The following is a 111,769-nucleotide window of genomic DNA, read 5'->3' on the forward strand; positions in this document are numbered from 1 at the left end:
GTCCACAACGCCCTTGCCGGTCAGCGGCAGGGTGCATTCTGTCAGCACTTTGGACTGGCCGTGTTTGTTGGCGTGATCCATCACAACCACCACGCGGCCGACACCAGCCACCAGATCCATCGCGCCGCCCATGCCTTTGACCAGCTTGCCGGGAATCATCCAGTTGGCCAAATCGCCGTTTTCGGCAACTTCCATCGCGCCCAGGATCGCCATGGCGATTTTGCCGCCACGGATCATCGCGAAGGACTGTGCACTGTCAAAATAGGCGGTCTGCGGCAGTTCGGTGATGGTCTGCTTACCTGCGTTGATCAGGTCGGCGTCCTCTTCACCTTCGATGGGGAAGGGGCCCATGCCCAGCATGCCGTTTTCCGACTGCAGCGTCACTTCCACACCTTCGGGGATGTAGTTGCTGACCAGCGTCGGGATCCCGATGCCGAGGTTCACATACCAGCCGTCCTGCAGTTCCTGTGCCGCGCGTGCGGCCATTTGATTGCGGTCCCAAGCCATGATTATGCCTCCTCGCGCGGGCGCACAGTGCGCTGTTCGATGCGTTTTTCGTGCTCACCCTTGATGATGCGATGCACATAGATGCCGGGCAGGTGGATGCTGTCGGGGTCCAGGCTGCCGGTCGGCACGATTTCCTCAACCTCAACCACACAGACCTTGCCGCAGGTGGCGGCGGGCACGTTGAAGTTACGGGCGGTTTTGCGGAACACCAGGTTGCCGGTCTCATCCGCTTTCCACGCTTTTACGATGGCGAGGTCAGCAAAGATGCCCTCTTCCATGATGTAATCTTCCATCGCACCGTTTTCGCCGGTTGGGAATTGCTTCTCCAGCTTGCCTTCTGCGATCACAGTGCCGACGCCGGTCTTGGTGAAGAAACCGGGGATGCCCGCGCCGCCGGCACGCATGCGTTCGGCCAGGGTGCCCTGCGGGTTAAACTCCAGCTCCAACTCACCCGAGAGGTACTGGCGCATAAATTCGGCGTTTTCGCCCACGTAGGACGAGATCATCTTTTTGACCTGTTTGGTCTGCAGCAAGATGCCGATGCCGAAATCATCAACGCCTGCGTTGTTGGAGGCAAAGGTCAGATCTTTGGTGCCAGCTTCTTTGATGGCGTCCAGCAGCAGTTCGGGGATGCCACAGAGGCCAAAGCCGCCAGCGGCAATGAACATGCCGTCATGTAGCAGCCCGTCCAGGGCCGCAGCGGCGTTCGGATAGACTTTTTTCATGGAAAGCTCCCTGTTTCAGGTATGGCCCGGTTGTGACGCTGCGGCACGGGTGAGTCAATCGTCTGACCCCCGGAGGCGTATTACTACGGATGGGCCGTAGCAGGGGCTGGACCCATCCGCTGGGGATCATTGGGGCAGGGCCTCTTGGCTATATTGTGCGGCATAGGCGGCCGAGGGCGGGATCGGGGTGATGATGTCGATCAAGATGCCATTTGGATCAGCGGTGATGAAATGGCGCTGACCGAAGTCTTCATCAATGAGGGGTTTCAGCACGGGCAGGCCGGCATCCACCAGGCGGCTGTATTCCGCTGCTGCATCCTCAACCTCAAAATTCAGGATCACCCCGGCGGAGGCCCCACGGCCGGGCAGGGGGATGGTGTCATGCTGGCCGTCCAGAATAGCCAGATTGACGGTTGGGTCCGCTTTGGATTGCAAATGGACATACCAGTCTGAGGTGAATGCAGGCTCAAAGCCAAAGTGGTCCTGATAGAAGGCGGTGGTTGCGGTGACATCATTGGTTTGGATGACGGGATAATATTGGGTGGTTTTCATTTTGTTGCATCTCCAAAAATAAAACATACAGTGTGTATGTAGGTCAAAAATAAACATACAGGCTGCATGTATGCAAAAAAAGAAATCGATCCCCAACGCTGATCGGCGCGCCATGATGCGCGCACGGTTGATCGCGGAGGCGCGTAACCTCTTTGTTGAAAAGGGCTATGCGGAAACATCAACGCCGGAAATTGTTCGGGCGGCGGAGGTGACGCGCGGCGCGCTTTATCACCATTTTGCCGATAAGGCGGACCTGTTCCGGGCTGTGGTGCAACAGGAAGCGGCCACTTTGGCGGCGGAAATCGATCAGGGCGCGGTGGCGGATTCGGGCGATCCCCTGACCTCGGGCAGCCGGGCGTTTTTTGCCAGCATGGCCAAAGAGGGCCGGGCGCGCCTGTTGCTGATCGAAGGCCCCGCGGTACTTGGCCTTGCCGAAATGGCCGAGATTGACGCGGGCGGTGGACGCCAGAGTTTGATGCTGGGCCTGCAACAGGCCCGTCCCGATTTGGCCGAGGCAGAGCTGCAGGCGCTGTCTGATGTGTTGTCGGCGGCCTTTGATCGTGCCGCACTTGCGGTGTCTCAGGGGCAGAGCGAGTCACCCTATCTGGCGGCAATGGAACAGGTGATGGCCAGTTTGATGGCGCCCAGCGGATAAGAGCCGACCGCAAAAATTTCACCCAAACCGTGAACCTTTTCGCCCCCACCGCGCACCTTATAGCAGGAACAACGAAATGGTGATGTGATGATCGGCAAGCGCCGCGCCTATGAAGAACTGCTGGTGGTTGAAGCCCGCACTGGGGATCGCTCAGCGATCGAGGCTTTGGTGCGGTTGCGTGGCCCACGGTTGCTGGTCCATGCCACGCGACTGTTGGGCGACCGCGATCAGGCGCAGGATGCCGTGCAGGAGGCTTGGGTTGAAATCCTGCGTGGCCTGCCGGGGCTGCGTGCGGCGGCGGCCTTTCCCGCCTGGTCCACGCAGATCGTCACACGGCGCTGCGTCCGGATCATCAAGGGCTTGCAAAAAGGCCGGGCGCTGGCGGCGGAATTGACGCCGCTGATAGAGACCGAACAGCCTGAACCCGACGATGAGGCGGCTAGGCTGCGCTGGGCGATTGATCAATTGCCGGCCGAACAGGCGGCGACCATCGCGTTGTTTTATTTGGAAGATATGCGCCTGACGGAGGTGGCGATTGCCCTCGACATCCCCCAAGGCACGGTGAAATCGCGTCTGTCCAAGGCGCGGGGCGCACTGCGCGCCCTTTTAGAAGGAGAAGGTGATGACCACGAAATCCACTGACGAAATGGACAAGCTGATCGCAGCCGCGCTGAGCGCACAGGACCGCGATATCCTGCATAACACCGAAGAGCTGGGCTATTTCCAGCAGTTCGGCGGCAAGCTGGGATGGGTCACTTGGGTGATCATGTTGATCCAGATCGCGCTGTTTCTGGCAGGCGTTTGGTGTGCCGTGCAATTCTTTGGCGCCAGCGATCTGCTGCTGGTGGTGAAATACGGGATCAGCGGTGCTGTGTTGCTGCTGATGTCGCTGATCATGAAGATGAGCCTTTGGCCGCAGATGCAAGCAGATCGGGTGATCCGTGAGGTGAAGCGGCTGCAACTGCTGCTGGCCAGCCATCAGTGAGGTTAGGGCGGGCCCCGGCCCCTAGAGCAAATGAAAAAGGCGGGTCGCTCTGACCCGCCTTTACCTTATTCGTCGGCCTTCTTCGTGGCTTTCTTGGCCGGGGCCTTCTTTTTGGTGGTGGTCTTCTTGGCGGTGGTTTTCTTCGCCGCCGCTTTTTTCTTGGCCGGCTTCTTCTTGGAAGCCTTTTCGTTCACCAACTCAACAGCCTGTTCGATGGTGATGTCCTTCGGCTCCACATCTTTGGGCAGGGTCGCATTGACCTTTTCCCACTTGATATAGGGGCCATAGCGGCCTTCCATCACGCTCATCTTGCCGCCATCGGGGTGATCGCCCAACTCACGCAAGGCCTTGGCTGCGGCGGCCCCACGCCGACCGGGGTTAGCGCGTTTTTCGGCCAGCATTTCAACCGCGTGGTTCATGCCGATCTCGAACATTTCTTCCCATGTTTTCATGTTCACATAGGTCGGTTTCTCGGCATCCGGCAGTTTGTGCATGATGTAGGGGCCAAACCGGCCGAGGTTGGCGCTGATGCGCCCGCCTTCGGGGTGATCACCTATGTTGCGCGGCAGGCTGAGGAGTTTCAGCGCCTGTTCCAGCGTGGTGTCCGCCTTAGGCCAGCCGCCATGGCGGGTTTGCGGCAAAGAGGCACGTTTGGGTTTCTTGTTCTCAGGCGTGGGTTCCCCGCGCTGGACATAGGGCCCATAACGGCCATCTTTCAGCCAGATCTCATCCTCACCGTCGGTGCCCAAAAGCTTCTCTTCACCCTCAGCGCCTTCGCCTGCAATCGGGCGGGTGTAGGTGCATTCAGGATAGTTGCCACAGCCGACAAAACCGCCCGTGCGCGAGGTTTTCAGGTGTAGCTGGCCGTTGCCACATTTCGGGCAGACCCGCGGGTCAGAGCCGTCTTCGCGTGGCGGGTAGAGCTGCGGCGCCAGCGCATCGTCCAGCACATCCAGAACTTCGGTGATCCGCAGCTCGGTTGTTTCCGAAATCGCGACCGAGAAATCGCGCCAGAACCGATCCAATACATTCTTATAGTCACGCTCCCCGGCGGAGACGTCATCCAGCTGTTCCTCCAACTGGGCGGTGAAGTCATAGCCGACGTATTTGCGGAAGAAGTTCAGAAGAAAGATCGTTACGATCCGACCTTTATCTTCAGGAAACAGGCGGTTCTTGTCCTTGCGGACATACTCACGCTCCTGAATGGTGCCCAGCACAGATGCATAGGTTGAGGGGCGGCCGATGCCCAGCTCTTCCATCTTTTTCACCAATGTCGCTTCAGTGTAGCGCGGCGGTGGCTGGGTGAAGTGCTGTTCCGGCGAGACCGAGCGTTTGTCCGCCTTTTCGCCCTGCATGATCTGCGGCAGGCGCTTGTCATCCTCATCCGCTGCGGCGACGTCATCGCGGCCTTCTTCGTAGACACGCATGAAGCCATCAAAAAGCACCACCTGACCGGTGGCGCGCAGCACGACCTGACCATCATCGCTGCCGATGTCGACGGTGGTGCGTTCCAACCGTGCGCCGGCCATCTGGCAGGCCAGGGTCCGCTTCCAGATCAGATCGTAAAGCTTGCGCTGATCCGCCTCCAACTTGGCCAGTTGGCCCGCGTCCACCGACATATCCGTGGGGCGGATACATTCGTGGGCCTCCTGCGCGTTCTTGGCTTTGTTCTTATAAATCCGCGGGCTGTCCGGCACATAGTTGTCACCGTAGCGGGTGGCGATTTCATTGCGCGCCATGGTCACGGCTTCGGGCGCCATGTCGATCCCATCGGTCCGCATATAGGTGATGTAGCCTGCCTCATAGAGGCGCTGCGCCGCGTTCATACACTGGCGTGCGCCCATGCCGAATTTACGGCTGGCTTCCTGCTGCAGGGTCGAGGTCATGAAAGGCGCCGACGGATTGCGGCTGCCGGGTTTGGCTTCCACCGATTGAACCGCGAGGTCACGGCTGCTGATCGCCTGCACCGCCAGTTCGGCCTGTGTTTCATTGCTGATCGAAAACTTGTCGAGCTTGTCGCCGCCCAGAACCGTCAGGCGGGCCTCATATTCCTGCCCACGCGGGCTGGCCAGCATCGCTTTGACCGACCAGTATTCCTGCGGATTGAACGCTTCGATTTCCATCTCACGCTCAACAATCAGACGCAGACAGACAGACTGCACCCGGCCTGCCGAACGCGCACCCGGTAGTTTGCGCCACAGAACCGGCGACAGTTTGAAGCCCACCAGATAGTCCAGCGCGCGGCGGGCCAGATAGGCTTCAACCAGATCGGTATCGACCTGACGCGGGTTTTGCATCGCCTCGGTGACGGCTGCCTTGGTGATGGCGTTAAAGACCACGCGGCTGACCGGCGTGTCCTTTTTCACCGCACGGCGTTTGCGCAGCGCCTCTTCCAGGTGCCAGGAAATCGCTTCCCCTTCGCGATCGGGGTCGGTCGCGAGGATCAGTTCGTTGTCGTCTTTCAGCGCATCGGCGATGGCTTTGACATGTTTGCGCGAGTCGTTGCCGACCTCCCAGGTCATGGCAAATTCATTGTCAGTATCGACAGAGCCGTCTTTGGGAGGCAGATCGCGTACGTGTCCGTAAGAGGCTAGAACCGTGTAATCCGAGCCAAGATACTTGTTAATTGTCTTGGCTTTGGCCGGCGATTCTACAACAACGACTGGCATTTTATGGATGGACCTCTTTGGGGAAATACACGGGCGCTCTATGGCGGCGCAAAATGCGGGCTGCAAGAGGGGATTGTCAATTGTTCTATTTGCCGTAAGCATCAACGCGAAATTTTAACAATAGTTCGCCCATTGGGAGAGGCAAATATGAAGACTTGGATCGCTGCCGCATTTATGGCTCTGGCATCTTTGGTAACAGTGACTGAGGCGACAGCCCAAAGCTGGTATGAACCGCAACGCGGCACGCAGGAGCGGCGCGATCTGATGGATGCGATCCGCCCCCATGCCTGGTGGAAGCTGGGCGCGCCGGTTCAGTTTGTTGTCAAAGACTTGCGTGTTTCTGGCGACCGCGCCTTTGCCTGGCTGAAACCGCAGCGCCCGGGTGGCGGTCAGATCGATCCGTCGCAGACGCCGGCGGCCCAGCGGGATCCTTACTTTGCCGAGGATATGTGGGACGTTGAGCTGCAGGCCATTTTGTGGAAGTCCGGCAATGTCTGGGTGGTTGTGGATCACACGGTCGGTGCAACCGAGGCCTGGTGGAGCGCGCCGGAGTTCTGTCAGGGCTGGTACAACGTGATTCGCGATTACTGCGGTAATTGATCGGTTTCACGCCGGTCACACCTCTTGCGGTGTCGCGGCCCGGTCCGGTGCGCTGAGCCGCGCCAGCAGACCGCCAGGCTGGCGCTGTACCTCGCCAGCCATTTCCAGATCTGTCAGGGCAGGCAGCACGGCCTGCGCCGGCGCGGCCAGATCGCGGATCAACTGATCCTCTGCCAAGGGGGTGGGGCCAAGCCGATTGAGGATCTGCTGATGCAGCGCGGCGGTCTCCTGCAGGCTACGCTTTGGCGCGGGCTTTTCCAGCGGCAATGCGGGCTCCGCAGTTTCGGCGGTGGCCTCTGGCGGCAGCGCCTCCAGTACATCTGCACCGTTTCTAACCAGTCGCGCGCCATCGCGGATCAACATATTGCAGCCGCCAGACCGCGCATCAAAGGGATGTCCGGGCACTGCCAGCACTTCACGCCCCTGATCCAGCGCGGTGCGGGCGGTGATCAGGCTACCGGACCGGCCTGCCGCCTCCACCACCACCAAGGCTTTCGCGAGGCCTGAAATGATGCGATTACGGCGGGGGAAATCGCGGGCTTTGGGTTGGAACCCAAACGGGCGTTCGCTGAGCAGTAACCCCTGTTGCCGGATGTTTTGGTAGAGGCCGGTGTTTTCGCTGGGGTAGATCACATCCGCCCCGCCAGCCAGAACCGCCAAGGTGCCATGTGACAACGCCGCACTATGAGCGGCGGCGTCGATGCCCCGCGCCAGACCAGACACGACAATATATCCGGCCTCCGCCAATTCGGCGGAGAGCCCCCGTGCCATGCGCAGCCCGAGGGAGGAGGCATTGCGTGCACCGACAAGTCCGATCATCGGCTTGGACAAAACAGAAAGGTTGCCAAGCGCCCAGAGGATTGGCGGAGCATCTGAGGTTTCTGCCAGATCACGGGGATAATCATCGCTGCCCATGCAGATCATATGTGCCCCTTGCGCGCGGCCAAGGGCCAGTTCATCGCGGGCCCGGGCTGCTTCATAGGGGCGGTAGTCTTTCACACCTGCCGCCTTGGCGACCTCGGGCAGGGCGGCAAGTGCGGCACCAGCGCTGCCGTGTTCCGCCATCAAGCGGTAGAAGGTCGAAGGCCCCACCCGATAAGAACGCAAGAGGCGAAGCCACAACACCCGGTCATCTTCCGAGGTGGGTGGGAGTAGGGGGTGGGTGGAAGGATGTTTGGGCTCCATCGTTATGCCTCCGCCAGCTTGCGCTGACAGTGGTAAGGTCAACTGGTTAACAGCAGGTAAAACGACAGCGCATTTGAGGAAAATTGCAACGATTGTTGCAAAACCTTTGCCCCAATGAATAAGGGCGGCACCTTCGTACCGCCCCAAATCCTAATTGCTCCGGCGTCTTAGGCGGCAGAGCCGCCAACGGTCAGCCCGCCGATCATCACGGTGGGTTGGCCCACGCCCACAGGCACCCACTGGCCCTGTTTGCCGCAATTGCCCATGCCGGGATCCAGTGCCATGTCATTGCCAAGTGCCCGGATCTGTTTCAGCGCGGTGGCGCCATCGCCGATCAGTGTTGCGCCTTTTACCGGTGCGCCCACCTTGCCGTTTTCGACGCGATACGCCTCGGTGCAGGAGAAGACGAACTTACCGTTGGTGATATCCACCTGACCACCGCCAAAGCCCACGGCGTAGATCCCGTCTTTCAGGTCGGCGACGATATCTTCGGGTTTGGCCGTGCCGCCCAGCATATAGGTGTTGGTCATCCGCGGCATTGGGGCATGGGCGTAGCTTTCGCGCCGTCCGTTGCCGGTTGGGGCGACCCCCATCAGCCGGGCGTTCTGGCGGTCCTGCATATAGCCAACCAGAATACCGTCATCGATCAACACGTTTTTGCCAGAGGGTGTACCCTCATCATCAAAGCTGATCGATCCGCGGCGATCGGGAATTGTGCCGTCATCCAGAACGGTGACGCCGGGCGCTGCGATCCGTTGCCCCATCAGCCCGGCAAAGGCTGAGGATCCTTTGCGGTTGAAGTCACCCTCAAGCCCGTGACCAATTGCCTCATGCAGCAGGATCCCCGGCCAGCCCGGGCCCAAAACCACATCCATCACCCCGGCCGGCGCAGGCACCGCTTCGAGGTTTACGGCGGCGATGCGCAGCGCTTCGCGGGTCTTGGCCTGCCAATCCTCAGCTGCAATCAAACCATCAAGGCCGACGCGCCCACCGCCACCTGCCGAGCCGCTTTCGCGACGCCCGTCCTGTTCCACAATGACCGAGACATTGACGCGGGTCATCGGGCGTACATCACGCAGATGGGTGCCATCGGGGCGCAGGATCTCAATCTCCTGCAAGGAGGCGGCGATGGTGGCAGAAACCTGGACCACCCGCGAATCAAGCTCACGGGCATAAGCATCGATCTCGCGCAGGGTCTCGACCTTTACAGGAAAGGCTGCACCGGCGATCGGGTCCTCATCGGTATAAAGCCGTTTGTTGGTCGGGACAGGGGCATCGGCCAAGGTGCCGCCACCGGATCCCACGGCCAGTTTTGCGGTCTCAGCCGCGCGCTTCATCGCCTGTTCGGTCAGTTCGGTTGAATGGGCGTAGCCTGTCACCTCACCCCGCACCGCCCGCAGGCCAAACCCTTCGGAGGCATCATAGGATGCATTTTTCAGCCGACCGTCGTCAAAGACCAGTGCTTCGGCACGCCGACGCTCCAGAAATATCTCACCATCATCAGCACCATGGGTGGCGTCGCGCAGCACATTTAGCGCCGCCTCTTGGTCGATATTGGTCTCAAAAGGGCGAAAAGGCGCATCGCTCATATCTGTTTTTCCCGTCTTTCCAGTGGATCGGAATTGATCTAAATCAAAAAAAGCGTCCGTTTGCCGCACTGGGATTGTTGTTCTGTCCTCTAGAATATGATTTGTAGCGGCGGCAAAACAACGGGATTCCGTACCGCACGGTTGATCCCGCCCGCACATGAATGAAATAACAGCTCAACCGATCAGGGTGACACATGCGACTTATCACTAGCCTTCTGGCCGCAGCAGCAACCGCAACCGCGGCACCGGCCATTGCCCAGGAAGCCGTCGAAACCATCGGCAAGCCCGCCCCCAAAGGCCTTGGCTTCCAGCCAGCGGCCACCGAACTGGCCCGCGACATTCAGTGGCTGGATAACCTGCTGCTGTGGATCATCACCCTCATCACCTTGTTTGTGGTTGGCCTGGTGGCCATCGTGATCATCCGTCACAACCGCAAAGCCAACCCGACCCCGGCGACCTTTACCCACAACACCGGTATCGAAATCGCTTGGACCATCATCCCGATCTTTATCCTGGTGATCATCGGCGCCTTCTCGCTGCCGGTTCTGTTCAAACAGCAAGAGATCCCGGCCGGTGAAGTCCACATCAAAGTGACCGGCTACCAGTGGTACTGGGGCTATGAGTACACCGATCACGACTTTGCCTTCGATCAGTACATGCTGGGTCAGCCCGCAACGATGACCGAAGCGGATGACGAAGCAGGTGCCGCAGCCTACGTGCTGAACGACGCGATGCGCGCCAAGCTGGTTGATGCCGGCTACAATGAAGACGAATTCCTGCTGGCAACCGACACTCAGGTTGTTGTTCCGGTCAACAAAGTTGTTGTCATGGACGTCACCGGCGCCGACGTGATCCACTCCTGGACCATCCCGGCCTTTGGTGTGAAACAGGACGCCGTACCGGGCCGTATCGCCCAGCTGTGGTTCAAAGCCGAGAAAGAAGGCATCTACTTCGGTCAGTGTTCTGAACTCTGCGGTAAAGACCACGCCTACATGCCGATCACTGTCAAAGTGGTCAGCGAAGAGGCCTATCAGGAATGGCTGAAAGGCGCGATCGAAGAGTATGCCGGCGACATGACCACGCTGCCTGGCTATCAGGTTGCCGCTGCCAACTGATCAAACCCCTGAGGTGGTCCCCACGCCTTTCGTGCGCAGGGACCCCTCTCTGACCCCACCATGTTGCCGCGCCACACTGGGCGCGGTTTTGGAAGGCAAAGAATGAGCGACGCAAGTCTCCATACCCCCACTCAGACCGGTGAAGCCGGATTCGGCGATTACTTTGCGCTGCTGAAGCCGCGCGTGATGTCGCTGGTTGTGTTCACCGCAATGGTCGGCCTGTTGGCGGCGCCCGGTGGCGTGCACCCGTTCATTGCGTTTTGCGCCGTGCTGTTCATCGCGGTTGGCGGTGGCGCTTCTGGTGCGCTGAACATGTGGTGGGATGCTGATATCGACGCGGTGATGAAACGCACCACATCGCGTCCGATCCCGTCGGGCAAGGTTGCCCCGGGGGAGGCGATGGCGATTGGCCTGACGCTTTCGGTGTTTGCTGTGATCATGCTGGGGCTGGCCTCCAACTGGGTCGCCGCGGGCCTGCTGGCCTTCACCATCTTCTTCTATGCTGTCATCTACACCATGTGGCTGAAGCGCTGGACCCCGCAGAATATCGTGATCGGTGGCGCGGCGGGTGCCTTCCCTCCGATGATCGGCTGGGCGGTTGTGACCGGCGGTATCAGCCTGGAATCGGTGCTGATGTTCATGCTGATCTTCATGTGGACCCCACCCCATTTCTGGGCTTTGGCGCTGTTCATGAAGTCCGATTACAAGGAAGCTGGCGTGCCCATGCTGACCGTGACCCACGGCCGCAAGGTGACCCGCGCCCACATCCTTGTCTACACCATCCTGCTGGCGCCTCTGGCCATCGGCACTGGCCTGACCTCAATTGGTGGTCCGATCTACATGGTCACTGCAGTGGTGCTGAACGCGCTGTTCCTGTGGGGTGCCTATAAGATCTGGCGCCGCCCGGAAGAGGCCGCAAAAGCCGACATGTACCGGAGCGAGAAGTCGTTCTTTGGTCTGTCGCTGCTGTACCTTTTCTTGCATTTTGGTGCGATCCTGGCCGAAGCCGCTTTGAAACCCTATGGGCTGGGAGGCTGGTAAGATGAGCTTTGAAAAAGTTGAGCACGAGCTGCACAAGCGCCGTTCCAGCCGCAACATCGGTGTCGGGCTGACCCTGGTGGCCTTCATTGCCATCGTGTTTGGCCTGACCGTGGTGAAGGTGACCCGAGGCGACTTTGAACCGGAAAGCGTTCGCGTTCAGCAGGAGAACGGCTGACAATGGCAATGGACGCAAAAAACAAAACCGTGGTGAAGCTGGTTAGCGTTGTGCTGACCATGGGCGCGCTGGCCTGGGCCTCGGTGCCGTTTTATGACTGGTTCTGCCGTGTCACCGGCTTTGGCGGCACTACGCTTGTTTCCGAAGTGGGCGCGGACGAAGTGCTGGATAAGACCATCAAGATCCGCTTTGACGCCTCAAAAGAGCGCGACATGCCATGGGAGTTCAAACCCGTGCAGCGTGAGATGGAAATCCGCATCGGTGAAACCGGTCTGGCCTTCTATGAGGCTTACAACCCAACCGACAAACCCATCGCGGGTCAGTCCACCTACAACGTCGCGCCCTATGCGGCCGGTGGCTTCTTTACCAAGATTGACTGTTTCTGCTTCACCGAACAGGTGCTGCAGCCTGGGGAACGGGTGCAGATGCCCGTGACCTTCTATGTGGATCCGGAAATTGTTGAGGACAGCGAAGGCAAGTATCTGCATCAGATCACCCTGTCCTACACATTCTACGAAATCGACCTGCCCGAGGAAGAGGCCCGCCAACAGGCGGCGCTTGCGACGGACAGCGAAACAAACCTAAACTAAAAGCCTTCCAACGAGGGAAACGAAATGGCGCACGCTAAAAATCACGATTATCACATTCTGCCACCGTCCACGTTGCCGCTGATGGCTTCGGTCTTCGGCTTCATCATGCTGTTTGGTGCGGTTGTTTGGATGTCTGGCGGCATGCCGCTGTTCTTCGAAACCGTTAACGTTTCGGGCCCCTGGATGTTCCTGATCGGCCTGGTTGGCGTTCTGTACGTCATGTTCGCCTGGTGGGCCGAGGTTGTGCACGAAAGTGAAACTGGCGATCACACCCCTGTAGTAGCCATCGGCCTGCGCTACGGCTTCATTCTGTTCGTGATGTCCGAAGTGATGTTCTTTGCCGCTTGGTTCTGGAGCTTTTTCAAACACGCCATGTACCCGATGGGCCCGGAAAGCCCTGCGGTAGACGGTGTGTGGCCGCCGGCTGGCATCGAGACCTTCGACCCCTGGCACCTGCCGCTGATCAACACGCTGATCCTGCTGTGCTCGGGCTGTGCCGCCACTTGGGCGCACCACGCCATCGCGCATGAGAACAACCGCAAAGACATGATCAACGGCCTGCTGATTGCAGTGGTTCTGGGTCTGATCTTCACCGTATTCCAGGCCTATGAGTACACCCACGCCTCGTTCGGTTTTGCCGGCAACATCTACGGCGCCAACTTCTTCATGGCGACGGGTTTCCACGGCTTCCACGTTGTCGTTGGTACCATCTTCCTGTTCGTCTGCATGCTGCGCGCCATGAAAGGTCACTTCACCCCTGAGCGCCACGTGGGCTTTGAAGCGGCTGCCTGGTACTGGCACTTTGTTGACGTGGTCTGGCTGTTCCTCTTTGCCGCCGTCTACATCTGGGCCGGCTAAGCCGTTTTCCTGATGCGAATGTTTGGACCCCCGCAGATGACTGCGGGGGTTTTCTTTTGCCCGGTGAGCATTGGCAGGCGGGGGAGGTGCGCTGGGGGCGCTGCCCCCAGACCCCCGGAGTATTTTAGGAACGGTGAAAGGGTTTTTGGCCCCCTGGCTTTGATTGTTCATTGCAACTTGCGACCAGACGGGCAAAAACGGGCCAGATGCGCAATTGCGCTTGTTTGAAAGGCTGGCCGTTCTGATGCGCCGTTTGATCCTTCCTTTGATACTGGGGCTTGTCAGCGCTGCGATCCTGATCAGCCTGGGCAATTGGCAGCTGCGCCGTCTGGCGGAGAAAGAGGCCTACCTGGCCGAGGTTGAGGCGCTGATTGGCGCCACCCCGGTCGCCCTGCCTGCGGCGCCGGACCCGACAGCGGATCGGTTTTTGCCTGTCACCGTTTCTGGCCGCTTGAGCGGTGAGACGGTGCGCGTGCTGGTCAGTCACAAGAAGATGGGCGCAGGCTATCGCCTGATCTCCGCGTTGGAGACAGGCGCAGGCCGTCGCATCCTTGCTGACCGTGGTTTCATCCGTGTTGCCGCACCGATGCCGGACCTGCCCGAGGGACCGGTTGAGGTGACGGGCAATCTGCATTGGCCGCAGGAACGGGATGGTTATACACCCGACAATGACCTGAACGAAAACATCTGGTTTGCCCGCGAAGTGCCAGTGCTGGCGGACCATCTGAAAACCGAAGAGGTGATGGTGATTGCACGCGCCACCTCCTTCACCGATCCCGGTGTGACACCCCTGGCTGTTGGCACCGAAGGAATCCCTAACGATCATCTGGAATATGTCGTTACATGGTATGGGCTTGCGGCTGTTTGGCTGGCGATGCTTGGCCTTTTCCTGTGGCGCATGTACAAATCCGCACGCAACCCTCTGAAAGAGACTTGAGCTGTGAAATACGTTTCGACCCGGGGCAAGGCGCCCGTTCTGAATTTCGAAGAAGCCATGCTGACCGGTCTGGCCCGTGACGGTGGCCTGTATCTGCCCGAAACCATCCCAACCATGGATGCGGATGAGATCGCAGCGCTGGCCGGCCAGCCTTATGAAGAGGTCGCGTTCCGGGTGATGAAACCCTACATCGGTGACACGTTCACCGATGCCGAATTCAAAGAGATCATCGCCAAGGCCTATGCCGGTTTCGGCCACGCCGCCCGCGCCCCTATGGTGCAGCTGGGCGACAACCATTTCCTGCTGGAACTGTTCCACGGCCCAACGCTGGCGTTCAAAGACTTCGCCATGCAGCTCATCGGTCAGCTGTTCCAGGCCTCGCTGAAACGCTCGGGCAGCCGGGTGACCATCGCCGGTGCGACCTCGGGCGATACCGGATCCGCAGCCATCGAAGCATTCAAAGGTTTGGATGCAGTGGATGTGTTCATCCTTTACCCGCATGGCCGCGTGTCTGAGGTGCAGCGCCGTCAGATGACCACACCTGTAGAAAGCAATGTACATGCGCTGGCGGTGGATGGTCACTTTGATGACTGTCAGGCCCGTGTGAAGGATATGTTCAACGACTTTGACTTCCGCGATGGCGTCAAACTGGCGGGTGTGAACTCGATCAACTTCGCCCGTGTGCTGGCGCAGGTCGTCTACTACTTCTCCTCAGCCGTCAGCCTTGGCGCGCCGCAGCGCAAGGTCAGCTTCACCGTGCCCACCGGCAACTTCGGTGATATCTTTGCCGGCTATATCGCCAAACAGATGGGTCTGCCGATTGACCGTCTGGTGGTGGCCACCAACCAGAACGACATTCTGCACCGCTGCCTCAGCACCGGCGAATACCGCCCAGATGGGGTGGAGCCGTCGATCAGCCCGTCGATGGATATTCAGGTATCCTCAAACTTTGAGCGCGCGCTTTATTACGCCTACGATCAGGACGGCGGTGCGGTCAGCCAGCTGATGGATGAGTTGCAGGCCGGCGGCTTCACCGTTTCGCAAGGGGCGCTCAGCAAACTGCAGGAGCTGTTTGACAGCGGCAATTGCTCGGAAGCGGAAACCTCTGCCACCATCAAGGATTTCTACGCCACAACAGGTGAGTTGCTGTGCCCGCACAGTGCTGTTGGGGTCAAAGTGGCCGAAGAAAAACGCGATGCCTCGGTGCCGATGATCACCCTGGCCACTGCGCATCCGGCGAAATTCCCCGCCGCTGTGGAAGAGGCGAGCGGGCAACACCCGGCCCTACCTTCGCGTATGGCGGACTTGTATGATCGCGCTGAGCGTGTCACCCGTGTGGGCAACGACCTCAATGCGTTGGAAACCCTGATCAAGGACCGTATCGCCAAGTGACTGTAAAACTGCATAGCCTGCCCAATGGATTCCGGGTGGTCTCGGAGTTGATGCCGGGGCTGCAATCGGCGTCGATTGGCATCTGGGTCCTCGCAGGTGGACGGCATGAACGGCTGGAACAGAACGGCATTGCCCACTTCCTTGAGCATATGGCGTTTAAGGGTACAGAAACCCGCAGCGCGCTGCAGATCGCGGAGGCGATTGAAGATGTGGGCGGCTATCTGAACGCCTATACCTCACGTGAGGTGACCGCCTACTACGCCCGTGTCCTGCAGGATGATGTGCCGCTGGCGCTGGATGTGCTCTCTGACATTGTACTGAACCCAATCTTCGACCCACGAGAGATCGAGGTGGAGCGTGGCGTGATCCTGCAAGAGATTGGTCAGGCTCTGGATACGCCGGACGATGTGATCTTTGACTGGCTGCAGGAACAGGCCTATCCCGGTCAGGCCTTGGGCCGGACCATTTTGGGCCAAACGGAGCGGGTCAGCAGTTTTGGCCGTGAAGACCTTTCGCGCTTTGTGGCGGAACGCTATGGGCCGGGTCAGATGATCCTGGCGGCGGCCGGGGCCGTTGACCATGATGCGCTTGTCAAAGCGGCTGAACGGATCTTTGGCCATCTGCCGGCCCATGACAGCGCGGCCTATGAGATCGCCAAATTCCGCGGTGGCGAACATCGCCAGATCAAGGATCTGGAACAGGCGCATTTCGCGCTTGGTCTGGAAAGCCCGGACTACAGCAGTGACGATATTCACAAGGCACAGATCTACGCAGGTGTGATGGGTGGGGGCATGTCCTCACGCCTGTTCCAGGAGGTGCGTGAGAAACGCGGCCTGTGCTACACCATTTTTGCGCAGGCCGGGGCCTATGCAGACACCGGTATGATGACGCTTTATGCCGGAACCTCGGGGGATCAGCTGGAGGAGCTGTCCACCGTGACGCTGGATGAGATGAAGCGCGCGGCCGAGGATATGACGGAAGAGGAAGTCGCCCGCGCACGGGTGCAGATGAAAGCGGGCATGTTGATGGGGTTGGAGAGCCCATCAAACAGGGCGGAGCGCCTGGCCCGTATGATACAGATCTGGGGGAGGGTGCCCGGGGTGGAGGAGATCGTACAGAAGATCGATGCCGTCACTTTGGGCGACGTGAAGGGATTTGCCGAAACAATGGCCGTATCCGCACCTGCAGCACTGGCGCTTTACGGGCCAGTATCGCAGGCTCCCACATTGGAGGCGATGCAGGAAAGGCGCGCGGCATAGTGTTTGGTGGCAAAAAGCAGGTTCGGATCGAGACCGAGCGGTTGACCCTGCGTCTGCCGCAACACACTGATTTCAAGGCGTGGAGCTCTCTGCGCCGCACGTCCAAGGAATTTCTGAAACCTTGGGAACCTGCCTGGGCCCCGGATCATCTGAGCCGCAAAGCCTTTGCCAACCGCGTGTACTGGGCCGGGCGGGCGTTTAAAAACGAAACCGCCCTGCCTTTGTTCATCGTGCGCCGTGAAGACGAAGAACTGGTGGGCGCCATCACCCTGGACCACATCCGCCGCGGTCCGGCGCAGGCCGGCACCCTGGGCTATTGGATCGGTGAGAAATTTGCCCGTCAGGGCTACATGCGTGAAACCATCGATACGCTGGTTTACCACGCCTTCCACCGTATGGACCTCAGCCGGATTGAGGCTGCTTGCCTGCCGGAAAACAAACCCAGCCGTGATCTGCTGGAAAAATGCGGCTTCAAATATGAGGGCGTGGCGCAGAGCTATCTGGAGATCGATGGCCGGTGGCGCACCCATGTGCTTTATGCCCATATCCGAATGGATCGCCGCGGCCGCACGGAAGGCTGAACTGGGGCCTGACCCGCCACACCCGTGACTTGTAGTATTGGCGCGCTATCTCCGGCTGAAGGAGGTAACGCGATGATCCGTTTCTTAACCGTTTTGGCGGCCCTTGCAGTGTCGACATTGGCAGTGACGGGCTTTGCGGCCCACGCTCAGACGGCGCAACCGCGTATCGCCAGCCATTGCATTGCGCTGGCGGAATCGGTACCCGGTCTGACCTATCTGCATCACGCTTCGGAAACTGACAATTTCCGCGCTCCCTTGCCCGAGTTTGACGTGCGCATTCACTACCTGTCACATGCGTCTTTCCTGATCCAAAGCCCCGGGGGTGCCTCGGCGGTGACGGATTACACGGGCTATATCGGCAATGTGGATTTCCTACCGGATGTGGTAACCATGAACCACGCCCATGACACCCATTGGACGGCCTTCCCGGATCCGGCGATCCCGCATGTGCTGAAAGGATGGGGGGAAAGTTTCGGCGCGGGCATCGATCACAACCTGATGGTCAAGGACATGAAGGTGCGCAATGTTTCAACCGATATCCGCAGCCACAGCGGGGTTGAGCCCGAGGGCAATTCGATTTTCGTGTTTGAGGCGGCGGGTCTGTGCATTGGCCACCTTGGCCACCTGCATCACGAACCGGACGCCGCGCAATATGCCGCGCTGGGGCGCATGGACGTGGTGATGGCGCCGGTGGATGGTGGCATGACGCTGGATCTGGACACGATGACCAAGGTTTTGAAACGGTTGCAGGCCTCTGTGGTGATTCCGATGCATTGGTTTGGCCGCTATACGCTGGATCGGTTCTTGGCGGATATGTCAGATCAGTTTGCCATCGAACGCACTGGCAAACACAGCCTGCAACTGTCGCTTAGGGATCTGCCCAAAACGCCCACCGTGGTGGTGCTGGAACCGCGACATATTGAGGAATATGAGTGACGCTCTCTTGTCCTGATGGCCCCGGCCACGCTATGCGACAGGCATGGATTTGAACGCTGTTACCCCCGCCTTTCTTGATGCCCTGCGCGCTGATCTGGATGCGCGCTGCTTTCGCGATGTCACCCCAAACTACCTGGAGGAGCCGCGTGGCCGCTGGCAGGGGCAGGCAGGCGCGGTTTTGGCACCGGGATCGGTGGAAGAGGTTTCGCTGATCCTGAAAGCCGCCCACGCGGCCCGGGTGCCGGTGGTGCCTTACGGCGGTGGCACCGGGCTGGTTGGCGGACAGGTGATGGGGCAGGGGCCCGCGCCGATCATCCTGTCGCTGGAGCGGATGACCAAGGTCCGCGCCTGCTACGCGCAAGAAAACGTTCTGGTGGTTGAGGCCGGCGCCATCCTGCAGGACATTCATGCCGTGGCTACTGAGCATGACCGTCTGTTCCCGATGTCCATCGCCGCCAAAGGTTCGGCCCGGATCGGCGGCTGTCTGGCGACCAATGCCGGTGGGGTCAACGTGCTGCGCTATGGCAATACCCGGGATCTGGTGCTGGGCATTGAGGCGGTTCTGCCAGACGGTCAGATCTGGAATGGCCTCAGCCGGCTGCGCAAAGATAACACCGGCTATGACCTGAAAAACCTGATGATCGGCTCGGAGGGCTCCCTCGGTGTGATCACGGCGGCGGCGCTGAAACTGTCCCCGATCCCGGCAGGGCAGGGCACTGCGGTCATGGTTGTAGAAAATCCTGCTGCCGCGCTGGAACTGCTGTCGCTGGCGCGCAGCCACATGGGCGAAGCGGTTTCAGCCTTTGAGTTGATCCACCGTCAGGGGCTGGATTTCATGGCCGAACACCTGCCTGACCTGCGCCAACCCTTGGCCGATGCGCCGGAATGGTCGGTGCTGATCGATGTGGGCCTTGCCCGCGGGCTGGATCCGTCCGTGGCGCTGGAAACCCTGTTTGTTGAGGCGGCTGAGGCTGGATTGGTCAGTGACGGGGTGATTGCGCAGAACGAGCAGCAGCGTCATGAGTTGTGGGAAATGCGCGAACAGATCCCTGAGGCGAACCGTCTGGTCGGGTCAATCTCCAGCCATGACATCAGCCTGCCGCTGAGCCGGATTGCGGAGTTCATCACCGAAGGCTGGGCCGCTCTGACGGCTATGGATGACGTTCGGGTCAATTGCTTTGGCCATCTGGGCGATGGCAACCTGCACTTCAACGTCTTTCCGGCGGCGGGCAAAAGCCGGGCCGATTATCTGGACATTCGCGACGCGATCAAAACCTGTGTGCATGACATGGTGGCGCGCTATGACGGCAGTGTCAGCGCGGAACATGGCATTGGCCGGTTGAAAGTGGCGGATCTGGAAAAATACGGCGATCCGGTGAAACTGGCGCTGATGCGTCAGATCAAGGATGCCTTTGACCCGCAGGGCATCATGAACCCCGGTGCGGTGTTGCGCGCGGAGTGACCGCGCGCATTTTTTTGGGGGGGTTAGCCGCGGGCCTCAGCGAGGGCTTCCGGTAAAGCTTTTGCAAAGGCGGCCAGATCTTCAGGCCGTCCGGCGCTGACCCGGATGCAACGGTTTTGTGGCGCCACAAAGGGCATCCGCACAAAGACACCGCGACTAACCAGCGCGTCCAGCACTGCCTTGGCAAAATTACCATCGCTGCCGCAGTCGATGGCGACGAAGTTGGTGGCCGAGGGCACAACAGTCAGGCCATTTTCGGCGGCGATCCGGCCAATGTCATCACGGGCTGCGGCGACATTGGTGCAGGTTTCGTGCAGATATTCCTGATCCGCCAGGGCCGCCAATGCTCCGGCCTGTGCCGCGCGGTTCATACCGAAATGGTTGCGGATCTTGTTGAAGGCGGTGATCAACTCCGCCGCCCCCAACGCGTAGCCAACCCGGGCACCGGCCATGCCGTAGGCCTTGGAAAAGGTGCGCATGCGGATCACCCGGGGATCGTCAATGTCGATCTCGGCCGCGGTGCCTTCGGGGGCAAACTCCACATAGGCCTCATCCAGGATCAGCAGCGCGCCCTCTGGCAGCTTGTCCAAGGCGGTGACGATCTCAGCCCCTGTGTGCCAGGTGCCCATCGGGTTGTCGGGATTGGCCAAATAGACCAGCTTGGCGCCAACCTCGGCGGCTTTGGCCATCAACGCTTCGGGATCTTCGTGGTCACCTTTGTAGGGCACCTTGTGCAGCAGGCCCCCAAAGCCCGCGACATGGTAGTTGAAGGTCGGATAGGCCCCTTCTGAGGTGACAACCGCATCGCCCGCGCCAATCAGCAGACGCACCAGATAGCCCAGCAAACCGTCAATGCCCTCACCCACCACGATATTGGCCGGAGTGATCCCCAGATCGGCCGCCAGGGCACTGCGCAGATCATGGTTTTCCGGATCGCCATACATCCAGATCTCAGCGCTGGCGGCCTGCATCGCAGCGATTGCTTTGGGCGAGGGGCCAAAGACGTTTTCATTGGCCCCAAGGCGCGCGTCAAAGGCGCGGCCCATGGCACGTTCCTGCGCTTCGGGGCCGACAAAGGGCACGGTTGCAGGCAGGCTTTCGGTCAGCGGGGTGTAGCGTGGTCCAGTCATGGCTCCTCGATAGCGGTCGGGCGACGCCGGGGCAAGAGAGCCCTGCCGTCACGTTCTGCTGGATTTCATTGGCTGCAAGGATCAAGCTGATCGCAGATTTTCCGGAGGAGCACCAATGTCCCGCGTCAGCACAGTTATTGATAACCACGTTGCCCATGTCACCCTGACCCGTGGTGATAAGATGAACGCGCTGGACACCGATATGGTTGAGGCGATCATTGCCGCAGGTGAGGCGCTGGTGGACAATGATGAAGTCCGCGCCGTGGTGCTGTCGGGCGAAGGCGGGGCCTTCTGTGCTGGTCTGGATCTGATGAATTTCGCCAAATTCGCCACTCAGGATCCCGAAGATTTTGTGATGAAGCGCACGCACGGCAACGCCAATGCCTTTCAAGAGGTCTCATTGGTTTGGCGCAAGGTGCCGGTGCCGGTGATTGCGGCGCTGCATGGGGTGTGTTTCGGCGGTGGCATGCAAATCGCGGCGGGGGCTGACATCCGCATTGCTCATCCCGAAACCAAACTGGCCATCATGGAGATGAAGTGGGGGCTGATCCCTGACATGGGCGGCATGGTGACCCTGCCACATCTGATGCGCGCCGATCACCTGCGTCGCCTGACCTACACGGCCGATCCTGTGCTGGCACCGCAGGCGATGGAGATGGGGCTGGTCACCGAACTGTCGGATGATCCGCTGAAGGCCGCTCAGGATCTAGCTGCAAAAATCGCACTGAAAAGCCCAAGCGCCACCCGCGCCGCAAAACGCCTGTTGGAGTTTGCGGAAACGTCAGATGATGAAGACGCGATCCTGCATCTGGAAAGCCGCGAACAGGCCGATCTGATCGGCAAACCGCATCAGTTGGAGGTGATCAACGCCAACATGCAAAAGCGCGCGCCGGTCTTTAAATAACCCCTCAGCGCCGGCGCAGGGTTACGACATGAACTTGCGCCGCGCATCTCGCGCGATGTTGTAGCGCATTTCCAGATCGGCGATCTTTGCCATGATCGCTTTTTTCTCGGCCTCGCCAGATGCGGTCTGCCATTCCTTGCGCGCTGCGGCCAGCAGCTCTTTCAGGCCGAACTCTTCAGGAACTGCGCCAGCTTCGGCCATGATGCGGACACCGGCCGCCATGGCCGGATCCACCACGCTGGCCTCTGGATGCTCAGGCAACGGTTCACCTTCGCCCTCCAGCCCATCTAGCTTGCCCTCGGCCTTGGCTTTCAGGATCTGTCGCTCAATCAACTCACGAAACGCCCGCATGTGCCCTCTCTTTCAATGATCGCACAAATACTCTCGCCGAAGGCACGCTGCCTTCTCAGCCAAGGCCGACAGTAACGTCTTTCCCTTCGCGGTCCAATTCGATAGACGGTTTTGAAACGGATTTGACACGAGATCACGATCATGGCGATGGAAAAAACCTTCAACGCAGCCGAGGCAGAAGCCCGGTTGCTGACTGCCTGGGAACAGGCTGGCTGCTTCAAGGCGGGCGCAAACGCCAAGCCTGAGGCCTCGACCTACAGCATCATGATCCCGCCCCCGAACGTGACCGGCGTTCTGCACATGGGCCATGCCTTCAACAACACCCTGCAGGACATTCTGATCCGCTGGAAACGGATGCAGGGCTATGACACGCTCTGGCAGCCGGGCACCGACCACGCGGGCATCGCCACCCAGATGGTTGTGGAACGCACCCTTGCCGAAACCCAGCAGCCCTCGCGCCGCGAATTGGGCCGTGAGGCGTTTCTGGAAAAGGTCTGGGAGTGGAAAGAACACTCCGGCGGCACCATCATCAACCAGCTGAAGCGCTTGGGCGCCTCCTGTGACTATGACCGCACCGCCTTCACCATGTCGGGCGCCCCCGGCGCGCCCGCGGCTGAGGCCGATGGCAACTTCCACGATGCCGTGATCAAGGTCTTTGTGGAAATGTACAACAAGGGCCTCATTTACCGCGGCAAACGTCTGGTGAACTGGGACCCGCATTTTGAAACCGCGATTTCCGACCTTGAGGTGGAAAACATCGAGGTGGCGGGCCACATGTGGCACTTCAAATACCCGCTCGCCGGTGGCGCGACCTACACCTATGTGGAAAAGGACGAAGACGGCAACGTCACCCTTGAGGAAGAGCGCGATTACATCTCCATCGCCACCACCCGTCCGGAAACCATGCTGGGCGACGGCGCCGTTGCCGTGCACCCCTCTGACGAACGCTATGCGCCAATCGTCGGACAGCTCTGTGAAATCCCTGTTGGTCCCAAGGAACACCGTCGCCTGATTCCGATCATCACCGATGAATATCCCGATAAGGACTTCGGCTCCGGCGCGGTGAAGATCACCGGCGCCCATGACTTCAACGACTATCAGGTTGCCAAACGCGGTGGCATCCCGATGTACCGCCTGATGGACATGCGCGGTGGCATGCGCGCCGATGGTGCGCCTTACGCCGAGGAGGCCGGCAAAGCACAGGCCCATGCCAAAGGCGCGGCGTTCACCGAAAACGAAGTGGACGCGATCAACCTGGTCCCCGATTACCTGCGCGGTCTGGATCGGTTTGAGGCCCGTAAGGCCGTGGTGAAAGAGATCACCGACGAAGGTCTGGCCGTTATGCAGACCCTGACCAAAACGGTGAAGGACGAAGACGGCAATGAAACCGAGGTCACCGAAGTGGTGCCCTACGTTGAGAACAAGCCGATCATGCAGCCCTTCGGCGACCGCTCCAAAGTGGTGATCGAGCCGATGCTGACCGATCAGTGGTTCGTGGATACGGCCAAAATCGTCGGCCCGGCGCTGGACGCGGTGAAAAACGGCGACGTGAAGATCATCCCCGAAAGTGGTGAGAAGGTTTATTACCATTGGCTGGAAAACATCGAGCCTTGGTGCATCTCGCGCCAGCTGTGGTGGGGCCACCAAATTCCGGTTTGGTATGGGCTGAACCTCAGCGCTGAAGACTTCAAAGATGATGAGGGCAACGGTGGCCTCGACATGGTCGAGATTGGTCGGCTGTTGAACGAAGGTGGCATGTTGCATCGCGGTGATGTCTCGCGTTGCGCTGCTGACTTGGCCGGCGTTAGTGAGTTGTTCCTTGACGATAACGCCAATATCCCTGCACCACTCAATCACGCCACGATTGTCGAGGTTGCTGATAAGGCCGAGGCGATGCATCGCCTGGCCGAAAGCTTGGCGCAATATGTGATCGATCAGGATCCCACCAAGTTGGAATATCCTGTCTGGCGCGACCCCGACGTCCTCGATACCTGGTTCTCTTCCGGCCTCTGGCCGATCGGAACCCTGGGCTGGCCCGAAGATACCGAGGAGCTGGCGAAATACTTCCCGACCTCAACCCTGATCACCGGTCAGGACATCCTGTTCTTCTGGGTTGCCCGCATGATGATGATGCAGCTGGCTGTGGTCGACGATATCCCCTTTGACACCGTCTACCTGCACGGTCTGGTGCGCGATGCCAAAGGCAAGAAGATGTCGAAATCCACCGGCAACGTGGTGGACCCCCTTGACATCATTGATGAATACGGCGCCGACGCGCTGCGCTTCACCAATGCGGCCATGGCCTCCATCGGGGGTGTGCTGAAACTCGACATGAAACGGATCGAAGGCTACCGCAACTTTGGCAACAAGCTGTGGCAGTCGCACATCCTGGCGGAAATGAACGGCGTCTTTGAGGTTGACTGTTCCACCCGTCCCGAACCGACTCATGCGGTGAACAAATGGATCATCGGCGAAGTGGGCCGCGTGCGGGAAACCGTGGATCGGGCGCTGACCGATTTCCGCTTCAACGACGCCGCGCAGGCGCTTTATGCCTTCTTCTGGGGCAAGGTCTGCAACTGGTATAATGAGTTCACCAAGCCGCTGTTCCAGAACGAGGACCTGCGTCTGGAAACCCAGCAGACCATGGGCTGGGTGCTGGATCAGTCGCTGATGTTGCTGCATCCGATCATGCCCTTCATGACCGAAGAGCTGTGGTCCAACCGTACCCGCGCCAAGATGCTGGTTCATGCCGACTGGCCGACCTATGGCGGCGAATTGGTGGATGAGGCGGCGGATGCGGAAATCACCTGGGTGATCTCGGTGATCGAAAACATCCGCTCGGCGCGCGCGCAGATGAACGTGCCCGCTGGCGCCTTCGTGTCGCTGGTGCAGACCGAAGCGGATGCTGCCGCCCGTGAAGCATGGGGTAATAACGAGGCGCTGATCAAAAAGATGGCCCGAGTTGAGGCCCTGACCGAGGCGGAGGCGACCCCGAAAGGCTCCGTCGCGATCGCCGCCAAAGGCGCCACCATCGTGATGCCGCTGGCCGATCTGATCGATGTTGCCGCCGAAAAGGCGCGCCTGTCGAAGAAACTGGGCAAGATCCAAAAAGAACTCGGCGGTCTCAAAGGGCGTCTCAACAACCCGAAATTCGTTGCCTCGGCGCCGGAAGAGGTGATTGAAGAGGCCCGCGAAAACATGGCCCTGCGGGAAGAGGAAGAAGCCCAGCTCAACGCCGCGCTGTCGCGTCTGGCCGAACTGGACTAAATCCGCACCAGTTTACACATCAAGGGCTGCCCTCGGGCGGCCCTTTTTTGTTTCAGGGATACGTTTTTGAGTATTTGGTGATCATTGAAAGGCGCTTTCATCGTTTCCCAAAAACTCTGGGTGAATTAGCCGTCAGGCCAAGGGGGCAAAGCCCCATGTGCGCGGCTTAGCTCAAAACCCGCGATCAATCTTGGTGCTCAGCTGGATCAAGCTTTCCGAACTGCGCACGCCTTTGGCCTCGCCAATCCAATCAAGGGTTTCGTCCAGCTCTTCGGTGGTCTCGGCGCTGATTTCGGCGATCATGTCAAACCGGCCCGAGGTCGTGTGCACCCGCATCACATTCGGCAGCGCCTTAAGCCGGGACAGTACCGCCGGGCCAGACCGGGGCTCCACCGACAGTAGCGCCGTGGCCCGCAGCCGTTGCTGCGCGGGCTGGCCCAGCCGCAGCGTATAGCCTGCGATGGTGCCATTGGTCTCCAACCGCTCCAGCCGGGCCTGCACCGTGGTGCGCGCCAGATGCAGACGGCGCGCCATCTGTGCCACGGGCATACGGGCATTTTCCGCCAAAAGCGCAAGAAGGCGCTGATCGATGTCGTCATTCTGCATGATTCAGGAGTAAATTAGACGACTAGATCTGTCAAATCGATCAAGGTGCCCGGGCGAACTGACAAAGATTCCGCCGATACTGACGTTAAAAGAAGACCAAGACCAAAAGAGGTATCCATGCGGCCTGACCCCCATTGGCTGAGCCCCGAGCGCCACCTGAAACGCGAACAGCCCGATCATCCGGTGATGTATTTCTCCCCGGTGGTGCTGCAGCAGACCGCGCATCGCTTTATGGAGGGGTTCCCGGGGCTGGTGACCTATGCCGTCAAAGCAAACCCGGCAGAGGCGGTTCTGGTCAATCTGGTTGCGGCTGGCATCACCTCTTTCGATGTGGCCTCGCCCGCGGAAATGGCTGCGGTGCGTGCGGTCTGCCCTGATGCGACCCTGCATTACAACAATCCCGTACGCTCCCTTGCTGAGGTGGAGGCGGCGAAGTCTTTTGCCATCGCCTCTGCCTCAGTCGATTGCCTGTCAGAGCTGGACAAGCTTGCCCCCTTGGGCACCGATCTGGAGGTCACAGTGCGTCTGGCCCTGCCGGTGAAGGGCGCGGCCTATGATTTCGGCGCCAAGTTTGGTGTCGGTCCTGAAGGTGGCATTGCCCTGCTGAAAGAGGTGGCGCGCCGCGGCTATCGCCCGGCAATCTGTTTCCACCCCGGCACGCAATGTGCGGATCCCGCCGCCTGGGCCGCCTATATTCAGGAGGCCGCCGATGTCGCCAAGGCAGCTGGTGTGCGGATTGAGCGGATGAATGTTGGCGGCGGCTTTGCCTCGCATCGCGCCGGCCCCAGCCCGGATCTGGAACGGATCTTTGTGGGCATTCGCGCCGCGACCGTCGCCGCTTTCGGCGATGAGGCGCCTGATCTGGTCTGTGAGCCCGGCCGCGCCATGGTGGCTGAGTCCTTTACGCTCGCCACTCGCGTCAAAGCGATCCGTGAAGAGGGCGTCGTGTTCCTCAACGATGGGCTTTATGGCGCCCTGTTTGAATTTCGCGACATGTGCGCGGTGGAGCGGGTGCGCGCAGTCTCGCCCGAAGGGCAGGGGCGCGCCGGAACGGCAAAGCCGATGGTGGTTTTCGGCCCAACCTGTGACAGCATTGATCGCCTGCCAGAACCGGTGGAGCTGCCGGATGTCCTGCAGGAAGGCGACTATGTTCTGTTTGACGGCATGGGCGCTTATTCTCTGTCGCTGGCAACGGATTTCAATGGTTACGGATTGGGCCGACCGATCACCGTTGCGTCACTTTCTGGATAGGTTTCCCGACAGCGCTGGACATGGCTGTGTAGCAGGTTAACCTTAAGGTTAACCAACGCATAATACGCAGGGTCATGTCATGGAAAAGTTTGGCAAAAGTCAGTCCGTCAAACGCGTCGAAGATATCCGTTTTCTCAAAGGGGCCGGGGGCTATCTGGAAGATGTCGCCCCGGCGGGTCATTTGCGCGCCGTGGTGCTGCGCTCGCCGGTGGCCCATGCCCGTGTGACCGAACTGGATGTCAGCGATGCGCGCGAAGCAGAGGGCGTGCATCTGGTGCTGACCGGGGCTGATCTGGTGGCTGCGGGCATGACCCGTGGCATGATGGCCTCGATCCAGACCAACCGCGATGGCAGCCCGGCTGCTGCGCCACACCGCCCGGTGCTGGCCGGTGACGTGGTGCGCTTCGTCGGGGAGCCAGTGGCGCTGATCGTTGCGGAAACCCTGGATCAGGCGCGTGACGCGGCTGAGATGGTGATGCTGGATTATGAGGATCTGGAGGTCAAAACAGACCTCGCCGTCGGCGGCGCTACACTCCATGCCGAGGCGCCGGACAACCGCGCCTTTGACTGGGGTCTGGGGGATGAGGCCGCGACCGACGCGGCCTTTGCCAAGGCGGCCCGGGTGGTGCGGATGCAGGTGGGTGACAACCGGGTGATTGTGAACTCGATGGAGCCGCGCGGCTGTTACGCCGAGATGGAGGGCGACCGCCTGCATGTCTGTTTCAGCGGGCAGGGGGTCTGGGGCCCAAGGGATGAAATTGCCCGGATGCTCGACATGCCGAAGGACAAGGTGCGCGTGACCATCCCCGATGTGGGCGGTGGGTTTGGTATGAAGGCGATGATGTATCCTGAATACCATGCCGTTGCCCATGCGGCCCGCGTGTTGAACCGGCCGGTGATGTGGGCGGCGGATCGCAATGAAGCGATGTTGTCAGACCATCACGCCCGTGATCTGACCTCTGACGCGGCGCTGGCCTTTGACGAAAACAACCGCATTATCGGCTATAAGGTGCACACCCTGTGCAACCTCGGCGCCTATAACAGCCAGTTTGGTCAGTTCATGCAGACCCAGCTGTTCACCCGCGTGTTGATGGGCACCTATGACGTGCAGGATACCTATATCCGCGTTGAGGGGATCTACACCAACACCACCTATGTGGATGCCTATCGTGGCGCTGGTCGGCCCGAGGCGATTTACCTGTTGGAGCGGATGATGGACATTGCGGCGCGAGAACTGGGCGTGGATCCCTGGGAGTTGCGGCGCATCAACTTCATCAAACCGGATCAGTTCCCCTATAAATCCGCGACGGATGAAACCTATGATGTTGGGGATTTTGTCCGGGTGCTGAACGCCGCCGCAGATCAGTCGGATCTGGCGGGGTTTGCTGCGCGCCGGGCAGCGAGTGAGGCGCAGGGCAAACTGCGCGGCATGGGGCTTTGTTACTATATCGAAAGCATTTTGGGCGATCCTTCGGAAGGAGCGAAGGTTGAGTTTAATGAGGATGGCACCGTGACCATCTATGTCGGCACCCAGTCAAACGGGCAGGGCCATGAAACGGCCTACATTGCTTTCCTCAGCGACCAGACCGGCATCGCGCCGGATCTGATTTCGGTGGTGCAGGGTGACAGTGATCGGATTGAGACGGGCGGCGGTACAGGCGGATCCCGTTCGGTGACGGTGCAGGCCAATGCGATGCTGGCCACAGTGGATGTGATGGTGGCCGCCTTTACCCCCTATTTGGCCGAAAAGATGGGCGTGGCAGAGGACGAAGTTCGGTTTGATCATGAAACCTTCCGCGCGCCGGGCTCCAACCTGACGCCAACGCTGGTTGAGGCGGCTGAAATGGCGCGGCTGGATGGCCGGGTCGATCTGCTCAGCCATGAGGCACGGGCCACCCTACCGGCGCGCAGCTTCCCCAATGGGGCGCATGTGGCTGAGGTTGAGGTGGACCCTGAGACCGGCCAGATCATCATGGACCGCTACACCGTGGTCGATGACTTCGGCAATCTCATCAACCCGATGCTGGCTGAGGGGCAGGTGCATGGCGGCGTGGCGCAGGGCGTCGGGCAGGCCTTGATGGAACATGTTGTGCATGACGATCAGGGGCAGCTGCTGACGGCATCTTTCATGGATTACGCCATGCCACGGGCCAGTGATTTGCCCATGATCGGTTTCACAACTGAGGCCGTGCCCTCCACCGCCAACCCGATGGGGATGAAGGGCTGTGGTGAGGCTGGCACAGTTGGTGCAATGGCTTCTAGTACCAACGCGGTTCTGGATGCGCTTTGGTCGCGCGGGGTGCGGCATGTGGATATGCCGCTGACGCCGCTGAAAACATGGGAACTTTTGCAGGATGCAGCTGAACAAACTTGCTAAGCGCTTCATCGAGTGGATCAAACCCGGCCGTTGGTCGGGGCGGTCCCCCGTTGTTGCCACGCGCGGCAATCTTGTTCATGTGATCATTCTGGACGGTACCATGTCTTCGCTGGATCCCGGTTGCGAAACCAATGCGGGGCTGGCCTATCGGCTGGTGTCACAGATGGGCGCGCCGGTCTCAGTCTACTATGAGGCCGGGGTGCAGTGGAGCGAATGGCGACAAGCCCCCGACGTCCTGATGGGGCGCGGCATCAATCGCCAGATCCGGCGGGCCTATGGCTACCTGTGCTCACGCTACCGGCCGGGGGATAAGATTTTTCTCTTGGGCTATTCCCGTGGCGCCTATGCGGTGCGCTCCCTTGGGGGGGTGATCGATCAGGTTGGTCTGCTGAAGCCCGAACATGCAACAGAACGCAACATTCAGACAGCCTATCGTCATTACCAATGCACACCGGGCAGTGAGGCCTCAGCGGCCTTTACCAGTGCCTATTGCCATGACGCGGTTGAGATTGAGATGATCGGCGTCTGGGACACAGTAAAGGCGCTGGGCGTCCGGCTTCCGTTTTTCTGGAAATGGGCTGAGGTCAAACACGGGTTCCATTCACATCAGCTGGGCGAAGCGGTCAAACACGGGTTCCACGCGCTGGCCTTGGATGAGACCCGCGAAGTGTTTGAGCCTGTGCTTTGGTCATGTGACCACCCGACCACCTGCCGGGTTGAACAGGTTTGGTTCCGCGGTTCGCATGGCGATGTAGGCGGGCAGCTTTCTGGGCGTGAGGCCTCGCGCCCGTTGTCCAATATCCCTTTGGTCTGGATGCTGGAAAACGCCGAAGACTGCGGCCTGCCCCTGCCTGAAGGTTGGCGCGCCACTTTCCCGCAAGACGCAGCAGCGCCATCGGTCGGCACCTGGAGTGGTTGGGGCAAAATGTTCCTGCTGCGCAAGAAACGGAATGTTGGTCAGGACCTGTCTGAACAGGTCCATGACAGTGCTGCCGCCGGGGATGGCGCTGGCGAAACCGTGGCGCCGGGCCAACAGGCGACGGGTTAGCGCAGTTTCATAATGATGCAGGTGGTTGACCCGGTAGCGTAGAGCCGCCCGTCCTCAACCCCGCGAATTTCCCCGTTGGAAATCCCGCTGGAGCGGCCCGCGTGCTGCACACGACCGGTGGCGCGCACCTCGGTGCCCAGTGGGATCGGGCGGATGATGTTCACTTTGAACTCCATCGTTGTGTAGACCGAGCCTTGGGGCACTTTGGTCATCACCGCGCAGGCCATACAGCTGTCCAGAACGGTGCCGTACCAACCACCATGCACGGTGCCCATTGGGTTGCTGACCTCAAATTCGGGCTTGCCGATAAAGCTGACTTCGCCGTCGCTCACCTCCGACAGATGAAAGCCCATCAGCTTGCCAATCGGCGGACCAGCGCTGTCGCCATCCAGAATGCTCTGCATCGCTTCAAGACCAGACATCGACAACAGTCGCTCCGTGTCCCATAGCTCCTCCGGTGTTTCGGCGAACCGACGTTCCAGCTTGTCTGACATGATAAAGCCTCCCTGCCTATGGCAGAGAGGCTGACCCAGTAGGCCTGGCCAGTAAAGAGGGCAGGGGCGGCTGTTACGCCACGTTTTCCAGGCTGACCTTCGGCGTGACCCCCAGCGCGTGGCAGACATCACGGGTCAGTTCCGGACGGTTCAGCGTGTAGAAATGCAGGCTGTCCACACCGCCTTCGATCAGATCTGAACACAGCTCAGTGCACAGCGCGGTGGCCAGCAGATCATGGCGATCGTCACGTTCGGCCTTTTCAAAGGCCTCAGCCACCCAATCGGGAACCGAGGTGCCGCAGCGCTTGGCGAAGTTGCGCGCCCCTTTGAAGTTTTCGATCGGCAGGATGCCGGGGATGATCTTATCCTCAATGCCCGCTTTGGCGCAGGCGTCGCGGAAGCGGAAGAAGGTGTCGGCCTCAAAGAAGAATTGGGTCAGTGCCTCATCCGCGCCGGCGTCAAATTTGCGCTTCAGCCATTCCACGTCGGCCTGATGGTCGGGGCTTTCGGGGTGTTTCTCCGGGTAAGCGCCAACGCGAATGTTGAACTGACCTGTCTGGGCGAGTGCCTCGATCAGCTCAACCGAACTGCGGAACCCGTCATTATGGGCCTTGAAGCCACCAGACCCTTTTGGCGGATCCCCCCGTAAGGCAACAATATCGCTGACCCCAGCCTTGGCGAAATCCTCTGCAATGGCCAGAGTTTCTTCGCGGGTGGCTTCCACACAGGTCAGATGTGCGGCAACCTTCAGGCCCGAATGTTTGTGGATGGTCGCAACGGCGTCACGGGTCAGATCCCGGGTGGTGCCGCCAGCGCCATAGGTCACTGAAACAAAGCGCGGCGCCAGCGGGGCCAGAACCTGCACCGTGTCCCACAGGCGGAACGAGGCCTCCAGGTTTTGCGGCGGGAAGAACTCAAACGAAACAGAAGGCACGGTCATCGGGGGCTCCAGACGGAAAAACTGCGTTGTCCCCTTGTCGCGAAAATGCCTTTGTGAGACAACTTCATAATTCTCAAGGTGAAGATGAGGTTTGTTCATAATGCACATCGAGCTGCGCCACCTACGCACCATCAAGGCCATCCATGAAGAGGGCGGCCTGGCCCGTGCGGCGGATCAGTTGAACATCACCCAGTCGGCTTTGTCTCACCAGATCAAACACTTGGAGGAACAGACCGGGGTCGAACTGTTTGTGCGCCGTTCGAAACCCATGAAGCTGACCTCCGCCGGGCGGCGCCTGTTGTCCGCGGCTGAGAAGATCCTGCCGGAAATGGCTGCACTGGAAGAACAGTTCAAAGGCATCCTGTCTGGCAAAACCGGACGGCTGCACATCGCCATTGAATGCCACGCCTGTTTCGAATGGCTGTTCCCGGTGCTGGAGCAGTTTCGCAAAGCCTGGGGTGAGGTGGATGTGGATATCCGCCCCGGCCTGGCCTTTGACGCGCTGCCCGCCCTGCAGAAGGAAGAGGTGGACTTGGTCGTTTCCTCCGACCCGGAGGATATTCCCGGCGTCGAGTTTATCCCGCTCTTTGACTATTCGCCGGTCTTTGTTGCCTCAGCCGCGCACCCTCTGGCTCAGAAAGACTATGTTGAGGCCGCAGATTTTGCCGGTGAAACCCTGATCACCTACCCGGTGGACCGCAGCCGGTTGGATGTTTTCACCGAACTGCTGACACCAGCCGGGGTAGAGCCCGCCGCCCAGCGTCCGGTGGAACTGACGGCGGTGATCCTGTTGCTGGTGGCCTCCAACCGCGGGGTGGCTGTCTTGCCGGATTGGGTGGTGCGTGAGGTCAAATATTCCTCGGATTATGTCACTCGCCCGATCACCGAAAACGGCCTGACCAAACGCCTCTATGCCGCGGTGCGCAGCGAAGATGCCACACGCCCCTTCGTTTCCCATTTCATCCGCCTGGCCCGGACCGAACCGGTGAAGCTGCAGCGGCAGTAAAAGCCGCGCTTTCATCGTTCCCAAAATACTCCGGGGGAGGCCCGGCAGGGCCGGGGGCAGCGCCCCCAAATCGCAGCGGTCACAAGCACCGTCCCATGGGCCCGCTATCGCAACGCAGCTATGCAGCGCGCGCAACGCGAAACCCCCTTGGCAAAAAGGCAAACCCGGCCTATACGCACGGCTTGGAACGCGCGTCCACGCGCCCCCGCCGGACAATGAGGAGCCTCACCGATGCAAGGCAGTGCAAATCTCAACATCATGATCAAGGCCGCCCGCAAGGCAGGCCGGTCCCTGGTAAAGGACTTCCGTGAGGTCGAGAACCTGCAGGTGTCGATGAAAGGCGCTGGTGATTTTGTCTCCAAGGCCGATATGGCCGCCGAACAGATCCTCAAAGAGGAACTGATGGGCGCCCGCCCGACCTACGGCTGGCTGGGTGAAGAAAGCGGCGAAGAAGAGGGCCAGGACCCGACCCGTCGCTGGATTGTCGACCCGCTGGACGGCACCACCAACTTCCTGCACGGCTTGCCGCATTGGGCGATCTCGATCGCGCTGGAACACAAAGGCCAGATCGTCTCGGGTGTGGTCTATGACGCCGCCAAAGACGAAATGTTCTACGCCGAAAAAGGCGCCGGTGCCTGGCTGAATGACAGCAACCGTCTGCGTGTGTCGGGCCGTCACCGGATGATCGAAGCCGTCTTTGCCACCGGCATTCCCTTTGCGGCGAAGAAAACCCTGCCTGCGACCTTGCAGGACCTGGCCCGTATCATGCCGGAATGTGCCGGTGTGCGCCGTTTCGGCTCGGCCGCGCTGGATCTGGCCTATGTTGCCGCCGGCCGCTACGACGGCTACTGGGAGCGTGAGCTGAACATCTGGGACATTGCCGCCGGCACCCTGATCGCCACCGAAGCGGGCGCGATGATCGGCCCGATCCGCGAAGGTCAGGATCCGCTGCGCGACGGCAACCTGGTGATTGCCAACAACGACATCTTTGAACGCTTTGCCAAGATCGTGCGCGCCCGCGACTAAGCTGCGCTGACACATCTCTTTCGGTTGACTGCCGAAGTTGAAACCGCTGCCGAAAGATCGGCGGCGGTTTTCTTTTGCCGCTTAGCGATCTGACGGGTGGTTGACCCCGTCGGCCCAGCCGACCTCGCCCAAATCGCGCGGGTTTACCCCTTCGATACAGGCGACGTTGACGCCGTATTCATTGGGGTTTGAACGGCGCTGATGGTGGGTGTAGATGCCGCAGGTTTTGCAGAAATGGTGTTTGGCGGTTCCGGTGCCCCAGGTGTAAAGCGTCAGGTTGTCCGCCCCTTTAAGGATCTCAATGCCGTCCAGCGGTGCCGAAACGGCAATCGCCCCACGGCGGCGGCAGAACGAACAATCACAGCGGCGCGCCGTGTTCAGCCCGTCTGACAGGGTGACCCGCATCTCCACCGCGCCGCAATGACAGGTCAGTTTCAAGGGATCACTCATTTCTTCCTCCGAACGGTTGGGATGCGGCTGGTTGAATAGGTGTAGCGGGCCTCAGGATGGTTTGGCCGGCCCTGATGGCTTTGCCAATAGCGGGTGCCACCACGCCGTAGCCAAAGCGGCAGCGCCAGAATGAACCCCGCGATGAAACCGCCAGCATGGGCCCAGTAAGCCACGCCGCCACCTTCGGGATCTGTGCCCGCGCCTGAGATGATCTGGAACAAAAACCAGAACCCCAGCATGACCCAGGCCGGCACCGTGAAGATCCGGATCAGGAACACAATGAATAACAGCATGTCCACACGCGCCTTGGGGAACAGCAGCAGATAGCCGCCCATGACCCCGGCAATGGCGCCAGAGGCACCAACCGTCGGCACCGTGGACCAGGGCGCGGCCACCACATGCGCCAAAGCTGCCAGCAGCCCGGACATCAGATAGAAGGCGAGGAAGCCACCATGGCCCATCTCATCCTCCAGATTGTCGCCAAAGATCCACAGGAACAGCATGTTGCCGCACAGGTGCATCCAGCCCCCGTGCAAAAACATGGTTGAAAACAGCCCATGCAGATCCTGCCCCTGGCTGACCCGCGCCGGGAACAGCGCCCAGGCGTCATAGAAGGCAAACAGCCGCCTTGGGTCTGAGAACATATCGGAATAGCCGATAAAAATCAGTACATTGGCCGCGATGAGCGTGTAAGTGACAAAGGGGATGCGGTTTGACGGGTTGTGGTCACGGATGGGTATCATGGCGCGAAATTCGGCGCTTGGCTCTGCAAGGTCAATTGCAATTCAGCGTCGCTCGCAAAGCCGTGACTTGATCCGTGGCCATTTTGCGCCACCCTTTTCAACATGAAAACACTTCGGCCGCTGCTCATCACTGCATTCCTGCCACTCACGGCACCCACCGCAGCTTTGGCCTCTGAGTGTCCGGCCGCGCCAGATCACTCAGAGGCTTTAGCGCAACTTTTGAACAAGGTGCGTGTGGCCCCCGACGCCCGCGCCGGTCAGGCGCTTTCGGATCAGATGTGGGCGCTTTGGGCCACCGCCCCGGACGAGACCGCACAGGAGGCGCTGGACGCCGGCATGGCCAAACGGTCCTCTTACGATTTTATCGGGGCAATTGCGGAATTTGACCGGCTGATCGCCTATTGCCCGGACTATGCCGAAGGCTACAATCAGCGGGCCTTTGTCCTGTTTTTACAGCAGGATTATGCCGCCGCACTGGCGGATCTCGATCGGGCGCTGCATCGGTCGCCGACCCATGTTGCCGCCCTTGCCGGCAAAGCGCTGACGCTGATGGGGTTGAACCGGTTGGAGGAAGGGCAGAGCGTTCTGAGACAGGCGCTGGCGCTTAATCCCTGGCTGCCCGAACGCAATTTGGTGCTGCCTTCGTCACCTGCGCCGTTGGAACAAGAATTGTAAGGGGCAAAAACGTGCCACCCTGTCCGAAAGGGTTGCTTTACACCCTCAACGCTTTCGCTATGTTCGCGCCACAACCAGTCACCGGGTCCGCCCGGTCAGCCGCGGGCGTGGTGGAATGGTAGACACAGGAGACTTAAAATCTCTAGGCCGTATAGGCCGTGCCGGTTCGAGTCCGGCCGCCCGTACCAAAATGACCGTGTATGTCTCTGTTTTGATTTAATATTTTTTTTGTCTGTCGCTTTGCCCCCACACTTGCCCCCACACTTTTTTTCGTCATGCGGCTGAGCTTTCTATTAGATCTGTTAACTCGCTGACCTTGATCAGAGACGTTCCCTCCAGCTTGTGGATCTTCAGCTTTCCCTTATTTGCAAGCCGATAAATGGTTGGGGGGCTCAATGGAGCATCGGAATTCTTTCAGCGCTTCCATCTCGAACGCCTTAAGCAGTTCTTAGAGGAGTGCTCTGAGCGCCATTTACCCAGCGCTAGAATGGCGAAGGCTATTGCCTATGTCCAAAAACACTAAGCAGAACTTGTAGTGTTTCTGGACGGCGGGCGAATTGCCTCAGATACAAACTCCGTCGAGCGCATGTTTTAGCCGACTATTTTATTGCCTCAAAGCGCTCTGTTTATTGGAGGTAACCACAGGGCAAATCTGCGTCTCGATGCGTAGGGCGGAGAGCGTTCGTTCGCAGCGGGCGCCTGCCAACGCTTGATGCGAATATTGGTCAAACTGCCGACTGCCTCACCAACTGAACGAATGCTTCGACGCTTGCTGTTTCCACATGGGCTGTGCGCCGAAGAATACCAATACTCCGCAAAAGGCGCGCGTCTCTTAAAGGAACGCCTTTGACATGGGTGCCGGCGATAGCCGACTCCGGGACCAAAGCAGCCCCGAGACCCTTTTGGACCATTTCTAAAGACGTGGTGGTTCGTTCAGCTTCAAAGCTCCAAGCTATTTGTAATCTGGCGCGCGCCATCGCTTCGTCGATGAGTAGGCGGTTGCCTTTGCCGCGGGCAGGCAGGATCAAGGAAAGCTCTTTGAGGCTCGCCCAGTCGATATCCGAACAGTCAGCCAATGGGTGATCTTCCTGCAAAGCAACAACAATGCGTTCCTCCAGCAAAGGTTCAAATCGGGTTGTTGCCTCAAGCTCGGGTATCGAGGCGACACCAAAATCTGCTTCGCCCTCAGCGACGGCCTCAGCAACTTCATTTGTTGCCAAATCCAGAATGCGCACGCGCGCGGCATGACCTTCCTCCCGAAACCGGCGCAGCGCGGGAAGCACCAGCCTCCCAAGGATTGTGGGGATGACGGCAATCGTAATGAGCGCGTTGCGCTGATGCGCAAAAGCGACGCTTTCATCCCGCATCGCCTCGGATGTTTCGCGCGCATCTTGCAGCATGGCTTCGGCGCGTGCCTGCAACCGTTTGGCCGCTAGAGTCGGCTTCACATCGCGGGTTGTGCGGACAAACAGTTGACTGTCGAGCGCATTTTCAAGCTTTCGGATACGGCGTGTGATCGCGGATTGAGAGAGATTCAGCTTATCAGCGGCCTTATGAAACGAGCCTGTTTCCTTGACCGCCAAAAAGGCTTCCAAATCGCCGAAGTCATAATTGATGCTCATTGCGCATTAATTTGAAACATTTCCGCATTTGTCAAATCAAAAATCTCGCACTAGCCCGGGGGCAGCAAAGGATATGGACCATGACACAGTATGACATCGCAGTGATAGGCGGTGGAAACGCCGCTCTGTGTGCAGCCATGACCGCGGCCGAGGCCGGCGCCAAAGTGCTCATTCTTGAGACAGCGCCCAAAGCCTATCGCGGTGGCAACTCACGGCACACGCGCAACTTCCGTTGTATGCACAAAGGGCCGCTTGGGCCACTTGTCGAAGACTACAGCGAAGACGAGTATTTCGAAGACCTGATGAAGGTTACCAAAGGCAAGACAGACGAGACGCTGGCGCGTCTGGCAATTCGCACCTCTGAGGAATGTCTGCCGTGGATGGAAGAGCATGGCGTGCGCTTTCAGCCATCTCTGTCGGGCACGCTGTCTCTGGCGCGCACCAATGCGTTTTTCATGGGTGGCGGTAAAAGCCTTGTGAATGCCTATTACCGCACAGCGGCAAAGCTGGGCGTGGATGTGCTGTATGAAGCCGCTGTGACGCACTTGGAGCTGGAAGGCGATCATGTCGCGTGGGTCGACTATACCCATGCGGGCCAGTCACATCGGATCACGCCCAAGTCCGTGGTTGTGGCGTCTGGCGGCTTTCAGGCCGACACCGATTGGCTGACACGCGCATGGGGGCCGGCCGCTAAAAACTTCCTCATTCGCGGGACGCCGTATAATCGCGGCGTTGTGCTGGCCGATCTTCTGGCGCAAGGGGTCAATCAGGTAGGCGATGCAGATCAATGTCATGCGGTGGCGATTGATGGCCGCGCGCCCAAGTTTGACGGCGGAATTGTGACCCGATTGGACTGTGTGCCGTTTTCCATTGTGGTGAACAAGGACGCCGAGCGGTTTTATGATGAGGGCGAAGATGTCTGGCCCAAGCGCTATGCAATCTGGGGCCGCCTTGTGGCTGCGCAACCGGATCAAGTGGGTCACGTGGTGATCGACAGCAAGTCCATCAACCTGTTCATGCCCTCGGTTTTCCCGCCTCTCAAGGCAGACACGATTGAAGAGCTCGCGGAGATGATGGGTATCGATGGCGGCAAACTCAAAGCAACCGTGGAAGAGTTCAACGACGCCTGTGGCGACACCGCCAATTTCCACCCGACAGAATTGGATGGTGTAGCGACCTCAGGTTTGACGCCAGCCAAGACCAATTGGGCACGACCAATCAATGAACCGCCATACTACGGTTATTCGCTGCGCACCGGTGTGACCTTCACCTACCTCGGATTGAAGGTCGACGAGAACGCCCAATGCAGTACCGCCGAAGGCCCGATCAAAAACCTTTGGGCCGCCGGAGAAACCATGGCCGGGTCCATCTTGGGGCAAGGCTATTTGGCCGGCTACGGCATGACCATTGGAACTGTCTTTGGACGCATCGCAGGACGGGAGGCCGCCGCTTATGCAAGCTGATCTGATCCTAGAAGCCCGCCGTCAGGCGGAAATCTGCAATGCTTGTCGCTACTGCGAAGGCTACTGTTCGGTCTTTCCCTCACTGCACGCCAACCGTGCGTTCACCGATGGCGATATCACCCAGCTGGCAAATCTCTGTCACAACTGTCGCGGCTGTTACTATGCTTGCCAATACACCGCACCACATGAGTTTGATCTGAACCTGCCTGCCGCGCTCGCTGAAGTGCGCCGCGACAGCTGGGAAAGCTTTGCCTGGCCCCAGCCGGTGGCACGCAAATTCAACACCCACGGGGGGGCCATCGTCCTGGCGTTGGTTGCGGGGTTTGCGCTGCTCTTTGCTGCGATCAAAACCATCGGCTCAGCAGGCGGAGCAGGCTTCTATGCGGCCCTGTCTCATGATGCGATGGTCGCGATCTTTGCGCCGGCCTTTCTGTTGCCGCTCGTCAGCATCGCCGTCGGTATCCGCCGCTATTGGCGTGAGGTCGGTGGGCAACGCCTCGCACTTGCGGATATCACCGGCGCCTTTGGGCGCGCAGCCAAGATGAAGGATCTTGCGGCAGGGCATGGCGAAGGCTGTAACTTCGAAGATGAAGACCGGTTCAGCCATGGCCGCCGTCACGTACATCAGGCCATCATGTACGGCTTCCTGCTGTGCTTTGCTTCCACCTCTATGGCGACGTTGATGCACTATGTCTTTGATATGCCAGCGCCTTACCCGCTGTTTTCCTTGCCGAAACTCTTTGGCATCTCCGGCGGTTTACTGCTGACGCTAGGATGCATTGGTATGGTGGCACTGAAGCTGAAATCAGACCGGGACCTTGGCGACACCAAGGCCTGGGGGGGCGAAATAGCCTTTATCGCTTTGCTTGGTTTTGTCGGATTTTCCGGGCTCGTGCTCTACGCTTTTGGCAGCACTGCCGCGATGCCCGCTCTTTTGGCGATCCACTTGGGCGCAGTGCTGACGTTTTTCTTGCTGACACCCTTCACCAAAATGGCGCATGGCTTCTACCGTTTGACAGCCTTGATCCGTGATGCACAGCGCAAACGGTTGGCAAAATAATCAAAACACCACTCCCAAACTTGTGGCCGCGCTTTCTAAGGATTGCGCGGCTTTTTAATTGTTGGTGACGATTGGCAAAGATACCGTGATGCTTGCGCCTTGCGTTACAGTGTTAATTGTCAAATCGCCTTTGTGTCTTTCCATAACTGAGGCCACAATTGCCAACCCGAGCCCGCTGCCGTCGCTGGGCGCGACTTGTGTAAATCGCCCAAGCGCCACCTCCCGGTCGCCCGGCGAGAGCCCTTTCCCGTCATCTGCAACAGTTACATGCACCTGGCCATCGTCCGCCGTAACGGTCACCGCCACTTTGCCTAGTCCAGCGCCGCCGTGTTTGAGAGCGTTGTCGATGAGATTTTTGACGGCTTCGCTCAAAAACAGCTGATCTCCATGCACCCAAATGCCGGCGCTGGGCGCATCAAGCTCAAAATCGATGCCGCGTGACAGGGCCGCAGGAGCCGTATCAGCGCAGATCTGGCGCACATCGGCGACCAGGTCAAAACGGGTGTTGTGATCCTCGGGAGACAGGAAACGTAATCGATCCAGAGACAATAGTTGATTGGCCACCCGCGCCGCGGCACGCGCCGCCACAACCATCTCTTCTGTGCGTTTCAAACGGTCCTCCTCTGTAGGCGCGTCCCGCAATGCCACTGCCATGGATTGCACAGCAGCCGCAGGGTTGCGCAACTGATGCGCTGCATCAGAGATAAAGGTCTGATGTGCCTCTATGCTGCGTTCCACTTGTCCAAACAAATGGTTGAGAGTTTGCACAATGCCGCGTGTTTCCGCAGGGACCGCGCGCTTGATGCGGCTTAGATCGTCTGGCGACCGGATAGAGATGGCTTCCTGAAGGTCTGTGAGCGGGCGCAAGCCCAGTTGCACGCCAAACCAAACAACAAGGATCAACGTGGCCAAAAGCCCACCAATCAAGGCCGCAGCGCGCACCACCAAGAGCCGGACGAACTCGGCACGATCCGCGATCCGCTGCCAGACAGTGACCGTTGCATCGCCGGTCAGGTTTTCAATGGTGATCCGTTCTGTGACCCGCAGCACCCGCACCTTTTCGTCGCGATAGGTGGCCTCAAAAAAGCTTGGCTCATAGAGGTCAGAATTGCCCCGGCCGGGCTCAACAGGGGGGTAGGCATAGCCAGTCACATAGATGCCGCCCGGCCCGGTGGCATGGTAAAACACCTCCCCCCCGGACGCGTCGCGGATCAGGTCCCGCGTAGAGGGCAGGATCGCGTCACCATCGGATAGAATGACGTCTCTGGAAATCGCCAGCGCCGCCGCAAGAAGGCTACGATCAAAAAGCTCTTCGGCGGTCTTCTGCGCTGCGTTGATGCGCCAAACGCCGAGAACCGCCGCCATCACCAGTAGCGGAGCGACGATCACGAAAAACAGCCTGAGCCGAAGCGAAATGCTTTTTACTGGAAACGAACGGCGGCGCTTCATGTGGTGACTTCCAGCATGTAGCCCAGCCCGCGGGCTGTTTTTATTGACACGCCATACGTTGCAATGCGTTTGCGCAGGCGGGAAACGTGTGGCTCAATAGCGCTGTCATCGATGGATGCCCCGACGCCATAGACATGTTCCACCAGCTGGGATTTGGACACGATGCGCCCACGCCGTTCGATCAGACATTCCAATACCGCTGCCTCTTTACGCGGAACGTCCAGCGCAACTCTGTCGACGCTCACGCGTCTGGAACTGCGATCAAATTCAAGCTGCCCAATTTTTTCTAAGCTGCCGTAGTTCACGTCCTTGCGGCGTGACAATGCGCGAATGCGGGCCTCCAACTCGTCCATTTCAAATGGCTTTACCAGATAATCGTCCGCACCCGCATCCAAACCGATCACACGGTCTTCGAGGTCACCACGCGCAGTCAATAGGATCACGGGCGTGCCATCGTCCCGGCGCCGCATGGCGCGCAAAACGTTCAGTCCTGACTGACCTGGAAGGTTGATATCCAGCACCACAAGGTCTGCGCCTTCCTGCGATAGAAAAACGTCCGCGTCTTGCCCGTCGCTTAACACATCGGCCGCGTGACCACGATCACGCAGCCGATAGGCAATAGCGTTGGCAAGCGCCTCGTTATCCTCGACGATCACTATCCGCATGTTTGATCCGTTTCGCTCCGTTGCAAGCTTGGCGCAAGGTTGGTCCCCCATGATCGGCAGATCACAAGGGGAATCAATCCCCGATTTGTGGCAGACTGGTCGTGTTGAGGACAGGACCAGTCTGTTTGGTCTTAAGGGAGGAACCAATGACCATTTCCAAATGTGCACGCAATGCAGTTGCCGGTGCGATCGCGTCCGCAGCCCTGGCGCTGCCCGCCGCGGCCGACGTCGATTTTTCGGGTAAAACAATTGAGTGGGTGATCCCCTTCTCCGAAACCGGTGGTTCGGCCAAATGGGCCAACTTCTTTGCACCACTGTTGAGTGAGGCACTGCCCGGCGAGCCGACTGTCGTTGTGAAGTTCATGCCAGGTGCAGGGTCCACAAAAGGGGCCAACTGGTTTCAGGGACAAGAACACAAAGACGGCACGCTGCTGTTTGGCACCTCGGGATCAACTCAGTTCCCCTATCTGCTAAGCGATCCACGTGTGCGCTATGAGTATAATGACTGGAACCCAGTTATGGCATCGGGCACCGGCGGTGTGGCCTATCTGAACGCGGAGGACGGCGCCAAGTTCGATGGCTCGGCCAACATGCTTCAGGACGTCGATTTCATCTACGGCTCCCAGGGGGCAACCCGTTTGGATCTTGTGCCATTGCTGGCGTGGAAAATGCTTGGCATGAACGTTGAGCCCGTCTTTGGCATCAAGGGACGCGGCGATGGACGCCTGATGTTTGAGCGCGGCGAAGCCACCATCGACTACCAGACCACCTCCGGCTATCTGGGCGGTTCGGCCGCATTGGTCGAAGAAGGCAAGGCTGTGCCGATGATGACCTGGGGCGCGCTGGATGCGGAAGGGAATGTTGTTCGTGATCCGACCTTCCCTGACATCCCCACCTTCAAAGAGGTCTGCGACGCCACAGATGGCTGTGACACTTCAGGCGTGGAATGGGATGCGTGGAAGGCTTTCTTTGTCGCGGGTTTCCCTGTTCAGAAACTTGCCTTCCTGCCTGCAGGCACACCGCAGGATATTGTGGACGCCTATACCTCGGCATTCCTTGATGTTGTGGCGCGAGACGACTTTGCGGATCTGTCGGTGAAACGGGTCGGCAAATATAAGGTCTTTACCGGTGGCAGCGCCAATGCCGCACTCGGCACCGCAACCAACGTTCCTGACTCGGCCAAAGCCTATGTCGTGAATTGGCTGAAAGAAGACTACGGCGTCGAGCTGAAATAAGCTCACGCCCTTCGGGGCGGCACCGCCCCCCCTCCCGGTGCTGCCCCAACTCCCCAAAAACTTATCTGAAAGAAAGGCGGCTCCCATGGAGGCTTTCGCCACCGCCCTTCCTGCGCTTGGTGATGCGTGGGCTCTCATTCTGCAACCCATCGTTCTGGGCTATTTGGTGCTCGGTGTCGTGACGGGGCTGGCCGTAGGGGTCTTTCCAGGCCTCGGTGGAATTGCCGGTCTGTCGCTGCTGCTGCCTTTCATGTTTGGTATGGACCCGGTGCTGGGCCTCGCCCTGATGATCGGCATGGTCGCGGTTGTGCCAACTTCGGACACCTTTGCCTCGGTGCTGATGGGCATCCCCGGAAGTTCCGCCTCACAGGCCACCGTGCTTGATGGATTTCCAATGGCAAAGAAAGGCGAGGCAGCGCGAGCGTTGTCTGCCGCCTTCACGTCATCGCTTTTTGGGGGCCTCGTTGGGGCCGCCTTCCTGACCATGTTCATTCTGGTTGCGCGCCCCATCGTGCTGGCTTTTGGCCTTCCCGAGATGTTGATGATCACCATTCTCGGGTTGTCGATGGTCGCCATCCTTGCCGGTCGCATTCCGCTCAAAGGGCTTGCCGCCGCAGGTCTGGGCCTGATGATCGGCACCATCGGCGAAGCGGACGCGGGCGGCAGTCTGCGCATGGCGAGCTATGATATCCCCTATTTGACCGACGGCCTGAAGCTCGTGATCGTTGGCCTTGGCATTTTTGCAATCCCCGAAATTGTCTCCCTCCTGCGCCAGGACCGCGCCATCGCCAAAGGCGCCAGCCTCGGCGCAGGCTGGATGGATGGTGTGAAAGACTGGATGGCCAACAAATGGCTTTCGGTGCGGTGTTCCCTGATTGGCGTCACCGTCGGCATCATCCCTGGCCTCGGTGGCTCCGTGGTGGACTGGATCGCCTACGGCCATGCCGTGCAATCCACGCCGGACAAGTCCAACTTTGGCAAAGGCGAAGTGCGTGGCGTGATTGGCCCGGAAAGCTCCAACAACGCCAAAGAAGGCGGCGGCCTTGTGCCAACTCTGTTGTTTGGCATTCCGGGTTCCGGCTCCATGGCGATCTTCATTGGCGCTGTTGCGTTGCTGGGATCGGGCGACATCGAAGTTGGTCCTGCCATGCTCAAAGACAATCTCGATATCACCTATTCGATTGTGTGGTTGCTGGCCCTGGCCAATGTGGTGGGCACGCTTCTGTGCATTGCGGCCTCTGGCGGCATCGCCAAACTGACCACCATTCGCTTCACGTATCTGGCGCCCTTCCTGTTCATGCTGATCAGCTTTGCGGCGTTCCAATCGGGTCAAAACTTCGAAGACCTTCTGGCGCTCTTTGTCATCGGTCTTATCGGTATCTTCCTGCGCCGCTTTGACTGGTCGCGCCCGGCCTTCCTGATCGGCTTTGTGCTGTCCAATCCGGTTGAAAAATTCACCAACCAAGCCTTCCAGATCGCCTCCTTCCGGTTCCGCAAGAGTTTTGATGCCGGCATCGAATACATCTTCTCTCCGATCGTGATCGTACTGATCATCGTCACAGTGGTGTCCGTGGTCTTTGGCATCCGCCAAGCCAAAACCATTATGGCCGAAGGCGACGTTCAGTCCGGTTCCAAACGCGCGCCGGTGATTTTCCTGCTGGCGATCGCCGCCTATCTGGTGGTGGCGCTGGTGAACGCGAACATGATCCCCGACTACAACATGACCGACAAGGTGATCCCCTTGTTTGTTGGCGGATTCAGCTTGGTTTGCTGTCTGATCCTACTCACGCAGATGATGCGCCGTCGCGAAGGTGACGCCATTTTCGCGGATAAAGAAATCGCAGGAGAAGACGCCGATGCGCCCTACGGGCTGTGGTCCACGCTGGCGTGGTTTGTTGGCCTGATCGCAGGCACAGCTGTGGTCGGCTTCATCATCGCGCTTCTGGGTTTCCTGATCGCCTTTTTCCGCATCCGCGCGCAGGCCAGCTGGCCCAAAACACTGACCCTGACCGCCGCTGGCATAACGCTGATGTGCTTCATGGCGGGCGTTTTGAACCGTGATTTCCCACCCGGCCTACTGCAGTCCGCAATTGACCTTCCTTGGCCCCTTGGAGGCAACTGAGATGACACAAACTGCTATCCCTTATGTGTTCATGCGCGGTGGCACGTCCCGCGGTCCCTACTTCAACCGAGCAGACCTACCGGAAGACCTCGAAAAACTGGCGGATGTGTTGGTGGCGGCCGTGGGCGCGGGCCATGCGCTCAACATCGACGGCATCGGCGGCGGCGCCGCAGTGACCACCAAGGTCGCCATACTCAGCAAATCGGAAGAAAACTGGGCTGATGTCGACTATTTCTTCGCGCAGGTTTCGGTCGAAGAAAAATTCGTCGATTTCAAACCCACTTGCGGCAACATCCTCTCCGGCGTCGGCGCTGCAGCGATTGAAATGGGGTTGGTAGAGCCAACTGGCGACACAACCGAAGTCAAAATTCGCGCCACCAACACCGGGGCGCAAGTCATTGCAAACGTTGCCACCCCCGGCGGTACTCTCGCTTACGAAGGCGATGCGGCCATTGCGGGCGTTCCCGGCACTGCCGCCCCGGTACAGCTCAAGTTCATGGGGGTTGTCGGTTCCGCAACCGGTGCGCTGCTGCCAACTGGCAATCTGCGCGACACATTTGATGGCGTTGAGGTCACCTGCATGGATGTGGCCATGCCTGTCGTATTGGCACGCGCCGAGGACTTTGGACTGACCGGTTATGAAGCTGCCGCAGACTTGGATGCCAACACTGACTTCTTTGCGCGAATGGAAGCAATCCGTTTGCAAGCTGGTGTTGCCATGGGCATGGGTGACGTCACCAAGTCGGTGACCCCCAAATTTGCCATTCTCGCGCCTTCCCAGAACGGCGGCACGATTGCCACCCGATACTTCATGCCGTGGAAAACCCACCCGACCATGGCGGTAACAGGCGCACAATGCATTGCCTCTTGCGCCTTGACGCCGGGGACTGTGGCGGAGGGCCTACTGGAGCGTCCCTCCGCAAGCCCCGCCGAAGTGGTTCTCGAACATGCCTCCGGCACCATCGACGTTCTGGTCGATTTCTCGGCCGAGGATGGTTTTGACCTCAACGCAGCGGGACTTGTGCGTACTGCCCGCAAGATTGCAGACGGACATGTGTTTGTGCCGTCGACGGTCTGGAATGGGGAGCCTGACGCATGAGTTTCAAGAACATCCTTGTCGCCTTCAACGGCTCCGAAGGCGCGGTCACTGCGCTCAAATATGCCGCCGGGCTGACGCTTCCTGACACCCATGTAACTGTGCTCTTGGCCCACTCCCGGCACGATGTGTCTGGCTCTGGCGGCAAATGGGTGCCTGCCAGTGCACGGGAGATCATAGCGCAAGCCAACGCAGCCTTTCTGGACGAGATCGAGGCGCGATACGCGGCCGTGGCCGACACGTTAGACCTCGGTGAGCGGCTGCACTTTCACCGGGAGGAGGGGCGAGTGGACACGGTTGTGTCTGAAACCGCACGGGCGTTTGATCTTCTGGTGATCGGACAAGACGCGCCAAACGAAGGAGTGGATGAACATGTGTTCCTCCATCCGGACAGGATCGCCCTGGTCAGTGGACGGCCGATACTGATCGTGCCACAGGGATACGACCCCAAGGCAACCCACTCCCATGCCGTTTTGGCCTGGGATGGCGGCCGTGCTGCGGCGCGCGCCTTGTCCGATGCTCTGGACCTGCTTGAGGATCAGGGCCGTGTGACCGTGTTGAGTATCGGGGAAACCGATGCGCCCAGACCGGCGGATGATTTGATGACACATCTGGCGCGTCACGGCGTTACTGCTGACCGTGAGAGGATCCCAGCCTCGCCGGGCCCTGCGCGTGCTTTGATCGCCTATTGTGAGCAAAAGGACCCCTGTCTTTTGGTCATGGGCGCCTATGAGCATTCCAAATTTCGCGAAGATTTTTTGGGAGGTATGACCGCGCGCGTCTTCAAGCGCACCCCAATACCGGTGTTGCTATCACATTGATTTTCGCACCTCCGCGATACAATCGTGGTACAGAAGCAATACAGAAAGGCCACAACGATGAAAGTTCACATCCTCGATGATTGGTTCGACACGCTGCGCGGCCTCCCGTGTTTTTCCAAATTGGATGGCCACGACGTCACTGTCTGGACCGATCACCTGGACGACCCCGACGCTTTGGCCGCCCGTCTGAAAGATGCGGAGGTTTTGGTTCTGTTTCGTGAACGAACCAAGGTTACGCGCAAACTATTGGAAAAGCTTCCAAACCTACGCCTGGTCAGCCAGCGCGGCACCTATCCCCACATCGACGTGCAAGCTTGTGCGGATCACAATGTGATGCTGTGTTCCAAGATTCCATCGGGTGGCGGGGTGAACTATGCGGCGGCGGAATTGACGTGGGCGCTGATCATGATGGGCATGCGCGACCTGCCCAATCAAATGGCCTCGGTCAAGGCCGGCAACTGGCAGTCTGGAGTCGGAAAAACGTTACGAGGAAAGCGTCTGGGCCTCTATGGCTATGGGCGCATTGCCAAGGCTGTGGCCGGGTATGCGGAAGCTTTTGGAATGCAGACAGTTTGGTGGGCGTCAGAAGCCAGCCGTGCCTGCGCCAAAGCAGATGGTGCCACCGTCGCCGAATCCCGCGCTGAATTCTTTGCCAACAGCGATATCGTCTCTCTGCACCTCCGTCTCAATGCTCAAACGCGCGAGATAATTTCACTCGAAGATCTTTTGCAAATGCCGCAATCAGCACTCTTGGTGAACACATCCCGCGCCGGCCTAATCGCGCCGAACGCTCTTCTCTCTGCACTTGAGCACGGTCGCCCCGGCCGCGCAGCCATAGATGTGTTTGACGTAGAGCCGCTTTTGGACGCATCAGATCCCCTGTTGTCCCACCCAAACCTGATCGCCACTCCCCACATTGGTTTTGTGACTGAAGAGGAGTTCGAGAAGCAATTCTCAGACATCTTCGATCAGGTGGTCGCGTTTGAAAATGGACGGCCGGAAAGTGTGATTGTTTCCTAGTTGTTTCTCCTCCGCTGAAGTGGTCCAACTTGCATGCTGGTGCATGATTGGCCTTTGTTCCATCGGAGCGTTGGTTTCAGGGGCGGGTGGACGGTAGTTTCCCTGTGCCGCATCCTAAACCCACCAAGCTCAAGCAACAGGAGGCGGCGTTGACGATCATTCGGCCCAAGCAGGATGTGGCCTCAGGAGGTGCGAGGGACGTGGCCGGTCCGGAGGTACGTTCCCCAGAACCTGCCGCCGTTGACCCATCTGTTTTGACCGCGTTGCTGGGCCATGAGGACAAGACGTTTATTGCCGATACCCTGCAAAAGCTGATCTGTGAAACCGGTCCTGAAATTCCCAAGCTGCAAGAGGCCCTGGAAGCCAACGACAGGGAAACCGCCGGGTTTTTAGCGCATAAGTTCAAATCCTCCATGCGGTCGGTCGGGGCACTTGCTTTCGGTGACCTATGCGACAGCATCGAACAGCGCGCCAATGGCGATGAGGTGTTTGATGGGCAGGGATTTATCGAGCCGGTCGAACAGGGCTTTATTGCCGTTCTGGACTTCGTTGAAGACTACGCAAAAGAGCAGTTGGAAACCTAGTCAGAGGGTTTGAGTGGCCTGCCGCAAATGTCCCACCTGGCTGTTCAAGCCAAATGAACAGCACCACAGCGAAGTGCTAGGTGAAACTGGCGAACGGGGCCTTTCGCCAGCTCCCGATTTGTCACACTCGCAGAGGCGCTTAAGCCGCTTGGCTGGTCTGCGCGGGATCATTCATGGACTGGTTGACCCCTTTCACAATCTCATCTGCAGCGGTTAGGATCGTATCCAGATGGTTGTCGACATCGCGGTGGAAGGTTTCCAGACTGGTCAGGATTTCCTCCAACCCGCTGACGGCATTGGCAAGTCGGGCCATTTCAACCCGGCAGGCGATGCGGATGTTGGACAGCGCTAGGATCAACTCGCGCAGGTATTCCGTGCCGCTTTTGATCTTCAGTGCGGCCTCAACACTTTGGCTAACGGCGGTCAGGGACTGATCTTTGTAGCCGTTCAGCAGGTCATGCAGGAAACCGGTGTCGAGGTCCTTTGAAGCACCTTCCACCTGACGGGCCTGATCGTCAAACTGGGCGGTCATATCTTCCATCAGATGCGCCGCACAAAGTAGGAAATAGGTGTTCTGATCACGCGACACACCCCAGATGCCTTCCAGCTCTTCGTGCACACGTACATTGGCTAGATGGCCTTCGATGCCGCGCATTTTCATGCTGTAGTTCTGGGCAATGGCGCGCAGCACTGATTGGCCAACCTGCTGCTTGTTGGCGACAATCTCCATATTGGTGATCAAGAGGACGGCATGGTCAAATTTCCGCGCCAAAAGGGCCATTTCACGCTGGAAAATTGCCGTGTTGGAGGTGATCACATCAACGCTGGTCAGAACCGGATCTTTGGCAACATCCAGCGCGTCACGGCGGGCCTCAAATTCGGTATAGAAGGCATGCGACTGAAACATCGCATAGGTCGGAAAACCAAGGCCCTGCAACTGTTCCAGCACGCGGTGCGCGCTTTCTTCTGCGGAAAGCCCCAGCTCCTGCTCATCACGCAGGGCAGCTTGATAAAGTTCTTGGACCTGCGCAAACAGTGGGCTGGAGGGTTTCATCCGAACCGAGAGGAAACCGCCGGTGATGGGCGAGGCAACCGCGTAAACCCAGTAGTATTTGCCGCTTTTGGTGCGGTTTTTCACATAGGCACCAACCGGGACGCCCGCCTTCAGGCCGTTCCACAGCAGCCAAAATACGGCTTTGGGAACATCGCCATGCCGCACCAGCTTGTGCGGGGCACCCATCAGCTCACCCGGGGCAAATCCGGCGATGCGCTCAAAGGTGTCATTATAGGATTGAATTACGCCGCGCTCATCCGTGCGCGAGAAAAAAAGCTCTTCAATGCCATAGGCTTCTTCTTCGTCAGTACCTAGGACGGATAACGGAAGCTCCAGATCTTCATCGACTTCAAAATTTCCTTTCGGCTGCATGTTCATTGCATAATCCCTTCGTATTCCATCTGCTTGCGGAAGCGGGGTCGAGACCAGCGTTTGTTACAAATGCCCGGCAGATGGGGTCGGGGACACCAAACATTTGATCAAGCCGCAGCTCAGTAACGTCGGCTTTTTGCGGGTCTTTAGGCAGAATTTCCTAGTTGACCGTATTAACAACCTAAGTGCGTCGTTTTGACTGACCTCAATCCTAGATTTTAGTCGGATCAGAACCGTCGCGGTCGCGAGCGACACATTCAAGTTGCGCCCTAGCCGAGTGGCTATCACTTTGATTTCAGCCTTGTCGGGAATGCCCCCCAAACCTTTCTGTGAAAGGGCGTGGCTGTTGATTGACAGGCCGGGGTGCCGGTGATGCTCTAGCAAGGTGGTTTACAGGAGCTGAGCGAAGTTGCGCATGACACCAAAAGCGAACGCACTTGGTCTGAGGGCAAGCCTAGCCTACAGACAAGCGCAGATCGCAGTTTTCGCGGGCCTTCTATTGGGGCTGACGTTTAGTTTTCTTCAGATCGCGACGGATTTGCGGCGTGAGGTCAAAAACATCGATGCCACCTATGCCCGCAGCCTGGCGGCCTTTGAGGATGCGGCCTTTCAGGCGGCGTTCGGTCTGGATAAAGAGCTGGCGGAGCGGGTGGTTGACGGGCTGATGCTGCAGCCGGCAGTGATTGAGGCGTCGATCATCGACAGCTACGGCGATGTGATGAGCCTCAAGCGCCAACCGCAGTCCCCCAGCCGGTTTCCCTGGCTGGTCGAGGCCACCTTTGGTCAATCGCGAGCGTTTCATTCAATCCTGACAGACGGCAACAGCACCTTTGTGGCCGGGAAAATCAATGTGATGGTGGATACCAACGTTCTGGCCCACGCCTTTCTGCAGCGCTCGGCGCTCGTTCTTGGGTTTGGGGTGTTGCGCAACCTCGTTCTGGCGATCCTGCTGACCTATCTGTTTTTCCGGCTGGTCACGCGGCCGCTGCGGGATATGGCGCGTGCCATCGGGGCGGGGGGCGAAACCCTGTCAGTGCCACGGCGCAATCGCGGCGATGAGTTGGGCGCACTCGCCCTGGCCTATAATCTGGAAACGCAGCGCCGTACCCTGACCGAAAGGCAGCTGAGTGCGGAGGAGCAGAAGCACAGCGTCCTGTTTGAAACCAGTGACATTTCGCAGTGGCTGGTGGATTTTTCCGCGGTCGATCTGCTGCTGCAGCAGCTGCGCAGGGATGCGGTGACAAACCTTGGTGAGCATCTGGATCAGCACCCCAAGTTGATTTCAGAACTTATCGTTAAGCTCCGTGTGTCCTCGGTAAACAACGCAACATTGCGTATGTTCACAACACACCGCGGCAGCGACTATGTGCAGACGCTGGGCGGTATTCTGGCTGAGGAGATGCGGAACGTTCTGAGAGATCTTTTGGTCGCGATTTGGCAGGGGCAAGGGGCTTTTGCCAAAGAGACGCTGCTGCGGTCACAGGACAACAGGCAATTCCCGGCCATTATCACCATCCCGCTGCCCCCGGCCGGCAGCCCGTTACAGACGCGCACCATGAGCATTGTCGATATCTCAATGCTCCAAAACCATGCGGGGGATTATAGCCTGCAGAATGAAATCTTGAACGCGTTGGAGGATGGGATATGCACGGTCAGATTGGCGGATACCTCCATCCTGACGGTGAATCCTGCGTTTGAACGGATGTTTCTGCACAGCGCCAGCAAGCTGCAGGGTCAGCCGCTGCTGTTGCTGTCGGTCAAAACGGCTGAGGCCAGAGATGGTCAGGTCCAAAACCTAGCCAGTGTGATCAAGGCCGAAAAAGACTGGGGTGGTCTGGTGCAGTGTCAGCGCCGCGATGGGGTGGAGTTCACCTGCCATGTTCAGGTTTCCAGCCATTTCCACGTTGATCACGGTGCATTGGCTATCTTGTCCTTCCGACCTGCGCAGGTTGATGGGCCATCGGCCTAGCGCCGTCATCCTCGCCGCTATTGGGTCACCGCATTCGGTTTCGTGTAGGCCTGCATGATATCGTCATAAGCACCGGCTTCACGCAGGGCATTGGCGGCTTGGCGCAGGCCCTCATCCTCGATCTCAGGCAATTGGCCCTTCGCGCATTGCAGCCACATCTCCTGACGTTCATAGGTGAAGACCTCACCCAGCACCTTCCGCCCGGTTTCGAGCAGCGACAGCTCATAAAGGATGCTCAACTCAGTGCCTGAAACGGCATCCACCCGGCCAGCGACCAACAGCGCCACGCTTTGCGCCACATCATTGGTCAGGACAATTTCAATTTCAGGGTCTTCCAGAATGGACGAGCCTTCAAAACTGCCGCGCGGAATGGCCAGCCGGCTGCCTTTCAGGTCATCGACGGAGGTCAGCGTCAAACCGGCGCGGGCCACAATCACGGTATCGAAGCGGTCATAGATCTTTGCCACTTGTTCATAGGTGGCCTTGCTGGGGCCTGTCTACAGGAACACGCCGCAATCCGCCACGCCTGAGGCCAGGTTTTTAATCACGCGCGAAATCGGCAGAACGGCATTGATGTGCTCCAGCCGGGCTTGCTCGGCGGTTACGCTCACAATGTCAACGATCAGCCCGTCCCGCCCCAGCGCATCCCCCGTTAAGGCATAGGGCGCGTAGTCGATTGTGGAAAAGCGGACCGGATCCGCCACGCTTTGGCCGGCAAGGGTAAGTGCGCTCAAAAGGGCTGACTGAAAAACCATCTGTTTGAGCATTTTGACGGTCGCTCCTTCGTCATCAAGGTTGCGGTGTGACCCACATCTAGGGCGGCGCATTCCGGCTATCTTGCCACAGATGTGGCCCTCGCTACAGCGCATGAATTCTGGGAAAACCGAAACGTGAAGGACGGGCAGGGCCGTTTCAGGCTGCTCTGCAATGGGTTTAGCCCCAATGCCCATGTTGGGGGTTTCGGGTTCCTCGCGCCTAGGATGTTTGTTCAAATTTTTGCTGCGAACAGTCCATAAAATCCAGGGCGCGATCGGGATGAGATAACCGATTGAGATTACGCAATTGTTGTCTGATTGATGCACGTTTTGAGAGTTTGGATGGAGTTGTGCATTACAAATTACTCGTTGACATGAATCATGATTCATATTTCATGTTTTGCGAGGAACATCCTAGGGAGGAAAAACCATGCTGCGCGCTGTTGCGTTGACGGCTGTGGGGGCCTTGATGGCCACTGCGGCAACTGCTGAAATCCGGATTGCCCATGTCTACGGCAAAACCGGCCCGTTTGAGGCCTATGCGGCCCAATCCCACAATGGTCTGATGCTGGGGCTGGAATATGCCACTGGCGGCACCATGGAGATTGACGGCGAGAAAATCGTTGTGATCGAAAAAGACACCCAGCTGAAACCCGACATCGGCCGTGCCCAGCTGGAAGAGGCTTACGGCGACGATGATGCTCATATCGCGATCGGGCCAGTGAGCTCGGGCGTGGCACTGGCGATGCTGCCGGTGGCCGAGGAGTATGAGCGCGTTCTGATTGTGGAGCCTGCGGTGGCCGACTCGATCACCGGTGCCAACTGGAACCCCTATATCTTCCGCACCGGGCGCAACTCGTCCCAGGATGCGATTGCCAATGCGGTTGCTCTGGGCGGTGAGGGTGTGACCATCGCCACCCTGGCACAGGACTATGCCTTTGGCCGCGACGGTGTTGCCGCGTTCAAAGAAGCGCTGGAAGCCACAGGTGCGGAAATCGCGCACGAAGAATACGTGCCGACCGACACCACGGATTTCACCGCAGCGGCTGAACGTATTTTTACCAAGATGGGCGACATCGAAGGTGAAAAGAAACTGTTCATCATCTGGGCCGGTGGCGGCAATCCGATGAGCAAAATCAACGCGATGGAGCCTGAGCGTTTCGGTGTTGAGATTGCTACCGGCGGCAATATTCTGGCGGCGCTGAAAGCCTATAAAGAGCTGCCCGGCATGGAAGGTGCGACCTACTACTACTATGAAATCCCGCAGAACCCGGTGAATGAATGGCTGGTGAAAACCCATTTCGAACGCTTTGACAGCCCGCCGGATTTCTTCACCGCAGGCGGTATGGCCTCGGGCATGGCGATTGTTGAAGCCATCAAAAAGGCCGGTGGCGCTGAAGACACCGACGCGCTGATCGCCGCCATGGAAGGCATGACCTGGGAAACCCCGAAAGGTCAGATGCAATTCCGCGCCGAAGACCATCAGGCCATGCAGACCATGTACCATTTCCGCACCGAGGTGCATGACGGCAAAGACTACGGTGTGCCGGTTCTGGTTCGTGAAATCGGCATGGATGAAATGGCCATTCCGGTCCGCAACAAATAAGCCGATCCCGGCTTAGCAACCCTCCCCGTGGCGCGGCTTTCCCCTTGCGCTACGGGGATCGGGACGAGAGAGATGACCCAGACACTTCTAGAAACACAGGCGCTGACCGTGCGTTTTGGCGGTCACGTGGCCGTTGATGCGGTCTCCTGCAGCTTTCACGCAGGTGAGTTGACCGCGATCGTGGGCCCCAACGGCGCGGGCAAGACCACCTATTTCAACCTGATTTCCGGCCAGATCCCCGCCAGCGCGGGCACGGTTGAATTGATGGGTGAGGATATCACGCGCCTTGGCGTCGCAGATCGCTGCCGTCGCGGGTTGGGGCGGGCCTTTCAGCTGACCAACCTGTTTCCCAGCCTTTCGGTTCTGGAAAACGTGCGTCTGGTGATCCAGTCCCGCCAGCACAAAGGTTTTGGTCTGTTTTCCATGGCGGACAGCCACACAGAACTGACTGTCGCCGCGATGGCCATTCTGGAACGGGTGCGGCTGGACCATCAGAAGGATCAGCTGGTCTCGGAACTGTCGCATGGCGATCAGCGCAAGCTGGAAGTGGCGCTGCTGCTGGGCCTCGACCCGATGGTTTACATGTTCGATGAGCCCACCGCCGGCATGAGCGTGGACGAAGCCCCGGTCATTCTGGACCTGATTGCCGAAATCAAAGCGGATCGGGAGCGCACCGTGCTGCTGGTCGAACACAAGATGGACGTGATCCGCACCCTGGCGGATCGGATTATCGTTTTGCACAACGGCGCCTTGGCGGCGGATGGCGATCCGGAAACGGTGATGGCCTCAGACGTGGTGCAAGAGGCCTATATGGGCAAGGAGCTGGATCATGTCTGACCCGATCCTGTCACTCAGCGCGGTCTACACAGACATCGCGCAATATCACATTCTGCAAGGCGTGGACCTTGTTGTCCCGCGTGGTCAGGTGACCATGCTTTTGGGGCGTAATGGCGTGGGCAAGACCACCACGCTCAAAACCATTATGGGGCAATGGGCGGCCAAATCTGGCCAGATCCAATTTGGTGGGGCTGACATCACCCAAATGGCCACCTCGGCTCGGGCGCGGGCTGGCATTGGATTTGTGCCCGAAGATATGGGGATCTTCAGCGACCTGACCGTTGCAGAAAACATGGCGCTGGGCTGTATCTCTGGCCCGCTGAAGCCGGAACGCAAGGATTGGCTGCTCAGCGCCTTTCCCGCGCTTGCCACCTTCTGGGAGGCGGAAGCAGGCAACCTGTCAGGCGGGCAGAAGCAGATGCTGTCGATTGCCCGCGCATTGGCCGAAGACCGCAAGCTTTACCTCATTGATGAGCCGACCAAGGGCCTGGCGCCCGCCATCGTCTCCACCATGGCTGCGGCGCTGCGTGAACTGAAGGCGCAGGGCGCGTCGATCCTACTGGTCGAACAGAACTTCTCGGTCGCGAAGGCCTTGGGCGACAGCGCGGCGGTGATGGATGACGGCCGGGTGATCTGGACCGGTGAGATGGCAGAACTGGCAACAAGCAAAGACCTGCAGGAACGGCTGATGGGTCTCAGCATGGAGGCACATTAAGATGACTGCTGCTCCTGATCATAAACCAACTTTCGCAACCCTCTCTTTGGGCGAGCGGTTGGACAAGGCGATGCCGGTTCTGCTGATCCCGATCCTTGTGGTGTTGGGGTTCCTTGCCATTGGCGCGCCTTCGTCCTGGCTGACGCTGACGGTGTCCGGTCTGGCGATGGGCATGATGATCTTCATCATGGCCTCCGGCCTGACGCTGGTCTTTGGCCTGATGGACGTTATCAACTTTGGCCACGGCGCTTTCGTCTCGGTTGGGGCCTTTGTTGGCATCTCGGTTCTGATCGCCCTGGGGGATTGGACCGGTGCAACGTCACTGCTGCTGAACATGTCCGCAGTCTTCCTAGCCGTGGTTGCGGCCATGGCGGTGACTGGCGTGATGGGCTGGGGGTTTGAGCGGGTGATCGTGAAACCCGTCTATGGCGCGCACCTGAAACAGATCCTTGTGACCGTGGGCGGGCTGATCGTGATTGAACAGCTGATCCATGTGGTCTGGGGCCCGGATGAGATTTTTATTAACCGCCCCGAAACCCTGAAAGGTGCCATCACTTTTGCCGGTGCCGCGATGGAGAAATATCGCCTGCTGGCCGTGGCCATCGGTCTGATCCTGTTTGTCGCCATGCGCATGGTGCTGCGCCGTACCAAGATCGGTCTGATCGTGCGTGCCGGCGTGGAAAACGGCCCGATGGTGGAGGCGCTGGGCTACCGGCTGCGGCTGGTCTTCGTCGGGGTCTTCATCGCTGGATCTGCTCTTGCGGGTCTGGGCGGCGTCATGTGGGGCCTTTACCAGGAGGTGATCACCGCTGGCATGGGCGAAAAGATGATGGTGCTGGTTTTCATCGTGGCCATTATCGGTGGGCTGGGATCGGTGGAGGGCGCCTTCATCGGTGCGTTGCTGGTCGGTCTGACACAGAACTACGTGGCCTTTCTGGAACCGAAACTGGCGCTGGTGTCCAACATCGCGCTGATGACCGCAATTCTGATGTGGCGCCCGCAGGGGATGCTGCCTGTTGTGAAAGCGAAATAAGATGATCGTCAAACTTCTGTCCGGCGACCAGCCACGTTCGCCTATCCTGACCGCCATTTTGCTGCTGATCCTTGTCTGCCTTGCAGGTGCCCCGTTCATCTTTGACGGTGTGCGCCCCTTGGACACGGCGGCGCGGATCTGCATTTTCATCGTTCTGGTGGCCAGCTATGATCTGTTGCTGGGCTATGGCGGCATCGTCAGCTTTGCCCATACCATGTTCTTTGGCCTTGGCGCCTACGGTGTGGCGCTGGCCTCCACCCACATGGGGCGCGGCTTTGATGCCCTGCTGGTGGGCTCTATTGCCGGGGCGCTGGCGGCCGTCGTGCTTGCCCTGCTGATCGGCCTCTTTTCCTTGCGGGTGCGGGCGATCTTCTTCGCGATGATCACCCTCGCAGTGGCCTCCGCCGTTGCGGTGCTTGTGTCGCAATTCTCCGGCCTTACCGGGGGGGAGGATGGGCTGACCTATAAGATCCCGCGGGTTCTGACCTCTGCCAATCGCATGGGCGAGTTTCTGGGCACCAAGATCAGCGGCAAGATTCTGAATTACTATCTGATCTTCTTTGCCTCGCTGGCCCTGTTCCTGATCCTGTTGCGTATCGTCAATTCACCCTTTGGTCGGGTGCTGCAGGCGATCCGCGAAAATGACTTCCGCGCTGAGGCGATCGGGTATCGTGTGGTCTGGTATCGCACTGTGGCCACATGTCTGTCGGCAGCCACGGCCGCGCTGGCGGGCAGCCTGTTTGCGATCTGGCTGCGTTATGTCGGCCCGGACACCACGCTGAGCTTTGAGATCATGTTGGACATCCTGTTGATGGTGGTGATCGGCGGCATGGGCACAATGTATGGCGCGGTGATTGGGGCGGTGCTGTTCATCATGGCGCAGACCTATCTGCAGAACCTGATGGGCGTGGCTTCAGAGGCGACCCATGGGCTGCCGCTGCTGCCTGATCTGTTGGAGCCGGACCGCTGGCTGATGTGGCTAGGCATCCTGTTCATCCTGTCGGTCTATTTCTTCCCCACTGGCATCGTTGGTCGCCTGCGTGAGCGGAGCACTTCATGAGCCTGCCTGTCCTTTTCCTGCACGGCTGGGCGATGCGCGGGGACCTTTTTGATGAGGTGGCGCGCCGACTTGGGCCGGGCTTTGACTGTCACGCGCCGGATTTGCCGGGGCATGGCAGCCGCGCCGATCAGCCCGGCGGGCTGGAGGCCTGCGTGGATCTGGCCTGTGACTGGATCACGCGGTTGGATCGCCCGCTGGTTATTGGCTGGTCTATGGGGGCAGGTGTGGCCTGGCGCAGCATTGCGCGCAGGGGCACGGCAGGGATCCGCGGCTTGGTCACCATAGATATGAGCCCCCGCATGTTGCCCGCCGATGATTGGGATATGGGGATGATTGCCAGCGGGGCAGAGGCGATCCTTGCCACCTCGGATAAGATCATCCCGGAATGGCCCCGCATGAGCGGCAGCATCGCCCGCACCATGTACGCCCGCACCTCTGATCCGCAACCCAGCCGTCAAGCCATTGAGGGGATGTTGCTGGCGCAGGATCCGCGTCACCTGCGCCCTGTCTGGGACGATCTGGTGGCGATGGATGTGCGTGATACGATTGCTGGCATCGATGTGCCCTATTTGGTGTGCACCGGCGCGGACAGTCGTCTGTATCGTGAAGATGTGGCGCAGTGGATCGCTGCTGAAGCATCACAGGCACAGGTGGCGCGGTTTGCCCAGTCAGGCCATTCGCCCCATCTGGAAGAGCCCGAGGCCTTTTGTGATGCCATTTGCCGCTTTGTTGCGGCACAAGGGTGGGTAAGCCACATCCACGAGCAAGAAGACCAGACATGACCATTCAAACCACCGCCAAACCCAAAACCAAACGCGGGCTGGAACGCCGGGCCAAGATCCTTGCCGCGGCAGAACAGGTGATTGGTGAAAAAGGGTTCGTGGCCGCCTCAATCGCGGATATCACCCGGGCGGCCGATACCGCTTCTGGCACGTTCTACATCTATTTCTCGGGCAAAGACGAAGTGTTCCGTGAACTGGTGCAGGACATGGGGCACGCCACACGTTCGCAAGCTGCCGAGCGGGTCGCAGGGGCCACCAACCGGTTGGAGGCCGAACGTGCCGGCCTTGCCGCCTACCTGACCGTAGTGCGCGACCGGCCCATGCAATACCGCATTGTCGAGGAGGCGCGTTTCGTCGATCCCGAGGCCTACCGCGAATACTACACCGAGTTTGGCAAAGCCTATAGTGAGCAACTGCGTCAGGCAGCGGAGAAGGGCGAGATTTCAGCCGGGGATGCTGAGGTGCGGGCCTGGGCGCTGATGGGGCTGGCCAAAACCCTTGGGGAGCGTTTCGTGCTGTGGGAAGACAACGTCGATATCGATCGCGTGGTTGAAGAGGCGCATAGCTTCATTTGCAATGGGTTGGCCCCATGACCGAGCGGCTGACCTGTGAACTGACCGAGCTGCCCAGCGGCGAATTGTGTTTTCACATCACCCTTCACGCGCTACGCGCCAACTCCCTTGTGCCCGCGTTTCTGACAGATCTGCACAATGCTTTTGACCAGTTGGAACACTCCGGCGCGTCCAAGGGGCTGATCACTTCGGGGCGCAACTATTCCTCAGGCGGGGATGTGGCGGGCTTCTACGATGCCGCGCGTCAGGGTCGGGCGGAGGCATATGCCCGTGATGTGGTGCCCCAGCTGCAGGATCTGGTCTTGCGGATGATCGAGGCCCCGGTGCTGATCGCAAGCGCTGTGCGCGGTGCTGCGACCGGTGGCTCGGCCGGTTTGGTCTTTGCCTCTGATCTGGTGACTGCGGCACCAGACGCCTTTGTGCAGCCCTATTATGGCATCATGGGCTATGCGCCGGATGGCGGCTGGACGGCCACCCTGCCTGAATTGATCGGGCTGGGTCCGGCGCGGGGTTGGCTGATCGCCAATAGGCGTCAAAAGGCGCCAGACCTGCTGCAAATGGGCCTTGCACAGGTTGTTTCGGACGAGCCTGAGGCGCAGGCGCTGCATCTGCTGGACAGTGTGGAAACCGGCACGGCCCTGGCCAGTAAACGCCTGTTGTGGACGGTGGATCGGGTGGCGCGTGTGCGTGCGGCTCTGAGCGCGGAGACCGAAGCCTTTGTACACTTGATCGGGCGGCCAGAGGTGCTGGCGCGCATGAATGATTTCCTGAACCCAACTGGGACAGAATGATGTTTGACCTGATACCTGACATGGCCGCAAAACGGGCCGAGTTGACGCCAGATGCACTGGCCTTTGAGGACACGACAACGGGCCTCAGCTGGAGTTTTGCCAAGGTCAATGCAGCCGCAGATGCGGTGGCCGCTGGCCTGGCCGCGCGCGGGCTGGTTGAAGGCGACCGGTTGGCGATCCTGTGCCAGAACCGGGCTGAATTTTTCGTAGCACTCTTTGCCTGCCAAAAGACTGGCCTGATCCTGTGCCCGTTGAACTGGCGTCTGCCCGCACCTGAACTGACCGAGGTGGTGGCTGATGTCGGCATCTCGCTGTTTCTGGCCGATGCTGCCTTCATGGATGTGGCGCAGGCTGTGGCCTCGGCTACAGAAACTCCGCTCCTGTCCATCGAACAGGATCTGAACGGCTGGATCACTGCCGGTGGGCCGGCCCTCAGCGCCGCAATCCCGGCGGAGCGGCCTTGGTATCTGCTGTTCACCTCCGGCACCACGGGCCTGCCAAAGGCGGTGATCCAGACGGCGCGGATGGCTTGGGCCAATGCGGTCAACATCGGTCAGGCGATCGATATTGCCTCAACCGACCGGGCAGCGTGTTTCCTGCCGCTGTTTCACACCGCTGGTATCAACCTTTACACCTTGCCGATCTTCCTGACCGGGGGGCTTTCGACCATTCTGGCTAAGTTTGAACCCGATGAAGTGCAGGCGTTGCTGGCCTCGGGACGGATCAACCAGTTCTTCGGTGTACCCGCGATCTATCAGGCGCTTTCACTGATGGAGACTGTGGATGATATCGATTGGCACTTGATCAAATGTGGTTGTGGTGGCGCGCCGCTGCCCGAACCACTGATCCACTTCTTCGCGGAAAAAGGCGCCTATGTGCTGAACGGCATGGGCATGACGGAAAGTGGCCCGACCGTCTTCCTGATGGATCCGGGACATGCGGCGGACAAGATCGGATCGGTCGGCAAACCCCAAAGCCTGGCCGAGGTGCGACTGGCCGGTGTCGCCGACGGCGTTGAAGGGGCAGGGGAGTTGCAGCTGCGCGGTCCCGGTATCACCCCCGGCTATTTCCAGAACCCCGTGGCAACCAATAAGACCTTTACCGGAGATGGCTGGCTGGCCACCGGCGATGTCGCCCGGCGGGATGCGGATGGCTATTACTACATCGTCGATCGCATCAAAGACATGTTCATCTCGGGTGGTGAAAACGTCTACCCGGCGGAGGTGGAGCGGGTGCTGAACAGCCACCCGGCCATTTTGGAAACCGCAGTGATCGGCGTACCCGATGCCAAATGGGGTGAAGTCGGCGCGGCCTTTGTGCTGCTGCGCCCCGGCGCCACGCTGGAGGCTGAGACCTTGCGCCCTTGGAGCCGTGAACGCCTGGCTGGATATAAGGTGCCGGCCCATGTGCGCATCGTCACGGACTTCCCGCGCACAGCGGCAGGCAAGGTCTGCAAACCCGATCTGAGACAGGAGTTTGAGGATGCTTGATCTGCAAGAGGTCTGGGTGCCGACACAGGCGGAGTTTGATGCTTTTGCCGCCGTATCCGGTGATGACAACGCAATCCATGTCGACCCGGAGTTTTGCGCTGCAACCACCTTTGGGCGCACCGTCAGTCATGGCATGCTGATCTACAGCAAACTCTGGGGTATGTTGAAACGTTATGATGCAAGCCTCAGGCAGGTCAGCCAATCGATGATGTTTCCAAATCCGGCCTTCACTGGGGAGGCACTGGATCTGCGGATCGTGGAAACCAGTCCCGGCCAGTTGACCATGCGGGTGACCCGCGTGGCCGATGGGGCGGAATGTCTGGTCGGGGAGGCCGAAGTCACATGTTGAGCCTTGGACAGTTTGCCGAAGTCACCCGCAGCTACAGCGCCGCCGACCTGCGGGCCTACCAACGCCTCAGCGGGGCGGTGGGCGACAGCGTGCCTGAGCCCCTGATCGCGGGTCTGTTTTCCTACCTGTTGGGCGTCCAACTGCCGGGGTCCGGCACCAACTACCTGAAGCAGGAACTGGCGTTCAAAGCGCCCGCACCTCTGGCGACACCGCTAACGGCGCGGGTGGAGATCACCCGCCTCAGGGCCGACAAACATCTGGTTGATCTTTGGGCCAGCTGTACGGCGCCGGATGGCACAGTGATCTGTGAAGGACGCAGTTTGGTAAAGGCGAAGGACGTGCAGGGCGCCTTTGCCGCTTAGCGGTTCCTAACCTTCCGGCTGTGCAGGCGCCTGCGTCAGGTCGGCGGCCAGTTGGGTCAGCAGGGCTGAGATCATGTTGAACGACAACAACGCGCTGGCGCAGCGATGCGTGCCATCGTGGAAGGTCAAAGAGTCTGAGGATGCGCTGCGTGATTGCAGCTGATCCGGCTGCGAAAACACCTTGGGATCGCGGTTTGCTGCGGCAAGGGACAGGAAAACTGCTGTGTCCGCTTCGACCTCAACACCGCAGAGGGTAATCGATTTGGCAGCGGCACGTTTCAGCATGGGCTGAGGTGGAGACAGGCGTAAAACCTCCTCGATCACTGTGCTGCTGTCATTTGGCAGTTGCTGCGCCAGCGATGGGGTTGCGCCCAGCGTGGCCACCAGATGTTTGAGCGCCGCCGCAGTGAACTGAATCCCGGTCACAAAAACACCCAGCGCACAATCGGCCGCCTGTTCCGGTGTCAGCTTGCGATGTTGCAGGGCGGCCAGCAGGCCTTGCTGTTCGGGCATCGTGGCTGCGGCCCAATCTTGCAGATCAGCATGGAACATCACCACGCTCTCAACGGTCGCTTTATCGCCGGTCTGCTCGGTGATGGTCAGCCCCTCCAGCATCGCTTGGTATCGCGGTGCCTCGCTGGCGGGCAGTCCGGCAAATTGACACAGCGCTGTAAAGACAAAGCAATCAATCAGCGCGGAGTAATCCAATGAAGACTGCGGTGTGCTCTGCTGCCGAATGACGTCTGAGGCAATCTGCAGCAGCAACACGCCTTGTTCGTGCAGGCAGTGCAGATGGGCCTCTTGCAGGGCGGTCTGTTCAATGGCGGCTTTGGTATTGGTCAGGCGGTCGTAGAGGTTGGCGAGTTCTGGCGACTGGTCAACGCCCTGTTGCCGCGGGGGCGTGCAAATGAGGTCTGGATGTTCCAAAGCCTCTTTCACCTCACGATGGCCGGTCAACAGCAGGGCGTTGCTGCCGCAGCGCAAAATGGGCGTGTCCTGACGCAGACGCATTAGTTGCGGCACGCTCATTGCGGTGATCGCCTCTTCGGTGAGATGGGTCACTGGCAGGGCGGCAGATGGATTGGGCTGGAGGTTGTGCAATGGCGTCACCACCCGATGCCCGGCACCGTGGGGGACGGCGTGTGTGCGTTTGGCAAAGCACAGCTGCTGCGCATCAGGTAAACCTTTGTCATCGTTGAAATACGTTTTGACCAAATTCAGCCCCCTGAAACGACGGATAAACGTCAGCCGGGAACCCACGGAAAAGTTGAATGCGCGCAACTTAACGGCATTTTCACAAAAGTGTAGAAAAATTCATCTTAGAGTCGTGTTTTTTTGAGCCGCGCTTTGGGACGCGACCAGGCTGGTCGTAACCCTAGCTGGGGCTGGCCTGCTGCAAACGTTTGAAGCTCATCGAGATATGGGCCCGTTGCAGCTGCGCCAAAGCGGCCGGATCCTGTGCGTCCAGCGCGAGTGAGATCGCTTCCAGTTCATGATGGAAGATGCGGAACTCTTCCTGCAGGTCCAGTTTGGCCTGCATCGCCAGGGTCAGCCAGATCCGTTTTGTTTGATAATACAGCCGTTCCTGCACCTGCCGCAGGGGCTGATTGCCGATCAGATCCAAGAGGGTTTGGAACACCTCAATATCAAACTCGGTAAAGACACGTGCTGTGCCGCGATCAACAATGTCTGCGCTGCGCTGCAACAGTGCGTCAAAACGGGCGCGATAGGCCGCGTCAGCCGGGATCGGGTCCAGACGACCAGTCAGTTCCACCAGCTCCAGCCGGAGTTGGTAGACCTGTTCCAGTTCGGCAAGGCTGGCATCGGTCACAAAGGTGCCCACGCCGTGCTGGGACTGCAGCAGCCCTTCGTCCTCCAACCGGGCCAGCGCCCGTCGCAGCGGGGTACGGGAAACGCCGAAATCTTCGGCCAGCTCCGTCTCAGACAGTTTCATGCCCGGCGGGTAGTCCAGCAGGCAGATACGTCGGCGGAGCTCATGATGGATCGCCTCGTGCCTGTCACGCGCGCCGGTTTCTGCCATTCCCTCAGTTCCCCAATCGATGCCCCAGTTTTTCCAACATGGACAGGCAGTGCTGAAGCTGGTCCAACGCCAGGTATTCATCTGCCTTATGCGCCTGCTCGATGGAGCCGGGGCCGCATACAATCACATCTGTTCCCAATGCTTGGAAGATACCCGCCTCAGTGCCAAACGCAACCAGATCTGCGCCATTGGCCCCTGTCAGCTCGGCGACGATCCGCTTCGCTTCATTGTCATCCGTGGGGGTTAGTCCGGCCACTTCGGCGATCACCTCCAGATCAATTCGGGCGTCTGGATGTACGGCGCGCATCGCGGGCTGCAGGGTGTCATCGCAATAGCGTTGCAGTTCTGATTTCACAAAATCCGCGTCGCTGGTCTGCACCGGGCGCATTTCCCAATCGATGCGGGCGGTGGAGGGGATCACGTTATTGGCCACTCCACCGTTCAGCGCGCCGACATTGATGGTGGTCCAGGGTGGGTCAAATCGGCTGGTTTCTGGCGCCATCGCGCGCAGCCGATCCTTCAGCTCCAGGATTTTGGCCACATAGCGGCTGGCGTATTCCACTGCGTTGACGCCCAGATCTGGCAGGGAACCATGGCCGGCAAGCCCATGAAAATGGGTGCTGTATTCGTAGCAGCCTTTGTGCCCTTCAATGATCCGCATTTCTGTTGGCTCACCGATGATGGCGATGCCGGGGGTGAGGCCGCGGTCCGCCAGAACCTTTCCCAGATGCTGCGCCCCAAAACAGCCGATTTCCTCATCATAGGTGAAGGCAAAATGCACCGGCCTGTCGGCCACCTGCCGCGCAAACAGCGGGGCCATGGCCAAAGTGGCGGCGATGAAACCCTTCATATCGCAGGTGCCGCGCCCGTAAAGCCGGCCGTCCCGTTCGACCATTTCGAACGGATCGGTCTGCCATTGCTGATCGCTGACCGGCACAACGTCGGAATGACCTGACAGCAGGATGCCACCGTCCCGTTCCGGCCCCAATGTGGCAAAGAGGTTGGCCTTGGTCCCACAGGGGGACGGGATATGGTCAATCTTGGCGCCGACCTCTTCCAACAGACCGGCCGCAAAGGCGATCAGATCAAGGTTCCCGTCCGCCGAAACCGAAGGGAAGGCGATCAGATCGGCCAGTATCTCCTTGGTGCGCGCCAGCGTTGTCATGGTTTGACAAACAGTTTGCGGTCAACAGAACACAGCGGTTCCGCAGCGCCGTCTTCGGTGATCAGAATGGTCTCGGTTGTCTCCAGCCCCCAGCTGTCCATCCAGAGTGCTGGCATGAAGTGGAAGGTCATCCCCGGTTCCAGAACAGTAGTGTCTTCGGTCCGGATGGAGGCCGTGCGCTCACCCCAATCGGGCGGGTAGCTGAGGCCGATCGGATATCCCATCCGGCCCGAGCGTTCGATCCCATGTTTCGCCAATACATCCATAAAGGCATTGGCGATATCGCAGGTGCGGTTGCCGGTCTTGGCGGCCTCCAACCCGGCGGCAATGCCTTCAAGCTGCGCTGCCTCTGCCGCCAGCATCTCAGCCGGTGGGCTGCCAAGAAAGATCGTACGGCTCAGCGGGGCGTGATAGCGGCGATAACAGCCCGAAAGCTCAAAGAAGGTGGCCTCCCCCGATTTCATCGGCGCCCCGTTCCAGGTCAGGTGGGCGGCGGTGGCATCCAGACCCGAGGGCGTCAGGGGCACGATGGCGGGGTAATCGCCCCAGATGTCGTCCACCCCTTTGATGCCGGCATGGTAAATCTCAGCCACCAGATCGTTTTTGCGCAAGCCCGGTTCGGCCCGTTCCAGTGCGGTATGGATGACCTTATCGGTGATCCGCGCCGCCTTTCGGATGAAGCTGATCTCCTCACCGGATTTCACCAGACGCTGCCAGTTCACCAAGGCGGTGGCGTCACAGAAGGTTGCGCCAGGCAGTTCCTCGACCAGAACCGCATGAGCTTTGGCCGAGTAATAGTAATTCTCCATCTCGACGCCGATGCGTTTGCCCTCAGCGCCGAGAGCCTTGATATGACCGGCCAGATCCTGCATCGGATGGCGTTCGGTGGATTGCACATATTCATCGCCGTAGCCGTGCACATGGCTTGGTGCCATCCAGCAGGTGCGATTGGCGCCCACGCTGTCCATATAGCGGCCCCACCAGATCGGATCGCCTTCTAGCCCCAGCAACACGCCCTGATGCACGTAGAAAGACCAGCCATCATAGCCCGTCAGCCAAGCTTGGTTGGAGGGATCGGTGACAAAGATCAGATCCAGACCTGCCGCAACCATCGCGGCGCGGGTCTTGGCAATGCGTCGGTCATATTCGGTGCGGCTGAAAGGCAGATCCTTGGGTGTCATGCAGGGCTCGCTTGTTGTGTACATATTGGGTGGTGCTGCCGAGTGAAAATCAGATATTTCGAGATTCGGCGTCGATTTGCTGCTGATAATCGGTTGGTGTGGAGCTTGCGTCAATCATCTTGTATACAAGTGGCGGTGCGGTGCCGAAAAACCACCGGCGCCCGCAGGCCAATTTGGACCCGAAAATGCAGCTAGATGACCGAGATATCGCAATTTTGCAGGTGCTCACCCAAGAAGGGCGCATCACAAAAACCGCTCTAGCGGATCGAATCGGCCTGTCGCCCACGCCCTGCTGGGACCGCCTGAAGAAACTGGAACAGGCCGGCCTGATCGAAGGCTACGGCGCCCGCATCAATCTCAAGAAGCTGGGCCGCCATGTGACCATTTTTGTGGTGGCGGAATTGCAGGATCATACCGCTGCAAGTTTCCGCAGCTTTGAGGCAGCGCTGCAGCGCTATGCCGAGGTTACCGGCGCCTGGGCGCTGGGGGGCGGGTTTGACTATCTGTTTCAGGTCGTGGCCCCGGACATCGACGCCTATCAGCGGCTGATGGATACCATGTTGGAGGCGCGGATCGGTCTGGCGCGCTATTTCACCTATGTGGTCACCAAACCAGTAAAGGGGCAGGGGCTGCCGCCGCTGGAACTGCTGCTTTCCTCTGCGCGAGGCGGGGCATGACGGCATATTTTCTGCCAAAGCCAGCAACTTCGGTCCAATCCTCTGCCCATCCCGCGCCAGATTTGCCGCCAGAAATGGAGGCAGGGCAATGGACCACAAGGATCTGATCACCGCTGCGGGTATCACGGATAAAACCCTGATGCGCAGCTTTTCTTACATCAACGGCAAATGGTGCGCCGCCTCTGATGGCGCGACGTTTCCGGTGACTGACCCGGCGGATGGCGCGGTTGTGGGTGAGGTTGCCAGCCAATCGGCAGTCGAGGCCGCGGGCGCCGTAGATGCGGCGCAAGCGGCTTTTGCGGCGTGGTCACAACTGCTGCCGCAAGACCGTGCGGCGATTCTGCGTCGCTGGGGCGCGCTGCAGGTGGAACATCGCGAAGACCTCGCCCGTCTTATGGTGATCGAACAGGGCAAACCCCTGTCCGAAGCCCGGGGCGAGATCGACTATGGCGCAGGTTTTGTGGAGTTCTATGCCGAAGAGGCCAAACGCCCCAACATCGAAGGTGTGACCAGCCACCTGCCCGATGCCGAGGTCGAGCTATGGCGCGAACCGGTCGGCGTTGCCGCGCTGATCACCCCGTGGAACTTCCCCTCGGCCATGTTGACCCGCAAAGCCGCCGCTGCACTGGCGGCGGGCTGCACCGTGGTTTGCCATCCTTGCGCGGAAACCCCGTTCAGCGCGCTGGCTTTGGCCGAACTGGCGGAACGGGCGGGCATTCCCGCCGGTGTGTTCAACGTGGTGACAGGCGATGCGCCCACCGTCGTGAAACCCTGGACCGAAGACACCCGTGTTCGCGCCCTGTCGTTCACTGGCTCCACGGAAGTGGGCAAATTGCTCTACCGCCAATCCTCGGAAACGGTGAAGACACTGGTGATGGAACTGGGCGGCCATGCGCCGGTTATTGTCTTTGACGACGCCGATCTGGACCGCGCCGTTGCCGAAACCATCAAGGCCAAATTTGCAACCACCGGTCAGGATTGCCTGGGCGCAAACCGTATCTATGTGGATCGCGCGATCTATTCTGATTTCTGCGCTAAGTTCACCGAAGCCACCAAGGCGCTGACCCTCGCGCCGGGGATGGAGGACGCTGACCTCGGCCCGTTGATGAACGAAAAGGCGGTGGTCAAGCAGGAAGAACATGTCGCCGATGCCTTGGCCAAAGGCGCGCGCCTGACCTGTGGCGGCAAACGCGACCCGCTGGGGCCGCTATTCTATCAGGCAACCGTTCTGGTGGATGTGCCTGAGGATGCCCTGATCCTGCGCGAAGAAACCTTTGGTCCCGTGGCGGCGATCCTGCCCTTTGACAACGAAGAAGAGGTCATCGCCAAGGCCAATGACACCGAATACGGCCTTGTTGCCTATGTCCACAGTCAGGATCCCCGCCGCATCTACCGCGCCTCGCGCGCGCTGCAGTTTGGCATGGTGGCAGTCAACCGGACTAAGGTCACCGGTGCGCCGATCCCCTTTGGTGGCACCAAACAATCTGGTCTTGGCCGGGAAGGCGCCCGTCAGGGCATGGAGGCCTTTACCGAGATCAAATACGTCTGCCGCGACTGGGGATAACCCCGCGTTGGCCAATGAAACATGGGGGCAACGTGCCCGCCGAAACGATGAAACAAGAGCCGGCCACCCAACAGGCTGGCGCAGAAAGGACCCGAGATGTTGAAAAACGATCAGCTGGCGGAATGGGACCGCGATAACTTCTTCCACCCTTCGACCGCGCTGGGGGCATTCGCCCGGGGCGAGTTGGACAACCGCGTGGTGAAAACCGCATCGGGCGTGTTCATTGAGGACCGTGAAGGCAACAAACTGCTGGATGCTTTTGCGGGCCTCTACTGCGTGAATGTCGGCTACGGCCGTCAGGACATCGCCGAAGCTATTGCCGATCAAGCGCGTGAGCTGGCTTACTACCACTCCTATGTGGGGCACGGCACTGAGGCTTCGATCACCCTGTCGAAGATGATCCTCGACCGTGCGCCGGACAATATGTCGAAGGTGTACTTTGGTCTGGGTGGTTCTGACGCGAATGAGACCAACGTCAAGCTGATCTGGTATTACAACAACATCCTGGACCGTCCTGAGAAGAAGAAGATCATCTCGCGCTGGCGCGGGTATCACGGGTCCGGTCTGGTCACAGGGTCGCTGACGGGGCTGGAGCTGTTTCATAAGAAGTTTGACCTGCCTGTTGAACAGGTGATCCACACTGAGGCGCCGTATTACTTCCGCCGCGATGATCTGGACATGTCCGAAGAACAGTTCGTCGCCCATTGTGCGTCCGAACTGGAGGCCGTGATCGAACGCGAAGGCGCAGACACCATCGCTGCCTTCATTGGCGAGCCGGTTCTGGGCACTGGCGGCATTGTGCCACCGCCCGCTGGCTATTGGCCGGCCATTCAGGCTGTGCTGAAGAAACACGATATCCTGCTGATTGCCGATGAGGTGGTCACGGGGTTTGGCCGTTTGGGCAGCATGTTCGGCTCCGAACATTACGGGATTGAGCCTGACATCATCACCATCGCCAAAGGCCTGACCTCGGCCTATGCGCCGCTGTCGGGATCCATCGTTAGCGATAAGGTCTGGGCCGTGCTGGAAAAAGGTACCGATGAAAACGGCCCGATCGGCCACGGCTGGACTTATTCGGCGCATCCGATTGGTGCGGCGGCGGGCGTTGCCAACCTTAAACTGCTGGATGAGCTGAACCTTGTCAGCAATGCGGGCGAGGTTGGGGCCTACCTGAATAAATCCATGGCTGAGGCACTGGGCGAACACGCCAACGTGGGTGACATTCGCGGTGAAGGCATGCTCTGCGCCGTGGAGTTTGTGAAGGATCGCGACAGCCGCAGCTTCTTTGACGCGGCAGATAAGATCGGCCCGCAGATCGCCGCCAAGCTGCTGGAGCAGGATAAGGTCATCGCTCGCGCCATGCCGCAGGGGGACATCCTAGGCTTTGCACCGCCGTTCTGCCTGACCAAGGAAGAAGCTGACACCGTGGTTGCGGCCACGGCCCGCGCGGTGAAGGCTGTGCTGGGGTAAGCGTCTTGCCTTGCCAAACCATGCCTTAACAGGCATTGGCAGGCCAACCGGGGCATCCTGCGGGGTGCCCCTCGTCGTTTTTGGAGGACGTTGAATGAGCTGTGCAATTTGCGGAGCCACCGAACAGTTGGAAACCATCACCGTTGCGCCACGCGAAGATGAGGTGCAGCTTTGCGCCACCTGCCGCGATGGCCTGACATCTGACCTGCAGGATGTTCCACACTGGCGCTGTCTAAATGACGCGATCTGGTCAACGGAGCCTGCGGTGCAGGTGCTGGCCTGGCGGTTTTTGAACCGTTTGCCGGCCGCCTGGGCGCGGGACCTTCTGGATATCGCCTATCTGGAGCCTGAGGTGCTGGCCTGGGCTGAGGCCGGGCTGGAGCAGGTGCCTGACGTTATCCATCGTGACAGCAACGGCGCGGTTTTGGCGGCTGGCGATACGGTGGTGCTGATCAAGGACCTGCCGGTGAAAGGCGCAGGCTTTACCGCCAAACGCGGCACCGCCGTGCGCAACATTTCATTGGTGCCCGACAATGAGACACATATCGAAGGCCGGGTTGAGGGGCAGCGGATTGTGATCCTCACCCAGTTTGTAAAGAAAGGCTGAACAGCGGCGCTGATAGGGTCTCACAGGCGGTTTGCAGCGTGCTGTAATGCCCGCCGCCATGTACCCGCTGAATTTCCGCTTCATGTGGCAGGGTGCTGCGCAGCGCTTCGGCCATGACGATAGGGGCCCAGGTGTCACGATCGCCATGCCACAGGGTGACCGGTGCTTTCACCTCCGCCAAAACGCCGGTCCAGTCGCTGACATAGTGGCGCAGCAGCGCTTTGTAGGCATTGGGATAGTCGTGATAGGCGGCACGCAGCGCGGCCAACAAAAGCCGCCGGGCGTCGGGCTGTGCGGCCCAGTCTTTTTCAGCCACGCCGGCTTTGGCAAACAGTTGGCGCAGCAGAAATTCCGGGGTGTAGCGGAGCATTGAGCCTTGCGCTTTGGTTAGCAGGCCCAGACCGGGGCCCTGTTTTTGGGCCAGTTTGAACACGGGTGCACCGGCCATTTGGCGCAGAAAGTCGCCCAGCTGTAACGGCGCGGCGGCGGAAATCAGGGTGATCTGACCAACCTTTTCAGGCTGCGCGGCTGCGATGTGCAGCGCCACCATGGCGCCAATGGAAAACCCGATCAGATGCACCGGTGCGTCAGCCGTGGCAAATCGATCGAACTGTGCGATCCAGGTTTCCGGCCCGGTGATGTCACCTGCATCTAGCAAATTTGGGGCGTGGATCTTTTCCGGATCTGGCCAAAGCGCCTTGGCATCCGTCGGGCTACCGGGAATGCCGTGACAAAAGTAATAGGGGGCGTGGGGCATGGAGTGGTCAGAAACTTATTCGGTTGATTAATTCTCGACCATGCCACACCGATGATTGCAAAAACCAATGGTTTTAAGGTGCATTGCTGATGCGACATAACATCAGGGCGGTGCGGTCGGTTAAACCTACCCGCGCTTGCGGGCTGAGCTGACCTCAAAGAAAAAGCCCGCCAATTTGGCGGGCTTCTTAGATGTTAATGGGCAACTTGCGTTTAGTCGCGGGTGCCTGAAAACTTTTCCTGCCACTCTTCGCGCTGTTCATCGGTGATCTTGGCGAAGAGCACATCGGGAACGGTGAAGGCATGACCGGCGGGCAGGGCATTCAGCGCCTCAGCCACGTCACCGGGCCAGCTGTCATCCGTGGTGCCCATGGCCTCCAGCATTTTGGCGGCGGTGAAAGGGATGAAGGGGGCCGACAGAACCGCATAGAGGCGGATCAGGTTCAGACCCAGACGCACCTGCGCTGCGGCCTGTTCGGGATCGGTTTTGAAGGTCGACCAAGGGGCCGCGGCCTGCAGGTATTCGTTACCCGCAACCCAAATCGCCCGCAGTTCCTGCGCAGCTTTGCGGACCTCTTTGTCTTCCATGAAGCCTTCATAGGCGCGCACCTTGGTGGTCAGGTCGGCGATCAGCGCCTGTTCCTGTTCGCCAAACGCGCCACCTTCCGGCACGGCCTCGGAGAATTTGGAGCGGCAGAACTTGGTGATACGGCTGACAAAGTTGCCCAGTACGTCTGCCAGATCCTTGTTCACCGACTGCTGGAAGTTTTCCCAGGTGAACTCACTGTCCGAACTTTCCGGCGCGTGGCTCAGGAGCCACCAGCGCCAGTAATCGGCGGGCAGAATCTCAAGCGCCTGATCCTGGAACACGCCGCGCCCACGCGAGGTGGAGAATTGGCCGCCATCATAGTTCAGGTAGTTGAAGGATTTGATGTAATCCACCAGCTTCCACGGCTCACCCGATCCAAGGATGGTCGAGGGGAACGACAGCGTGTGGAAAGGCACGTTATCCTTACCCATGAACTGGGTGTAGGTCACATCCTCCGCACCTTTGTCGGTGCGCCACCAGCGTTCCCAGTCGCTGCCTTTGCCAGCCGCGACCCATTCCTGCGCACAGGCGATATATTCGATTGGCGCGTCGAACCAGACGTAGAAGACCTTGCCGTCCATGCCGTCCCAATCCTGATCGCCGCGCTTGACCGGCACGCCCCAGTCCAGATCCCGGGTGATGCCGCGGTCCTGCAGACCGTCACCATCATTCAGCCATTTCTTGGCGATGGAGGTGGTCAGCACCGGCCAGTCACCTTTGCTGTCGATCCAGTCGTTCAGCTGGTCCTTCATCTGGCTCTGGCACAGATAGAGGTGTTTGGTCGCGCGCATTTCCAGATCGGTGGAGCCGGAAATGGTCGAATAGGGGTTGATCAGATCTACAGGATCCAGCTGCTTGGTGCAGTTGTCACACTGGTCACCCCGGGCGCTGTCAAAGCCGCAGTTGGGGCAGGTGCCCTCAATATAGCGGTCCGGCAGGTAGCGGCCGTCAGCGTTGGAATACATCTGATTTTCAGAAACTTCGCGGATCAGACCTTTGTCTGCTAGAACGCCTGCGAAATGCTGGGTCAGCTGTTTGTTTTCCTCGGATGAGGAGCGGCCAAAGTGATCAAAGCTAAGGCCGAAACCTGCCGCAATCTCAGCCTGTTTTTCGTGCAGCTCTGCGCAGTAACCCGCCACGTCCTGGCCCGCTTTGGCAGCGGCCAGTTCGGCGGGGGTGCCGTGTTCGTCGGTGGCGCAGATGAACATCACCTCATGGCCCCGGCCACGCTGATAGCGTGCAAAGAGGTCCGCAGGCAGCTGCGAGCCCACGAGGTTACCGAGGTGTTTGATCCCATTGATATAGGGAAGTGCCGAGGTGATCAGATGCCGTGCCATAAACCCAAGTCCTGATATACGTGTTGAGACCCCCTTTAGCGCAAGGGCGCGACCTGTGCCACCGCTAGATGCTGATTTGCCTGTTGCGCGATGGGAGGGGGGCTTCGCACCGATCAATCTGAAACGTGAGCGCGTGTAGGTTGGCGCTAACATTTTTCGTCTTTCTCACCGGCTGGGGCTGGTTTGTTGCAGATGCCGCAGTATGTTCGCCTATAGCGTGGGTATTTAAGACGAGGGAACGCGTCATGCAAAAGAACGAAATGGGCCGCACTGGGGTGATGGTGACGGATATGTGCCTGGGGACGATGACCTTCGGCACCCAAACCTCAGAGGCAGAAGGCCACCGCCAGATCGACATGGCGTTGGCACATGGCATCAACTTCATGGACACCGCCGAGATGTATCCGGTGAACCCGGTGTCGAAAGAAACCATCGGCCGCACCGAAGAAATCATCGGCAACTGGATCGCCGCCAACCCCAGCCGCCGTGATGAGTTTGTGCTGGCCACCAAACATTCCGGTGAAGGCCTGGCCGCCGTGCGTGACGGTGCCGCGATTACGGCAGAAACCATCCCGGCAACGGTTGAGGCCTCTCTCAAACGGCTGAAGACCGATTGCATCGACCTCTACCAGTTTCATTGGCCCAACCGTGGCAGCTACATGTTCCGAAAACATTGGCATTTTGATCCGTCGCATCAGAAAAAAGACGACACGATCGCCCATATGGAGGATGCGCTGGGCGCGCTGCAGCGCGAAGTCGACAAAGGCAATATTCGCCATTTTGGCCTGTCCAATGAATCCGCCTGGGGCACCACGCAATGGGTCAGCACCGCGGATCGTCTGGGGCTGCCGCGGGTGGCGACCATTCAAAACGAATATTCGCTGCTGTGCCGGATGTATGACACGGATCTGGCTGAGGTGTCGGTGAACGAAGACGTTGGGCTGATCTGTTATTCGCCGCTGGCGGCGGGCCTGTTGTCTGGCAAATATCAGGGCGGCGCCCTGCCGGAAGGATCGCGGATGGCCATCAACGGCGATCTGGGTGGCCGCAAAACTGATCGTGCTTTTGCCGCCGTGGATGCCTATCAGGCCTTTGCGAATGAACATGGCCTTGACCTGATCAACATGGCGCTGGCATGGGCGCGGCAGCGTCCGTTCATGTGCTCGGTCATTTTTGGGGCCACCACTGAGGCGCAGCTGCAGCATATCCTAGAGGGCACAGAACTGGTGCTGTCAGATGAGGTGATGGCCGGGCTGGACGCGGTGCACAAGGCACATCCGATGCCGTTCTAAGGGGCCTTATCGATGTTTACCAAAACTGTGCTGGCGATCGGTCTGGTCGCAATGGGGACCGCCGTTGCGGCGGCACCCCCCGCATGGGAAGGGCGCTGGGCGATGAATTCCGCCTGGTGCGCCAAGCAAAGCGATGTTGAGGATGAGAGCCCGGATTACTACGGCGTGGACGGGTTCTACGGTCAGGAATGGGGCTGTGAGATCCTGAATATTCAGGAGACGGGGCTGAAAAACAGCTGGTCCCTGAAGCTGGAATGCTCACTGCCCGGCGAAACTTGGGAAGAGGAGCGGCTGATGCTGCTGACCAGTTTTGATCGGTTGATGTTCGTCTTCACCAGTGGCGACATGTTTGATCTGGTGCGCTGCCCGGCCTTGCCTGAGTAAACGCGAACGTAAGGACGTACTGTGGACAACACGCTTTGGATTTTTGTCGCTGTCGCGGCGGCCGGGTTTCAGACCCTGCGCTTCATGCTGCAGAAGTCACTATCGATGGGCACCCTTTCCGCAGGTGGGGCGACATTGGCGCGGTTTTTGTTCTCCGCGCCTTTTGTCGCCGCTCTGGCGCTGGGGTACCTTTCCTACAGCGGCGCCGGTTGGCCCGCGCTTGGCAACCGTTTCCTGACATTTGCGCTGGTGGGCGCCCTGGCGCAGATCCTGGCGACATGGTGTGTGGTTGCGCTGTTTCAGCATCGCAACTTTGCCGTTGGGATCACCTTTAAGAAGACCGAGGTGGTGCAGACCGCGCTGGTCGGGTTTCTAGTGCTCGGCGATCGCATCTCCTTCGGCGGGCTGTTGGCGATCCTGATCGGGTTGTTGGGGGTTCTGGTCCTGTCCGATCGGCCCGAGGGCGGTGCCGGACTGAAGCGTTTCCTGAACATAGGCGCAGGGCTGGGCCTGCTGTCTGGTGCCTTTTTTGCAGTGTCTGCCGTTGGTTACCGTGGCGCCACGCTGGAGGTCGGCAGCGACGATCCGTTGATGCGGGCGCTGATTTCCCTGATGGTGGTGACCGCCAGTCAAAGCGTCGGGCTTGGCAGCTATCTGATCTGGCGTGAGCCGGGGGAAGTGGGCCGTGTCCTGGCCAGTTGGCGCAGCTCCATCTGGATGGGGCTGGCCAGTTTGGGCGGCTCACTGGGGTGGTTTGTGGCCTTCACCCTGCAAAATGCGGCCTATGTTTTCGCCGTTGGTCAGGTGGAGGTCATCTTCTCCATCCTGATTTCTGTGCTGGTGTTCAAAGAACAGATCAGCCGCCGTGAAGGCGCGGGTATCGCCTTGATTACGGCAAGCGTGCTGACATTGGTCCTGTTCCTTTAAGGCGCAGGAACAGGTTCTGCTCATCGTCGTTTTTGAAAAACGGGACCGAGGCCGGGGGCTCAGGCCGGTGCAGACGCCCGGCCACCTCGGCCAACACCACTTCTGTGATGAACGGCAGATCAAACTCGCGTACTTTGGGCAGCGGGATCCATTGCAGATGTGACAGCTCATCGGATGCAGCTGAAAAATCATCCAGATCACTGGCAATTGCAGCCGCATCAATCAGGAAAAACCGGGCATCAAACCGGCGCGGGCGGCCCGGCGGGGTAATGGCGCGAAACACAAACTGCAACGCATCCGCAGCGGGGCGGTAGCCCGTCGCGGCAAAGCTCTGCCAATCGGCGGGGGCATCAGTCCAGGCAGATTTCTGGCCCAAAATCAGCCCGGTTTCTTCCCATAACTCGCGAATGGCGGCCACCGCCAAAGGATGGGACAGGTCGCGACCCGCATCTTCGCGGATGCGATCCCGGCAGACCTCTGGCAAGTCAGAGATCAGCGAAATCTCGGCGTCTTCAGCGTCAACTGCGCCGCCGGGGAAGACAAATTTATTCGGCATAAACGCCGCCTTGGCGCCACGCTGGCCCATCAGAATATGCGGGTCACTGTCCCGATCACGTAGCACAATCACTGTGGCCGCATTGCGGATTGCCGTCTTATCCATCTTTCCCCTAACTCGCCTGACACCTCTTCAGGTTAGCCGGCTTTTGCAAATCCATGCATCCGCCGCGCCCACTGATAGCCGATCATTGCGCCTTTCAATCGGGGCAGAAGGTAGAGCGAGAGGACAACGGTGCCAATACCGAAGATTTCGATCAACACCATCGGCGACGGGCGCCAGGTCTCAAATACGAACATCAGCAAAGGTGCCAGCAGGTGGCCCACGATCAGAATGGTCAAATATGCCGGGCCATCATCCGCGCGGTGATGGTGAAATTCCTCACGGCACACCGGGCAACTGTCGCGGACTTTCAAATAGCTTTTCAGCATCGGGCCATTGCCGCAGTTGGGGCATTTACGCCGCCAGCCCCGCAGGATTGCAGGTTTGGTCGGGCGCTCTTCTGGGCGGGCTTCTTGCGTCATGACTTGGGTCATAATGGGCACTCTCATTTCTTATCGGCAAAATCTGGGGCAATTTGATTGCAATAAAAACCCCACGAACTGTCGCCGCGTCGCGATGTCGCAAAATCTGACTAAGCGTTGCATCTTTCATGCCTGACCCAACGGATCAATGGGCAGATTGCCTCATGTGCGTTTCGTCGCAGGTGATGCACTGAATGTTGCGGGCCGCCCGGTCGCGATGGGCGCTGATCACAGGCGCGTGAGCCCGCAAAGTTTTTTCGACAGCTGCGACGGAACCCGGCGCGGGGTGCGTATTAGCCTGCAGAAATCGGATGACACACCGGTTCACAACAACTGACCAAGTTAAGAAACTGGAGAGCAAAAGATGAAACGTACTGTAATCCTGTCGACCCTGACGATCCTGGCCATTGCGGGCACCACTGTCTCCGCCAGCGCCTTTGGCGACCGCGACGGCCGCAAAGGCCCGCGCATCGAGTTCAGCACGCTGGACACCAATGGCGACGGCCAGCTGACCGAGGCAGAAATGCAGGCTCACGCCACCGCGCGCTTCAATGAGGCAGACACCAATGGCGACGGCAGCCTGAGCGCCGAAGAACTGGCCGCCCGCGCCGATAGCCAAAAAGCCGAGCGTATGGCCCGCCGCATCGCCAAAATGATCGAAAAGCGCGACACCAACGGCGACGGCGTCCTCAGCCAGGAAGAGCTGCAGCCGCACGATCGTGGTGACATGTTTGCCAAGCTGGACACCAACGAAGACGGCATGATCTCGCAGGAAGAGTTCGACGCCGCCAAGGGCAAGTTCGGCAAGCGTAAAGGCGGCCGCGATCATAACTGATCCGTACCGAGCAGGGGCCCCGTCACGTCAATGCTGATGGGGCCTACCGGCACAGGCTGAGGCCAAGATTGCCTTGCCGCGCTGAAACCGCTACGCCGAACGGACGATGGATATGGCCCTGGACACAATGAGCGATGTATCAGACGAAGCGCTGCTAGTGCTGTTCGCCAATGGCGATCAGGCGGCGGCGCGGGCGTTGAACCTGCGGATGACCCCTCGGGTTTTTGCGCAGGCGATGCGGATGCTTGGCAACCGGGCCGAAGCCGAAGACGTGGCTCAAGAGGCGATGATGCGGCTGTGGAAAATCGCCAGCCAATGGCGTCAGGGTGAGGCCAAGGTCACCACCTGGCTCTACCGGGTGGTTGCCAACCTCTGCACCGATCGGCTGCGGCGCAAGCCCAGCCTTGCCATCGATGCCATTCCTGAACCCGAAGACGGGCAGGCAAGCGCGGCCGAAGGTCTGCAGGATCAGGCCCGCAATTCGGCGCTTTATCAAGCGCTTGCAACCCTGCCCGAGCGGCAGCGGCAGGCGGTGATCTTGCGTCACATAGAAGGACTGGGCAATCCTGAGATTGCCGAGATCATGGACATCAGCACCGAGGCGGTAGAAAGTCTGACCGCACGGGGAAAACGGGCGCTTGCCAAGGCTCTGGCCGGGCGGCGCGATGAACTGGGGTACTCCGATGGATAAGCACTCTTTGGACGATGCAGCTTTGGACGATCTTTTTGCTACGGCCCGCGCGCAGGCGCCGCAGCCGTCGTTTGATCTGATGGATCGGGTGCTGTCGGATGCGCTCTCGGTGCAGGAACTGGCGGCGGCCGACACAGCGGAACCGCAGGTCAAATCTGAACCCTTCTGGCGCGCCGCGCTGGCGGGGCTTGGCGGATGGCCCGCCATGGCAGGGCTGGCCACGGCCTGTGTGGGCGGCGTCTGGATCGGGATCAACCCGCCGGATCTGGTCAGCGAAAGCGCCACAGTGTTCTTTGCGCTGGAAACGGATTCCTATTTGGTGGATGCCATGCCCGGCTTCTCGGCCGAATTTGATCTGGTCGAAGGGTAAGGGGAAAGAAAATCATGTCTGAAGAGCAGAATACATCAACACCGAACCCGAAACCCAGCCGTATCAAACCCTGGCTGCGCGGGGTTTTGTTTGTCTCACTGGCGCTGAACCTAGCGGTGGTTGGCGTCGTGGGCGGCGCCTTTGTGCGCTTTGGTGGGCCGGACAGCGACAAACGACCACCGCGTCAGGATGAGGTGGCGGGTACCTATACGCGCGCGCTTTCCAGCGAGGATCGCCGCGCCATATGGCGTGAGCTGCGCAAACAGCGTGACGATCTGCCCAGCAAGGCGGACCTGCGGGCTGATTTCCAGGAGGTCCTGCACCTATTGCGTGCCGAAGATTTCGACCGGGCCGCGCTGGAAGATGTGCTGTCGCGGCAGCGTGACTTTGGCATCAGCCGGGCGGAACTGGGCCATGAGCTGCTGCTGGACCGGCTGCAAACCTTCACAGCCGAGGAACGCGCAGCCTATGCGGATCGCGTCGAAGACGGGGTGAAGCGGCACCGTCATAAGAAGCCAAAACCGCAAGGCCCTAAGTCACAGTAATGGCGGCGGGTTGAAGCCTCTGACGCGGAACAGAGAAGATCAGGCAGACATTGGGGCGCCGAAAACACTCGATAAGCGGTCACGCCACCGACTGGCTTAGGTTGACCTGATTGCGTCCAGCCGCCTTCGCTCGATAAAGCGCCTGATCCGCCCGTTTCATCAAACGGCTCAGATCCCGCGAGGGATCACCCGCATCCGCGTCACCGGTGGTAGCCTCGGACATGGCTAGGCCCAGACTGACCGTTACGCGAATCTGTGAGCCATCCGGCAGGTCAAAGGGCCGCGCTGCAATATCGCGGCAGAGCGTTCGGGCAAAACGTTGCGCACCCAGATCTTGCGTTGACGGCAGCGCGATCAAAAACTCCTCCCCCCCAATGCGGGCCAAAAGGGCCCCATCAGGAACCGCGGCCCGCAATCGCTGCGCTAGATCAACCAACACGGCATCCCCCGCATCATGCCCATGCAGGTCATTAACATGTTTGAAATGGTCGATGTCCAGCAGGGCCAGTGCCACCGGCTGGCGCACCGGGTCAGCCAGCACATCCGCCAGCTGCAGCATCCCATGGCGCCGGTTGGATACCCCGGTCAGCGGGTCGGTTATGGCGGCGGCCAGGCCTTCCTTCAGCGAGGCCTGCAACAGGTCCTGCCGCCATTTGCGGTGGCTGAGTTTACTCAGACGTAATGCCATTTCCTGTGCGTCTGTGATGTGCAGCATGACGTCCTGAGCGCCAAGATCCAGCGCCTCAGCCGCCAGGTTTTCATGCCCCTGTTGCACAACAACCAGCACCTGCGCCCGGCGCAGGCCCGGCTTGGCGCGCAGGGTTGTCAGCAGCCGCAATTGTTGACGGGGTATTGGATCGCAAATCGGCAACACAATGCAGTCAGGCGGTTTCGCCTGATGGGGGCCATTCAACAGGTTTTCAGGATGATCTTTTGTTAGGTCCGCCTGCAAGTGAAAGGCAAGCTGATGCTGCCAGAGTGCCGCCGTATGTGCATCCGGGTGGGTCACCTGTATTCGTGGCCGTTCGCGGTGAATGCGGATCCCGACAGAGCGGTTGCCCAGCATCCTTGTGGCGGCCTGCGTCTGTGACCACACATCCAACGGAGGCCTGCCTGCCTCTTCAAACAACCCCGCAGTTTTCCCCGTGACCTCACCGGCAGCCCGGGCAAGAGCCACCTCATCCGGGGTTGGCCGGTCCCGGATCGCCGCGCGCAGCCGGGCAAACAGCAGATCATCGCCGATAGGGCGCGGCAGCACATCCTCAGCCCCCCATTGCAGCAATTTCCGCCGCTTTTCAGCGCTGTTTTCGGGTTGCAGGATGATCAGAGGCGGGCAATTTTCGCGCTGTTGCAACTTGCGGCAAAACCGGCGCAGGGGCATGTCATAAAGAATCGAGTTCACCAAGATGAGGTCACAGGCGTCGCAGTCCAGCACCTCCATCGCTTCCTGAGCGCTGGCCGCCAGCAGCACGTTAAACAGGCCCGACGTCAGACGCGCGCGAATGACAATGCGATTGGTGGCAATGGCTTCGACAACCAGTATTTTGCCGGGCATGCGATAGCGTCCCTTCCTTCGTGTCCCATGGGGCGGGCCATGCCTAAACCCCAGCTGCGCAGCAGCGGTTGCGCCTTGTTCCCCACCACTATTCATGAAAAGTGTTAAGAAACTCTTCCCACCGCAAAAGAGCACTCAAACAAAGGTGACCCCATGTCGTTAACCCGTGATGCAGCAGAAACTCTTGCCCTGCAGGCGCTTGGCTGGCTGGCCGGCAATGAAGAGCTGTTGCCGGTATTCATGGGGGCGACGGGGGTGTCGCAGGATGATCTGCGCAGTCAGGCTGGCGCGCCTGAGTTTCTGGCGTCGGTGCTGGATTTTCTGCTGATGGATGATGCTTGGGTTATGGCCTGCTGTGAAGCACTTAACAGGCCAAATGACACGTTGATCCAAGCCCGTGCCGCTTTGCCGGGCGGGGCGCAGATCCACTGGACCTAAGGTAACACTGGTTCAGAGTGTGGGCAGCGGCTCCGGCGCGCTGTCACGCAGTTTGGCCAAGAGCCGTTTCAACTCCGCCTCTTCTTTGCTGCTCAACGCCTGACGCATCGTCTCGGCATTTTCCTGCGCATAGGGCGTGCACATGCGGATCAGATCACGGCCGGTGTCTGTCAGAACAACCTGACGGGTGCGCCGATCTTCGGTGCCCGAGGACCGCATCAACCAGCCCTCCTGCTCCATATGACGCAATGCGCGAGAGGTGGCTGTGCGGTCAATTCCGACAAAGTCAGCAATATCAGATGGTTGGCTGAGGTTCTCGTTGCCAATGGCCAGCAGGATACACCAGGTCGTCCGGGTCAGCCCCACCGGTTTTAACTTCTCATCCAACCGCCGTTCCTGCAGACGGGACGCGATCGAAAGATGATAGCCGAGGGAATGGTGCAATCTGTAACGTTTGGTCGTATCCATGGCTGAATCCGACCCTATGCCGCCGGTAAAGTCAAGCCGCGGATCGGGCAGGGGCGATCCGATGTTTTCCACTCTTGCCATAGGTTTGGGCAACCGGCAGGGTCTGGCCTGAGGGTGATCGCCGGGACTTGTGGCCATGGCGGCAGAATTAGAAAGTTAAGGGCAGGGCAGATGAAGATTGATGGGATCCTTTTTGACAAGGACGGCACGCTGTTTGATTTCCGGGCCACCTGGGATGCCTGGGCGGCGCAGCTGATTGATGAATTGTCCGAAGGGAGCGCTGATCTTGCCGCGGCAATCGCGCATCACATCGCCTTTGATCTGCCTACAGCGCAATTTCGACCCGAAAGCCCGGTGATTGCCGGAACTGGACGTGAGGCCGCGGAATGTGTGGCCCGCGCCATGCCGGGCGTTGATCTTGATGCGCTGGAGGCACGGATGAATGCCAGCGCCGCAGCGGCCCCCCTGGCCCCCGCTGTTCCACTGTCGCCACTGCTTCAGTCGCTGGCTGCGCAGGGGCTTTCGCTGGGGGTGATGACCAATGACAGTGAGATGGGCGCACAGGCTCATCTGCGCGGCGCTGGGATCTTTGAACTGTTTGATTTCGTTGCCGGTTTTGACAGCGGCTATGGCGCCAAACCGGATGCGGCGCCGCTTTTGGCGTTTAGTGAGCGGATGCAATTGACCCCGGCGCGCGTGGCTATGGTGGGCGACAGTGCCCATGATCTGATTGCTGGGCGTGCGGCTGGCATGGTGACCGTCGGCGTTTTAACCGGCATTGCCGAGGCCGCAGATCTGGCCCCATTGGCGGATGTGGTGCTGCCTGACATTGGCCACCTGCCTGAATGGCTGAAGACCGCGTCGCACTAGCCGCGGGCTACGGCTGTTTCACATCCCAAAACCGCCGCGCAAACGCGGTTTCTTGGCAGTGTAAACCATTTGTTAACCTTTTGAGCGCAGCCTAATCGCGGAATTGGCGCTGGGGCTGGGTTCACTCGTCCTCGTCCGTAGCGTTGATAGCTTTTTCGCTGGGTCTTTGGCCTTTGTCGGGATTTTCCCGCGGAGGCCGTTGCCTTGGGAACTGCGGCCGTCTTTTGACCGCCGTTGGATAGGGGGCTGTTCTGCTCAGCGTCAAACGCGCGGTTTTGGGGATTTGAAATGGACGATTCGGGGCATGATATTGCGATCTTGTCCGTTGCGCAGGGCAGTGATGAACCATGTCAGCCTATGGGCGCGGCAGCTGGGGAAACTGTTGGTGTTGCACGATCTGTGCAGGTAAATCGGGCGATACCGTCGGTACGCTTGGATAATAGCGTCGATCATTCAGGCGCTGCGTTTGTCCATCCGGGGGATGTTCCGCCGGGTGCCCGGCCGCGATCGAGTATAGGATCAGACATTTCTGCAGATGGCGTTGACAGCAAAGTGTCATCTGTTGGGGCGCGCGCCTCGCAGCCCCCAATAGAACTGTGGCAAACCTTCTCTGCTATTATGCCTCTATTTGTGTTTGTTGATGCGGCCGGGCGCATCAGGCAGATCGGGCCAACGCTTGAGAAGGTCCTGCCCGGGGCGGCACAGCGTTGCGATGCTTTTGCGCAGCATTTCGCACCCAAATACCCGCAGCGTCATGCGGTGGATCAATTTAGGGACCTAGCCCCCGGCAGCACGCTCCACCTGTGTCTGCGATCTTACCCGCAGATCGGTTTGCGCGCAGTTGTGTCGCCCATGGCGGGCGGCACGCTTCTGAATGTCTCATTTGGTGCCTCGATTGCCGAAGCCATGCGTTGTTTGGATCTACGGCTCACCGATTTCCCCGCGACCGAACTGGCTGTCGATATGCTCTATCAGCTGGAGGCGAAATCCGCTGCGATGGCCGCCAGCCTGCGCTTGGCGCAACAGATGCGCGGCGCGCGGGACGCGGCCGAGGAGCGCGCGACCACCGACAGCCTGACCGGTTTGGGCAACAGACGCGCGTTTGAGGATCAGTTGAACAGGCTGTGCTCCAATGGGGACCCGTTTTCCTTGATGTTGTTGGACCTTGATCATTTCAAACAGGTCAATGACCGGCTGGGGCATCCCGGTGGTGACTATGTTTTGCAGCAGGTTGCCGTGATTTTGCGCCAAGAACTGCGCCAAGAGGATACCATTGTGCGTTTGGGGGGCGATGAATTTGCCGTTATTTTGAATGATATAGCTAACCGAAAAAGGCTGCGCCGCATCGCCGTACGGCTGAAAACCCGGCTGCAGGGGCAGATGTCATTTGAAGGCCAAAACTGCCGAGTTTCTGCGAGCTTTGGCCTGTTGTGCTCTTGCGATGTGGATGTTGCTCACCCGCAGCAGATGCTCGTTGATGCAGATCGCGCGCTTTATGCCAGCAAACGGGCTGGGCGCGGGCGGGTGACGTTTCATAAACGGGAAATTGTGTAACGGGTGAGCCGGCACCCAAAACTTATATCGCCCGGCTAAAGGGACCGGGCGATAGCGACGTTACTGTAATATGGGCGCTGTGATTAGCCCGCAGCACGCTGATCGGGCTTGAAGCCAATCTGGTCGGACACGGTAAAGCGCCCGCCCTGCAGCTTTTCGATTTTGCCGTCACGCAGCAGTTGCCCGAAGGAGCGCAACCCGTCTTCGCGGCTGAATTCCAGCGTTTCGATCTGGCGTGCTTTCTTCATCAGCTGAGGGCGCGAAAACTGTTCGAGACCTTCCACGTGGGACAGGTAGGATGCCGCAGCTTCCAGTAGGTCCGGCAGCTCCTCGGCGCCGACGCTTTCGGCAAATTCGGCGAAGCTGCCAAACTCTTCGGTCACGCTCGGTTCTGCAACGGCGGCGGGGCGGATGCGGCGGGGACGGACCGGTGCAACTGCTGCCTCAGCAACCGGGGCTGGCGTGTCAACGCGTTGTTCCGCAACAAGTTTCAACGGCGCGGGGCGATCCCCACGGGCCGCGCTTGCCGCACCCGGACGATGCGGGCGCACCACGTCATTCAGGTCCTCACGATAGGCTTCGGTATCTGCGCCACCCGCGTTCAAGGCGCCACCTGCGTCACTTTCGGCGCGGGTGGCCTGAACGGCGGCACGCAGATGGGCGATGGCGTTGCGGCGGTGTGAACCTTCGGGGTTGTCCATTTCGGACACGGTTTTTTCCATCAGCCGCGAGACATCGGCCTCTTCGGCTTCGTCAGCAAAGATTGAGCGGACATCGCCAGGCTCCATCTCTTCATCGGGTGCGTCGCTGAACTCGGCTTCCACCTCGGCCAGTTCCCGCAGCAGGTCCGCTTCTTCCTCGGCGCTTAGCGAACCTTCGTCAGTTGCCGGGGCCTCTGGCATAACGGCAGCGGGTTCAGCGACCTCAGCCGCGGACTGTGCGGCCTCATAGTCGCTGCGCTTCATTTTGATGACGCGGACGGGACGCACCGGGCGCACGGGGCGAACAGGCGCCGGCGCGGCATCTTCTACCGGCGTTTCCTCAGCGGTGTCCTGTGCTGCTTCAACCGTGTCCTGCGGTGCCTCGGCAATCTCTTCGAGGGCCACCTCAGCTTCAACATCAGACACGCTCACCGGTTTGGCAACAGGTTCTTCGGCCTTGACCTCTTCCTCAACCTCCGCCGCGATTTCTTCGGCTTCGGCTTCGGCTTCGGCTTCGGCTTCGGCTTCGGCTTCGGCTTCGGCTTCGGCTTCGGTGTTTTCAGCATCCCGTACCGCAGCAAGGATCGCGTCGAAATCGTCCTCGGCCTCTGCGGCGGTTTCATCCGAAACCTCGATCCGGGTCTCCTCGATCTCGGGCGCAGCCTCCGGCTCGACGGCCGCCACTTCAGGGACTTGCGTGTTGTTCAATTCGGCCACGGCGGCCAGAACTGCGGCATCTACGTCGCTGCCGGCGGGATCAGCGGCCAGCGCCTCTTCAAGTTCAGCCATTGGGGCGGCTTCGCTGGTGATTTCCTCGAGGGGCTCTTCCTCAGCGATTTCGGCTTCGATCTCTTCTGATTGCGCTTCTTCGGCAGCCACAGCAACTTCTTCCGCTTCAGCAACAGCTTCCTCAGCCGGCGCGACCTCCGGAACGTCTGCTGCAGGTGCGGGATCTGCCGCCTCAATTTCAGCCGCCACAGCGGGGGCTTCGATGGCAGCCTCGTCAGCGGCGGCGTCCTCTGCCGGCGCGGCGACCACGTCAGGCGTTTCGGCTTCGGCGGCATCTGCCTCAATCTCAGGCGCGGCCTCCGGCTCTGGTTCAACCTCTGCGGCAGGGGCGGTCAGTTCAGCATCAAGCACCTGATCCAAAGCGCCATCCAGCGCCTCATCCAGATCGCCGGTCATTTCTTCGGCGTGCTGATCTTCGGAGTAGTTGGGGGCTGCGGCCTCGGTGTTGCGGGACACCACGGCGCGGATGCGCTGCAGTTTGGCGGCAACGCTGTCATCGATGGCCGGTGCGTCAGTGTTATCGTCAGCCACCTCAATAGGTGCGGCAACAGCCGGAGTGGTTTCAACAGGTTCGACAACAGCGGCAGGGGCAGCAGGCGCTGGAGCGGTAACGGGTGCGGTGACTGGGGCAGCAGCAGGTGGCGTGGCAGGGGCAGCGCTGTCGGCAGCACGCAGGTGAATTGTGCCCTCATCCTGGCGGGCGACAACCTGGCGGGCGATTTCGCGCTCAGCGATCCGGGCCAGCATTTCGGCATCCGGGGTCGGGGGCTCTGCACCGAAATAGCGGTCATCGGCGGCCAAATCACGGAAATACTCCGCAATGGACTTCATTGTGTCAAAAGAGTCGTCGAAGCCTTCCAGCGTGCAGGAAAACGTCCCGTAGGAGACTGTCAGTACTTTGTTGTTCGTAACCATTGTAAACTCGCCTTTCCTTGCCTCTGGCTGCCATGACGCCCGTAAAAACAGGGACATGTTTCGCGTCTAAGGGTGCTGTTTACCAAGTGTATCCCGCCAAAAGGTGAACGAATCTTGGAAAATAACTGTATCATTTTGTGACCATATTGTGGTCTCCTTCCAAAAACGGCAGATATTGCCACATGTTGAACAAGATTGTGCATTCGGTCGCGCCGGTGACCCTGCTGGGGGCTGGAGATGCCTCGCAAGAGGTGTTGCAGACGGCGTTGGCCATCGGGCCAGAATTGATCTGCGCCGACGGCGGGGCGGACCACGCATTGGCCTTTGGGCTGTCGCCGGAGGCGGTGATCGGGGACCTCGACAGCCTGTCTGAGGCAACCCGCGCGGCGCTGCCCCAGAATGTGATCCACGCCATTCCCGAACAGGACAGCACCGATTTTGACAAGGCGTTGCGCAGTATTGCCGCGCCTTTGGTTCTGGGGGTTGGGTTTGATGGCAGCCGGATTGATCATCATCTGGCGGCCCTTCATGTGTTGCTGGCCCGGCCTGATCAGCGCTGTATTTTGCTGTCAGAGGAGCAGATCACCTTCCTCGCGCCGCCGCATCTGCAATTGGATCTGCCGGTGGGGATGCTGGTGTCCCTGTTCCCAATGGGGGCCGTGACCGGCCGCTCCGAAGGGCTGCGTTGGCCTATCGAAGGGCTAAAATTTGCCCCGGACAGCAAGATCGGCACCTCAAATGAGGTCAGCCCTCAGGGGGCTGACGCGATGACTACGCCTGTGCAGCTGCAGTTCGATCAGCCGCAGATGCTGGTTATTCTGCCGCGGGCGGCGCTGGCGGCGTCTGTTGCAGGGCTGAGCGCTGCATTCGTTGGGTGGCCTGCTCGCGCAGAATAATATAGAGGCCGGCAGCCAGTGTGATCAGGATACCAATGGCGGCCAGACCGTTGGGCAGATCCGCAAAGATCAGCCAGCCGATGGCGGTGGCAAAGGGGATTTCCAGATATTGCATCGGCGCCAGCGTGGTCGACGGGGCGTAGCGCAGCGACCAGGTCATCATCAGATGTGCCAGCGTCCCGACGGAGCCGATGGCGACGATCAGCCAGGCCTCCTCCGCGGTGGGCATGGCTAACTGCAGCCCCGGCCATTCCAGCATGTGACCGATGACCATCAACGGCAGCAGCGCCACCGTGGCAATGGTGCCTGAAACCGCCTGCAGGCTGATCGGATCGGTCTCTTTGGCAATCTGGCGGGTCGCCAGCATGAACAGGGCAAAGACAACGGCCACGCCCAGCGGCAACATGGCCGGCCAGCCGACGGCAGCGAAACTGGGCTGGATCACCAACAACGTGCCGATGAACCCCACCACACAGGCGATCAGGCGGCGGGGGCCGACCTGTTCGTTCAGAACATATTTGCCAAGCAGCAGCATGATGAAGGGCATGACAAATGCGATCGCCACCGCATCCGCCAGCGGCAGGTAGCCAAGGGCAGTGAACATCATGCCGATGCCCAGAATATGCAGCACTGTCCGCCAGACCACCAGACGCAGCACCCGGCCCCGTACCCGCCAGGGCCTATGTGTCGCGGCCACCATCGGGGCCAGGATCACCGCCTGAAACAGGAACCGCGCAAGGATCAGCATCCCCAGTGGCAATGCACCATAGAGCAGTTTTGCTAAGGCATCGCCCAAAGGTGCGGCCAGGCAGAAGCCCAGCATAAGTGTGATCCCAAGGAGCGGGCGGTCATGTGTGGTGGCTGGTGTCATTCGCAAGAGGTTTCACGGATCGCGTGCATTGGCAATGGGGCGATGGCAAAAGACTTTTGCGTGCTCGGCCTGGCTCTGTTTGCGGCTCAGTCGGGGTGCAGCCAGCTGGGGCTGGCCGCATGAGTCTTAAATGTGTCGATCGCCCTTGCGGCCCTCAGCAGTTCGGCACGTTGACGGCCAGACCGCCCAGCGAGGTTTCTTTGTAGTGCTCGTGCATGTCGCGGCCGGTCTGGCGCATGGTCTCAATGGCAGCGTCCAGCGGTACGAAGTGATCGCCAGTGCCGCGCAGCGCGAGGGAGGCGGCCGAGACCGCCTTGATGGCGCCCAGACCGTTGCGCTCGATACAAGGCACCTGCACCAACCCTTTGACCGGATCACAGGTCATGCCAAGGTGATGTTCCAGCGCAATTTCAGCGGCGTTTTCCACCTGTTCCACCGTGCCGCCCAGCACGGCACACAGCCCCGCAGCAGCCATCGCCGCGGCGGAGCCCACTTCGGCCTGACACCCAGCTTCGGCACCTGAGATCGAGGCATTGTGTTTGATCAAGCCACCTATGGCGGCGGCGGTCAGCAGAAACTCGTCGATTTTGGTGGTGGAGGCACCGGGCACATGGTCCAGCCAATAGCGGATCACAGCCGGCAGAACCCCGGCGGCGCCATTGGTTGGCGCGGTGACCACCTGACCGCCAGCGGCGTTTTCTTCATTCACCGCCATTGCATAGGTGCTGATCCAGTCGTTGATGGTGTGTGGTGCGGTCAGGTTCATGCCACGTTCGGCCAGCAGCGCCTCATGAATGCCTTTGGCGCGGCGTTTCACTCGCAGGCCGCCAGGCAGTTCACCCTCATTGGTCAGGCCACGCTCGATGCAGCTGTCCATCACCTGCCAGAGCCGCGCCATGCCCTGTTTCAGGTTCTGGTGCCCACCGCGTGAGATTTCGTTGGCCTGTTTCATATGCGCGATGCTCTTACCCGAGGTGCGGGCCATTTCCATCATCTCATCGGCGGTTTTGAACGGGTAGGGGACCGGCGCGCCCTCGTCGGTGTTTTTGCCACCGGACAGTTCTGCCTCGGTCATCACAAAGCCGCCGCCGATCGAATAATAGGTTTCCTGCATAATGACGTCACCTTGGGCGTCGGTCGCCATCAGGATCATGCCATTGGCGTGACCTGCGAGGGCCGGGCCGAAATCAAACCGCAGGTCCTGTGCGGGATCAAAGCGCAGCGGCGGCAGACCTTCGGGGCAGACCTGACGGTCGCGGTTGATGGCCTCCAATGCCTCTTCGGCGGCGTCGTGATCGTAGGTGTCGGGTAGGAACCCGGCGAGGCCCAGAATCGTTGCGCGATCCGTGGCATGACCAACACCGGTAAAGGCCAGCGATCCATGCAGTGACGCCTTCACGCCATGCGGTTCAAAAGGAGCGGCGCGCATCTGGTCCAGAAACCGGGCCGCTGCCACCATGGGCCCCATGGTGTGAGAGGACGAGGGGCCGACCCCCACCTTGAACATGTCAAAGACGGACAGAAACATTTACGGGCTCACTCCTTCGAGGGATTTGCAGCGGTGGTCGGAACAGCACGGACAGCGGGTAAGCCCCGGCGTTTGGTCCGATGCAGGGTGACCAAGCCGGGGCAGGAGTGCAAGCACATCGCCCCAGCCTGCCACAGCCGGTGAAAAGGCCGCGGCAGAGGGTCAAGCTGGGGCGGCGCGCTCTGCAGCGCAAAGGGGAGGATGTTGCGCAGTTCCATACTCCTAAGCTATTGACAGCCCCCGCTGGTGCCAGCCCAAATGCGACACAAAAGCCCGCAATGGCGGAGCTAGAGGCGAAACTTGCACCGGTTTGCGGCAGAGTGATGGGAATTGCCCCTCGCTTGCGGCGCATATTCGACCTATAAGCGACGGGAATTGCACCCATTCCCCAGCACGGAGGAGGCCTGATGTCCGGAGAATTGTCGCCGATCGACAAAGCCAAGTTTGTGGCGGCCAAAAAGGCCGTGGAATATGTCGAAGATGGCATGCGTGTGGGGCTGGGCACCGGCTCAACCGCGGCATGGATGGTGCGCTGTCTGGGGGAGATGGTGCGCGAAGACGGTTTGAAGATCCGCGGCGTTCCCACCTCTGCCCGTACTGCTGCTTTGGCGCGGGATGTGGGCATTGATGTGGTCAGCCTCGATGAAGCCAAATGGCTGGATCTGACGATTGATGGTGCGGATGAGTTTGACGGTGAGTTCAACCTGATCAAGGGCGGCGGTGCCGCGCTGTTGCAGGAAAAGATCGTGGCCACCGCCAGTGACCGGATGGTGGTGATCTCGGACGTGTCCAAAGAGGTCGAAACCCTGGGGGCTTTCCCGCTGCCGGTGGAGGTGATCCCCTTTGGCTGGCAGACCACCAAAGCCCTGATTGAGGAGATGCTGGACAGTCTGGATGTGCTGGGCCAGACCACCAGCCTGCGGATGAACGGCGCAGCACCTTTGTTCACCGACGAAGGCAACCACATTGTCGATCTGCATCTGAACCGGATCGGCAATGCACGTCAGGTGGCGATGGTGCTGAACCAGATCCCCGGCGTGGTGGAAAACGGGCTGTTTGTCGACATCTGTGATACGGTTGTGGTCGGCTATGGCGACGGTCGGGTGCAGGTGCGTGACATCAACGAAAACGCGGTGAGTGAGGACCGGCTGGAGTTTGTGGAAAGCGAAAACCTGTTCTCAGATCTGGGGGATTGAGGGGGCTGCAAGATGTCAGTCGTGTCCGTGACGTGAGATAAAGCGCCAAGATCACATATCCGTGGGGTGCGGGTTTTATCCCGGTCGATACGGCATTACCTTGGCGACCAACTGTGAGATTCAATTGAAGGTAACGATCTGATGAGCTTCGACTACGACCTCTTTGTCATCGGCGGTGGGTCCGGTGGTGTGCGTGCGGCCCGTGTGGCAGCTGGCGACACCGGTGCCAAGGTGGCGCTGGCCGAGGAAGACCGCTATGGCGGCACCTGCGTCATTCGCGGCTGTGTGCCCAAGAAACTGATGGTCTTTGCCAGCGAGTTTCCGGGCATGGCCGAAGAGGCCCGCGCCTATGGCTGGGACATGCCGACAGGCGCTTTCAGCTGGGACAATTTCAAAGGCAAACTGCACGCAGAACTGGACCGTCTGGAGGGTATCTATCGCCGACTGCTGGCGAACTCGGGCGTGGACACTTTTGATGCCCGCGCCAAGGTCGTGGATGCGCATACCGTTGAGCTGTCGACAGGGGAGCGTAAGACCGCCAAACATATCCTGCTGGCCATGGGCGGCCGTCCGGTTCTGCCTGACACGCCGGGTGCCGAGTTGGGCATCACCTCAAACGATATCTTCCATCTGGAAAAACTGCCCGAGTCGATCCTGATCGTGGGTGGCGGCTATATCGCGTCGGAATTTGCCGGGGTGCTGAACGGTTTGGGTGTGAAGGTCACCCAATTCTATCGCGGCGCGCAGATCCTGCGCGGATTTGACGACGAAGCCCGCGGTCTGGTGGCCGAAGAGATGATCCAGAACGGCATCGATCTGCATCTGGGCACCAACATCCTGTCGATGGAGAAGGTCGGCGATAAGATCCGGGTGAAAGCCACCAACGGCAGCGAACATGACTTTGATCAGGTGATGTTTGCCACCGGTCGTGTGCCAAACACCGATAACATGGGTCTGGAAGAGGCCGGCGTGAAGCTGGGCCGCAAAGGTCAGGTTGAGGTGGATGAATACAGCCAGACCGCTGTGCCCTCGATCTATGCGGTGGGGGATGTGACCGACCGCGTGAATCTGACACCAGTGGCGATCCGCGAAGGCATGGCCTTTGTTGAAACCGTCTTTAAGGGCAAGCCGACGCCGGTAGATCATGAGCTGATCCCGACCGCGATTTTCACCCAGCCGGAAATGGGCACTGTGGGTCTGAGCGAGGAAGACGCGCGCGACAAAGGGCCGATTGAGGTTTACAGCACCTCGTTCCGTCCGATGCGGTCGCTCTTTGCTGGCAGCGATGCGCGGGTGATGATGAAACTGATTGTCTGCGCGGACACCCGTGTGGTGCTGGGCTGTCACATCGTCGCGCCGGGCGCCGGTGAGATGATCCAGCTGGCAGGTATCGCGGTCAAAATGGGCGCCACCAAAGAGGATTTCGACCGCACCGTTGCGGTGCACCCGACCATGTCGGAAGAAATCGTCACTATGAAAGCGCCGACGCGCACGGCATAAAGCTTGAAATTTCCTGCCGATTGCACAGGTTTGTTATCAACCGTGCAATCGGTGACAATGTAGAGAGGTAGCATAGCCCATGTCAGGCAATTCTGGCGGCCCTTGGGGCGGCGGCGGAAACAACGGCGGCGGTGGTCGCAACAATGGGGGCGGCAACAACGGCGGTGGCCGTGGCCCGCAGGACGACGGTCCGCAGGTCCCCGATCTGGATGAGCTGGTCAAAAAAGGCCAGGAACAGCTGAAAGTGCTGATGGGCGGTCGCGATGGCGGCGGCAATCAGCGTGGCGGCGGCGCTGGCGGTGGGCAGGGTCTGCCCAAAGGCACCTTTGTGCTGGCCGGTTTGGCAGCTGCGGCGCTTTGGGCGTTTTCCAGCTTCTACACTGTAAAACCGGAAGAGCAGTCGGTTGAACTGTTCCTGGGGGAATACTCCTCAACCGGCAATCCCGGTCTGAACTTCGCCCCCTGGCCTTTTGTGACCGCTGAAGTGGTCAATGTGACCTCGGAACGGACCGAAAGCATTGGTCTGTCGCGCTCCAGCCAGGACACCGGCCTGATGCTGACCACGGACGCCAATATCGTTGATATCGACTTCCAGGTGGTCTGGAACATCAACGACCCGGCGAAACTGCTGTTCAACATCCGCGATGCCCGTCTGACGGTTCAGGCCGTATCGGAATCGGTGATGCGTGAGATCATCGCCGCCTCGAACCTGGCGCCGATCCTCAACCGGGACCGTGGTGTGATTGCGGATGGGGCCAAAGAACGTATTCAGGCCATTCTGGACGAATATGAATCCGGCATCTCCATCGTGCGTGTGAACCTTGAGAAAGCGGACCCGCCGCGTGAAGTGATCGACAGCTTCCGCGAAGTGCAGGCCGCCGAACAGGAACGTGACCGTCTGCAGCGTGAAGCGGATGCCTATTCGAACCGCGTTTTGGCGCAAGCCCGTGGTGAAGCGGCGCAAACCCTTGAAGAGGCCGAAGCCTACCGGGCGCAGGTCGTGAACGACGCTTTGGGTGAAGCCAGCCGTTTCTCGGCGGTGCGCGCCGAATATGAAAAAGCGCCGGAAGTGACCCGCAAACGTCTCTATCTGGAAACCATGGAAAAAGTGCTGGGCAACGTGGACAAAACCATCCTCGACAGCTCCCTCACAGGGGGCGAAAACGGTCAGGGCGTTGTGCCTTACCTGCCGCTCAACGAGCTGCGCAAACAGGGGGGGAACTGATCGATGCGTAAGATGACTTACCTTGTGCCCGTGATCGTGATTGCGGTTGTTGGCATCATGTCCTCGCTGTTTGTGGTGGATGAACGTGAAAAAGCGCTGGTGCTTCAGTTCGGTCAGATCAAAGCCGTGAAAGAAGAGCCGGGCCTGAGCTTCAAGATCCCGATGATTCAGGAAGTCGTGCGTTACGACGACCGGATCCTGTCGCTGGACACCGACACCATCGAGGTTACCCCATCGGATGACCGTCGTCTGGTTGTCGATGCTTTCGCGCGGTACCGGATCGCTGATGTGGTTCAGTTCCGTCAGGCGGTTGGTGCCGGTGGTGTCCGTCTGGCCGAGGAGCGCCTGAGCTCGATCCTCAACTCGAAGATCCGTGAAGTTCTGGGTGCCGATCAGGTCACCTCGGACACGATCCTGTCGGAAAACCGGGCTGAACTGATGGTGCGGATCCGCGACCAATCCCGGTCCGAGGCACGTAGTCTGGGCCTGGATGTGGTGGACGTACGTCTGAAACAGACCAACCTGCCGGCGCAGAACTTGAACGCAACCTTTGCCCGGATGCGGGCAGAACGGGAACGTGAAGCCGCAGATGAGGTCGCCCGTGGTAACGAAGCCGCCCAGCGTGTGCGCGCGCTGGCCGATCGTACCGTGGTCGAAACCCTGTCTGAGGCAGAACGTGAAGCGCAGGTCGTGCGTGGTGAAGCGGATGCGGAACGTAACGCCATCTTCGCCGAAGCCTTCGGTGCAGATCCTGAGTTCTTTGCCTTCTACCGCTCGCTGCAGGCCTATGAAAACGCTTTGCAGGGCAGCAACTCGTCGATGGTGATGACCCCGGACAGCGAGTTCTTCGACTACCTTAAGTCGGATCAAGCGGGCCAGTAATGGAACATGTGATCCTGGCCATCGGGCTGGTGTTGATTGTGGAGGGGCTGGCCTATGCGCTGGCCCCTTCGCTTGTTGAGCAGCTGTTGGAGCTGCTGAAAACCCTGCCGGAAGCGATGCGTCGCAACTTAGGTTTTTCGGCGCTGGCCCTTGGGTTGGCATTGGTTTGGCTTGCCAAATTTCTGGGTGCCTGAGGGGTTGCCCAGCGGTGCGCGCTGCCGCGCGCGCAGGTTTTCTCAGCTGTCGGGGCTTTGCCCCTCGGCTTCGGGTGGGGCGAATGCCATTTTTGCCCTATATTGTCCAAAAACAGCATGAGCGGCTCACCGCCGCTTCACGTTCTGTTGAAAAAATCTTTGTTTGGGGTGAGTTGCACATCCGCCCCGCTCGACCGATGTTAAAGGCAATCAGTTCTGACCGTTCCCGGTGAGAGACATTTAAGGAGAGGAGACCATGGGCGTGAACCACTCAAGTGCAAATGCCGTTGTACTCGCAACCCCTCATGCGCGGGGCGCCGCACTGCGGGCCTTCTGGCTGGGGCTCTTGGCCACCGCGATGACCCTGATGCTGGCGCTGCAGGCGCAGGCACGACCCGACAGTTTTGCGGAACTGGCCGAAGACATCAGCGACTCGGTTGTCAACATCACCACCTCGACGGTGGTGGCGGGCAGCGATGGGCCAAACCTGAACATCCCCGAAGGCAGCCCGTTTGAAGATTTCTTCCGCGAGTTCCAGGATCGCAACCCCAATGAACGCGCGCGCCGCTCTTCGGCGCTGGGTTCGGGCTTTGTGATCTCCGAAGACGGTTTCATCGTGACCAACAACCACGTGATCGAAAGCGCTGATGAGATCTTTATCGAGTTCTTCTCGGGTGAGGAGCTGCAGGCTGAAGTTGTGGGCACCGACCCCAACACCGATATCGCCTTGTTGAAGGTTGAGGCGGACAAGCCGCTGCCATTCGTCAGCTTTGGCGACAGCGACACTGCGCGTGTTGGTGACTGGGTGGTTGCCATGGGCAACCCGTTGGGTCAGGGCTTTTCAGTTTCGGCTGGGATCGTTTCGGCCCGCAACCGGGCGCTTTCTGGCAGCTATGACGATTACATCCAGACCGACGCTGCGATCAACCGCGGCAACTCGGGCGGTCCGCTGTTCAACATGGACGGTGAGGTGATCGGCGTGAACACCGCGATCCTGTCGCCCAACGGTGGCTCCATCGGGATCGGGTTTTCCATGGCCTCCAACGTGGTGACCCGCGTTGTGGACCAGCTGCGTGAGTTTGGTGAAACCCGCCGCGGTTGGCTGGGCGTGCGCATTCAGGATGTGACCGAAGATGTCGCCGAAGCGATTGGTCTGGAAAACACCGCCGGTGCGCTGGTGACCGATGTACCGGCAGGTCCGGCGCTGGATGCGGGCATGCTGCAGGGCGATGTTATCGTGACCTTTGATGGGGTTGAGGTTGCCGATACCCGCGGGCTGGTCCGTCAGGTGGGCAACACCGAAGTGGGCAAAACCGTACGTGTGGTGGTGTTCCGCGATGGCAAGACCGCAACGCTGAAAATCACCCTTGGCCGCCGTGAAGAGGCCGAAGCCATTCCGGCAGCCCAGCCTGGTCCTGCGGATCCGATGGAACCGAAGGAGATGCTGGGCATGACGTTGAGCCCGGTCACCCCGGAGCTGAGCGCTGAGCTGAAGCTGAAGAAGGGCGCAACGGGTCTGGTTGTTGTTGGTGTGGATGAAGCCACCGAAGCCTTTGAGAAAGGTCTGCGGATGGGCGATCTGATCACCGAGGCAGGCCAGCAGAAACTGGAGCGGATTGCCGATCTGGAAGAGCGTGTAGAAGAAGCGCAGGAAGCAGGCCGCAAGTCGCTGCTGCTGCTGGTGCGCCGCGCTGGTGAGCCGCGCTTCGTTGCACTGTCAGTTGCCGAAGAATAAGCGCTGATCCCGCTGAAACGTTAAAAGCCGCCCTATCGGGGCGGCTTTTTTATTGGCGTTGAGAGTTCAGAAGCGACCCCGCCAAGCCAGATCTGACACTATGTGCTGTCCAACAATGTGAGGTATCTCAGATCCCGTCACGCGACACTGCGATCAGCCCCAAACGGCGGGCACTGGCAAGGGATAGGATGCCACTGTCCAGCCCCTCGGGCTGCTGATACTTGCGCACCGCGGCGCGGGTGCGTTTGTCCATTTCGCCAGTGATGGGGCCGCGGTAGAGCGACCGCACCTGCAAAGCACGTTGCAGGGTGGCGATGAAGTCCGGGGTCATCTGGGCGGCACAAGGGGTTTCAAACCAGATTTCCCGGCGTTCCTTGACAACGGCCTGGCGCGTCTCGGTCTTGTAAATCGCCGGGCTCAACACCGTGCCATCGGCCAGTACCTCAGCCGGTTGCAGCATGATCTGCTCGGTCACGGTCTCATAGACGCCGGGCTGAATGCGCTTGCCCCAGCAGCTGCCCGCAGGCGCGCCGGGGGGCGTGCCGCTGACCAGCCGGGTCACCTCAGGCTCAGTGCCGAGATGCGGCACGGGCAACGTCGACATGCAGCCCGCCAGCCCAAAGCCGGAGCCCACCAGTGCTGTGATGATCCATCTGCGCATCTGCTTTGCCTCATGGCGCCTGTCCCGTTTGTTTCGCTCGGCAGGCGGTCTGTTTTTTGACACCATAACGCCAAACGCTGCGTCAATAAAGCACCGGCTTGGCCGCAGCCCGCCATATGCGACACATACAAAGGCGTGAGTGTCGTGAATGGGGCTGGCATTGCCCCGATGACCCCGCTAGGAGGGGATTGGACATGAATAGCAAAACGAGCAATCGGAGTAAGCCGCATGGCGAAGATCACCTACGTTGAACACAATGGCACCGAACATGTTGTCGAGGTTGCCAACGGGCTGACCGTGATGGAAGGCGCACGCGACAACAACATCCCCGGCATCGAAGCCGACTGCGGCGGCGCCTGCGCTTGTTCAACCTGCCATGTCTATGTGGATCCGTCCTGGGTAGAAAAGATCCCCGCGAAGGATGACATGGAAGAGGATATGCTGGATTTCGCTTATCAGCCTGATCCGGCCACCTCGCGCCTGACCTGCCAGATCAAAGTGAGTGACGCGCTGGACGGTCTGGTTGTCAAAATGCCTGAGAAGCAGATCTGATGTGGCGCGCGGCGATCCTGACGGCCGCGCTAGGCCTGTGTGGCGCGGCAGCGCTGGCAGAGGCCCAGATCACGTCGGCCCGTTTTGATGGGCCGACGACCCGCTATGCCCACGGGGTTTTGGGCGATAGCGTTGAATATGGTCAGCTGGTTCTGGAGGTCCGCGATGGCGGCAAGCGTCAGACCGTGACCATCACCCTGCCACAGGATCATGTGTTCGAAGATCTGCAGCCCCGGTTGGCGGATGTCACCGGGGATGGCCTGCCGGAGGTCGTGGTGATTGAAACAGATGCGCGCCAAGGCGCAGCTCTGGCGATCTACGGGCCCAAGGGAAAACTAGCGGAAACGCCCCATATCGGAACCTCAAACCGCTGGCTGGCACCGATTGGGGTGGCGGATCTGGATGGTGATGGCGCGGTGGAACTGGCCTATATTGATCGCCCGCATCTGGCCAAGACCCTGCGGGTTTGGCGCTATGAGAATGGCAGCCTGCGTCAGATTGCCAACGCCAAAGGGCTGACCAACCACAAGATCGGCTGGGACTATATCGCTGGTGGCATTCGTGGCTGTGGTGAGGATCTGGAACTGGTCACAGCCAATGCTGGCTGGACCCGTATTGTTGCAACACGGCTGCAGGCGGGGCAGCTGATCAGCCGCGATCTGGGCGCCTATAGCGGCCCCGACAGTTTGAACCGCGCGGCTGAGTGCCGTTAAGCAAATGCCGCTCCTGCTGCGGTACGGTTAATCCCACCAGAAATACCAGAAATCCCCCTCGTGCAGCAGCGCTGCCAGTGCGCTAAGGTCGCCAACCCCTTGGTCAACGATGTCGCTGGCGTAGAGGTATTGCTGCGTGGCAAGTTCACGCGCTGCGTCGCGGTCAGAGGCGGGATCGGCAACCAGCATTTCCACCGTGTCTGACTGAATGACGACGGGCACCGCGCCGTAGGTTTCGCCCCAGTGCCGGAAGGTTGCTGCATGCACATAGGGCGGCGGATTGGCATTCCAGCCACCAAACCGCAGGTAGATCGGGGCCTGCCAGACCGCTTCTGTTGGCAGGATGGTGATGAACACCTTGTCCTTGGCGCGGCCAGTTTGCCAATCATCCAGGGAAATCAACCGATCTGCGGCTTGCATGCCCTCAGGCCAAGGACCCCAATAGTTTGCCGGCACCTCAAGCGGGTTTTCAGCCGCCAATTCCGCAGCCCAGTCTGCATCGTCTTCCTTGACGCTTGCGATAAACAGTTGGTGTTCTTCGCGTAGGTGCGCATACAGCGTGTCTAAACCCGGCTGTGCCATTGCCTTTGCAATCGCCTCCTTAATCGGTGGGTAGAACGCCTGCTGCGAGGGATGGAAGACATCCAGAATACGCTCAACCTGTTCCCGGTCCCCTAAGATGATCGGCGTGCCTGCCTGCGGTCGCAGTGCCTGCCACTCTTTCAGGGCCTCTGCGCCGTTCACCTCAATCAACGGGTAAGGAAACGTGTCGAGGAGTGTGTCGGCCTGTGCGGCCGCGACACTGCAAAAACTCGCCAGAACGGCGGAGATCAATTTCATTTGTACCTAAGACCTATGTGAAAATCGCTTGGGAAAAACCTGCGGCGACGATGCCGCTCATAGGCTCGATGTTCAAGCGTCTTAACACCGGGGTGCGTTGTCCGTTCAACCCTGTGGGGCTGGGGCACCCGCAAAAGAAAAACCCCAGACCAAGGTCCGGGGCTTTCTGTCTCAATGCACGCAAGCGCTCAAAGCGCGCGCCAGCCGATGTCGCGGCGGCAGAAGCCTTCGGGCCAGTCGATCTGATCGACCATCGCATAGGCGCGATCTGCGGCTTCTTTCAGCGAGGCCCCACGTGCGGTGACGTTCAGGACTCGGCCACCTGTGGCGATGATCTGGCCGTCCTTTGCACCGGTGCCGGCGTGGAAACACATCTCGGTGCTGGTTTCGGGCAGCGCGTCGAGGCCGCTGATGACGGAGCCTTTTTCGTAAGCACCCGGGTAGCCTTTGGCGGCCATCACAACGGTCATTGCATGATCATCGGCCCAGTTCACCTGCGCCTCAGTCAGACGGCCCTCAGCGCAAGCCTGCATCAGGTCCAGCGCCTGTGCGCCAAGGCGCAGCATCAGTACCTGACATTCCGGATCACCGAAACGGACGTTGTATTCCACCAGACGCGGCTGGCCGTCTTTGATCATCAGGCCGGCGTAGAGCACACCTTGGTAGGGCATGCCGCGATCGGCCATAACCTTCATGGTGGGTTTGATGATTTCATTCATCGCCTTTTCGGCAATCTCATCAGACAGCACCGGGGCAGGGGAGTAGGCGCCCATGCCGCCGGTGTTCAGGCCGGTGTCACCTTCGCCCACACGTTTGTGGTCCTGCGCGGTGCCGATGGCCAGACAGTCCTCACCGTCGACCAGAATGAAATAGGAGGCTTCTTCGCCTTCCATGAACTCTTCGATCACCACCTCGGCGCCCGCAGCGCCAAATTCACCACCGAACATATCGTCGATGGCGTCCAGCGCGGTCTGTTCGTCCATTGCAACGATCACACCTTTGCCGGCCGCCAGACCGTCAGCTTTGACCACGATGGGGGCGCCATTTGCGCGGATGTGAGCCTTGGCGGCGTCAGCATCGGTGAAATGGCCGTAGCCTGCGGTCGGCGCATTGGCAGCGTCGCAGATTTCCTTGGTGAAGCTTTTTGAGGCTTCCAGCTTGGCCGCGGCAGCAGAGGGGCCGAAGACCAAGATACCTGCGTCACGCAGACGGTCGGCGACACCCTCGGCCAGTGGGGCTTCGGGGCCGACGATCACGAAATCAATGGCGTTTTCTTCGCAGAAGTTCACCACCGCCGCGCCGCTCAGGATGTCGAGGCTGGCACAATCGGCGATCTGTGCGATCCCGGCGTTGCCCGGTGCCACGATCAGCTTGTCGCATTTCGGGTTCTGCATCACTGCCCAGGCAAGAGCATGTTCACGCCCGCCACTTCCGAGAATTAGGATATTCATGATAGCCCTTCCGCTTGGCCTTCCGTTGGCGGCGTTCTAAGGTGCGCGGGACTAGGAAACAAGTGAGCAGAGCGGCGCAGGCATGTCTGACCTCTTCGACGACCCCAGAGAAGGCGAAAACGCCCCGGAATTCAGCGTCACCGAACTGTCCGGTGCGATCAAAAAGATGATCGAGGGGGAGTTTTCCCATGTGCGCATCAAGGGGGAGATTGGCCGCGTGTCCTTTCCCCGCTCGGGCCATGTCTATCTGGACCTGAAAGACGACCGTTCGGTGATTGCCGGGGTGATGTGGAAAGGTGTGGCCGCGCGCGTCCAGACCCGCCCCGAGGAGGGGATGGAGGTTGTCGCCACCGGCCGTTTGACCACCTTCCCCGGTCAGTCGAAATACCAGCTGGTGATTGAGGATCTGAAACCCGCCGGCATGGGCGCCTTGATGGCGATGCTGGAAAAGCGCAAAGCGATGCTGCAGGCCGAGGGGCTGTTTGATCAGTCCCGCAAAAAGCCGATCCCCTACCTGCCTGAGGTGATTGGCGTTGTGACCTCACCCTCTGGTGCTGTGATCCGCGATATCCTGCATCGGCTGCGCGACCGTTTCCCGCGCAAGGTGCTGATCTGGCCGGTGGCCGTTCAGGGCGAACGCTGTGCCCCCGAATTGGCTCATGCAATCCGGGGCTTTAACCAATTGACGCCGGGCGGGGCATTGCCGCGACCAGATCTATTGATTGTCGCGCGCGGTGGTGGCTCGATTGAGGATCTCTGGGGCTTCAACGAAGAGGTGGTGGCGCGCGCGGCCGCAGCCTCGGACATTCCGTTGATTTCTGCGGTGGGCCATGAAACCGACACAACGCTGATTGACTTTGTGTCGGATCAGCGTGCGCCGACGCCCACGGCGGCGGCGGAACTGGCGGTGCCCGTTCGGATGGAACTGTTGGCCTGGGTGGATCAGCAGAACGCCCGCCTCAGCCGGGCGCTGAGCCAGGGGATCACCCAGCGTGGGCAACGTCTGCGCGATCTGTCGCGCGCCTTGCCACGGGCCGAAACACTGTTGGACGGTCCGCGCCAACGGCTGGACGTGCTGGGGGACCGGCTGCCACAGGCGCTGATCCGCGGCGTTCAATCGCGACGCCTACGCCTGTCTGAGGTCAAAGGCGGGCTGCGTCCGGTGAACCTCAGCCGGCGGATCGAGAGTGAGAAGCGCCAGCTGTCCTCGCTGGAGCCCCGTCTTGGTGCGGCGCTGACCCGTGAAGTCAAGCAGGGACGCGACGCCTTTGATCGCCTGACCAAACGCCTGTCGGATGCCGGTGGGCGGCAGCTGCAGGGCTGGCAGCAACAGCTGGAGGCGATGGACCGTCTGCGCGAAACACTGGGCTATAAGGCGACCTTGCAGCGGGGCTATGCGGTGGTGCGTGGCGACGGTGCTGTGGTGACAACCGGGGCGGCTGCGGCCAAGGCCACGGCGCTGGAGATTGAGTTTGCAGATGGCCGGCTGGATGTCTCAGGCAAAGCACCGGGTCCGGGTGGATCTGAGCCTGCGGCTGCAAAGACGCAGGCGTCCACAACCACAAAGACCAAGCCCAAAGCGACCCCACCAAAACCGGAGCAGGGCAGCCTGTTCTGAGAGCGACCCGCGGTGCCGCATTGGGGCGGATTCAGAAAAAAGATTTGTGCATAACTCATCTTTTTTGCTCTGTGCTAAAATTTGTTTTACCAGAAATCTTGCGCCGAAGCGCTGGTCATGTTCATCTCTTGCCACAACACATTCAGGGAGAATGAGATGATTACCCGAGTTATCGGTCTGTCTGCTGCGCTTCTGTGCGGCACCATTGCAGCACAGGCGGAAACCCTGCGCTGGGCCCGCGCTGGTGATGCACTGACGCTGGACCCGCACGCCCAGAACGAAGGGCCGACCCACACGATTCGTCACCAGATGTACGAACCGCTGATCATTCGTGACACCACCGGCGCCTTTGAGCCGGCACTGGCCACCGAATGGGCGCCCAGCCCCACCGACCCCAACGTATGGGTCTTCAAGCTGCGCCCGGGCGTGAAATTCCATGACGGTGCTGACTTCACCGCCGAAGACGTGGTGTTCAGCTACAACCGTGCGAAACAGCCGAACTCGGACATGAAAGAGCTGATCGGCTCGATCACCGAAGTGCGCGCTGTGGATGACCTGACCGTTGAAATGGTCACCAATGGTCCGAACCCGATTCTGCCGTCGAACCTGACCAACCTGTTCATCATGGACAAAGGCTGGACCGAGGCGAACAACACCGTCAACGTGCAGGACTTTGAGGGCGGCGAAATCACCTTCGCAACCACCAACGTCAACGGCACCGGACCCTACACCCTGGTCAGCCGTGAGCCCGACGTGAAAACCGTCATGGCGCGTAACGAAAACTATTGGGGCCGTGACATGTTCCCGCTGGAAGTCAGCGAGATCATCTACACCCCGATCCAGAACGCACCGACCCGTGTTGCAGCGCTGCTGTCGGGTGAGGTGAACTTCCTGCAGGATATGCCGGTTCAGGACCTTCAGCGTGTTGACGGCGCAGCCGGCTACGGCGTCAAGCAGGCCCCGCAGAACCGTGTGATCTTCTTTGGTATGAACCAGGGCGCAGATGACATCGAAGCAGACAACGTTGACGGCAAGAACCCGCTGGCTGACGTTCGTGTGCGTAAAGCGATGTCGATGGCCATCAACCGTGACGCCATCCGTCAGGTTGTGATGCGTGGTCAGTCGATCCCGGCTGGCATGATCGCACCGCCGTTTGTTAACGGCTGGACTGCTGAAATGGATGCCTCGTCGAAAACCGACGTGGACGGCGCCAAGGCGCTGATGGCTGAAGCCGGCTACGGCGACGGTTTCTCGATCCGTCTGGACTGCCCGAACGACCGCTACATCAACGATGAAGCGATCTGTCAGGCGTCGGTTGGTATGCTGGCTCAGATCGGTATCACTGTGAACCTCGACGCCAAGCCGAAGGCACAGCACTTCCCGCTGATCACCGATGGCAAGACCGACTTCTACATGCTGGGTTGGGGCGTTCCGACCTATGATTCGGAATACATCTTCAACTTCCTGGTTCACGGCCGTGAGTCGGACATCGGTACCTGGAACGGCACCGGCTATGACAACGATGACGTCGACGCCAAGATCGCAACCCTGGCTTCGAACACCGACCTGGCAGCCCGTAACGCGGATATCGCGTCGATCTGGTCTGCCGTTCAGGGTGATCAGCTGTACATCCCGATCCACCACCAGGTTCTGAACTGGGCCATGGCGGACGGCGTTGGCATCGACGTTGATCCCGAAGACCAGCCGAAGGTCAAATATATCAAAATGAACTAAGGTTCGTTTGCTGCCGGTGGCCCTCGGGCCACCGGTTTTCTTTGTGTTATCAATCCTTGGTCGGTCAACAGTGTGCCTGAAGCATCGCCGAGCCGACCGACGTTACCGATTTCCCAACGCCGGTTTCCGCCGAGAGGATGACCATGACACCCCTGCCATCTGTATCTGCTGAACGCCTTGCCGCCTCTATGGTGCGCATCGGCGTGCGCTGTGGGGATGAGGGGCAAAAATTGCATTCAGACGTTAGGGGAAACGCCCTGATTGCATGGTCCATTTCGCGTTCCGGCACATGGGCGGGACAAACGCCGCGTCATAGCCGCGCGTCCCGTGCTGACTATCCCAAAGCGAAGGTTGACCTCCTGTCTTTGATGGGGGAAAGCAGCGCCGATCTGGCGCGTAGGGCCGCGGAGCTGATGGCGCCTGAGCCCCTGCGATTGCAGGGCTTGAACCGGGCGCTGCGTAGATAAAAGACCGCAGGCCAAGCCTGCACAAAACACCGAGCTGACTGTGCATCCGTATCAGGCCCCGGCCTGTGCCTGTCAGCATAAATAACCAACCCGTGGCGCGCTTTGGCGCGCCGCAACAATAAAGTGGGGACAACGTGTTTTCCTATATCGTTCGACGGGTGTTCCAATCTGTCATCGTGCTTCTCGTCGTGGGGCTTGTCGCCTTTGCGATGTTCAACTTCGTCGGTGATCCAATCGACAACATGCTGGGTCAGGAAAGAACGCAAGAGGACATCGATCGTCTGCGCGCCCAGTTGGGACTGGATCAGCCCTTCCCGGTGCAATACTGGAAATTCCTGATGAATGCCGCCGAAGGCAACATGGGCGTTTCTTATCGTCAGGGCCGCCCTGTGACCGAGATCATCTCGGAACGTTTGCCTGCCACGCTGGAACTGGCGCTGGTTTCGGGCTTCCTGGCGCTGTTCTTCGGCATCGTGATGGGCGTGCTTACCGCGATCCGCCGCGATGGCTGGATGGCCAACACGGTGATGACCCTGTCGCTGGTTGGCGTGTCGCTGCCAACCTTCCTGATCGGGATCCTGCTGATCTACATCTTCTCGGTTGAGCTGGACATGCTGCCCTCCTTTGGGCGCGGCGAAGTGGTAGAAGTTGGCAACTGGACCACAGGTTTCCTGACCGCCAGCGGTCTGAAGGCCCTGATCCTGCCGTCGATCACGCTGGGACTGTACCAAATGACGCTGATCATGCGCCTTGTGCGTTCGGAAATGCTGGAGGTGCTGCGTCAGGACTATGTCCGCTTCGCCCGCGCCCGTGGCCTGTCTGAGCGGGTGATCAACTTCCGCCATGCGCTGAAAAACACGTTGGTGCCGGTGATCACTGTGACCGGTCTGCAGCTGGGCTCGATCATTGCCTTCGCCATCATCACCGAGACCGTGTTCCAATGGCCGGGTGTTGGGTTGCTGTTCATCAACGCCGTCCAGTTTGTGGATGTACCGGTTATGGCCGCTTACCTGATGATGATTTCTGTCCTGTTCGTGGGCATCAACCTGATTGTCGATCTGCTCTACGTGGCGATTGACCCACGACTGCGCGGATAAGAGAGACACCAATGACTGATTCAACAAACCCTCAAAAAACGCGCCCGATGTCGAAGCTGGCCCGCGCCTGGGACAGTGACATCGCCTATGCGTTCCGTCGCTCCCCCGTCGCAATTGTGTCGCTGGCGGTGGCAATGACGCTGGTGCTGGCGGCGGTTTTTGCCCCGCTGATCGCGCCCTACAACCCGTTTGATCCGGCCACCTTAAACCTGATGAACGGCTTCACCCCGCCAAGTGAGCCGAACGCCTTTACCGGCGAAACCTTCTGGTTGGGCACTGACGATCAGGGCCGTGATGTGTTTTCGACCATTCTTTATGGTCTGCGCATCTCACTCTTCGTGGGCTTTGCGGCTGTGATGCTGGGCCTGACCCTTGGTGTGATCGCCGGTCTGGTATCAGGCTACTACGGGGGCTGGACCGACACGCTGATCATGCGGACCGCTGATGTGCAGCTGACCTTCCCGTCGATCCTTGTGGCTATGCTGATCTTCGGGATCGCCAAAGGAGTTACTCCGGTGGAATACCGCGATCAAATGGCGATCTGGGTGCTGATCCTGGCCATCGGCCTGTCGGACTGGGTGCAGTTTGCCCGTGTTGTCCGGGGCGCCACCATGGTGGAAAAGAACAAGGAATACGTCCAAGCGGCCCGCCTGATCGGGCGCGGCAGCCTGCCGATCATGTTCCGTCACATCCTGCCCAACGTGTTGTCGCCGGTACTGGTGATTGCCACCATCAGCCTGGCACTGGCGATCATTGCCGAAGCCACGCTGTCCTTCCTGGGCGTGGGCGCCCCGCCAACCCAGCCGAGTCTCGGCACCTTGATCCGTGTTGGTCAGGGCTTCCTGTTCTCGGGTGAGTGGTGGATCCTGTTCTTCCCCGCCTGCACCCTGCTTGCGCTTGCCCTCAGTGTGAACCTGCTGGGCGACTGGCTGCGCGATGCGCTGAACCCCAAACTGCGGTGATCTCATGAGCCTTTTGAACATCAAAAACCTCACTGTTGAGTTCCCGACCCGTCGCGGTGTCTTCACCGCGGTGAACGCCGCCGACCTGTCGGTGGAACCGGGGGAAATCCACGGCCTCGTCGGGGAATCCGGCGCAGGTAAATCCACCATCGGCGCGGCCATCATGGGGCTTTTGGAACGTCCCGGTCACATCGCAGATGGCGCAATTGAGCTGCAGGGCGATGCGATAAGCGGTCTGGACGCAGATGCCATGCGTGCCCTGCGGGGCCGTCGGATCTCGATGATCTTTCAGGATCCGCTGACCTCTCTCAACCCGCTGTTCACCGTGCGTCAGCAGCTGGTTGAGACCATTCGCGCCCATCTGGACGTAAATGAGGCCGAGGCCAACAAGCGCGCCCGTGACCTGATTGACCGGGTGGGGATCCCTGATCCGGACGGCCGTCTGGACCAGTACCCGCACCAGTTCTCGGGCGGGATGCGGCAGCGGGTTGTGATTGCCCTCGCGCTCTGTTCTGAGCCTGAGGTCATCATCGCCGATGAACCGACCACCGCGCTGGATGTGTCCGTGCAGGCGCAGATCCTTGATCTGATCCGCGAACTGGCCCGGGAACGTCAGGTTGGTGTGATCCTGATCACCCACGACATGGGCGTGATTGCAGACACCACCGATCGTGTGACGGTGATGTACGGCGGTAAAGTGGTTGAAACCGGCGAAACCTCGCAGGTGATCGGCGCCCCACGTCACGAGTACACCCAATCCCTGATCGCCGCAGTGCCGCGCCCGTCGGTGCGTCTGCATCGTTTCCCGCAGCTGTCTTATGGCGGCCGTGAGACCCGGTTTGCGATTGAGGATCTGGCGCGGTCGTGGCCGAAGGTCGAAAACGATCCGTCCCGTCCGCTGCTGGAGGTCAAGGGCGTCACCAAGAAGTTCGTGAAACGTCAGGGGCTGCTGCCTTGGGATCGCGATTACTTCACTGCGGTGGACAATGTCAGCTTTGACATCCGCCCGGGCGAAGTGTTCGGCGTTGTGGGGGAGTCCGGTTCGGGCAAATCCACCATCGCGCGGATGATCTCCGGTCTCTATCAGCTGGATGGCGGCTCGGTCGATTTCGACGGCAAGCTGGTCAGCGATCTGAGCGATAAGGCCCGTCAGGCCGATTATCGCAAAGAGATCCAGATGATCTTCCAGGATCCTTATTCCTCGCTGAACCCGCGGATGCGGGTGGATCAGATCGTGTCCGAACCGATCCGTCATCACCGCCTGCTGGACGGCAAAGCGGTGGATCAGCGGGTGGCTGAGCTGCTGGAACGTGTTGGTCTGGGCGCCGAAGCGGCGTTCAAATACCCGCATGAGTTCTCGGGCGGTCAACGTCAGCGGATCGCGATTGCGCGGGCTCTGGCGACCCAGCCGCGCTTCCTGATCTGTGATGAGCCGACCTCGGCGCTGGATGTGTCGATCCAGGCGCAAATCCTGAACATCCTGAAGGATCTGCAGGAGCATCTGGGCCTGACCATGCTGTTCATCAGCCACGACCTGCCGGTGGTGCGCCAGATGTGTGACCGCGTGGCGGTGATGAAATCGGGCAAGCTGGTGGAACTGCAGGAAACCGAGGCGCTGTTCAGCAATCCGCAGACCGATTACACCAAATCGCTGTTGGATCTGATGCCGCGTCTGGCGGATCTGTCGGAAACGCCGCAGGCGTCCTGATCTAGATACGTGATATGAAACGCAGCGGCGCCCCTCGGGGCGCCGTTTTGCATTTATGGGGCTGATTATTGTGCGCTTATTGCGGCGCCAGCGCATCCAGACGGGGATGCATGATGCGGCGCCACAGGGCTGGCCATAGGGCCACTACTGCCATCGTCGGCAGCGCATAGGGCAGGAGGGGCATCGCCGCCTCCAGCCGCAGGCCGGGGTAGGGGCGTGTTGGGTTCAAGTGATGGTCCGAGTGACGCGGCGCGTTCAGCATCATCGCGGACGAATAGCGATGCGGTGTGTTCCAGCTGTGCTGCGGGCCAACGGGTTCTGGTTTGCCAGGCTCGCGGATCGCACGGCGTAGCCCGTAATGCTGCACATAGTCTGACAGGATCATCTGCAGCTGGGCATAGCAGCAGACAGCGATCAGGGCGAATAAAGGGCCGACGCCAAAAGCACCGGCGCTGAACAGTGTAAGGGCGGCGATGAGGCTGTAGTGCAGGTAGGGATGTTGCCAAAACCTGCGTCCTTTGCGCCGTTTGTTTTCCGCGATGAGGCCTTCGCGAAAGCCGCCGCGCCACCAATGTGGTGCAAAGCGCCAGACACTTTGCCCGCGCGGTGCGGAGCTGGGATCGCGGTCCGTGCCGACATGGATGTGATGCACCAGCGGATGGGCGGATACATGGTGGCCGATTAACAAAGATGAATAGACCAGCTTGCCCAAACGGCGCATCCAGCGGCGGGGGCGATGGATCAGTTCATGGGCATTGGGATGGCCGATCTGACCAAAGAACAAGCCATAACCGATCAACAGCCCCAACCGTTCCCAGAGACCCAAGCCACTGGCCCCGCCAATCGCCCAGACAGCCAGCGCCAGCATCGGCAGATGCAACAGGCCCAAGGTCACGGACAGACCATCACCGCTGGGAAACTCCGCGTCGGGATTTGGCGCAGTGGGGGTAAGCTTGTCCAGGCTCCAGGTGAAAACCGTGATCGCCAGAACAGCGGCTAGAACCAGCCAGCCCCCGATGACACTGGCGCAGATCAGCAGCGCGGCTGGCAGCAATGTCGCAACAGAAAATAGCCACATGGTGGGGCACTCAGGTTCAATCCAAGAGCGAGCTTACCCGCGCACATGGATCAGTGCAAATACTGAAGGATTTTGTTGGCTTGGAGTCTTAAAGACAAGTTTGGAGGATAATTTCTTGATCGAGCCGGACTTCAAATTGCCTAAAGACAACTAAACACCGACCTCAGGGCCCGGACAATTGAGCGGGTCATCGGTTTTTAGCACCTCATACAGTTCTGACGCTGGCTCTGGTCCGTAGAAGGTGGCGCGCAGCCCTTCGGGCCCTTTGACAAAGCTCCAGCATTGCGGGCCATTGAGGTCCTCATAGACAAAACAGATCCGCCGATTGTCTTCGTACCAGTAGCCCTCTTTGCATTCGCCGCCCAGAAACGACCAGCGCACGCGGCGATTGTTGAGGTATTCCTCACCGCCATAGGGCACGCCGTCTTCGGCGAAATAGAAGGTCTGCCCTTTGGTGTAGCTTTCAAACTCTTCACCGGTCATCGCGTCCTGCGCTTGCGCGGGTGACGACGGGGAAAGCGCCACAAGGGCTTGAGCGATCAGGGGTAACATGGCTTTCATGGCCCCATGCTGCCGCAAAGCGGCGCAGCAACCAAATCACATTTTTTGAAACTGCGTGGCGGGGCCGGATGTTTACCTTTCTTAACTTCACCATTTTCACGGGGTTTGCTCTGTCCGCGCTGTATCTGCTGTGGTTCTGTTACCGGCCTGCAAGCGGCGCCAAGACGGCGGTCAAAACCCTTGCCGTGGCACTGCCGGCGCTGGGTCTGAGCGTCAGTGGTGCGCCCTTGTTGCCGCTACTGGGGCTTTGGGCCTGTGCTATGGGGGACTTTCTGTTGTCGCGGGATGGTGAGGCGATGCTGCAGGGGGGCATCGGTGCTTTCGCGCTGGGGCATATCCTCTATGTCGTTGCCTTCTTTGTGCATTTCTCACCGGAACTGGCCTGGGGCACCCTCTGGGTTCCGGCGCTGCTGATCCTCTTGGGCCTGTCCACCGAGGTGTGGTTGCAACCCCATACCGGGGCGCTGCGCTGGCCGGTGCGGATCTACGTGCTGCTGATCCTGACCATGGGCTGTGTCGCCGCACAGCAACCGA

General features: G+C 59.7%; 110 protein-coding genes and 1 tRNA gene (2 of these 111 cut by a window edge). 73 read left to right on the plus strand and 38 right to left on the minus strand.

Annotated elements, in window-relative coordinates:
- The 3 genes from TL5118_RS12170 to TL5118_RS12180 all read right to left on the minus strand — a co-directional run.
- Positions 1-507 carry the 5' portion of a 3-oxoacid CoA-transferase subunit B gene (locus TL5118_RS12170; protein WP_058244494.1) on the minus strand. The gene continues 123 nt to the left of window position 1, outside the view, so the window shows 507 of its 630 coding nt (coding positions 1-507); it begins with the start codon at positions 505-507; its stop codon lies beyond the left edge, outside the window.
- Between the two features lie 2 nt (positions 508-509).
- Entirely contained in the window at positions 510-1,232 is a 723-nt protein-coding gene (locus tag TL5118_RS12175; RefSeq protein WP_058244495.1) for a CoA transferase subunit A, read from the minus strand.
- A gap of 126 nt (positions 1,233-1,358) precedes the next feature.
- Positions 1,359-1,784 (minus strand): VOC family protein, encoded by a 426-nt coding sequence (locus TL5118_RS12180; protein WP_058244496.1) that lies wholly within the window; start codon positions 1,782-1,784, stop codon positions 1,359-1,361.
- A gap of 70 nt (positions 1,785-1,854) precedes the next feature.
- Here TL5118_RS12180 and TL5118_RS12185 point away from each other — a divergent pair, with 70 nt between their 5' ends.
- The 3 genes from TL5118_RS12185 to TL5118_RS12195 all read left to right on the plus strand — a co-directional run bounded on the left by TL5118_RS12185 (position 1,855) and on the right by TL5118_RS12195 (position 3,424).
- A complete protein-coding gene (locus tag TL5118_RS12185; RefSeq protein ID WP_058244497.1) occupies positions 1,855-2,439 on the plus strand; it encodes a TetR/AcrR family transcriptional regulator in 585 nt (194 codons plus the stop codon).
- Positions 2,440-2,526: 87 nt separating this feature from the next.
- A complete protein-coding gene (locus tag TL5118_RS12190) occupies positions 2,527-3,081 on the plus strand; it encodes an RNA polymerase sigma factor (protein WP_058244498.1) in 555 nt (184 codons plus the stop codon).
- Positions 3,062-3,424: a DUF6768 family protein gene (locus TL5118_RS12195; protein ID WP_058244499.1), complete on the plus strand. Its 363-nt coding sequence runs from the start codon at positions 3,062-3,064 to the stop codon at positions 3,422-3,424. Before TL5118_RS12190 ends, TL5118_RS12195 begins: the two co-directional genes overlap by 20 nt.
- Before the next feature lie 65 nt (positions 3,425-3,489).
- Here TL5118_RS12195 and topA read toward each other — a convergent pair whose 3' ends face one another.
- Positions 3,490-6,093, minus strand: coding sequence for a type I DNA topoisomerase (gene topA / locus TL5118_RS12200; RefSeq protein ID WP_058244500.1), 2,604 nt, complete (start codon positions 6,091-6,093; stop codon positions 3,490-3,492).
- 147 nt (positions 6,094-6,240) lie between these two features.
- On the opposite strand from topA, the gene TL5118_RS12205 reads away from it, so the two are divergent.
- Positions 6,241-6,693 carry a hypothetical protein gene (locus TL5118_RS12205; protein WP_058244501.1) on the plus strand — a complete coding sequence of 151 codons (453 nt, stop codon included), beginning with the start codon at positions 6,241-6,243 and terminating at the stop codon, positions 6,691-6,693.
- 15 nt (positions 6,694-6,708) lie between these two features.
- Here the strand turns inward: TL5118_RS12205 and dprA are convergent, their stop codons facing one another.
- Together dprA and tldD are read right to left on the minus strand one after the other, a co-directional pair.
- Complete coding sequence (gene dprA, locus TL5118_RS12210; RefSeq protein WP_082626360.1) at positions 6,709-7,878, minus strand: DNA-processing protein DprA; 1,170 nt, start codon at positions 7,876-7,878, stop codon at positions 6,709-6,711.
- Between the two features lie 167 nt (positions 7,879-8,045).
- On the minus strand, positions 8,046-9,467 hold the full coding sequence (gene tldD, locus TL5118_RS12215; RefSeq protein WP_058244503.1) for a metalloprotease TldD: 1,422 nt from the start codon (positions 9,465-9,467) through the stop codon (positions 8,046-8,048).
- A 194-nt stretch (positions 9,468-9,661) separates the two neighbouring features.
- Here tldD and coxB point away from each other — a divergent pair, with 194 nt between their 5' ends.
- From coxB to TL5118_RS12270, 11 genes are all read left to right on the plus strand, one after another.
- Positions 9,662-10,582, plus strand: a complete 921-nt coding sequence (gene coxB, locus TL5118_RS12220; RefSeq protein ID WP_058244504.1) for a cytochrome c oxidase subunit II — start codon at positions 9,662-9,664, stop codon at positions 10,580-10,582.
- A gap of 102 nt (positions 10,583-10,684) precedes the next feature.
- On the plus strand, positions 10,685-11,623 hold the full coding sequence (gene cyoE / locus TL5118_RS12225; RefSeq protein ID WP_058244505.1) for a heme o synthase: 939 nt from the start codon (positions 10,685-10,687) through the stop codon (positions 11,621-11,623).
- Position 11,624: 1 nt separating this feature from the next.
- On the plus strand, positions 11,625-11,798 hold the full coding sequence (locus tag TL5118_RS21395; RefSeq protein ID WP_058244506.1) for a cytochrome c oxidase system small membrane protein: 174 nt from the start codon (positions 11,625-11,627) through the stop codon (positions 11,796-11,798).
- A gap of 2 nt (positions 11,799-11,800) precedes the next feature.
- Positions 11,801-12,388 (plus strand): cytochrome c oxidase assembly protein, encoded by a 588-nt coding sequence (locus TL5118_RS12235; protein WP_058244507.1) that lies wholly within the window; start codon positions 11,801-11,803, stop codon positions 12,386-12,388.
- Positions 12,389-12,412: 24 nt separating this feature from the next.
- On the plus strand, positions 12,413-13,246 hold the full coding sequence (locus tag TL5118_RS12240) for a cytochrome c oxidase subunit 3 (protein ID WP_058244508.1): 834 nt from the start codon (positions 12,413-12,415) through the stop codon (positions 13,244-13,246).
- Positions 13,247-13,490: 244 nt separating this feature from the next.
- The gene (locus TL5118_RS12245) at positions 13,491-14,183 is read left to right on the plus strand and encodes an SURF1 family protein (protein ID WP_058244645.1); all 693 of its coding nucleotides are present in this window, start codon (positions 13,491-13,493) and stop codon (positions 14,181-14,183) included.
- A 3-nt stretch (positions 14,184-14,186) separates the two neighbouring features.
- Positions 14,187-15,575: a threonine synthase gene (gene thrC, locus TL5118_RS12250; protein ID WP_058244509.1), complete on the plus strand. Its 1,389-nt coding sequence runs from the start codon at positions 14,187-14,189 to the stop codon at positions 15,573-15,575.
- On the plus strand, positions 15,572-16,834 hold the full coding sequence (locus tag TL5118_RS12255; protein ID WP_058244510.1) for a M16 family metallopeptidase: 1,263 nt from the start codon (positions 15,572-15,574) through the stop codon (positions 16,832-16,834). The genes thrC and TL5118_RS12255 overlap by 4 nt, the downstream gene beginning before the upstream one ends.
- Positions 16,834-17,415, plus strand: coding sequence for a GNAT family N-acetyltransferase (locus TL5118_RS12260; protein WP_058244511.1), 582 nt, complete (start codon positions 16,834-16,836; stop codon positions 17,413-17,415). Before TL5118_RS12255 ends, TL5118_RS12260 begins: the two co-directional genes overlap by 1 nt.
- A 72-nt stretch (positions 17,416-17,487) precedes the next feature.
- Positions 17,488-18,351, plus strand: a complete 864-nt coding sequence (locus tag TL5118_RS12265) for an MBL fold metallo-hydrolase (protein ID WP_082626361.1) — start codon at positions 17,488-17,490, stop codon at positions 18,349-18,351.
- Positions 18,352-18,394: 43 nt separating this feature from the next.
- The gene (locus tag TL5118_RS12270) at positions 18,395-19,813 is read left to right on the plus strand and encodes an FAD-binding oxidoreductase (RefSeq protein WP_058244512.1); all 1,419 of its coding nucleotides are present in this window, start codon (positions 18,395-18,397) and stop codon (positions 19,811-19,813) included.
- 23 nt (positions 19,814-19,836) lie between these two features.
- Here the strand turns inward: TL5118_RS12270 and TL5118_RS12275 are convergent, their stop codons facing one another.
- A complete protein-coding gene (locus tag TL5118_RS12275; protein WP_058244513.1) occupies positions 19,837-20,943 on the minus strand; it encodes a pyridoxal phosphate-dependent aminotransferase in 1,107 nt (368 codons plus the stop codon).
- 115 nt (positions 20,944-21,058) lie between these two features.
- On the opposite strand from TL5118_RS12275, the gene TL5118_RS12280 reads away from it, so the two are divergent.
- Positions 21,059-21,847, plus strand: coding sequence for a crotonase/enoyl-CoA hydratase family protein (locus TL5118_RS12280; RefSeq protein ID WP_058244514.1), 789 nt, complete (start codon positions 21,059-21,061; stop codon positions 21,845-21,847).
- Between the two features lie 21 nt (positions 21,848-21,868).
- Here TL5118_RS12280 and TL5118_RS12285 read toward each other — a convergent pair whose 3' ends face one another.
- Positions 21,869-22,198 (minus strand): DnaJ family domain-containing protein, encoded by a 330-nt coding sequence (locus TL5118_RS12285; protein WP_058244515.1) that lies wholly within the window; start codon positions 22,196-22,198, stop codon positions 21,869-21,871.
- A 141-nt stretch (positions 22,199-22,339) separates the two neighbouring features.
- Between TL5118_RS12285 and TL5118_RS12290 the strand changes: the two genes are divergently transcribed.
- Positions 22,340-25,465: a valine--tRNA ligase gene (locus tag TL5118_RS12290; RefSeq protein WP_058244516.1), complete on the plus strand. Its 3,126-nt coding sequence runs from the start codon at positions 22,340-22,342 to the stop codon at positions 25,463-25,465.
- Between the two features lie 171 nt (positions 25,466-25,636).
- On the opposite strand, the gene TL5118_RS12295 is transcribed toward TL5118_RS12290, so the two are convergent.
- Complete coding sequence (locus TL5118_RS12295) at positions 25,637-26,071, minus strand: Lrp/AsnC family transcriptional regulator (RefSeq protein WP_058244517.1); 435 nt, start codon at positions 26,069-26,071, stop codon at positions 25,637-25,639.
- 117 nt (positions 26,072-26,188) lie between these two features.
- Between TL5118_RS12295 and TL5118_RS12300 the strand changes: the two genes are divergently transcribed.
- From TL5118_RS12300 to TL5118_RS12310, 3 genes are all read left to right on the plus strand, one after another.
- Entirely contained in the window at positions 26,189-27,322 is a 1,134-nt protein-coding gene (locus TL5118_RS12300) for a type III PLP-dependent enzyme (protein WP_058244518.1), read from the plus strand.
- Positions 27,323-27,401: 79 nt separating this feature from the next.
- Entirely contained in the window at positions 27,402-29,699 is a 2,298-nt protein-coding gene (locus tag TL5118_RS12305; RefSeq protein ID WP_058244519.1) for a xanthine dehydrogenase family protein molybdopterin-binding subunit, read from the plus strand.
- Positions 29,677-30,747, plus strand: coding sequence for a T6SS phospholipase effector Tle1-like catalytic domain-containing protein (locus TL5118_RS12310; RefSeq protein ID WP_058244520.1), 1,071 nt, complete (start codon positions 29,677-29,679; stop codon positions 30,745-30,747). The genes TL5118_RS12305 and TL5118_RS12310 overlap by 23 nt, the downstream gene beginning before the upstream one ends.
- Here the strand turns inward: TL5118_RS12310 and TL5118_RS12315 are convergent.
- Positions 30,744-31,241 (minus strand): PaaI family thioesterase, encoded by a 498-nt coding sequence (locus tag TL5118_RS12315; protein WP_058244521.1) that lies wholly within the window; start codon positions 31,239-31,241, stop codon positions 30,744-30,746. The genes TL5118_RS12310 and TL5118_RS12315 overlap by 4 nt on opposite strands.
- Before the next feature lie 73 nt (positions 31,242-31,314).
- Positions 31,315-32,181, minus strand: a complete 867-nt coding sequence (gene metF / locus TL5118_RS12320) for a methylenetetrahydrofolate reductase [NAD(P)H] (protein WP_058244647.1) — start codon at positions 32,179-32,181, stop codon at positions 31,315-31,317.
- Between the two features lie 100 nt (positions 32,182-32,281).
- Here metF and TL5118_RS12325 point away from each other — a divergent pair, with 100 nt between their 5' ends.
- Together TL5118_RS12325 and TL5118_RS12330 are read left to right on the plus strand one after the other, a co-directional pair.
- Positions 32,282-33,187 (plus strand): LysR family transcriptional regulator, encoded by a 906-nt coding sequence (locus TL5118_RS12325; RefSeq protein ID WP_058244522.1) that lies wholly within the window; start codon positions 32,282-32,284, stop codon positions 33,185-33,187.
- Between the two features lie 231 nt (positions 33,188-33,418).
- Complete coding sequence (locus TL5118_RS12330) at positions 33,419-34,213, plus strand: inositol monophosphatase family protein (protein ID WP_058244523.1); 795 nt, start codon at positions 33,419-33,421, stop codon at positions 34,211-34,213.
- 81 nt (positions 34,214-34,294) lie between these two features.
- On the opposite strand, the gene TL5118_RS12335 is transcribed toward TL5118_RS12330, so the two are convergent.
- The gene (locus TL5118_RS12335; protein WP_106404210.1) at positions 34,295-34,663 is read right to left on the minus strand and encodes a GFA family protein; all 369 of its coding nucleotides are present in this window, start codon (positions 34,661-34,663) and stop codon (positions 34,295-34,297) included.
- Positions 34,660-35,406 (minus strand): rhomboid family intramembrane serine protease, encoded by a 747-nt coding sequence (locus TL5118_RS12340; RefSeq protein ID WP_058244524.1) that lies wholly within the window; start codon positions 35,404-35,406, stop codon positions 34,660-34,662. The genes TL5118_RS12335 and TL5118_RS12340 overlap by 4 nt, the downstream gene beginning before the upstream one ends.
- 228 nt (positions 35,407-35,634) lie before the next feature.
- Between TL5118_RS12340 and TL5118_RS12345 the strand changes: the two genes are divergently transcribed.
- Positions 35,635-36,081, plus strand: a complete 447-nt coding sequence (locus TL5118_RS12345; protein WP_242601777.1) for a tetratricopeptide repeat protein — start codon at positions 35,635-35,637, stop codon at positions 36,079-36,081.
- Between the two features lie 101 nt (positions 36,082-36,182).
- A tRNA-Leu gene (locus tag TL5118_RS12350) sits at positions 36,183-36,269 on the plus strand.
- An 85-nt stretch (positions 36,270-36,354) separates the two neighbouring features.
- Here TL5118_RS12350 and TL5118_RS21800 read toward each other — a convergent pair.
- Both TL5118_RS21800 and TL5118_RS12355 read right to left on the minus strand, forming a co-directional pair.
- The gene (locus TL5118_RS21800) at positions 36,355-36,477 is read right to left on the minus strand and encodes a helix-turn-helix domain-containing protein (RefSeq protein WP_370701676.1); all 123 of its coding nucleotides are present in this window, start codon (positions 36,475-36,477) and stop codon (positions 36,355-36,357) included.
- A 329-nt stretch (positions 36,478-36,806) separates the two neighbouring features.
- On the minus strand, positions 36,807-37,703 hold the full coding sequence (locus TL5118_RS12355; protein ID WP_058244526.1) for a LysR family transcriptional regulator: 897 nt from the start codon (positions 37,701-37,703) through the stop codon (positions 36,807-36,809).
- Between the two features lie 80 nt (positions 37,704-37,783).
- Between TL5118_RS12355 and tcuA the strand changes: the two genes are divergently transcribed.
- Together tcuA and tcuB are read left to right on the plus strand one after the other, a co-directional pair.
- On the plus strand, positions 37,784-39,166 hold the full coding sequence (tcuA, locus tag TL5118_RS12360; RefSeq protein WP_058244527.1) for an FAD-dependent tricarballylate dehydrogenase TcuA: 1,383 nt from the start codon (positions 37,784-37,786) through the stop codon (positions 39,164-39,166).
- Entirely contained in the window at positions 39,156-40,226 is a 1,071-nt protein-coding gene (gene tcuB / locus TL5118_RS12365) for a tricarballylate utilization 4Fe-4S protein TcuB (RefSeq protein ID WP_058244528.1), read from the plus strand. The genes tcuA and tcuB overlap by 11 nt, the downstream gene beginning before the upstream one ends.
- A gap of 54 nt (positions 40,227-40,280) precedes the next feature.
- Here the strand turns inward: tcuB and TL5118_RS12370 are convergent, their stop codons facing one another.
- Together TL5118_RS12370 and TL5118_RS12375 are read right to left on the minus strand one after the other, a co-directional pair.
- Positions 40,281-41,675 (minus strand): sensor histidine kinase, encoded by a 1,395-nt coding sequence (locus tag TL5118_RS12370; RefSeq protein ID WP_058244529.1) that lies wholly within the window; start codon positions 41,673-41,675, stop codon positions 40,281-40,283.
- Complete coding sequence (locus TL5118_RS12375) at positions 41,672-42,340, minus strand: response regulator transcription factor (protein WP_058244530.1); 669 nt, start codon at positions 42,338-42,340, stop codon at positions 41,672-41,674. Before TL5118_RS12375 ends, TL5118_RS12370 begins: the two co-directional genes overlap by 4 nt.
- Before the next feature lie 146 nt (positions 42,341-42,486).
- On the opposite strand from TL5118_RS12375, the gene TL5118_RS12380 reads away from it, so the two are divergent.
- The 6 genes from TL5118_RS12380 (at position 42,487) to TL5118_RS12405 (ending at position 49,218) form a co-directional block, all read left to right on the plus strand.
- Entirely contained in the window at positions 42,487-43,575 is a 1,089-nt protein-coding gene (locus TL5118_RS12380; protein ID WP_058244531.1) for a type 2 periplasmic-binding domain-containing protein, read from the plus strand.
- Positions 43,576-43,660: 85 nt separating this feature from the next.
- Entirely contained in the window at positions 43,661-45,697 is a 2,037-nt protein-coding gene (locus TL5118_RS12385) for a tripartite tricarboxylate transporter permease (protein ID WP_058244532.1), read from the plus strand.
- A gap of 1 nt (position 45,698) precedes the next feature.
- On the plus strand, positions 45,699-46,796 hold the full coding sequence (locus TL5118_RS12390) for a 4-oxalomesaconate tautomerase (RefSeq protein ID WP_058244533.1): 1,098 nt from the start codon (positions 45,699-45,701) through the stop codon (positions 46,794-46,796).
- A complete protein-coding gene (locus tag TL5118_RS12395; protein ID WP_058244534.1) occupies positions 46,793-47,614 on the plus strand; it encodes a universal stress protein in 822 nt (273 codons plus the stop codon). Before TL5118_RS12390 ends, TL5118_RS12395 begins: the two co-directional genes overlap by 4 nt.
- Before the next feature lie 57 nt (positions 47,615-47,671).
- Entirely contained in the window at positions 47,672-48,634 is a 963-nt protein-coding gene (locus TL5118_RS12400; protein WP_058244535.1) for a D-2-hydroxyacid dehydrogenase family protein, read from the plus strand.
- 149 nt (positions 48,635-48,783) lie between these two features.
- Positions 48,784-49,218: an Hpt domain-containing protein gene (locus TL5118_RS12405; RefSeq protein WP_165590046.1), complete on the plus strand. Its 435-nt coding sequence runs from the start codon at positions 48,784-48,786 to the stop codon at positions 49,216-49,218.
- A 139-nt stretch (positions 49,219-49,357) separates the two neighbouring features.
- Here TL5118_RS12405 and TL5118_RS12410 read toward each other — a convergent pair whose 3' ends face one another.
- Positions 49,358-50,650: a PAS domain-containing protein gene (locus tag TL5118_RS12410; protein ID WP_058244537.1), complete on the minus strand. Its 1,293-nt coding sequence runs from the start codon at positions 50,648-50,650 to the stop codon at positions 49,358-49,360.
- A 493-nt stretch (positions 50,651-51,143) separates the two neighbouring features.
- On the opposite strand from TL5118_RS12410, the gene TL5118_RS12415 reads away from it, so the two are divergent.
- Complete coding sequence (locus TL5118_RS12415; protein WP_058260794.1) at positions 51,144-52,613, plus strand: PAS domain-containing protein; 1,470 nt, start codon at positions 51,144-51,146, stop codon at positions 52,611-52,613.
- A gap of 17 nt (positions 52,614-52,630) precedes the next feature.
- On the opposite strand, the gene TL5118_RS12420 is transcribed toward TL5118_RS12415, so the two are convergent.
- Positions 52,631-53,080 carry a substrate-binding periplasmic protein gene (locus tag TL5118_RS12420; protein WP_058244539.1) on the minus strand — a complete coding sequence of 150 codons (450 nt, stop codon included), beginning with the start codon at positions 53,078-53,080 and terminating at the stop codon, positions 52,631-52,633.
- 30 nt (positions 53,081-53,110) lie between these two features.
- On the minus strand, positions 53,111-53,758 hold the full coding sequence (locus TL5118_RS21175; protein ID WP_131727442.1) for a hypothetical protein: 648 nt from the start codon (positions 53,756-53,758) through the stop codon (positions 53,111-53,113).
- 40 nt (positions 53,759-53,798) lie between these two features.
- Here TL5118_RS21175 and TL5118_RS12430 point away from each other — a divergent pair, with 40 nt between their 5' ends.
- The 11 genes from TL5118_RS12430 to TL5118_RS12480 all read left to right on the plus strand — a co-directional run bounded on the left by TL5118_RS12430 (position 53,799) and on the right by TL5118_RS12480 (position 62,965).
- Positions 53,799-54,974 carry a substrate-binding domain-containing protein gene (locus tag TL5118_RS12430; RefSeq protein WP_058244541.1) on the plus strand — a complete coding sequence of 392 codons (1,176 nt, stop codon included), beginning with the start codon at positions 53,799-53,801 and terminating at the stop codon, positions 54,972-54,974.
- 72 nt (positions 54,975-55,046) lie between these two features.
- Positions 55,047-55,811: an ABC transporter ATP-binding protein gene (locus TL5118_RS12435; RefSeq protein ID WP_058244542.1), complete on the plus strand. Its 765-nt coding sequence runs from the start codon at positions 55,047-55,049 to the stop codon at positions 55,809-55,811.
- A complete protein-coding gene (locus TL5118_RS12440; protein ID WP_058244543.1) occupies positions 55,804-56,526 on the plus strand; it encodes an ABC transporter ATP-binding protein in 723 nt (240 codons plus the stop codon). The genes TL5118_RS12435 and TL5118_RS12440 overlap by 8 nt, the downstream gene beginning before the upstream one ends.
- A 1-nt stretch (position 56,527) precedes the next feature.
- The gene (locus tag TL5118_RS12445; RefSeq protein ID WP_058244544.1) at positions 56,528-57,559 is read left to right on the plus strand and encodes a branched-chain amino acid ABC transporter permease; all 1,032 of its coding nucleotides are present in this window, start codon (positions 56,528-56,530) and stop codon (positions 57,557-57,559) included.
- A 1-nt stretch (position 57,560) separates the two neighbouring features.
- Positions 57,561-58,619, plus strand: a complete 1,059-nt coding sequence (locus tag TL5118_RS12450) for a branched-chain amino acid ABC transporter permease (protein WP_058244545.1) — start codon at positions 57,561-57,563, stop codon at positions 58,617-58,619.
- The gene (locus TL5118_RS12455; RefSeq protein WP_082626363.1) at positions 58,616-59,401 is read left to right on the plus strand and encodes an alpha/beta fold hydrolase; all 786 of its coding nucleotides are present in this window, start codon (positions 58,616-58,618) and stop codon (positions 59,399-59,401) included. The genes TL5118_RS12450 and TL5118_RS12455 overlap by 4 nt, the downstream gene beginning before the upstream one ends.
- Positions 59,398-59,994 (plus strand): TetR/AcrR family transcriptional regulator, encoded by a 597-nt coding sequence (locus TL5118_RS12460; protein WP_058244546.1) that lies wholly within the window; start codon positions 59,398-59,400, stop codon positions 59,992-59,994. Before TL5118_RS12455 ends, TL5118_RS12460 begins: the two co-directional genes overlap by 4 nt.
- On the plus strand, positions 59,991-60,764 hold the full coding sequence (locus tag TL5118_RS12465) for an enoyl-CoA hydratase/isomerase family protein (RefSeq protein ID WP_082626364.1): 774 nt from the start codon (positions 59,991-59,993) through the stop codon (positions 60,762-60,764). The genes TL5118_RS12460 and TL5118_RS12465 overlap by 4 nt, the downstream gene beginning before the upstream one ends.
- Positions 60,764-62,254, plus strand: a complete 1,491-nt coding sequence (locus tag TL5118_RS12470; RefSeq protein WP_058244651.1) for an AMP-binding protein — start codon at positions 60,764-60,766, stop codon at positions 62,252-62,254. Before TL5118_RS12465 ends, TL5118_RS12470 begins: the two co-directional genes overlap by 1 nt.
- Positions 62,247-62,603 carry a MaoC family dehydratase gene (locus TL5118_RS12475; protein WP_058244547.1) on the plus strand — a complete coding sequence of 119 codons (357 nt, stop codon included), beginning with the start codon at positions 62,247-62,249 and terminating at the stop codon, positions 62,601-62,603. The genes TL5118_RS12470 and TL5118_RS12475 overlap by 8 nt, the downstream gene beginning before the upstream one ends.
- Positions 62,597-62,965, plus strand: a complete 369-nt coding sequence (locus TL5118_RS12480) for a hotdog family protein (protein ID WP_058244548.1) — start codon at positions 62,597-62,599, stop codon at positions 62,963-62,965. Before TL5118_RS12475 ends, TL5118_RS12480 begins: the two co-directional genes overlap by 7 nt.
- Positions 62,966-62,971: 6 nt before the next feature.
- Here TL5118_RS12480 and TL5118_RS12485 read toward each other — a convergent pair whose 3' ends face one another.
- The 4 genes from TL5118_RS12485 to TL5118_RS12500 form a co-directional block, all read right to left on the minus strand.
- Positions 62,972-64,180 (minus strand): cytochrome P450, encoded by a 1,209-nt coding sequence (locus tag TL5118_RS12485; protein ID WP_058244549.1) that lies wholly within the window; start codon positions 64,178-64,180, stop codon positions 62,972-62,974.
- Between the two features lie 160 nt (positions 64,181-64,340).
- Positions 64,341-65,006: a GntR family transcriptional regulator gene (locus tag TL5118_RS12490; RefSeq protein WP_058244550.1), complete on the minus strand. Its 666-nt coding sequence runs from the start codon at positions 65,004-65,006 to the stop codon at positions 64,341-64,343.
- A gap of 4 nt (positions 65,007-65,010) precedes the next feature.
- Complete coding sequence (gene argE, locus TL5118_RS12495; RefSeq protein ID WP_058244551.1) at positions 65,011-66,171, minus strand: acetylornithine deacetylase; 1,161 nt, start codon at positions 66,169-66,171, stop codon at positions 65,011-65,013.
- Entirely contained in the window at positions 66,168-67,352 is a 1,185-nt protein-coding gene (locus TL5118_RS12500; RefSeq protein ID WP_058244552.1) for a M24 family metallopeptidase, read from the minus strand. The genes argE and TL5118_RS12500 overlap by 4 nt, the downstream gene beginning before the upstream one ends.
- Before the next feature lie 185 nt (positions 67,353-67,537).
- On the opposite strand from TL5118_RS12500, the gene TL5118_RS12505 reads away from it, so the two are divergent.
- The 4 genes from TL5118_RS12505 (at position 67,538) to TL5118_RS12520 (ending at position 71,670) form a co-directional block, all read left to right on the plus strand.
- The gene (locus TL5118_RS12505; protein WP_058244652.1) at positions 67,538-68,029 is read left to right on the plus strand and encodes an Lrp/AsnC family transcriptional regulator; all 492 of its coding nucleotides are present in this window, start codon (positions 67,538-67,540) and stop codon (positions 68,027-68,029) included.
- 88 nt (positions 68,030-68,117) lie between these two features.
- Positions 68,118-69,593, plus strand: coding sequence for an NAD-dependent succinate-semialdehyde dehydrogenase (locus tag TL5118_RS12510; RefSeq protein ID WP_058244553.1), 1,476 nt, complete (start codon positions 68,118-68,120; stop codon positions 69,591-69,593).
- A 96-nt stretch (positions 69,594-69,689) separates the two neighbouring features.
- Complete coding sequence (locus TL5118_RS12515; RefSeq protein ID WP_058244554.1) at positions 69,690-71,063, plus strand: aspartate aminotransferase family protein; 1,374 nt, start codon at positions 69,690-69,692, stop codon at positions 71,061-71,063.
- A gap of 94 nt (positions 71,064-71,157) precedes the next feature.
- Positions 71,158-71,670 carry an alkylphosphonate utilization protein gene (locus tag TL5118_RS12520; RefSeq protein WP_058244555.1) on the plus strand — a complete coding sequence of 171 codons (513 nt, stop codon included), beginning with the start codon at positions 71,158-71,160 and terminating at the stop codon, positions 71,668-71,670.
- On the opposite strand, the gene TL5118_RS12525 is transcribed toward TL5118_RS12520, so the two are convergent.
- Positions 71,645-72,427, minus strand: a complete 783-nt coding sequence (locus TL5118_RS12525; protein WP_082626366.1) for an alpha/beta fold hydrolase — start codon at positions 72,425-72,427, stop codon at positions 71,645-71,647. The two genes, TL5118_RS12520 and TL5118_RS12525, sit on opposite strands and share 26 nt — an antisense overlap.
- Before the next feature lie 212 nt (positions 72,428-72,639).
- Entirely contained in the window at positions 72,640-74,352 is a 1,713-nt protein-coding gene (gene metG / locus TL5118_RS12530) for a methionine--tRNA ligase (protein ID WP_058244557.1), read from the minus strand.
- Positions 74,353-74,597: 245 nt separating this feature from the next.
- Between metG and TL5118_RS12535 the strand changes: the two genes are divergently transcribed.
- From TL5118_RS12535 to TL5118_RS12545, 3 genes are all read left to right on the plus strand, one after another.
- Complete coding sequence (locus TL5118_RS12535; RefSeq protein ID WP_058244558.1) at positions 74,598-75,644, plus strand: aldo/keto reductase; 1,047 nt, start codon at positions 74,598-74,600, stop codon at positions 75,642-75,644.
- A gap of 12 nt (positions 75,645-75,656) precedes the next feature.
- Positions 75,657-76,028: a hypothetical protein gene (locus TL5118_RS12540; RefSeq protein WP_058244559.1), complete on the plus strand. Its 372-nt coding sequence runs from the start codon at positions 75,657-75,659 to the stop codon at positions 76,026-76,028.
- Between the two features lie 84 nt (positions 76,029-76,112).
- Positions 76,113-76,955, plus strand: coding sequence for an EamA family transporter (locus tag TL5118_RS12545; protein WP_058244653.1), 843 nt, complete (start codon positions 76,113-76,115; stop codon positions 76,953-76,955).
- On the opposite strand, the gene TL5118_RS12550 is transcribed toward TL5118_RS12545, so the two are convergent.
- Together TL5118_RS12550 and TL5118_RS12555 are read right to left on the minus strand one after the other, a co-directional pair.
- Positions 76,918-77,616, minus strand: coding sequence for an NUDIX hydrolase (locus tag TL5118_RS12550; protein ID WP_058244560.1), 699 nt, complete (start codon positions 77,614-77,616; stop codon positions 76,918-76,920). The two genes, TL5118_RS12545 and TL5118_RS12550, sit on opposite strands and share 38 nt — an antisense overlap.
- A 32-nt stretch (positions 77,617-77,648) precedes the next feature.
- Positions 77,649-78,047 (minus strand): DUF983 domain-containing protein, encoded by a 399-nt coding sequence (locus TL5118_RS12555; RefSeq protein WP_242601774.1) that lies wholly within the window; start codon positions 78,045-78,047, stop codon positions 77,649-77,651.
- Positions 78,048-78,399: 352 nt separating this feature from the next.
- Between TL5118_RS12555 and TL5118_RS12560 the strand changes: the two genes are divergently transcribed.
- The 4 genes from TL5118_RS12560 to TL5118_RS12575 all read left to right on the plus strand — a co-directional run bounded on the left by TL5118_RS12560 (position 78,400) and on the right by TL5118_RS12575 (position 80,476).
- A complete protein-coding gene (locus tag TL5118_RS12560; RefSeq protein WP_058244561.1) occupies positions 78,400-78,870 on the plus strand; it encodes an EF-hand domain-containing protein in 471 nt (156 codons plus the stop codon).
- A 106-nt stretch (positions 78,871-78,976) separates the two neighbouring features.
- Positions 78,977-79,561 (plus strand): RNA polymerase sigma factor, encoded by a 585-nt coding sequence (locus tag TL5118_RS12565; protein ID WP_058244562.1) that lies wholly within the window; start codon positions 78,977-78,979, stop codon positions 79,559-79,561.
- Positions 79,554-79,931: a hypothetical protein gene (locus tag TL5118_RS12570; protein WP_058244563.1), complete on the plus strand. Its 378-nt coding sequence runs from the start codon at positions 79,554-79,556 to the stop codon at positions 79,929-79,931. The genes TL5118_RS12565 and TL5118_RS12570 overlap by 8 nt, the downstream gene beginning before the upstream one ends.
- Before the next feature lie 14 nt (positions 79,932-79,945).
- Complete coding sequence (locus tag TL5118_RS12575) at positions 79,946-80,476, plus strand: periplasmic heavy metal sensor (protein ID WP_058244564.1); 531 nt, start codon at positions 79,946-79,948, stop codon at positions 80,474-80,476.
- Between the two features lie 79 nt (positions 80,477-80,555).
- On the opposite strand, the gene TL5118_RS12580 is transcribed toward TL5118_RS12575, so the two are convergent.
- On the minus strand, positions 80,556-82,031 hold the full coding sequence (locus TL5118_RS12580; RefSeq protein ID WP_058244565.1) for a diguanylate cyclase domain-containing protein: 1,476 nt from the start codon (positions 82,029-82,031) through the stop codon (positions 80,556-80,558).
- A 153-nt stretch (positions 82,032-82,184) separates the two neighbouring features.
- Here TL5118_RS12580 and TL5118_RS12585 point away from each other — a divergent pair, with 153 nt between their 5' ends.
- Positions 82,185-82,469, plus strand: coding sequence for a DUF3572 domain-containing protein (locus TL5118_RS12585; RefSeq protein ID WP_058244566.1), 285 nt, complete (start codon positions 82,185-82,187; stop codon positions 82,467-82,469).
- A 12-nt stretch (positions 82,470-82,481) separates the two neighbouring features.
- Here TL5118_RS12585 and TL5118_RS12590 read toward each other — a convergent pair whose 3' ends face one another.
- Complete coding sequence (locus TL5118_RS12590; RefSeq protein WP_058244655.1) at positions 82,482-82,937, minus strand: MarR family winged helix-turn-helix transcriptional regulator; 456 nt, start codon at positions 82,935-82,937, stop codon at positions 82,482-82,484.
- 171 nt (positions 82,938-83,108) lie between these two features.
- Between TL5118_RS12590 and TL5118_RS12595 the strand changes: the two genes are divergently transcribed.
- Both TL5118_RS12595 and TL5118_RS21400 read left to right on the plus strand, forming a co-directional pair.
- Positions 83,109-83,807, plus strand: a complete 699-nt coding sequence (locus TL5118_RS12595; RefSeq protein ID WP_058244567.1) for an HAD family hydrolase — start codon at positions 83,109-83,111, stop codon at positions 83,805-83,807.
- A gap of 831 nt (positions 83,808-84,638) precedes the next feature.
- On the plus strand, positions 84,639-85,361 hold the full coding sequence (locus TL5118_RS21400; protein WP_165590047.1) for a GGDEF domain-containing protein: 723 nt from the start codon (positions 84,639-84,641) through the stop codon (positions 85,359-85,361).
- A gap of 83 nt (positions 85,362-85,444) precedes the next feature.
- Here TL5118_RS21400 and TL5118_RS12605 read toward each other — a convergent pair whose 3' ends face one another.
- Positions 85,445-87,766, minus strand: a complete 2,322-nt coding sequence (locus TL5118_RS12605; protein ID WP_058260795.1) for a hypothetical protein — start codon at positions 87,764-87,766, stop codon at positions 85,445-85,447.
- A 182-nt stretch (positions 87,767-87,948) separates the two neighbouring features.
- Here TL5118_RS12605 and TL5118_RS12610 point away from each other — a divergent pair, with 182 nt between their 5' ends.
- Positions 87,949-88,662 carry a thiamine diphosphokinase gene (locus tag TL5118_RS12610; protein ID WP_058244570.1) on the plus strand — a complete coding sequence of 238 codons (714 nt, stop codon included), beginning with the start codon at positions 87,949-87,951 and terminating at the stop codon, positions 88,660-88,662.
- Here TL5118_RS12610 and TL5118_RS12615 read toward each other — a convergent pair.
- Both TL5118_RS12615 and TL5118_RS12620 read right to left on the minus strand, forming a co-directional pair.
- Complete coding sequence (locus tag TL5118_RS12615; protein WP_058244571.1) at positions 88,580-89,533, minus strand: DMT family transporter; 954 nt, start codon at positions 89,531-89,533, stop codon at positions 88,580-88,582. The genes TL5118_RS12610 and TL5118_RS12615 overlap by 83 nt on opposite strands.
- 154 nt (positions 89,534-89,687) lie before the next feature.
- Positions 89,688-91,061, minus strand: coding sequence for an L-serine ammonia-lyase (locus TL5118_RS12620; protein WP_058244572.1), 1,374 nt, complete (start codon positions 91,059-91,061; stop codon positions 89,688-89,690).
- A gap of 407 nt (positions 91,062-91,468) precedes the next feature.
- On the opposite strand from TL5118_RS12620, the gene rpiA reads away from it, so the two are divergent.
- The 6 genes from rpiA (at position 91,469) to TL5118_RS12650 (ending at position 97,793) form a co-directional block, all read left to right on the plus strand.
- Positions 91,469-92,257, plus strand: a complete 789-nt coding sequence (rpiA, locus tag TL5118_RS12625) for a ribose-5-phosphate isomerase RpiA (protein ID WP_058244573.1) — start codon at positions 91,469-91,471, stop codon at positions 92,255-92,257.
- A 141-nt stretch (positions 92,258-92,398) separates the two neighbouring features.
- Positions 92,399-93,757, plus strand: coding sequence for a glutathione-disulfide reductase (gene gor / locus TL5118_RS12630; RefSeq protein WP_058244574.1), 1,359 nt, complete (start codon positions 92,399-92,401; stop codon positions 93,755-93,757).
- A gap of 79 nt (positions 93,758-93,836) precedes the next feature.
- Positions 93,837-94,982, plus strand: a complete 1,146-nt coding sequence (gene hflK, locus TL5118_RS12635; RefSeq protein WP_058244575.1) for an FtsH protease activity modulator HflK — start codon at positions 93,837-93,839, stop codon at positions 94,980-94,982.
- 3 nt (positions 94,983-94,985) lie between these two features.
- Positions 94,986-95,864 (plus strand): protease modulator HflC, encoded by an 879-nt coding sequence (gene hflC, locus TL5118_RS12640; protein ID WP_058244576.1) that lies wholly within the window; start codon positions 94,986-94,988, stop codon positions 95,862-95,864.
- A complete protein-coding gene (locus TL5118_RS12645) occupies positions 95,864-96,058 on the plus strand; it encodes a DUF2065 domain-containing protein (RefSeq protein ID WP_058244577.1) in 195 nt (64 codons plus the stop codon). The genes hflC and TL5118_RS12645 overlap by 1 nt, the downstream gene beginning before the upstream one ends.
- Positions 96,059-96,314: 256 nt before the next feature.
- Positions 96,315-97,793: a Do family serine endopeptidase gene (locus TL5118_RS12650; RefSeq protein WP_082626369.1), complete on the plus strand. Its 1,479-nt coding sequence runs from the start codon at positions 96,315-96,317 to the stop codon at positions 97,791-97,793.
- A 127-nt stretch (positions 97,794-97,920) separates the two neighbouring features.
- Here TL5118_RS12650 and TL5118_RS12655 read toward each other — a convergent pair whose 3' ends face one another.
- Positions 97,921-98,454, minus strand: a complete 534-nt coding sequence (locus tag TL5118_RS12655) for a peptidoglycan-binding domain-containing protein (protein ID WP_058244578.1) — start codon at positions 98,452-98,454, stop codon at positions 97,921-97,923.
- Between the two features lie 228 nt (positions 98,455-98,682).
- On the opposite strand from TL5118_RS12655, the gene TL5118_RS12660 reads away from it, so the two are divergent.
- Positions 98,683-99,006 carry a 2Fe-2S iron-sulfur cluster-binding protein gene (locus TL5118_RS12660; RefSeq protein WP_058244579.1) on the plus strand — a complete coding sequence of 108 codons (324 nt, stop codon included), beginning with the start codon at positions 98,683-98,685 and terminating at the stop codon, positions 99,004-99,006.
- Positions 99,006-99,719, plus strand: a complete 714-nt coding sequence (locus TL5118_RS12665; RefSeq protein WP_058244580.1) for an FG-GAP repeat domain-containing protein — start codon at positions 99,006-99,008, stop codon at positions 99,717-99,719. Before TL5118_RS12660 ends, TL5118_RS12665 begins: the two co-directional genes overlap by 1 nt.
- A 27-nt stretch (positions 99,720-99,746) precedes the next feature.
- On the opposite strand, the gene TL5118_RS12670 is transcribed toward TL5118_RS12665, so the two are convergent.
- Complete coding sequence (locus TL5118_RS12670) at positions 99,747-100,559, minus strand: DUF4253 domain-containing protein (protein ID WP_058244581.1); 813 nt, start codon at positions 100,557-100,559, stop codon at positions 99,747-99,749.
- 188 nt (positions 100,560-100,747) lie between these two features.
- The gene (gene purD, locus TL5118_RS12675; protein ID WP_058244582.1) at positions 100,748-102,010 is read right to left on the minus strand and encodes a phosphoribosylamine--glycine ligase; all 1,263 of its coding nucleotides are present in this window, start codon (positions 102,008-102,010) and stop codon (positions 100,748-100,750) included.
- 82 nt (positions 102,011-102,092) lie between these two features.
- Here purD and xseA point away from each other — a divergent pair, with 82 nt between their 5' ends.
- The 5 genes from xseA (at position 102,093) to TL5118_RS12705 (ending at position 109,596) form a co-directional block, all read left to right on the plus strand.
- Complete coding sequence (gene xseA, locus TL5118_RS12680; protein WP_058244583.1) at positions 102,093-103,628, plus strand: exodeoxyribonuclease VII large subunit; 1,536 nt, start codon at positions 102,093-102,095, stop codon at positions 103,626-103,628.
- A 156-nt stretch (positions 103,629-103,784) separates the two neighbouring features.
- Positions 103,785-105,362 carry an ABC transporter substrate-binding protein gene (locus TL5118_RS12685; RefSeq protein ID WP_058244584.1) on the plus strand — a complete coding sequence of 526 codons (1,578 nt, stop codon included), beginning with the start codon at positions 103,785-103,787 and terminating at the stop codon, positions 105,360-105,362.
- Positions 105,363-105,963: 601 nt separating this feature from the next.
- Positions 105,964-106,926 carry an ABC transporter permease gene (locus TL5118_RS12695; protein ID WP_058244586.1) on the plus strand — a complete coding sequence of 321 codons (963 nt, stop codon included), beginning with the start codon at positions 105,964-105,966 and terminating at the stop codon, positions 106,924-106,926.
- Between the two features lie 11 nt (positions 106,927-106,937).
- Entirely contained in the window at positions 106,938-107,888 is a 951-nt protein-coding gene (locus TL5118_RS12700) for an ABC transporter permease (RefSeq protein WP_058244587.1), read from the plus strand.
- A gap of 4 nt (positions 107,889-107,892) precedes the next feature.
- Positions 107,893-109,596, plus strand: a complete 1,704-nt coding sequence (locus TL5118_RS12705; protein ID WP_058244588.1) for an ABC transporter ATP-binding protein — start codon at positions 107,893-107,895, stop codon at positions 109,594-109,596.
- 76 nt (positions 109,597-109,672) lie between these two features.
- Here the strand turns inward: TL5118_RS12705 and TL5118_RS12710 are convergent, their stop codons facing one another.
- Positions 109,673-110,674: an alkane 1-monooxygenase gene (locus TL5118_RS12710; RefSeq protein WP_058244589.1), complete on the minus strand. Its 1,002-nt coding sequence runs from the start codon at positions 110,672-110,674 to the stop codon at positions 109,673-109,675.
- A gap of 150 nt (positions 110,675-110,824) precedes the next feature.
- Complete coding sequence (locus TL5118_RS12715) at positions 110,825-111,235, minus strand: hypothetical protein (protein ID WP_082626370.1); 411 nt, start codon at positions 111,233-111,235, stop codon at positions 110,825-110,827.
- A gap of 68 nt (positions 111,236-111,303) precedes the next feature.
- Here TL5118_RS12715 and TL5118_RS12720 point away from each other — a divergent pair, with 68 nt between their 5' ends.
- Positions 111,304-111,769 carry the 5' portion of a lysoplasmalogenase family protein gene (locus tag TL5118_RS12720; RefSeq protein ID WP_058244590.1) on the plus strand. 173 nt of this gene lie beyond the right edge of the window, so 466 of the gene's 639 nt are visible here — the first part of the coding sequence; its start codon is at positions 111,304-111,306; the stop codon falls past the right edge of the window.

It is taken from the genome of Thalassovita autumnalis, from assembly GCF_001458255.1.
Classification (GTDB): Bacteria; Pseudomonadota; Alphaproteobacteria; order Rhodobacterales; family Rhodobacteraceae; genus Thalassobius; species Thalassobius autumnalis.

Excerpts from the sequence above, each read along its gene's own strand:
- TL5118_RS12395 (WP_058244534.1), top strand. The coding sequence starts at position 46,793 with ATGAGTTTCAAGAACATCCTTGTCGCCTTCAACGGCTCCGAAGGCGCG.
- TL5118_RS12235 (WP_058244507.1), top strand. The coding sequence starts at position 11,801 with ATGGCAATGGACGCAAAAAACAAAACCGTGGTGAAGCTGGTTAGCGTT.
- TL5118_RS12705 (WP_058244588.1), top strand. The coding sequence starts at position 107,893 with ATGAGCCTTTTGAACATCAAAAACCTCACTGTTGAGTTCCCGACCCGT.
- TL5118_RS12330 (WP_058244523.1), top strand. The coding sequence starts at position 33,419 with ATGCAAGGCAGTGCAAATCTCAACATCATGATCAAGGCCGCCCGCAAG.
- TL5118_RS12465 (WP_082626364.1), top strand. The coding sequence starts at position 59,991 with ATGACCGAGCGGCTGACCTGTGAACTGACCGAGCTGCCCAGCGGCGAA.
- TL5118_RS12275 (WP_058244513.1), bottom strand. The coding sequence starts at position 20,943 with ATGACTGGACCACGCTACACCCCGCTGACCGAAAGCCTGCCTGCAACC.
- TL5118_RS12295 (WP_058244517.1), bottom strand. The coding sequence starts at position 26,071 with ATGCAGAATGACGACATCGATCAGCGCCTTCTTGCGCTTTTGGCGGAA.
- gor (WP_058244574.1), top strand. The coding sequence starts at position 92,399 with ATGAGCTTCGACTACGACCTCTTTGTCATCGGCGGTGGGTCCGGTGGT.
- TL5118_RS12510 (WP_058244553.1), top strand. The coding sequence starts at position 68,118 with ATGGACCACAAGGATCTGATCACCGCTGCGGGTATCACGGATAAAACC.
- TL5118_RS12565 (WP_058244562.1), top strand. The coding sequence starts at position 78,977 with ATGGATATGGCCCTGGACACAATGAGCGATGTATCAGACGAAGCGCTG.
- TL5118_RS21395 (WP_058244506.1), top strand. The coding sequence starts at position 11,625 with ATGAGCTTTGAAAAAGTTGAGCACGAGCTGCACAAGCGCCGTTCCAGC.
- TL5118_RS12685 (WP_058244584.1), top strand. The coding sequence starts at position 103,785 with ATGATTACCCGAGTTATCGGTCTGTCTGCTGCGCTTCTGTGCGGCACC.
- TL5118_RS12410 (WP_058244537.1), bottom strand. The coding sequence starts at position 50,650 with ATGAACATGCAGCCGAAAGGAAATTTTGAAGTCGATGAAGATCTGGAG.
- tldD (WP_058244503.1), bottom strand. The coding sequence starts at position 9,467 with ATGAGCGATGCGCCTTTTCGCCCTTTTGAGACCAATATCGACCAAGAG.
- TL5118_RS12375 (WP_058244530.1), bottom strand. The coding sequence starts at position 42,340 with ATGCGGATAGTGATCGTCGAGGATAACGAGGCGCTTGCCAACGCTATT.
- TL5118_RS12390 (WP_058244533.1), top strand. The coding sequence starts at position 45,699 with ATGACACAAACTGCTATCCCTTATGTGTTCATGCGCGGTGGCACGTCC.
- TL5118_RS12550 (WP_058244560.1), bottom strand. The coding sequence starts at position 77,616 with ATGGATAAGACGGCAATCCGCAATGCGGCCACAGTGATTGTGCTACGT.
- TL5118_RS12505 (WP_058244652.1), top strand. The coding sequence starts at position 67,538 with ATGCAGCTAGATGACCGAGATATCGCAATTTTGCAGGTGCTCACCCAA.
- TL5118_RS12540 (WP_058244559.1), top strand. The coding sequence starts at position 75,657 with ATGTTTACCAAAACTGTGCTGGCGATCGGTCTGGTCGCAATGGGGACC.
- TL5118_RS12245 (WP_058244645.1), top strand. The coding sequence starts at position 13,491 with ATGCGCCGTTTGATCCTTCCTTTGATACTGGGGCTTGTCAGCGCTGCG.
- TL5118_RS12430 (WP_058244541.1), top strand. The coding sequence starts at position 53,799 with ATGCTGCGCGCTGTTGCGTTGACGGCTGTGGGGGCCTTGATGGCCACT.
- TL5118_RS12480 (WP_058244548.1), top strand. The coding sequence starts at position 62,597 with ATGTTGAGCCTTGGACAGTTTGCCGAAGTCACCCGCAGCTACAGCGCC.
- TL5118_RS12435 (WP_058244542.1), top strand. The coding sequence starts at position 55,047 with ATGACCCAGACACTTCTAGAAACACAGGCGCTGACCGTGCGTTTTGGC.
- TL5118_RS12520 (WP_058244555.1), top strand. The coding sequence starts at position 71,158 with ATGAGCTGTGCAATTTGCGGAGCCACCGAACAGTTGGAAACCATCACC.
- TL5118_RS12335 (WP_106404210.1), bottom strand. The coding sequence starts at position 34,663 with ATGAGTGATCCCTTGAAACTGACCTGTCATTGCGGCGCGGTGGAGATG.
- TL5118_RS12545 (WP_058244653.1), top strand. The coding sequence starts at position 76,113 with ATGCTGCAGAAGTCACTATCGATGGGCACCCTTTCCGCAGGTGGGGCG.
- TL5118_RS12300 (WP_058244518.1), top strand. The coding sequence starts at position 26,189 with ATGCGGCCTGACCCCCATTGGCTGAGCCCCGAGCGCCACCTGAAACGC.
- cyoE (WP_058244505.1), top strand. The coding sequence starts at position 10,685 with ATGAGCGACGCAAGTCTCCATACCCCCACTCAGACCGGTGAAGCCGGA.
- TL5118_RS12190 (WP_058244498.1), top strand. The coding sequence starts at position 2,527 with ATGATCGGCAAGCGCCGCGCCTATGAAGAACTGCTGGTGGTTGAAGCC.
- TL5118_RS12240 (WP_058244508.1), top strand. The coding sequence starts at position 12,413 with ATGGCGCACGCTAAAAATCACGATTATCACATTCTGCCACCGTCCACG.
- TL5118_RS12315 (WP_058244521.1), bottom strand. The coding sequence starts at position 31,241 with ATGTCAGACAAGCTGGAACGTCGGTTCGCCGAAACACCGGAGGAGCTA.
- TL5118_RS12380 (WP_058244531.1), top strand. The coding sequence starts at position 42,487 with ATGACCATTTCCAAATGTGCACGCAATGCAGTTGCCGGTGCGATCGCG.
- TL5118_RS12205 (WP_058244501.1), top strand. The coding sequence starts at position 6,241 with ATGAAGACTTGGATCGCTGCCGCATTTATGGCTCTGGCATCTTTGGTA.
- TL5118_RS12580 (WP_058244565.1), bottom strand. The coding sequence starts at position 82,031 with ATGCCCGGCAAAATACTGGTTGTCGAAGCCATTGCCACCAATCGCATT.
- TL5118_RS12310 (WP_058244520.1), top strand. The coding sequence starts at position 29,677 with ATGCAGCTGAACAAACTTGCTAAGCGCTTCATCGAGTGGATCAAACCC.
- TL5118_RS12570 (WP_058244563.1), top strand. The coding sequence starts at position 79,554 with ATGGATAAGCACTCTTTGGACGATGCAGCTTTGGACGATCTTTTTGCT.
- TL5118_RS12610 (WP_058244570.1), top strand. The coding sequence starts at position 87,949 with ATGTTGAACAAGATTGTGCATTCGGTCGCGCCGGTGACCCTGCTGGGG.
- TL5118_RS12305 (WP_058244519.1), top strand. The coding sequence starts at position 27,402 with ATGGAAAAGTTTGGCAAAAGTCAGTCCGTCAAACGCGTCGAAGATATC.
- TL5118_RS12655 (WP_058244578.1), bottom strand. The coding sequence starts at position 98,454 with ATGCGCAGATGGATCATCACAGCACTGGTGGGCTCCGGCTTTGGGCTG.
- TL5118_RS12460 (WP_058244546.1), top strand. The coding sequence starts at position 59,398 with ATGACCATTCAAACCACCGCCAAACCCAAAACCAAACGCGGGCTGGAA.
- hflC (WP_058244576.1), top strand. The coding sequence starts at position 94,986 with ATGCGTAAGATGACTTACCTTGTGCCCGTGATCGTGATTGCGGTTGTT.
- TL5118_RS12290 (WP_058244516.1), top strand. The coding sequence starts at position 22,340 with ATGGCGATGGAAAAAACCTTCAACGCAGCCGAGGCAGAAGCCCGGTTG.
- TL5118_RS12515 (WP_058244554.1), top strand. The coding sequence starts at position 69,690 with ATGTTGAAAAACGATCAGCTGGCGGAATGGGACCGCGATAACTTCTTC.
- tcuA (WP_058244527.1), top strand. The coding sequence starts at position 37,784 with ATGACACAGTATGACATCGCAGTGATAGGCGGTGGAAACGCCGCTCTG.
- dprA (WP_082626360.1), bottom strand. The coding sequence starts at position 7,878 with ATGGAGCCCAAACATCCTTCCACCCACCCCCTACTCCCACCCACCTCG.
- TL5118_RS12710 (WP_058244589.1), bottom strand. The coding sequence starts at position 110,674 with ATGTGGCTATTTTCTGTTGCGACATTGCTGCCAGCCGCGCTGCTGATC.
- xseA (WP_058244583.1), top strand. The coding sequence starts at position 102,093 with ATGTCTGACCTCTTCGACGACCCCAGAGAAGGCGAAAACGCCCCGGAA.
- TL5118_RS12400 (WP_058244535.1), top strand. The coding sequence starts at position 47,672 with ATGAAAGTTCACATCCTCGATGATTGGTTCGACACGCTGCGCGGCCTC.
- TL5118_RS12525 (WP_082626366.1), bottom strand. The coding sequence starts at position 72,427 with ATGCCCCACGCCCCCTATTACTTTTGTCACGGCATTCCCGGTAGCCCG.
- TL5118_RS12370 (WP_058244529.1), bottom strand. The coding sequence starts at position 41,675 with ATGAAGCGCCGCCGTTCGTTTCCAGTAAAAAGCATTTCGCTTCGGCTC.
- topA (WP_058244500.1), bottom strand. The coding sequence starts at position 6,093 with ATGCCAGTCGTTGTTGTAGAATCGCCGGCCAAAGCCAAGACAATTAAC.
- TL5118_RS12555 (WP_242601774.1), bottom strand. The coding sequence starts at position 78,047 with ATGACCCAAGTCATGACGCAAGAAGCCCGCCCAGAAGAGCGCCCGACC.
- TL5118_RS12185 (WP_058244497.1), top strand. The coding sequence starts at position 1,855 with ATGCAAAAAAAGAAATCGATCCCCAACGCTGATCGGCGCGCCATGATG.
- TL5118_RS12450 (WP_058244545.1), top strand. The coding sequence starts at position 57,561 with ATGATCGTCAAACTTCTGTCCGGCGACCAGCCACGTTCGCCTATCCTG.
- TL5118_RS12280 (WP_058244514.1), top strand. The coding sequence starts at position 21,059 with ATGTCCCGCGTCAGCACAGTTATTGATAACCACGTTGCCCATGTCACC.
- TL5118_RS12455 (WP_082626363.1), top strand. The coding sequence starts at position 58,616 with ATGAGCCTGCCTGTCCTTTTCCTGCACGGCTGGGCGATGCGCGGGGAC.
- TL5118_RS12575 (WP_058244564.1), top strand. The coding sequence starts at position 79,946 with ATGTCTGAAGAGCAGAATACATCAACACCGAACCCGAAACCCAGCCGT.
- TL5118_RS12490 (WP_058244550.1), bottom strand. The coding sequence starts at position 65,006 with ATGGCAGAAACCGGCGCGCGTGACAGGCACGAGGCGATCCATCATGAG.
- TL5118_RS12715 (WP_082626370.1), bottom strand. The coding sequence starts at position 111,235 with ATGAAAGCCATGTTACCCCTGATCGCTCAAGCCCTTGTGGCGCTTTCC.
- hflK (WP_058244575.1), top strand. The coding sequence starts at position 93,837 with ATGTCAGGCAATTCTGGCGGCCCTTGGGGCGGCGGCGGAAACAACGGC.
- TL5118_RS12285 (WP_058244515.1), bottom strand. The coding sequence starts at position 22,198 with ATGCGGGCGTTTCGTGAGTTGATTGAGCGACAGATCCTGAAAGCCAAG.
- TL5118_RS12700 (WP_058244587.1), top strand. The coding sequence starts at position 106,938 with ATGACTGATTCAACAAACCCTCAAAAAACGCGCCCGATGTCGAAGCTG.
- TL5118_RS21175 (WP_131727442.1), bottom strand. The coding sequence starts at position 53,758 with ATGAATCATGATTCATGTCAACGAGTAATTTGTAATGCACAACTCCAT.
- TL5118_RS12595 (WP_058244567.1), top strand. The coding sequence starts at position 83,109 with ATGAAGATTGATGGGATCCTTTTTGACAAGGACGGCACGCTGTTTGAT.
- TL5118_RS12645 (WP_058244577.1), top strand. The coding sequence starts at position 95,864 with ATGGAACATGTGATCCTGGCCATCGGGCTGGTGTTGATTGTGGAGGGG.
- TL5118_RS12500 (WP_058244552.1), bottom strand. The coding sequence starts at position 67,352 with ATGACACCCAAGGATCTGCCTTTCAGCCGCACCGAATATGACCGACGC.
- tcuB (WP_058244528.1), top strand. The coding sequence starts at position 39,156 with ATGCAAGCTGATCTGATCCTAGAAGCCCGCCGTCAGGCGGAAATCTGC.
- TL5118_RS12440 (WP_058244543.1), top strand. The coding sequence starts at position 55,804 with ATGTCTGACCCGATCCTGTCACTCAGCGCGGTCTACACAGACATCGCG.
- TL5118_RS12180 (WP_058244496.1), bottom strand. The coding sequence starts at position 1,784 with ATGAAAACCACCCAATATTATCCCGTCATCCAAACCAATGATGTCACC.
- TL5118_RS12665 (WP_058244580.1), top strand. The coding sequence starts at position 99,006 with ATGTGGCGCGCGGCGATCCTGACGGCCGCGCTAGGCCTGTGTGGCGCG.
- TL5118_RS12270 (WP_058244512.1), top strand. The coding sequence starts at position 18,395 with ATGGATTTGAACGCTGTTACCCCCGCCTTTCTTGATGCCCTGCGCGCT.
- TL5118_RS12445 (WP_058244544.1), top strand. The coding sequence starts at position 56,528 with ATGACTGCTGCTCCTGATCATAAACCAACTTTCGCAACCCTCTCTTTG.
- TL5118_RS12660 (WP_058244579.1), top strand. The coding sequence starts at position 98,683 with ATGGCGAAGATCACCTACGTTGAACACAATGGCACCGAACATGTTGTC.
- TL5118_RS12650 (WP_082626369.1), top strand. The coding sequence starts at position 96,315 with ATGGGCGTGAACCACTCAAGTGCAAATGCCGTTGTACTCGCAACCCCT.
- TL5118_RS12175 (WP_058244495.1), bottom strand. The coding sequence starts at position 1,232 with ATGAAAAAAGTCTATCCGAACGCCGCTGCGGCCCTGGACGGGCTGCTA.
- TL5118_RS12340 (WP_058244524.1), bottom strand. The coding sequence starts at position 35,406 with ATGATACCCATCCGTGACCACAACCCGTCAAACCGCATCCCCTTTGTC.
- metF (WP_058244647.1), bottom strand. The coding sequence starts at position 32,181 with ATGACCGTGCCTTCTGTTTCGTTTGAGTTCTTCCCGCCGCAAAACCTG.
- TL5118_RS12470 (WP_058244651.1), top strand. The coding sequence starts at position 60,764 with ATGTTTGACCTGATACCTGACATGGCCGCAAAACGGGCCGAGTTGACG.
- TL5118_RS12590 (WP_058244655.1), bottom strand. The coding sequence starts at position 82,937 with ATGGATACGACCAAACGTTACAGATTGCACCATTCCCTCGGCTATCAT.
- argE (WP_058244551.1), bottom strand. The coding sequence starts at position 66,171 with ATGACAACGCTGGCGCGCACCAAGGAGATACTGGCCGATCTGATCGCC.
- TL5118_RS12605 (WP_058260795.1), bottom strand. The coding sequence starts at position 87,766 with ATGGTTACGAACAACAAAGTACTGACAGTCTCCTACGGGACGTTTTCC.
- TL5118_RS12355 (WP_058244526.1), bottom strand. The coding sequence starts at position 37,703 with ATGAGCATCAATTATGACTTCGGCGATTTGGAAGCCTTTTTGGCGGTC.
- TL5118_RS12475 (WP_058244547.1), top strand. The coding sequence starts at position 62,247 with ATGCTTGATCTGCAAGAGGTCTGGGTGCCGACACAGGCGGAGTTTGAT.
- TL5118_RS12385 (WP_058244532.1), top strand. The coding sequence starts at position 43,661 with ATGGAGGCTTTCGCCACCGCCCTTCCTGCGCTTGGTGATGCGTGGGCT.
- TL5118_RS12615 (WP_058244571.1), bottom strand. The coding sequence starts at position 89,533 with ATGACACCAGCCACCACACATGACCGCCCGCTCCTTGGGATCACACTT.
- TL5118_RS12560 (WP_058244561.1), top strand. The coding sequence starts at position 78,400 with ATGAAACGTACTGTAATCCTGTCGACCCTGACGATCCTGGCCATTGCG.
- rpiA (WP_058244573.1), top strand. The coding sequence starts at position 91,469 with ATGTCCGGAGAATTGTCGCCGATCGACAAAGCCAAGTTTGTGGCGGCC.
- purD (WP_058244582.1), bottom strand. The coding sequence starts at position 102,010 with ATGAATATCCTAATTCTCGGAAGTGGCGGGCGTGAACATGCTCTTGCC.
- TL5118_RS12585 (WP_058244566.1), top strand. The coding sequence starts at position 82,185 with ATGTCGTTAACCCGTGATGCAGCAGAAACTCTTGCCCTGCAGGCGCTT.
- TL5118_RS12325 (WP_058244522.1), top strand. The coding sequence starts at position 32,282 with ATGCACATCGAGCTGCGCCACCTACGCACCATCAAGGCCATCCATGAA.
- TL5118_RS12670 (WP_058244581.1), bottom strand. The coding sequence starts at position 100,559 with ATGAAATTGATCTCCGCCGTTCTGGCGAGTTTTTGCAGTGTCGCGGCC.
- metG (WP_058244557.1), bottom strand. The coding sequence starts at position 74,352 with ATGGCACGGCATCTGATCACCTCGGCACTTCCCTATATCAATGGGATC.
- coxB (WP_058244504.1), top strand. The coding sequence starts at position 9,662 with ATGCGACTTATCACTAGCCTTCTGGCCGCAGCAGCAACCGCAACCGCG.
- TL5118_RS12620 (WP_058244572.1), bottom strand. The coding sequence starts at position 91,061 with ATGTTTCTGTCCGTCTTTGACATGTTCAAGGTGGGGGTCGGCCCCTCG.
- TL5118_RS12265 (WP_082626361.1), top strand. The coding sequence starts at position 17,488 with ATGATCCGTTTCTTAACCGTTTTGGCGGCCCTTGCAGTGTCGACATTG.
- TL5118_RS12535 (WP_058244558.1), top strand. The coding sequence starts at position 74,598 with ATGCAAAAGAACGAAATGGGCCGCACTGGGGTGATGGTGACGGATATG.
- TL5118_RS12195 (WP_058244499.1), top strand. The coding sequence starts at position 3,062 with ATGACCACGAAATCCACTGACGAAATGGACAAGCTGATCGCAGCCGCG.